103 protein-coding genes, 4 tRNA genes and 2 pseudogenes are annotated in these 89,112 nt (G+C 60.2%); 35 read left to right on the top strand and 74 right to left on the bottom strand.

What is annotated here, in order from left to right; translation table 11 throughout:
* The 10 genes from JQM66_RS08015 to murI all read right to left on the bottom strand — a co-directional run.
* Positions 1–882 (bottom strand): TPM domain-containing protein (locus tag JQM66_RS08015; RefSeq protein WP_235229352.1); only part of this gene is annotated, 882 nt, incomplete at its 3' end.
* A 75-nt stretch (positions 883–957) separates the two neighbouring features.
* Positions 958–2,136, bottom strand: a complete 1,179-nt coding sequence (locus JQM66_RS08010) for a toxic anion resistance protein (protein WP_235229351.1) — start codon at positions 2,134–2,136, stop codon at positions 958–960.
* Between the two features lie 36 nt (positions 2,137–2,172).
* Complete coding sequence (locus tag JQM66_RS08005; RefSeq protein ID WP_235229350.1) at positions 2,173–2,886, bottom strand: 5-bromo-4-chloroindolyl phosphate hydrolysis family protein; 714 nt, start codon at positions 2,884–2,886, stop codon at positions 2,173–2,175.
* A 116-nt stretch (positions 2,887–3,002) separates the two neighbouring features.
* Positions 3,003–3,533 (bottom strand): DUF6512 family protein, encoded by a 531-nt coding sequence (locus tag JQM66_RS08000; RefSeq protein ID WP_235229349.1) that lies wholly within the window; start codon positions 3,531–3,533, stop codon positions 3,003–3,005.
* A 66-nt stretch (positions 3,534–3,599) separates the two neighbouring features.
* Positions 3,600–4,790 (bottom strand): hypothetical protein, encoded by a 1,191-nt coding sequence (locus JQM66_RS07995; protein ID WP_235229348.1) that lies wholly within the window; start codon positions 4,788–4,790, stop codon positions 3,600–3,602.
* Positions 4,791–4,944: 154 nt separating this feature from the next.
* Positions 4,945–5,280, bottom strand: a complete 336-nt coding sequence (locus JQM66_RS07990; RefSeq protein WP_235229347.1) for a branched-chain amino acid transporter permease — start codon at positions 5,278–5,280, stop codon at positions 4,945–4,947.
* Positions 5,271–5,975, bottom strand: a complete 705-nt coding sequence (locus tag JQM66_RS07985; RefSeq protein ID WP_235229346.1) for an AzlC family ABC transporter permease — start codon at positions 5,973–5,975, stop codon at positions 5,271–5,273. The genes JQM66_RS07990 and JQM66_RS07985 overlap by 10 nt, the downstream gene beginning before the upstream one ends.
* Before the next feature lie 105 nt (positions 5,976–6,080).
* Positions 6,081–7,826 carry an arginine--tRNA ligase gene (argS, locus tag JQM66_RS07980; RefSeq protein WP_235229345.1) on the bottom strand — a complete coding sequence of 582 codons (1,746 nt, stop codon included), beginning with the start codon at positions 7,824–7,826 and terminating at the stop codon, positions 6,081–6,083.
* Between the two features lie 283 nt (positions 7,827–8,109).
* Positions 8,110–8,547: a DUF1934 domain-containing protein gene (locus JQM66_RS07975; protein ID WP_235229344.1), complete on the bottom strand. Its 438-nt coding sequence runs from the start codon at positions 8,545–8,547 to the stop codon at positions 8,110–8,112.
* 7 nt (positions 8,548–8,554) lie between these two features.
* Positions 8,555–9,370 (bottom strand): glutamate racemase, encoded by an 816-nt coding sequence (murI, locus tag JQM66_RS07970; RefSeq protein WP_235229359.1) that lies wholly within the window; start codon positions 9,368–9,370, stop codon positions 8,555–8,557.
* A 162-nt stretch (positions 9,371–9,532) separates the two neighbouring features.
* Here murI and JQM66_RS07965 point away from each other — a divergent pair, with 162 nt between their 5' ends.
* Positions 9,533–9,946, top strand: a complete 414-nt coding sequence (locus JQM66_RS07965) for a hypothetical protein (RefSeq protein WP_235229343.1) — start codon at positions 9,533–9,535, stop codon at positions 9,944–9,946.
* Positions 9,947–10,295: 349 nt separating this feature from the next.
* Complete coding sequence (locus JQM66_RS07960) at positions 10,296–11,417, top strand: DUF362 domain-containing protein (RefSeq protein ID WP_235229342.1); 1,122 nt, start codon at positions 10,296–10,298, stop codon at positions 11,415–11,417.
* A 65-nt stretch (positions 11,418–11,482) separates the two neighbouring features.
* On the opposite strand, the gene JQM66_RS07955 is transcribed toward JQM66_RS07960, so the two are convergent.
* The gene (locus JQM66_RS07955) at positions 11,483–12,235 is read right to left on the bottom strand and encodes a DUF4358 domain-containing protein (protein ID WP_235229341.1); all 753 of its coding nucleotides are present in this window, start codon (positions 12,233–12,235) and stop codon (positions 11,483–11,485) included.
* A 277-nt stretch (positions 12,236–12,512) separates the two neighbouring features.
* Here JQM66_RS07955 and brnQ point away from each other — a divergent pair, with 277 nt between their 5' ends.
* Complete coding sequence (gene brnQ, locus JQM66_RS07950) at positions 12,513–13,790, top strand: branched-chain amino acid transport system II carrier protein (protein WP_235229340.1); 1,278 nt, start codon at positions 12,513–12,515, stop codon at positions 13,788–13,790.
* A gap of 36 nt (positions 13,791–13,826) precedes the next feature.
* On the opposite strand, the gene JQM66_RS07945 is transcribed toward brnQ, so the two are convergent.
* The 4 genes from JQM66_RS07945 to JQM66_RS07930 form a co-directional block, all read right to left on the bottom strand.
* On the bottom strand, positions 13,827–15,590 hold the full coding sequence (locus tag JQM66_RS07945; protein ID WP_235229339.1) for a bifunctional homocysteine S-methyltransferase/methylenetetrahydrofolate reductase: 1,764 nt from the start codon (positions 15,588–15,590) through the stop codon (positions 13,827–13,829).
* A complete protein-coding gene (locus JQM66_RS07940; RefSeq protein WP_235229338.1) occupies positions 15,587–17,950 on the bottom strand; it encodes a homocysteine S-methyltransferase family protein in 2,364 nt (787 codons plus the stop codon). Before JQM66_RS07940 ends, JQM66_RS07945 begins: the two co-directional genes overlap by 4 nt.
* Positions 17,940–18,599, bottom strand: a complete 660-nt coding sequence (locus tag JQM66_RS07935; RefSeq protein ID WP_235229337.1) for a methionine synthase — start codon at positions 18,597–18,599, stop codon at positions 17,940–17,942. The genes JQM66_RS07940 and JQM66_RS07935 overlap by 11 nt, the downstream gene beginning before the upstream one ends.
* A gap of 152 nt (positions 18,600–18,751) precedes the next feature.
* Complete coding sequence (locus JQM66_RS07930) at positions 18,752–19,042, bottom strand: IS66 family transposase (protein ID WP_268824370.1); 291 nt, start codon at positions 19,040–19,042, stop codon at positions 18,752–18,754.
* Positions 19,043–19,909: 867 nt separating this feature from the next.
* Between JQM66_RS07930 and JQM66_RS07925 the strand changes: the two genes are divergently transcribed.
* The 3 genes from JQM66_RS07925 to JQM66_RS07915 all read left to right on the top strand — a co-directional run bounded on the left by JQM66_RS07925 (position 19,910) and on the right by JQM66_RS07915 (position 21,319).
* Positions 19,910–20,059: a helix-turn-helix domain-containing protein gene (locus tag JQM66_RS07925; RefSeq protein WP_235229336.1), complete on the top strand. Its 150-nt coding sequence runs from the start codon at positions 19,910–19,912 to the stop codon at positions 20,057–20,059.
* A 65-nt stretch (positions 20,060–20,124) separates the two neighbouring features.
* Positions 20,125–21,012 (top strand): site-specific integrase, encoded by an 888-nt coding sequence (locus JQM66_RS07920; RefSeq protein ID WP_235229335.1) that lies wholly within the window; start codon positions 20,125–20,127, stop codon positions 21,010–21,012.
* Positions 20,960–21,319, top strand: coding sequence for a TnpV protein (locus JQM66_RS07915; RefSeq protein WP_235229357.1), 360 nt, complete (start codon positions 20,960–20,962; stop codon positions 21,317–21,319). The genes JQM66_RS07920 and JQM66_RS07915 overlap by 53 nt, the downstream gene beginning before the upstream one ends.
* A gap of 166 nt (positions 21,320–21,485) precedes the next feature.
* Here the strand turns inward: JQM66_RS07915 and JQM66_RS07910 are convergent, their stop codons facing one another.
* From JQM66_RS07910 to JQM66_RS07865, 10 genes are all read right to left on the bottom strand, one after another.
* On the bottom strand, positions 21,486–23,138 hold the full coding sequence (locus JQM66_RS07910) for a sensor histidine kinase (protein ID WP_235229334.1): 1,653 nt from the start codon (positions 23,136–23,138) through the stop codon (positions 21,486–21,488).
* A 9-nt stretch (positions 23,139–23,147) separates the two neighbouring features.
* Complete coding sequence (locus JQM66_RS07905) at positions 23,148–23,816, bottom strand: response regulator transcription factor (RefSeq protein WP_235229333.1); 669 nt, start codon at positions 23,814–23,816, stop codon at positions 23,148–23,150.
* A gap of 44 nt (positions 23,817–23,860) precedes the next feature.
* Positions 23,861–24,520, bottom strand: coding sequence for an HD domain-containing protein (locus tag JQM66_RS07900; RefSeq protein WP_235229332.1), 660 nt, complete (start codon positions 24,518–24,520; stop codon positions 23,861–23,863).
* 43 nt (positions 24,521–24,563) lie between these two features.
* Positions 24,564–25,211 (bottom strand): phosphate signaling complex protein PhoU, encoded by a 648-nt coding sequence (gene phoU / locus JQM66_RS07895; RefSeq protein WP_235229331.1) that lies wholly within the window; start codon positions 25,209–25,211, stop codon positions 24,564–24,566.
* A gap of 13 nt (positions 25,212–25,224) precedes the next feature.
* Positions 25,225–25,980 carry a phosphate ABC transporter ATP-binding protein PstB gene (gene pstB / locus JQM66_RS07890; protein ID WP_235229330.1) on the bottom strand — a complete coding sequence of 252 codons (756 nt, stop codon included), beginning with the start codon at positions 25,978–25,980 and terminating at the stop codon, positions 25,225–25,227.
* A 1-nt stretch (position 25,981) separates the two neighbouring features.
* A complete protein-coding gene (pstA, locus tag JQM66_RS07885) occupies positions 25,982–26,836 on the bottom strand; it encodes a phosphate ABC transporter permease PstA (protein WP_235229329.1) in 855 nt (284 codons plus the stop codon).
* A gap of 3 nt (positions 26,837–26,839) precedes the next feature.
* Positions 26,840–27,700 carry a phosphate ABC transporter permease subunit PstC gene (gene pstC, locus JQM66_RS07880; protein WP_235229356.1) on the bottom strand — a complete coding sequence of 287 codons (861 nt, stop codon included), beginning with the start codon at positions 27,698–27,700 and terminating at the stop codon, positions 26,840–26,842.
* Positions 27,701–27,892: 192 nt separating this feature from the next.
* A complete protein-coding gene (locus tag JQM66_RS07875; protein WP_235229328.1) occupies positions 27,893–28,771 on the bottom strand; it encodes a phosphate ABC transporter substrate-binding protein in 879 nt (292 codons plus the stop codon).
* Between the two features lie 202 nt (positions 28,772–28,973).
* Positions 28,974–29,198 carry a hypothetical protein gene (locus JQM66_RS07870; protein ID WP_235229327.1) on the bottom strand — a complete coding sequence of 75 codons (225 nt, stop codon included), beginning with the start codon at positions 29,196–29,198 and terminating at the stop codon, positions 28,974–28,976.
* 74 nt (positions 29,199–29,272) lie between these two features.
* Positions 29,273–29,872: an FAD-dependent oxidoreductase gene (locus JQM66_RS07865; RefSeq protein ID WP_235229326.1), complete on the bottom strand. Its 600-nt coding sequence runs from the start codon at positions 29,870–29,872 to the stop codon at positions 29,273–29,275.
* Positions 29,873–29,951: 79 nt separating this feature from the next.
* Here JQM66_RS07865 and JQM66_RS07860 point away from each other — a divergent pair, with 79 nt between their 5' ends.
* From JQM66_RS07860 to JQM66_RS07850, 3 genes are all read left to right on the top strand, one after another.
* Positions 29,952–30,548, top strand: coding sequence for a hypothetical protein (locus JQM66_RS07860; protein WP_235229325.1), 597 nt, complete (start codon positions 29,952–29,954; stop codon positions 30,546–30,548).
* A gap of 68 nt (positions 30,549–30,616) precedes the next feature.
* Entirely contained in the window at positions 30,617–30,748 is a 132-nt protein-coding gene (locus JQM66_RS07855; RefSeq protein ID WP_235229324.1) for a helix-turn-helix domain-containing protein, read from the top strand.
* Positions 30,749–30,813: 65 nt separating this feature from the next.
* Entirely contained in the window at positions 30,814–32,022 is a 1,209-nt protein-coding gene (locus JQM66_RS07850) for a tyrosine-type recombinase/integrase (RefSeq protein WP_235229323.1), read from the top strand.
* 83 nt (positions 32,023–32,105) lie between these two features.
* Here the strand turns inward: JQM66_RS07850 and JQM66_RS07845 are convergent.
* A tRNA-Val gene (locus tag JQM66_RS07845) sits at positions 32,106–32,182 on the bottom strand.
* Between the two features lie 113 nt (positions 32,183–32,295).
* Between JQM66_RS07845 and ymfI the strand changes: the two genes are divergently transcribed.
* Positions 32,296–33,030, top strand: a complete 735-nt coding sequence (gene ymfI / locus JQM66_RS07840; protein WP_235229322.1) for an elongation factor P 5-aminopentanone reductase — start codon at positions 32,296–32,298, stop codon at positions 33,028–33,030.
* A gap of 42 nt (positions 33,031–33,072) precedes the next feature.
* On the opposite strand, the gene JQM66_RS07835 is transcribed toward ymfI, so the two are convergent.
* The 3 genes from JQM66_RS07835 to JQM66_RS07825 all read right to left on the bottom strand — a co-directional run bounded on the left by JQM66_RS07835 (position 33,073) and on the right by JQM66_RS07825 (position 34,251).
* Positions 33,073–33,825 (bottom strand): XRE family transcriptional regulator, encoded by a 753-nt coding sequence (locus JQM66_RS07835; RefSeq protein WP_235229321.1) that lies wholly within the window; start codon positions 33,823–33,825, stop codon positions 33,073–33,075.
* A 255-nt stretch (positions 33,826–34,080) separates the two neighbouring features.
* Positions 34,081–34,165: transfer RNA gene (locus JQM66_RS07830), tRNA-Tyr, on the bottom strand.
* A 10-nt stretch (positions 34,166–34,175) separates the two neighbouring features.
* A tRNA-Thr gene (locus JQM66_RS07825) sits at positions 34,176–34,251 on the bottom strand.
* Positions 34,252–34,346: 95 nt separating this feature from the next.
* Here JQM66_RS07825 and JQM66_RS07820 point away from each other — a divergent pair.
* The 5 genes from JQM66_RS07820 to JQM66_RS07800 all read left to right on the top strand — a co-directional run bounded on the left by JQM66_RS07820 (position 34,347) and on the right by JQM66_RS07800 (position 36,668).
* Positions 34,347–34,538 carry a hypothetical protein gene (locus tag JQM66_RS07820; RefSeq protein ID WP_235229320.1) on the top strand — a complete coding sequence of 64 codons (192 nt, stop codon included), beginning with the start codon at positions 34,347–34,349 and terminating at the stop codon, positions 34,536–34,538.
* A complete protein-coding gene (locus JQM66_RS07815; protein ID WP_235229319.1) occupies positions 34,535–34,768 on the top strand; it encodes a hypothetical protein in 234 nt (77 codons plus the stop codon). Before JQM66_RS07820 ends, JQM66_RS07815 begins: the two co-directional genes overlap by 4 nt.
* Positions 34,749–35,045 (top strand): sigma-70 family RNA polymerase sigma factor, encoded by a 297-nt coding sequence (locus JQM66_RS07810; RefSeq protein ID WP_235229318.1) that lies wholly within the window; start codon positions 34,749–34,751, stop codon positions 35,043–35,045. The genes JQM66_RS07815 and JQM66_RS07810 overlap by 20 nt, the downstream gene beginning before the upstream one ends.
* A gap of 80 nt (positions 35,046–35,125) precedes the next feature.
* A complete protein-coding gene (locus JQM66_RS07805) occupies positions 35,126–36,010 on the top strand; it encodes a YitT family protein (protein WP_235229317.1) in 885 nt (294 codons plus the stop codon).
* A 4-nt stretch (positions 36,011–36,014) separates the two neighbouring features.
* Positions 36,015–36,668: an Asp/Glu/hydantoin racemase gene (locus tag JQM66_RS07800; protein WP_235229316.1), complete on the top strand. Its 654-nt coding sequence runs from the start codon at positions 36,015–36,017 to the stop codon at positions 36,666–36,668.
* A gap of 687 nt (positions 36,669–37,355) precedes the next feature.
* Here JQM66_RS07800 and JQM66_RS07795 read toward each other — a convergent pair.
* The 5 genes from JQM66_RS07795 to JQM66_RS07775 form a co-directional block, all read right to left on the bottom strand.
* Positions 37,356–37,431 (bottom strand) — tRNA-Gly (locus tag JQM66_RS07795).
* A gap of 59 nt (positions 37,432–37,490) precedes the next feature.
* The gene (locus tag JQM66_RS07790) at positions 37,491–38,240 is read right to left on the bottom strand and encodes a hypothetical protein (protein WP_235229315.1); all 750 of its coding nucleotides are present in this window, start codon (positions 38,238–38,240) and stop codon (positions 37,491–37,493) included.
* 28 nt (positions 38,241–38,268) lie between these two features.
* Complete coding sequence (locus JQM66_RS07785; RefSeq protein ID WP_235229314.1) at positions 38,269–38,856, bottom strand: lactate utilization protein; 588 nt, start codon at positions 38,854–38,856, stop codon at positions 38,269–38,271.
* Between the two features lie 14 nt (positions 38,857–38,870).
* Complete coding sequence (locus JQM66_RS07780) at positions 38,871–39,458, bottom strand: lactate utilization protein (protein WP_235229313.1); 588 nt, start codon at positions 39,456–39,458, stop codon at positions 38,871–38,873.
* A gap of 58 nt (positions 39,459–39,516) precedes the next feature.
* Positions 39,517–41,760: a DNA gyrase/topoisomerase IV subunit A gene (locus JQM66_RS07775; protein ID WP_235229312.1), complete on the bottom strand. Its 2,244-nt coding sequence runs from the start codon at positions 41,758–41,760 to the stop codon at positions 39,517–39,519.
* A 204-nt stretch (positions 41,761–41,964) separates the two neighbouring features.
* Here JQM66_RS07775 and JQM66_RS07770 point away from each other — a divergent pair, with 204 nt between their 5' ends.
* From JQM66_RS07770 to JQM66_RS07755, 4 genes are all read left to right on the top strand, one after another.
* Complete coding sequence (locus JQM66_RS07770; RefSeq protein ID WP_235229311.1) at positions 41,965–42,912, top strand: lipoate--protein ligase; 948 nt, start codon at positions 41,965–41,967, stop codon at positions 42,910–42,912.
* Between the two features lie 61 nt (positions 42,913–42,973).
* Complete coding sequence (locus JQM66_RS07765) at positions 42,974–43,213, top strand: biotin/lipoyl-containing protein (RefSeq protein WP_235221423.1); 240 nt, start codon at positions 42,974–42,976, stop codon at positions 43,211–43,213.
* Positions 43,214–43,222: 9 nt separating this feature from the next.
* Positions 43,223–44,083: a lipoyl synthase gene (gene lipA, locus JQM66_RS07760; RefSeq protein WP_235229310.1), complete on the top strand. Its 861-nt coding sequence runs from the start codon at positions 43,223–43,225 to the stop codon at positions 44,081–44,083.
* On the top strand, positions 44,070–45,050 hold the full coding sequence (locus tag JQM66_RS07755; protein WP_235229309.1) for a lipoate--protein ligase: 981 nt from the start codon (positions 44,070–44,072) through the stop codon (positions 45,048–45,050). The genes lipA and JQM66_RS07755 overlap by 14 nt, the downstream gene beginning before the upstream one ends.
* 63 nt (positions 45,051–45,113) lie before the next feature.
* On the opposite strand, the gene JQM66_RS07750 is transcribed toward JQM66_RS07755, so the two are convergent.
* Both JQM66_RS07750 and JQM66_RS07745 read right to left on the bottom strand, forming a co-directional pair.
* Positions 45,114–45,887 carry a formate/nitrite transporter family protein gene (locus tag JQM66_RS07750; protein WP_235229308.1) on the bottom strand — a complete coding sequence of 258 codons (774 nt, stop codon included), beginning with the start codon at positions 45,885–45,887 and terminating at the stop codon, positions 45,114–45,116.
* 21 nt (positions 45,888–45,908) lie between these two features.
* The gene (locus JQM66_RS07745) at positions 45,909–47,903 is read right to left on the bottom strand and encodes a DNA gyrase/topoisomerase IV subunit B (RefSeq protein ID WP_235229307.1); all 1,995 of its coding nucleotides are present in this window, start codon (positions 47,901–47,903) and stop codon (positions 45,909–45,911) included.
* A gap of 151 nt (positions 47,904–48,054) precedes the next feature.
* On the opposite strand from JQM66_RS07745, the gene JQM66_RS07740 reads away from it, so the two are divergent.
* The 3 genes from JQM66_RS07740 to JQM66_RS07730 all read left to right on the top strand — a co-directional run bounded on the left by JQM66_RS07740 (position 48,055) and on the right by JQM66_RS07730 (position 50,556).
* On the top strand, positions 48,055–48,954 hold the full coding sequence (locus JQM66_RS07740; RefSeq protein ID WP_235229306.1) for a helix-turn-helix domain-containing protein: 900 nt from the start codon (positions 48,055–48,057) through the stop codon (positions 48,952–48,954).
* 397 nt (positions 48,955–49,351) lie between these two features.
* The gene (locus tag JQM66_RS07735) at positions 49,352–49,726 is read left to right on the top strand and encodes a desulfoferrodoxin family protein (RefSeq protein WP_235229355.1); all 375 of its coding nucleotides are present in this window, start codon (positions 49,352–49,354) and stop codon (positions 49,724–49,726) included.
* 140 nt (positions 49,727–49,866) lie between these two features.
* Positions 49,867–50,556: a helix-turn-helix domain-containing protein gene (locus tag JQM66_RS07730; protein WP_235229305.1), complete on the top strand. Its 690-nt coding sequence runs from the start codon at positions 49,867–49,869 to the stop codon at positions 50,554–50,556.
* Positions 50,557–50,598: 42 nt separating this feature from the next.
* On the opposite strand, the gene JQM66_RS07725 is transcribed toward JQM66_RS07730, so the two are convergent.
* The 14 genes and pseudogenes from JQM66_RS07725 to JQM66_RS07655 all read right to left on the bottom strand — a co-directional run bounded on the left by JQM66_RS07725 (position 50,599) and on the right by JQM66_RS07655 (position 60,686).
* Complete coding sequence (locus tag JQM66_RS07725) at positions 50,599–50,964, bottom strand: GNAT family N-acetyltransferase (protein ID WP_328284124.1); 366 nt, start codon at positions 50,962–50,964, stop codon at positions 50,599–50,601.
* Positions 50,965–51,066: 102 nt separating this feature from the next.
* Positions 51,067–52,206: a M20/M25/M40 family metallo-hydrolase gene (locus JQM66_RS07720; RefSeq protein ID WP_235229303.1), complete on the bottom strand. Its 1,140-nt coding sequence runs from the start codon at positions 52,204–52,206 to the stop codon at positions 51,067–51,069.
* 56 nt (positions 52,207–52,262) lie between these two features.
* Positions 52,263–53,429, bottom strand: coding sequence for an aminotransferase class I/II-fold pyridoxal phosphate-dependent enzyme (locus JQM66_RS07715; protein ID WP_235229302.1), 1,167 nt, complete (start codon positions 53,427–53,429; stop codon positions 52,263–52,265).
* 133 nt (positions 53,430–53,562) lie between these two features.
* Positions 53,563–53,700, bottom strand: coding sequence for a SpoVA/SpoVAEb family sporulation membrane protein (locus JQM66_RS07710; RefSeq protein ID WP_235229301.1), 138 nt, complete (start codon positions 53,698–53,700; stop codon positions 53,563–53,565).
* A gap of 134 nt (positions 53,701–53,834) precedes the next feature.
* Positions 53,835–54,509, bottom strand: coding sequence for a MarR family winged helix-turn-helix transcriptional regulator (locus JQM66_RS07705; protein ID WP_235229300.1), 675 nt, complete (start codon positions 54,507–54,509; stop codon positions 53,835–53,837).
* Between the two features lie 74 nt (positions 54,510–54,583).
* Entirely contained in the window at positions 54,584–55,183 is a 600-nt protein-coding gene (locus JQM66_RS07700) for a TlpA family protein disulfide reductase (RefSeq protein WP_235229299.1), read from the bottom strand.
* Positions 55,184–55,192: 9 nt separating this feature from the next.
* Positions 55,193–55,855 carry a cytochrome c biogenesis CcdA family protein gene (locus tag JQM66_RS07695; RefSeq protein ID WP_235229298.1) on the bottom strand — a complete coding sequence of 221 codons (663 nt, stop codon included), beginning with the start codon at positions 55,853–55,855 and terminating at the stop codon, positions 55,193–55,195.
* Positions 55,843–56,052, bottom strand: coding sequence for a hypothetical protein (locus tag JQM66_RS07690; RefSeq protein WP_235229297.1), 210 nt, complete (start codon positions 56,050–56,052; stop codon positions 55,843–55,845). Before JQM66_RS07690 ends, JQM66_RS07695 begins: the two co-directional genes overlap by 13 nt.
* Position 56,053: 1 nt before the next feature.
* A complete protein-coding gene (trxB, locus tag JQM66_RS07685; protein WP_235229354.1) occupies positions 56,054–56,959 on the bottom strand; it encodes a thioredoxin-disulfide reductase in 906 nt (301 codons plus the stop codon).
* A gap of 63 nt (positions 56,960–57,022) precedes the next feature.
* Positions 57,023–57,304, bottom strand: a pseudogene (locus JQM66_RS07680) (thioredoxin family protein); the annotation flags it as partial.
* A gap of 372 nt (positions 57,305–57,676) precedes the next feature.
* Positions 57,677–58,054 carry a desulfoferrodoxin family protein gene (locus tag JQM66_RS07675; RefSeq protein ID WP_235229296.1) on the bottom strand — a complete coding sequence of 126 codons (378 nt, stop codon included), beginning with the start codon at positions 58,052–58,054 and terminating at the stop codon, positions 57,677–57,679.
* 13 nt (positions 58,055–58,067) lie between these two features.
* Positions 58,068–59,213 carry a rubrerythrin gene (rbr, locus tag JQM66_RS12675; protein ID WP_328284122.1) on the bottom strand — a complete coding sequence of 382 codons (1,146 nt, stop codon included), beginning with the start codon at positions 59,211–59,213 and terminating at the stop codon, positions 58,068–58,070.
* A 2-nt stretch (positions 59,214–59,215) separates the two neighbouring features.
* A complete protein-coding gene (locus JQM66_RS07660) occupies positions 59,216–59,845 on the bottom strand; it encodes a rubredoxin-like domain-containing protein (protein ID WP_235229295.1) in 630 nt (209 codons plus the stop codon).
* A gap of 70 nt (positions 59,846–59,915) precedes the next feature.
* Entirely contained in the window at positions 59,916–60,686 is a 771-nt protein-coding gene (locus JQM66_RS07655) for a DUF134 domain-containing protein (RefSeq protein WP_235229294.1), read from the bottom strand.
* Between the two features lie 134 nt (positions 60,687–60,820).
* Here JQM66_RS07655 and JQM66_RS07650 point away from each other — a divergent pair, with 134 nt between their 5' ends.
* Genes JQM66_RS07650 through JQM66_RS07640 form a run of 3 tightly spaced genes read left to right on the top strand, consistent with a single transcriptional unit; the run spans position 60,821 to position 62,617 of the window.
* Complete coding sequence (locus JQM66_RS07650) at positions 60,821–61,480, top strand: Crp/Fnr family transcriptional regulator (RefSeq protein WP_235229293.1); 660 nt, start codon at positions 60,821–60,823, stop codon at positions 61,478–61,480.
* The gene (locus JQM66_RS07645) at positions 61,473–62,063 is read left to right on the top strand and encodes a chromate transporter (protein ID WP_235229292.1); all 591 of its coding nucleotides are present in this window, start codon (positions 61,473–61,475) and stop codon (positions 62,061–62,063) included. The genes JQM66_RS07650 and JQM66_RS07645 overlap by 8 nt, the downstream gene beginning before the upstream one ends.
* Positions 62,060–62,617 (top strand): chromate transporter, encoded by a 558-nt coding sequence (locus JQM66_RS07640; RefSeq protein WP_235229291.1) that lies wholly within the window; start codon positions 62,060–62,062, stop codon positions 62,615–62,617. The genes JQM66_RS07645 and JQM66_RS07640 overlap by 4 nt, the downstream gene beginning before the upstream one ends.
* A gap of 48 nt (positions 62,618–62,665) precedes the next feature.
* On the opposite strand, the gene JQM66_RS07635 is transcribed toward JQM66_RS07640, so the two are convergent.
* From JQM66_RS07635 to spoVAC, 6 genes are all read right to left on the bottom strand, one after another.
* Complete coding sequence (locus JQM66_RS07635) at positions 62,666–64,357, bottom strand: FAD-dependent oxidoreductase (protein ID WP_235229290.1); 1,692 nt, start codon at positions 64,355–64,357, stop codon at positions 62,666–62,668.
* Position 64,358: 1 nt separating this feature from the next.
* Positions 64,359–64,679 (bottom strand): rhodanese-like domain-containing protein, encoded by a 321-nt coding sequence (locus tag JQM66_RS07630; RefSeq protein ID WP_235229289.1) that lies wholly within the window; start codon positions 64,677–64,679, stop codon positions 64,359–64,361.
* A gap of 12 nt (positions 64,680–64,691) precedes the next feature.
* Positions 64,692–64,997, bottom strand: a complete 306-nt coding sequence (gene trxA / locus JQM66_RS07625; protein WP_235229288.1) for a thioredoxin — start codon at positions 64,995–64,997, stop codon at positions 64,692–64,694.
* Between the two features lie 74 nt (positions 64,998–65,071).
* Positions 65,072–65,461, bottom strand: coding sequence for a rhodanese-like domain-containing protein (locus JQM66_RS07620; RefSeq protein ID WP_328284121.1), 390 nt, complete (start codon positions 65,459–65,461; stop codon positions 65,072–65,074).
* A gap of 58 nt (positions 65,462–65,519) precedes the next feature.
* Positions 65,520–66,266 (bottom strand): SDR family NAD(P)-dependent oxidoreductase, encoded by a 747-nt coding sequence (locus tag JQM66_RS07615; RefSeq protein WP_235229286.1) that lies wholly within the window; start codon positions 66,264–66,266, stop codon positions 65,520–65,522.
* A 281-nt stretch (positions 66,267–66,547) separates the two neighbouring features.
* Positions 66,548–66,991 carry a stage V sporulation protein AC gene (gene spoVAC / locus JQM66_RS07610; protein ID WP_235229285.1) on the bottom strand — a complete coding sequence of 148 codons (444 nt, stop codon included), beginning with the start codon at positions 66,989–66,991 and terminating at the stop codon, positions 66,548–66,550.
* A gap of 115 nt (positions 66,992–67,106) precedes the next feature.
* Here spoVAC and hemW point away from each other — a divergent pair, with 115 nt between their 5' ends.
* Both hemW and JQM66_RS07600 read left to right on the top strand, forming a co-directional pair.
* Positions 67,107–68,318, top strand: coding sequence for a radical SAM family heme chaperone HemW (hemW, locus tag JQM66_RS07605; RefSeq protein WP_235229284.1), 1,212 nt, complete (start codon positions 67,107–67,109; stop codon positions 68,316–68,318).
* 30 nt (positions 68,319–68,348) lie between these two features.
* Positions 68,349–68,990: a DUF1847 domain-containing protein gene (locus JQM66_RS07600; RefSeq protein WP_235229283.1), complete on the top strand. Its 642-nt coding sequence runs from the start codon at positions 68,349–68,351 to the stop codon at positions 68,988–68,990.
* 98 nt (positions 68,991–69,088) lie between these two features.
* Here JQM66_RS07600 and JQM66_RS07595 read toward each other — a convergent pair.
* Positions 69,089–69,802, bottom strand: a pseudogene (locus JQM66_RS07595) (class I SAM-dependent methyltransferase); the annotation flags it as partial.
* Between the two features lie 480 nt (positions 69,803–70,282).
* Here JQM66_RS07595 and JQM66_RS07590 point away from each other — a divergent pair.
* Positions 70,283–71,182: a LysR family transcriptional regulator gene (locus JQM66_RS07590; RefSeq protein ID WP_235229281.1), complete on the top strand. Its 900-nt coding sequence runs from the start codon at positions 70,283–70,285 to the stop codon at positions 71,180–71,182.
* Between the two features lie 102 nt (positions 71,183–71,284).
* Here the strand turns inward: JQM66_RS07590 and JQM66_RS07585 are convergent, their stop codons facing one another.
* From JQM66_RS07585 to JQM66_RS07575, 3 genes are all read right to left on the bottom strand, one after another.
* Entirely contained in the window at positions 71,285–71,578 is a 294-nt protein-coding gene (locus tag JQM66_RS07585) for a cysteine-rich small domain-containing protein (RefSeq protein WP_235229280.1), read from the bottom strand.
* Between the two features lie 174 nt (positions 71,579–71,752).
* On the bottom strand, positions 71,753–75,289 hold the full coding sequence (gene nifJ / locus JQM66_RS07580; protein WP_235229279.1) for a pyruvate:ferredoxin (flavodoxin) oxidoreductase: 3,537 nt from the start codon (positions 75,287–75,289) through the stop codon (positions 71,753–71,755).
* A gap of 99 nt (positions 75,290–75,388) precedes the next feature.
* Positions 75,389–75,583 (bottom strand): hypothetical protein, encoded by a 195-nt coding sequence (locus JQM66_RS07575; RefSeq protein WP_235229278.1) that lies wholly within the window; start codon positions 75,581–75,583, stop codon positions 75,389–75,391.
* Positions 75,584–75,637: 54 nt separating this feature from the next.
* On the opposite strand from JQM66_RS07575, the gene JQM66_RS07570 reads away from it, so the two are divergent.
* Together JQM66_RS07570 and JQM66_RS07565 are read left to right on the top strand one after the other, a co-directional pair.
* Entirely contained in the window at positions 75,638–77,155 is a 1,518-nt protein-coding gene (locus JQM66_RS07570) for a YifB family Mg chelatase-like AAA ATPase (protein ID WP_235229277.1), read from the top strand.
* A 27-nt stretch (positions 77,156–77,182) separates the two neighbouring features.
* Complete coding sequence (locus tag JQM66_RS07565; RefSeq protein WP_235229276.1) at positions 77,183–78,217, top strand: putative ABC transporter permease; 1,035 nt, start codon at positions 77,183–77,185, stop codon at positions 78,215–78,217.
* 41 nt (positions 78,218–78,258) lie between these two features.
* On the opposite strand, the gene JQM66_RS07560 is transcribed toward JQM66_RS07565, so the two are convergent.
* The 14 genes from JQM66_RS07560 to mutY all read right to left on the bottom strand — a co-directional run bounded on the left by JQM66_RS07560 (position 78,259) and on the right by mutY (position 86,351).
* Positions 78,259–78,561, bottom strand: a complete 303-nt coding sequence (locus JQM66_RS07560; protein ID WP_235229275.1) for a hypothetical protein — start codon at positions 78,559–78,561, stop codon at positions 78,259–78,261.
* Positions 78,562–78,571: 10 nt separating this feature from the next.
* On the bottom strand, positions 78,572–79,405 hold the full coding sequence (locus JQM66_RS07555) for an RsiV family protein (protein WP_235229274.1): 834 nt from the start codon (positions 79,403–79,405) through the stop codon (positions 78,572–78,574).
* 8 nt (positions 79,406–79,413) lie between these two features.
* Positions 79,414–79,908 (bottom strand): RNA polymerase sigma factor, encoded by a 495-nt coding sequence (locus JQM66_RS07550; RefSeq protein WP_235229273.1) that lies wholly within the window; start codon positions 79,906–79,908, stop codon positions 79,414–79,416.
* Positions 79,909–80,028: 120 nt separating this feature from the next.
* Positions 80,029–80,655, bottom strand: coding sequence for a flavodoxin family protein (locus tag JQM66_RS07545; protein WP_235229272.1), 627 nt, complete (start codon positions 80,653–80,655; stop codon positions 80,029–80,031).
* 306 nt (positions 80,656–80,961) lie between these two features.
* Positions 80,962–81,183 carry a hypothetical protein gene (locus JQM66_RS07540; RefSeq protein ID WP_235229271.1) on the bottom strand — a complete coding sequence of 74 codons (222 nt, stop codon included), beginning with the start codon at positions 81,181–81,183 and terminating at the stop codon, positions 80,962–80,964.
* A gap of 10 nt (positions 81,184–81,193) precedes the next feature.
* Entirely contained in the window at positions 81,194–81,562 is a 369-nt protein-coding gene (locus JQM66_RS12845) for a YegP family protein (RefSeq protein WP_235229270.1), read from the bottom strand.
* 107 nt (positions 81,563–81,669) lie between these two features.
* Positions 81,670–82,173, bottom strand: a complete 504-nt coding sequence (locus JQM66_RS07530; protein ID WP_235229269.1) for a hypothetical protein — start codon at positions 82,171–82,173, stop codon at positions 81,670–81,672.
* A complete protein-coding gene (locus JQM66_RS07525) occupies positions 82,173–83,045 on the bottom strand; it encodes a radical SAM protein (RefSeq protein ID WP_235229268.1) in 873 nt (290 codons plus the stop codon). Before JQM66_RS07525 ends, JQM66_RS07530 begins: the two co-directional genes overlap by 1 nt.
* On the bottom strand, positions 83,042–83,629 hold the full coding sequence (locus JQM66_RS07520; protein WP_235229267.1) for a thymidine kinase: 588 nt from the start codon (positions 83,627–83,629) through the stop codon (positions 83,042–83,044). The genes JQM66_RS07525 and JQM66_RS07520 overlap by 4 nt, the downstream gene beginning before the upstream one ends.
* Before the next feature lie 3 nt (positions 83,630–83,632).
* Positions 83,633–84,106 carry a PF20097 family protein gene (locus JQM66_RS07515; RefSeq protein ID WP_235229266.1) on the bottom strand — a complete coding sequence of 158 codons (474 nt, stop codon included), beginning with the start codon at positions 84,104–84,106 and terminating at the stop codon, positions 83,633–83,635.
* 2 nt (positions 84,107–84,108) lie between these two features.
* Entirely contained in the window at positions 84,109–84,297 is a 189-nt protein-coding gene (locus JQM66_RS07510; protein WP_235229265.1) for a hypothetical protein, read from the bottom strand.
* Positions 84,284–84,520, bottom strand: coding sequence for a hypothetical protein (locus tag JQM66_RS07505; protein WP_235229264.1), 237 nt, complete (start codon positions 84,518–84,520; stop codon positions 84,284–84,286). The genes JQM66_RS07510 and JQM66_RS07505 overlap by 14 nt, the downstream gene beginning before the upstream one ends.
* A gap of 20 nt (positions 84,521–84,540) precedes the next feature.
* Positions 84,541–85,272 carry a hypothetical protein gene (locus tag JQM66_RS07500; RefSeq protein ID WP_235229263.1) on the bottom strand — a complete coding sequence of 244 codons (732 nt, stop codon included), beginning with the start codon at positions 85,270–85,272 and terminating at the stop codon, positions 84,541–84,543.
* Entirely contained in the window at positions 85,269–86,351 is a 1,083-nt protein-coding gene (gene mutY / locus JQM66_RS07495; protein WP_235229262.1) for an A/G-specific adenine glycosylase, read from the bottom strand. The genes JQM66_RS07500 and mutY overlap by 4 nt, the downstream gene beginning before the upstream one ends.
* Positions 86,352–86,469: 118 nt before the next feature.
* On the opposite strand from mutY, the gene JQM66_RS07490 reads away from it, so the two are divergent.
* Genes JQM66_RS07490 through JQM66_RS07470 form a run of 5 tightly spaced genes read left to right on the top strand, consistent with a single transcriptional unit; the run spans position 86,470 to position 88,668 of the window.
* A complete protein-coding gene (locus JQM66_RS07490) occupies positions 86,470–87,120 on the top strand; it encodes a MerR family transcriptional regulator (protein WP_235229261.1) in 651 nt (216 codons plus the stop codon).
* On the top strand, positions 87,101–87,364 hold the full coding sequence (locus tag JQM66_RS07485) for a hypothetical protein (RefSeq protein WP_235229260.1): 264 nt from the start codon (positions 87,101–87,103) through the stop codon (positions 87,362–87,364). The genes JQM66_RS07490 and JQM66_RS07485 overlap by 20 nt, the downstream gene beginning before the upstream one ends.
* Positions 87,345–87,656: a YbjQ family protein gene (locus tag JQM66_RS07480; RefSeq protein ID WP_235229259.1), complete on the top strand. Its 312-nt coding sequence runs from the start codon at positions 87,345–87,347 to the stop codon at positions 87,654–87,656. Before JQM66_RS07485 ends, JQM66_RS07480 begins: the two co-directional genes overlap by 20 nt.
* The gene (locus tag JQM66_RS07475; protein ID WP_235229258.1) at positions 87,653–88,372 is read left to right on the top strand and encodes an MBL fold metallo-hydrolase; all 720 of its coding nucleotides are present in this window, start codon (positions 87,653–87,655) and stop codon (positions 88,370–88,372) included. Before JQM66_RS07480 ends, JQM66_RS07475 begins: the two co-directional genes overlap by 4 nt.
* Positions 88,369–88,668 (top strand): LPS biosynthesis protein, encoded by a 300-nt coding sequence (locus tag JQM66_RS07470; RefSeq protein WP_235229257.1) that lies wholly within the window; start codon positions 88,369–88,371, stop codon positions 88,666–88,668. Before JQM66_RS07475 ends, JQM66_RS07470 begins: the two co-directional genes overlap by 4 nt.
* Positions 88,669–89,112 lie beyond the last annotated feature (444 nt).

Raw genomic sequence — 89,112 nt, 5'->3', positions numbered from 1 at the left:
GGGTGCGGGGCCGCCGCCCATACCGGGTCCGCCCGGACCTTTTGGCGGTCTGGGGGGCTTGGGCGGCTTTCTCCGCCGGGGCCGGCCCCAGAAGATGGGATAATACCGCCGGGTGGGGATGCCCATGCCGGGCATCATGTACCGCCTGCGGTAGCGGTTATAGCGCATCCGGTCCAGGATGACCCAAATCACCAGCAGCACCAGCAGGATCAGGATCAGGCGGCCGAACACGGCACCCGCCGTGGGGGCCAGATTGCCCGTGGTCTGGGTGTAGTAGCCGTCTCCGGCGGAATAGGTCTCCCGGACGGCGGGGATGTAGTTTTCCTTGATGGTGACGTTGTAGAAGTCCGCGAACCAGTCGATGTAGGCGTCGAAGGTCCTTTTCACGCCGGCGTCGTAATCTCCGGCGGCAAAGTCGTCCTCCATGTAATGGTACAGCAGGCTGGTGAGTTCCTGGCCGTATTTGTACAGGCCGTCGCCGCCGGAGACGCCGTAGTCACCCTTCAGGCCGTTCTGGGCGATGTCCTCCAGCGCCAGAACGATCACCAGGCCGTTGTCCCGCTCCGCGGAGCCCACGCCGTACCGGTTGCCCAGGTCCGCGGCGTACTGGACGATGTCTGTCCCGCCGGTGGAATCCACTGTCACCACCATGATCTGGGCGCCGGTCTGGGCAAAGAGGGAGGTGTTCATGGCGTCGATGTGCTGCATGGTCTTGTCCGACAGCACCCCGGCGTGGTCATAGGTGTACGTATAAGTGCCCACCACAGCGGTGGAGGGGGCACTGGTGTCCGCCGGCTTCCGGGCCTGGCCCAGCAGCACGCCGGCCACGATAGCCAGTACCATGACGGCCGCCGCCACAGAGCGCTTTTCAAAAAATTTCATAGGCATGATTCCTCAAATCCACGAGGTTTTTCCGGCTCCTCTGCCGGAGAGGAGCCGGGGGAGCCTGCTCCCCCTTTAATTACGCAGCTCCAGCAGCTTCTGCTTCAGCTGACCCTCGATCTTGCCCAGCTCCACCTCGGCGGCCTGGCGCTTCTGGGCGCCCTCCCGCTGGATGTTCAGCACCTCGTCCAGGGTGTCGATCAGCTGCTGGTTGGTGTGCTGCAGGGTCTCGATATCCACGATGCTGCGCTCCGCCTCCTTGGCGGTCTCGATGGTGCCCATTTTCAGCATGTCGGCGTTCTTCTTCAGCAGGTCATTGGTCATCTCGGTGACGGCGCTCTGAGCGGCGGTGGCCTGGCGGCTGTGCTCCATGCCTAGGGCCAGCACCATCTGGCTCTTCCACAGGGGGATGGTGTTCACCAGGGAGGACTGGATCTTCTCCACCATCAGGGTGTCGTTGTTCTGCAGCAGGCGGGTCTGGGGGCCCATCTGAATGGAGATCATGCGGGTCAGCTCCAGGTCGTGGAGCTTCTTCTCAAAGCGCTCGCACATCTGGGCCGTGTCGTTGTACCGCTGGGCGTCCTCCTGGGCGCCGGTCTGCTCGGCCCGGGCCTTCAGGGCGGGCAGCTCGTTGGTCCGCACATCCTCCAGCTTCTTCTTGCCGGCCAGGATGTACATGGTCAGCTCCTTATAGTACTTCAGGTTCAGCTCATACATCTGGTCGAACATGGCCACGTCCTTCAGCAGGGTGACCTGATGCTGCTCCAGCTCCCGGGCGATCTTGTCCACGTTGGCCTCCACCTTGGAGTACTGGGCCTTCATGGTCTCCAGCTTATTCCCGGCCTTCTTGAACATGCCGAAGAGGCCCTTCTTCTCCTCTTCCTGGCCGAAGCCCTTCAGCTCCACTACCAGCTCAGAGAGGGACTTGCCCACCTCGCCCAGGTCCTTGGACCGAACAGAGGCCAAGGCGTTTTCGGAAAAGCCCGCCACGTTTTTCTGCGCGGCGGCGCCGTACTGCAAAATCAGGTTGGAGTCCATGATGTTGATTTTCTTGGAGAAGTCCTCCACCACCTGCTTTTCCGCCTCGGACAGCATGCTGTCATCCAGCTTGGCAGGGACGATATCCGCTGCCGGGGGCTCCGCAACGGCGGGGGTAGCGGGGGTCACCACCTCGGCGTCCAGGGTCAGGACAGGGGCGGCCTCCGCGGCCTGGGGGTCCAGGGTCAGCTCGGGCATCATGTTGTTCTCGCTCATTCGTTTCTCCTCCATATCATTCGACATTTTCCCGTATTACAGTTCCAGCTTGATATCCGTGCCGTCCTTGGCTGTGGGGCCGGCCTTCATCTGGTCGCCCGCCAGGCCCTCCCGGGCCATCATGGTCTCCAGCACGGTGATGTCCGTGGAGATGTCCAGGGCCTCGGCGCCGTACAGGCTGTCCAGCTGCTTTTCAAAGGCCGCCACCACCGTGCGCATCATGCCCTCCACCTTGGCCAGGGTGGAGTCGATGTTCTCGCCGGAGACGCCGGTGCCGCTCATGCGGTCATAGCTGTTCAGCAGCTTCAGGGTGGTGGGCAGGTAGTAGTCCATGAACCGCCGGATCTGAGGCAGCTTCTTGGGATCCCGCTTCACCTCGTCGAAAATCTTCTGGCACACCTGCTCCAGCCGCACGATGTCGGCGGAGATGCCCGGGTCGGCGATGTTGTCGTCCAGGCGCTTCATCTCCTGAATGGCCAGACGGCCGTCCTTCAGCATCTTGTCCAGCCCGGGGTTGCCGGTGGACTCCTCCTTGGGCTTTTCCTCAGCCTTGGGGGCCGCCTGCTCCGTGTCGCCGATGGTCCCGGCGTTTTTGCAGAGGGCGCTGGTCAGGGCAAACACCCCCACGGACGCCGCCGCCACCAGCACATAGTGCAGCGGCGCATACAGGGGCAGCAGCAGGCCGCACACCAGCCACACCACCGCCACGGCGTAAAAGGGCGCCACGGGTTTTCGGACACTCGTTTCCATCCGCAGACCTCCTTTGTCTCAATAGGGATATTATACCTCTGGGGAGCGCACACGGTCAAGGTATGACAGTTGTAAAATAGATGTGAACAAGGAGGGCCGTTTTGGCCCTCCTTGCCTTAAATCCCATATGTGCCGGTGAGCGGGTCCCGCCACAGGGCGATGCGGACCGGGCGGAAGGTGCACCAGACGAAGCAGAAGGCCAGGGCCCACAGCACGATGAGCCCCAGCACCTGCTGCCAGGGGGCCGACAGGCGGTTCCGGCGCAGCAAATAGAAATCCAGCAAAAACGCCCCCAGAGCCGCCAGGAAAAACACCGCGATATTGGCCCAGTCCCGCATCTGTCCCCAGACGCCGGTGTAGGTATAATACAGCACCGGGATCAGCGCCAGCCCCGTCACGATGCTGACGGCCCGCACCGCCAGGAAGTTGGGATAGTTCTTCCCCAGCACGCACGCCTGGACCACGGAGAACAGGAACATGGGGACGAACAGCAGCTTCATGTGCTCCCAGGTGGACTCGTTCACCGCCGAGACCACCGCCGCAGCCAGGCTGCCGCCGCTCCACTCGTAGGCAAAATGCAGCAGAGAGCCCATGGCCGAGGTGAACAGGAACCCCGCCAGCTCCCAGAAAAACAACCGCTTGCGCATGCCAGCCTCCCGACAAAAAAGACTGCGGCCGGAGCCGCAGTCTCATTGTATGCGCCTTTGGAAGGTTTATGCGTCCAGCAGGTCACCGTATTTTCCCAGTACCGCCTGCAGGTCCTCCCGGGTCCAGGCCCCGGTCTCCTTGGTGCGGTCCAGGTTCTTCTCCAGCAGGCGGCTCAGCTCCCGGGCTTCCTCCTCCGTCAGATCATCCATGGCGGCGGGCAGCCTGGAAAGCTCCGCCCTGGGCAGGGCCAGCAGGTAGTAGGGTATCCTCCAGTCGTGGGTCTCCCCCTCTGTCAATTGAAAAATTTCCACCAGCCGGGCTGCCGTGGCCTTCTCGTACGCCACGGGCGGGTCCACGAAATAGCCGCCGGTACCCCGGTCCCGGATGGCCCAGTCGCCGTCCTGGTTTTTCACCACACAGACCTGGCTGCCATAACCGCAGTAGCCCTGGCTGTCCGGCTGGTCCAGGCCCGCGCCGGCCTGCCAGTAAGCGGCCTCGCCGCCCTTCGGCTCCTTCAGCTTGATCCGCAGGCCCATGTTGCAGCAGAACTGCTGAGGCTCGCCCAGATAGACGTCGTACACCTCGGTTTTTCCCGCCCTGGCATCCAGGGGTCTCCAGTCCACCCAGGCCGGGGCAGTGCGGTAGTTCTCCGCCACCTGCTCCGCCAGGTCCTCTGCCGCCTCCGCCGGGGACAGGGCGCCGTCCGCCGTGACGGCCCACACCTGATGGCTCACGGCGTCCCGGGCGATCATCTCCAGATTGCCGTACAGCTTCCCCGCATAAGGCTCCTGCCCCTCCTTGGGGTTCACCGCCTGATAATAGGAAGTCTTTCCGTCCTGCTCCAGGGTCACCAGGTCACTTTCGGAGCAGCAGCGGATGGTGGCCTTGCCGTCCCGGGAAGCCACGGTCAGCAGGTACCCCCGGTCCTTGGAATCCAGCAGGGCTTTCCAATCTTCCTCCGTGGCGATAGACCAGGTGTAGTCCGCGAAGGCGTGCTGTCGCCCCGCCACGTTGCCGTCGTTCTCGCCCCTGACGATGTCAAAGGCCGTTTCGGTGCCGTCCGGCTCCTCCACCGTGACCCGGAAGGTCTCGGCATCCGCAATGGTCTGATACAGCCCGGCGGCCTCCGCCGCCAGCCGCTCGCTCTCGGTCTGCTGGGACTCCGGCGTTTTCGTATTCTCCTGTTCCGGCTGCTTCCGGGCGCACCCGGTCAGCAGCAGCGTCATCATCAAAAGCAGCGCCCATGCGCGTTTCATGGCGATATCCTCCTTTTTCTTGGTGGCATCAGATTATCACGATTTTGGGAGGAATTCCTGACGAAACCGCTACAAATGATGACAGTTCAGGAGCGAATGATGACGAAACGGAAACAAAAGTCCCGGGCGGCAAAAGCCGTCCGGGACTTGGAACCTATGCAAAAATCACCTGCACCAGCAGCATGTACAGCGCCGTGCCTCCCGCGATGGAGAGGAGCACATTGCTCTTCCAGCGATGCAACAGCACCACCGCCAGGATCGCCAGCAGCTCCGGTGCGCCGTGGGGCGGGGCGGTCCAGGAGACGCCCTTCAGACAGTAGACCACCAGCAGGCCCATGGTGGCGGCGGGCAGCACCCGGCCCAGATAGAGCACCCAGACGGGCGGCTCTTTCTTCTCCGGGAACAGCCAGAAGGGCAGCCAGCGGGTGAGCTGGGTCCCGGCGGCCACCGCCAGGATCATGACCAGGGTTTGAAGCGGTGTCAGGTACATAGCTTCTTCCTCCCTCCCAGCAGCACCGCCAGGATCAATGCCATGGCGGCGATGACCATGTTGTTGGGTCCGAACACCGCCAGGCTCACAGCGGCGCAAGCCAGACCGATGACGCCGGCGGCCCGGTTCTCTTTCTTCTTCCACTGCTCCAGGAACAGCACCACGAACAGGGCCGTCAGGGCGAAGTCCAGACCGGTGGTATCGAAGGTGAGGAAGCGGCCCAGCAGCCCACCCAGGGCCGTGGCGATGATCCAGTAGCTGTAATCCAGCAGGGATATCCAGAAGTAAAAGTCCTTCCGGGCCACGCCCTCCGGCGGCTCCAGGGTGGAGACCAGGGAAAAGGTCTCGTCGCTGAGGACATAGATCAGAAAGGGCCGGACCTTGCCCAGGCCCTTGTACTTGTCCAGCATGCTGAGGCCGTAAAAGATGTGGCGGGCGTTGACCATGATGGCCAGCAGGAAGGCCTGCAGGGGGTCGAAGGCCGTCACCAGCAGGGTGATGGCCACGTACTGCATGCTGCCGCCGAAGCCGATGGCGCTCATCAGCGCGGACCAGAACGGTCCGTAGCCGTTGGCCGCCATCAGCAGTCCGTAAGCCATGCCCAGGCAGGCATACCCGGTCAGCACCGGGATGGTGGCGGGGAAAGCGGCCCGCAGCGCCGCCCGCTGATTTGATTGTTCTTCCAGACGCACCATTGCGTTCTCCAATTTCCTATTGTTCTTATGGGTATTCGCAAGTATACCGCCGAATCTGCCGGCTGTCAAGACAAAGCCCGTGCCGGGCGGCACGGGCTTTGCAAATTACATCTTCTCCGGCGCGTCCACACCGATGAGCCTGAGGCCGTTTTTCAGCACCACCCGGGTATCGTCCGCCAGCTTCAATCTAGCCGCCTGGACGGCAGGCTCCTCGCCCTTGATGCGGCAGGCGTTGTAGAACCGGTGGAAGCAGCCCGCCAGCTCCTGCAGGTAGCGGTTGATATGGCTGGGGTCGTAGTCCCGGGCCGCCAGCTTGATCTCCTCGCAGAACTGGGCGATCTGCTTGATGAGGGCCTGCTCGGTCTCGCCCTTCAGAATAGACATGTCCACATCGGCCTGTGCGGGGACGGTGACGCCCTCCTCCGCCAGGGCCCGCAGCAGGGAGCAGATCCGGGCATGGGCGTATTCCACGTAGTAAATGGGGTTCTCGCTGTCCTCCCGGACGGCCAGGCCCAGGTCGAATTCCATCTGGGTGTCGGGCTTGGCGTTGAAGTACCACCGGGCGGCGTCCACGCTGACCTCGTCCAGCAGGTCGCTCAAAGAGATGGCCTTGCCGGTACGCTTGGACATCCGGACCAGCTCGCCGTCCCGCAGCAGCTTCACCAGCTGCATCAGCACGATGTCCAGCTTCTCGCTGCCGTTCAGGTCCAGGGCGTCCAGTGCGCCCTTCAGACGGGCCACATGGCCGTGGTGGTCCGCGCCCCAGATGTTGATGACCTTGTCAAAGCCCCGGACGGCAAACTTGTTGCGGTGGTAGGCGATATCGGCGGCGAAGTAGGTGTAGAAGCCGTTGGCCCGGCGCAGCACGTCGTCCTTCAGCTCCAGCTTCTCGATGTCCTTCTCCTTCTTGCCGGCCTTCAGCAGGTTCTCCCGCATGATCTCGGCAGTCTTGAGCCACAGGGCGCCGTCCTTTTCATAGGTCCAGCCCTTCTCGGTGAGCATATCCACGGTCTCGGCCACATACCCGCTCTCGTGGAGGGTGGACTCGTAGAACCAGTTGTCGTACTCGATCTTGTAGCGCTGCAGGTCGGTCTTCATCTTGGGCAGGTTCACGGAAAGGCCGAACTGGGCCAGGGTCTCCTGCCGCTCCGTCTCAGACACGTTCAGCAGCTTGTCGCCGTTCTGGTCGTAATAGGCCTGGGCCAGCTCCCTGATGTCGCCGCCCTGGTAGCCATCCTCGGGGAAGGGCACGTTCTCCTCGCCCTGGATGATCTGCAGATACCGGGCCTCGATGGAGTGGGCAAACTTGTCGATCTGGTGGCCGGCGTCGTTGACGTAGAACTCCCGGGTCACATCGGCGCCGCAGGCAGTCAGCACGGAGGCCAGGGTGTCACCCAGCACGCCGCCCCGGGCGTTGCCCATGTGCATGGGACCGGTGGGGTTGGCGGAGACGAACTCCACCATATACTTCTTGCCCTTCAGGCCGTCGTTGGTGCCATAGTCCGCGCCCTCGGCCTCCACGGCGGCGCAGACGCCCTCATACCAGCTGTCCCCCAGCCGGAAGTTCAGGAAGCCGGGGCCCGCGATCTCCGCGGAGGTGAAGTAGGTGCCCTCCAGGTCCATGTGGTCCAGCAGGGTCTGGGCAATGTTCCGGGGGGGCTGCCGCAGGGCCTTGGAGGCCGCCAGCGCAAACGTGGTGGTGAAGTCGCCGTTGGCGGTGTCCTTGGGGATCTCCACGGGAGCGGTCTTGACCTCTGCCTGAGGCAGGGTGCCGTCCGCGACGGCGGCCTGGTAGGCGTTCATGGCCAGGGTAGCCACCTGGTCCTTTGCGTTCTGGATCATATTGATCATATCGTCATAACCTCTTCTGTTAAAATGATTTCATGGGCGGGCGGCTGATAGCCGCCCCTACGGGTTCTCTATTGCAGAGGCGGATGGCATCCGCCCGGATTTCAGTTCTTTCGTTTCACCCGGATCTTGAAGCAGTTCCGCCCGGTGGTCGTATGCTTTCCCATGCGGCGAGCCGCATGGGAGCCCTTGATTGAACATCCTCGGCAGGCAAAGCCTGCCTGCGGCAAGATTTTAGCCTTCGCCAAAATGCTTGGACGCGCTATAGCGCGGAGTATCCCAGCAGTTACTGCTTTCGTTTGACCCGAATCTTGAAGCAGTTCCGCCCGGTGGTCGTATGCTCCACGGCGATGGAATACTTGATGTCCATAACGCCGCCCCGCTCGCTGAGATTGTGGCGGAGACGGCTGGTCTGGATATCCACCGTCAGTTCCCCGAAGGGGGTCTCGTACAGGGAGGTGTGCTGCCGTCCCTCCTCAAAGACCATCTGGGAATTCACCTTGCCCGTCCGGGTCAGGGTCACCCGGGGGCCGTTGACCTCGAAGGTCGTGGCGGTCCCCTCCATGCCGGTCAGCTCCGTCTCCTGGTATTCCAGCAGGATACGGCCGTCCTCCAGCAGCTCCATGGTCCCCGCCGTCAGCAGCTCCGTGCCGTCCGGGTCCACGTCGTCGAAATACTGCTCGCCCCGGATGGACAGCATCACGGGCAGCACGTTCGGTTCCATATTGTTCTCAATACCGGTCAATGTCGATCCTCCGTGCCACGTGGCGAATGTCCTCCTGCAAAAATACCGACGCGATGCGTTCAAAATCCTCCGGCTGGTCGCTGACATAGAACTCCGCCTCGCCCTGGCGGGTCTCCTCGGCCCGGAGGCCATTGGCCTTCAGCAGCCGTTTCAGTTCAAAGGCGGATTCCTCCCCGGCGGAGACCAGGGTCACCTCGGGTCCCATGACGTCGGCGATGACCTCCGTCAGCAGGGGATAGTGGGTGCAGCCCAGGATCAGGGTATCGATGCCGGTGGCCTTCAGGGGCTCCAGGTACTCCCGGGCCACCGTTTCGATGACCACATCCCCCCGCCGGAACCGGCCGTTCTCCACCAGAGGGACGAACAGGGGACAGGGCTTTCCGATGACCTCCACTTCGGGGTCCAACCGCCGCAGGACGGCCTCGTAGGCGCCGGAACGGATGGAGGCCAGGGTGGCGATGATGCCCACTTTTTTGGTTTTCGTCACCAGCAGCGCCCGGCGGCAGGTGGGCTCCACCACGCCCACGATGGGCAGGGTGTTTTCTGCCTGCAAGGTATCCAGAGACGTGGTGGTGACGGTGCCGCAGGCTATCAGGATGGCCTTCAGGTCGAAGGATTTCAGAAACCGGACATCCTGCCGCGCATATTTTAGAATGGTCTCCCGGGAACGCCCGCCGTAGGGCACCCGGGCGGTGTCGCCGAAGTAGATCAGATTTTCCTCCGGCAGGATCTGCCGCAGGGAGCGCACCGCCGTCAGGCCGCCCAGGCCTGAGTCGAATACGCCGATGGGCCGCATGTCCATAGCTTTCATACCTCTCATCATTGCATCGTGACTATTTATTATACTATGCTGTAAGGTTTGCCGCAAGACAGATTTTAGTCTTTTTGCCCTGTTTTTTATGTGGAATTTTATGTGCCGCTTTGCTATAATAGCGTTATATCACAGTCTGGGAGGTGTTTGCCCATGAAAATCGAACTGACGGAGCAGCAGTACCGCTATCTGCTGGATCTGGTGTACATAGGAAACTGGGTGATAAACTCCACCCGCGAGGACGACCGCATCAAGGAGTACGACCAGGTGGAGAGCCTGGTGTTCTCCCACTGCCTCCGGCACAAAATGAGCAAGCTGGTGGAGCTGTACCAGGGGGAGCTGATTCCCTCCCGGGCCTTCGCCGACGGCGGCATCCACGAGGCCATTGAGAATTACGAGGATATCGTGTTTTATGAAATTCTGGCGGAGGAGCTGGCCCTGAAGGATATGGACGGCGAGCCCCTGACCCGGGAGAACTATTCCGCCCTCATGGAGCGGATCGACGCCTATATGGCGGAGTTCAGCCAGCACGGGACCGATAATATCAGCGTGGATTTAGACGAATAAAACTTACTGAAAGAGGGGACGTTGTCCCCCCTTTGCCCGCAAGGGGCACGCCGCATCCGTAAAGCAGCAAAGCTGCTAACGGCTGCGCAGTAGATTCCCCCCCCACCTCGTCAGAACAAACTGCGCTGTATTCGCTGCCGCCTTCGGCGAAAGCTCACGTCGCTCTGTTTGTTCTTCCTCTCCCCATCGAACCCGCTTCGCTGGGCTTCGGCGGGGCCCCCTTGTCGGTCACTGGTGAACGCCGCCCCCAGGCGGCTAAGTCGATGTATTTTCGCCACGTACGTGCCGCGGCGAAAATGATTTGAAAGTACATGATTCATCAATTTATATTACATAAGGAGATATGCACATGTCCGAAATGTCAAAGGTTTATTTCGCGGATTTCCGCTGCCCCAGCTGGCGGGAGAACCTGCCCCAGAAGCTGGCCCGCCTGATTATGACTGCCGGCTTCGGCGACATGGACCTGGAGGGCAAGTATGTCGCCATCAAGATGCACTTCGGGGAACCGGGCAACATGGCCTATCTGCGGCCCAACTGGGCCAAGGTGGTGGTGGACCTGGTGAAGGCTCAGGGCGGCAAGCCCTTCCTAACGGACTGCAACACCCTCTATATCGGCGGCCGCAAAAACGCCCTGGACCACATCGAGTCCGCCTACGTCAACGGCTTCACCCCCTACTCCACCGGCTGCCACATCATCATCGCCGACGGCCTCAAGGGCAACGACGAGGTGGAAGTCCCCGTAGAGGGCGGCGAATACGTGAAGGCCGCCAAGATCGGCCGGGCCGTCATGGACGCGGACGTGTTCATCTCCCTGACCCACTTCAAGGGCCATGAACAGGCCGGCATGGGCGGCGCCCTGAAGAACATCGGTATGGGCTGCGGCTCCCGGGCGGGCAAGATGGAGCAGCACAACTCCGGCAAGCCCTTCGTCAAGCAGAAGAAATGCATCGGCTGCCGTGCCTGCGCCAAGATCTGCGCCCACGGCGCCCCCCAGTTCGGCGCCGACGGCAAGGCCACCATCGACACCGACAAGTGCGTGGGCTGCGCCCGGTGCCTGGCGGTCTGTCCCAAGGACGCTATCCAGTGCATGTACGACGAAGCCCCCGAGATCCTCAACAAGAAGATCGCCGAGTACACCAAGGCGGTGGTGGACGGCCGTCCCTGCTTCCACATCTCCCTGGTGATGGACATTTCCCCCAACTGCGACTGCCACGGGGAGAACGATGTGCCCATCGCCCCCAACGTGGGCATGTTCGCCTCCTTCGACCCCGTGGCCCTGGACCAGGCCTGCGCCGACGCCGTGCTGGCCCAGCCCGCTATGCCGAACTCCGTGCTGTTTGACAAGGAGTGCGCCTGCAACGAGGGCGATCTGTTCAAGCGGGCCCATCCGGACACCGCCTGGGAGACCTGCCTGGAGCACGCCGAGAAGATCGGCCTGGGCACCCGGGCCTATGAGCTGGTCAAGATCTGATTACCCATATAAATCGAAGGACTTCCGCCGACATCGGCGGAAGTCCTTTTCTGTTTCTGTTCCGATCAGGCGAACAGGGCGTTGAAGCTGTTCACCACGTCGTCCGCACCCTCGCTGAGGGCGATCAGCATGACGTAATTGCCGTTGGAGACGATGCGTGAGCCGTTCTTCCAGCCCTCGATGGTCTGGGGATACCAGGCGCCGCCGGGATTCTGGTCGTCACCCACCTGGTAGTTGATGCGGGCCTGGAAGATGTCCTTCACCGCCTGGACATCGGCGCTGTTCTGCACCTCCACCAGGGCGATCTCGCCCACGGCGGCGGAGATCATAGCGGTGTACACGACGCACTGGTTGGTCTTGATGTCGGTCAGGCCGGGGTAGAAGGCGTCCAGAATTTCACCCTCCGCCTGCATCATGGCGGGCACGTTGCCGCCGCTGAACACAGACTCATAGAAGGCGGTCAGGTCCACGCTGGGAGCGGGCTTGCTCTGAGCATCCTCCGCAGGATTCTGCGCGGGCTTCTCGGCAGGAGCAGTGGGGTTCTCAGCGGGTTTTTCGGCAGGCTTGCTCTCAGGCTTCTGTTCGGGCTTCTCCGGCTTCTGTTCAGGCTGGACAGGCTGCTCCACCTCGGGCTCCTCAACAGGCTCCTCCGGCTGGGCGTCCTCCGCAGGCTCCTCAATGGGCTCCTCCGGCTGTTCGGCAGGCTCCTCCACCTGGGGCTTCTCCGGCTCCTTCTCCTCTTCCTTCTTGCCGCCGCAGGCGGTCAGGGCCAGCACCAGCGCCAGGGCCAGCAGCAGGGAAAGCAGTCTCTTGTTCATGGGTATGTTCTCCTTTTTTTCATCACAATTTTCCGGCGCCGCAGAGCGCCTGTCGGTTTCCTTCTGTCAGACGGGACAGTCTGCAAAAAAGTTCCCGGTTTTCAAAAATATTTTCATGTTTTCAGGAAAGTCCACAGGCAGGCAAGGTCCCCCCTTGTCTGCCGTTGACTTTGCATGAAACATCCGCTACAATCAAACCATATCATATCACGGCTGTCTGGGGGTGAAAACCCCCTCTTTTGTCGTTTTTACTCTCAATCCCCGGAGGCATCTGTTTATGAAGCGTTCCCTCAGAGATATGTTCGTCATCGGTTTCGCCCTGTTCTCCATGTTTTTTGGCGCAGGAAATGTGATCTTTCCGCCCTATCTGGGGCTCAGCTGCGGAAAGCAGTGGTTCCTGGGCTTCGTCTGCTACTACCTGGCCGACATCGGCCTGGCTCTGGCAGCGCTCTTCGCCGTGCTCCGCAGCGGCAGCCCGGAACACATGACCCGCCGCATCGGCAAGGTTCCCTCCACCCTGCTGATGAGTGCCATCATCCTGTGTATCGGCCCCATGCTGGCCATCCCCCGGACGGCGGCCACCACCTATGAAATGTCCCTGGCGCCCCTGGTCTCCGGCTTCAGCCCGGTTCTCTTTTCCCTTTTGTTTTTCGCGGTGATCCTGCTGCTGTGCCTGCGGGAGTCCGCCGTGGTGGACATTGTGGGAAAGGTGCTGACCCCGGTGCTGCTGATCGGGCTGCTGGTGCTGATCGTCAAGGGCGTGGCGGACCCCATCGGCCCGGTGCCTGATCGGGTGCCGGTGGACAACGTCCCCGTCACCGGCATTGAGGCGGGCTATCAGACCATGGATGTTCTGGCCGCCGCGGTCTTCGGTATCATCATTCTGAAAAGCGCCCGGGACAAGGGCTACACGGACCCCAAGGACCAGGCTCGGGTGGTGGCGGGCGCCGGACTGGTGGCAGGAGCGGCCCTGCTGGTGGTCTATCTGGGCCTCACCTATCTGGGTGTCACCACCTCCCGGTTCTTCGACCTGTCGGTGCTGCGGACCTTCCTGGTGGTTTCCATCGTGCGGAACCTCATGGGGAACGCGGGCATCGTCCTGTTCTCTATCGTGGTTGCCCTGGCCTGCGTCACCACCGCCGTAGCCTTGGTCAGCTCCGCCGCCTCCTACTTCTCCAAGCTCTCCGGCGGCAGGCTGCGGTACACCTGGCTGGTCATCGCCATCTGCCTGTTCAGCGCAGCAGCGGCCAATCTGGGGCTGGACCAGATCGTCTCCATCGCCGCCCCCATTCTCAGCATCGTCTATCCCCCCACCCTGGTGCTGATCTGCCTGTCCTTCTTTGACCGGCGCATCCAGAGCGACTGGGTGTTCCGCATGGCCGCCCTGGGCGCCCTGGTGTTCAGCTTGCTGGAAACCGCCGCCTCCTTTGGCCTGGACATGCCGTTCCTGGCCCGGATGCCCCTGGCCTCCCTGGGCTTCGGGTGGGTGGTCCCGGCGGCGGCCTGCGGCGTTTTAGGCGCCTTGATCGGCCGTTCCAGACCCGCCAAAACCTGATAAAAAGCCGTCCGGATGACCGGACGGCTTTTGTTTTCATCGGATGGCAGCGATGATGCGCTCCATCAGCGCCACCCGGCGGAAGGGCGTCATGAGGTACACGCCGTCGGTGTACGGGGCGATCTCTGACGCGATGCGGGCAGAGATGGTCACCGCCAGGTCCTCCGCGGCGGCCCGGTCCAGTCCCTGGTACAGGGCCACGATCTCGTCGCACACCCGCATGCCGGCGATCTCGTTGTTGAGGAAGCAGGCGTTTTTGTGGCTGACCACCGGGAAAATACCACCCAGAATTTTCCCATGCAGGATCTCCCGGGCCAGCTTCAGATTCTCCAGCGCCTCCGCCGACAGCACCGGCTGGGTCAGGAAGCCGGAGACGCCGTTTTCTTCCTTCTCCTGTGCCATTTGCAGCTGCCGGGCAAAGTTCCGGGCATTGACATTCAGGGCCCCGTAGATGCGGAAGGGCGTCCGCAGGGTGGTTTCGTTGAGGCCGCTGACATACCGGGCCAGCTTCCGGGAGTTGAAGTTGAAGACGCTCTTCACCTCGTCCCGGTCCTCCGTGGGGATGGGGTCCCCCGTCACCAGGAGCACGTTGTGGACCCCCTCCATGGACAGGCCCAACAGCAGCGCCTTGGTGGCGTTCAGGTTTCGGTCCCGGCAGGTCATGTGGGGCAGAGGCTCCACCCCCAGTTCCCGCTTGAGCTTGCAGGCCAGCAGGCTGCTGTCCGCCCGGGGGCGGCCGATGGGACAGTCGGCGATGGTGACGGCGTCGGCTCCTGCGCTCTGCAGGGCCCGCACCCCCTCCAGGAAGGGGGCAATGTCGTCGTCCACCGGCGGGTCCAGCTCCACGGCGATGACCCGTTGGCCCCGCTCCAGCTTCTCCCACAGGGAGTTGGCCGAGACGGGCGCCGCCTCCCGGGGCGCTTCCGCCGGGGCCGCTGTCAGCGGGGGCAGGGGCTTTTCCAAAATCTCCGCCGTCCGAGCCATGTGTGCCGGGGTGGTGCCGCAGCAGCCGCCCACGATGGCGGCCCCCGCCCGGACGATCCGGGCCATCTGCTCCGCGAAGTAGCCGGGCTGGCCCTGGAACACCGTGCGGCGGCCCAGCACCGTGGGATAGCCGGCGTTGGGCATCACCGACAGCCGGGTGTCCCCCAGGTCCAGGGTCTGGATGTACTTTAAAAGATGGCTGGGGCCGGACACGCAGTTGAAGCCCACGGCGTCCACGCCCTCCAGCGCCGCCGTGCGGCGGAACAGGTCCCGGCCCTGCAGGCCCGCTCGGGTCACGCCGTCATAGCCCACGGCGAAGGACACGATCAGGAAGGCCTCCGGGCACTTCTCTTTTAAGTACCGGGCCAGTTCCGGAATGCCCTCGTCGGTGGCCAGGGTCTCCGCCAAGAAGCAGGTGATCCCCTGGTCCAGGAACCAGTCCGCCTGTTGGAGGTACACCTCCGCCGCTTTCCGCTCGCCGCCCTCCGGGGCAGGACCCAGGTCGGCGAACACGTAGGCGCCGAAGGGCTCCGCCGCCTCTTTGGCCAGGCGGCAGGCTGCCCGCAGAAGCTCCTCCGCCTGGGCCTCCTCCCCCGCCGCCAGGTCGGCGCCCAGGGAGAAGGTGTTGGTCTTGATGGCCCGGCACCCGGCCTCCAGATAGGCCCGGTGGATGGCCCTGATCTCCTCCGGGCGGGTCAGGTTGGCCCGCTCGCACCGCTCTCCGGCCCGGCCGGGCTGTGCGGCGAACCAGGTGCCCATGGCACCGTCAAACAGCAGGGGCTTCCCCTGCGCCAAGTAACTGCGAATCTCCATCATCCCAGGACCTTTCTGGCAATTTCCACCGACTGGCGGGCGTCCGCCGCGTAGTGGTCTGCGCCCACCTGTTTGGCGTATTCCGGCGTCACCACGGCGCCGCCCACAAAGACCACCGGGGGCTGTTCCAGGGTCTGCAGCAGCCTGACGGTTTTCTCCATGGCAGGCAGGGTGGTGGTCATCAGGGCAGACAGGCCCACCAGCCGCACGCCCTGCTCCCGGACTGTGTTCAGCACCGTCTCCGGCGGCACATCACGGCCCAGGTCCACCACCTCGTAGCCGTAGTTTTCCAGCACGGTCTTGACGATGTTCTTGCCGATGTCGTGGATGTCCCCCTGGACCGTGGCCACCACCAGCTTGCCCTTCTTCACCGGGGCGCCGCCCTTGGCAGCGATGGAGGTGCGGATGACCTCGAACACCGCCTGGGCCGCCTGGGCAGCGCTGAGCAGCTGGGGCAGGAACACCTTGCCCCGCTCATAGTCCTCGCCCACCCGGTCCAGGGCGGGGATCAGGTGGTTTTCCACCAGGGACAGCTCACTCTCTGTTTGCAGGGCCTCCGCCGCCAGACGGCCCGCATCGGCCTTCAGGCCCCGGAGGATGGCGTCGTCCAGGGTCATGTCGCTGTTTCCTGATATGACGGGCTTGGCCGCGGGGGTCTCCCCGGCGAACCGGGCCACATAGTCCCGGCAGCTTTCGTCCTCGCCGGACAGCACTTTGTAAGCCGCCACGGCGTCCATCATCTCTTTCTGGTTGGGGTTGATGATGGGCAGGGTCAGCCCCGCGCCCATGGCCTGGATCAGGAAATTCCGGGTCACCAGGGCCCGGTTGGGCAGGCCGAAGGAGATGTTGGACACCCCCAGCACCACCTGCAATCCCAGCTCTTCCCGGACCATCCGCACCGCTTTCAGGGTCTCCCGGGCCTGCTCCTGCTGGGCGGAGACCGTCAGGGTCAGGCAGTCGATCCACACATCTTCTTTGGGGATGCCGTAGGACAGGGCCGCCGTCAGGATACGGCGAGCAATGGCTACCCGCTCTTCGGCGGTCCGGGGGATGCCGCCCTTGTCCAGGGTCAGACCCACCACCGCCGCGCCGTACTTCTTCACGATAGGCAGCACCCGGTCCAGGACCTCCGGCTCCCCGTTGACAGAGTTCACCGCCGCCTTGCCGTTGTAGACCCGCAGGCCCGCCTCCAGGGCGTCGGGGTTGGAGGAATCCAGCTGCAGGGGCAGGGACACGGCGCTCTGCAGCTTCTTGACGACTTTCGGCAGCATGGTCACCTCGTCCACGCCGGGGTAGCCCACGTTCACGTCCAGGATGTCCGCCCCGGCGTCCTCCTGCTGGACGGCCACGTCCAGGATGTAGTCCAGGTCCTCCTCCAGCAGCGCCTGCTGGAACCGCTTCTTGCCGGTGGGGTTGATGCGCTCGCCGATGACCCGCACGCCGGTCAGGGGCGTGGGCGTCACCGCCGAGCAGACGAAGCTCTCCTTCCGGTACCGGCGCCGACCGGGCTGCTTCCCCGCCAGGGCGGCGGACAGGGCCCGGATATAGTCTGGGGACGTGCCGCAGCACCCGCCCATGATGGACACACCTGCCTCCACGCAGGGCAGCAGCGCCCGGGCAAATTCCTCCGGCCCCATGTCATAGTGTCCGTCCACCGGGTCCGGCAATCCCGCGTTGGGCTTGGCCACCACCGGCAGGCGGGTGTGTTCGCAGAGCTCTTTCAGCAGCAGAGCCAGCTTGTCCGGCCCCAGAGAGCAGTTCAGGCCGATGGCGTCGGCCCCCAGGCCCTCCAACGTGTGGGCCATGGAGGCCACGGTGCAGCCGGTGAAGGTGCGGCCATCGGCCTCGAAGGACATGGTCACCAGCACAGGCAGGCCGGTGGCTTCCTTGGCCGCCAGCAGGGCGGCCTTGGTCTCGTACAGGTCCGTCATGGTCTCAATGGCAATGAGGTCGGCCCCTGCCTGGGCGCCGGCCTCCATCATCTCCCGGAACAGCTCATAGGCCCGCTCAAAGGTCAACGTCCCCATGGGCTCCAGCAGCTCTCCCAGGGGGCCCACATCCAGGGCCACCAGGGTTCCGGTGCCCGCCACGGCCTCCTTGGCGACAGTGATGGCCGCCCGGACCACCTCCGCCACGGCGTGTCCGGTCTTTGCCAGCTTCAGGCCGTTGGCGCCGAAGGTGTTGGCGTACACCACCCGGCTGCCGGCGGCCACGTATTCCCGGTAGACGGAGGCCAGCAGTTCCGGCTCCGTCAGATTCAGCAGCTCCGGCTGGCCGCCGGGGGGCAGCCCCCGCTGCTGCAGGACCGTGCCCATGGCACCATCCAGCATCAAAATCCCATGTTGGAAGATCTCAGTTCCCACAGCGTGTTCCTCCCTTGCGAAGCGTACAGGTCTCTCTCATGGCGCAGTAAGCGCAGCCCCGGATGCGGGCCATCTGGGGCCGGTCCGAAATGCCGATCAGGGCGGTGACGGACTTGGAGGGGTTCATCAAACACCGTTCCGACACATGGACCCCCAGCCGCCGCCCCAGGTCCAGAGCCCCGCAGATGGCGGGCTGAAGGCTCAGGGGCAGATCCCCGTAGCCAGGGCTGAACCGGTCCGTCAGATACTGACCGGGAAAGCGGGCGGCGATCTCCCGCTCCGCCTCATCGCAGCCGGCCTCCACCCAGGCGCTGCCGCAGGCGTCCAGAAGGACCGCCTTGGCCATGTCCCGGGCCTGTTCCGCCCGCAGCATACTCTCAAATTCCACTCCCAGGGTACAGCCCAGCAGGACCACCCGGCCGCAGTCTGACAGCATGGTTTGGGCGTCCTTTCCCGGCAGAGTGAGGTCCGCCTCCGGCAGGCGCAGGACACCGTCCTTACGTTCCAGGGAGAAGACCCGGTAGGTGTACCGGGGCCGCAGCCGCGCCGTCAGGCGGCGGGCCGTGTCTTCGGCTTCCCGCCGCAGCTCCGGCGGCGCCTGACGCCCTGCGCCCAGATAGCGCAGAGCTTCGTCGATATTCAGCTCCATGGTCCGCTCCCTTTTTTACAAGATAGTTCCATAATACTGTTTTTTTGCAAAAAAGTACAGTCGCAATTTTGTGGATTTTTTAAATACCAAATTAGTAGGTTTTTCCGAAAGTACCAAACCCAAGAACCGCAAGTGCTCAATACCATAGATTACTAATAGCACATAAATGGGAAGAGGACATAATTCCGGCCCATAACAAAAGGCTTTATGCTGCGCTCAGCACGGTTGTTGCTCAGTTCCAGTCTGCCGTCTTCCAGATAGCGTACCAGGTACGGCCACTGCTCCAGCAGGTAATACAATGCCTTTCCAAGAGCAGATTTCGGTGCCGTTTTGGAGATCGTCTCATTTGCCCATGCCAACAGAGCGTCCAGAACCGGTTTCTCCTGTTCCAGGCGCTTAGCATATCGTTCTTCTGGTGTCAGTTCTGCGAAAGACTCCTCCAGTTGGAATAGGATTTATGACCACACCGGTCCTGAGACTTTACGGAAAGCCATTCAAACAGCAAAAGAAGGTGCCTCGTAAATGCACCTTCTTTTTTATTGCCCACGCTCTCTATTGAGGCATTTTTTCGCAAAAGTGTCGTATTTTTGTCGTATTTTCCTGTTTTCCCTTATTCCCAGCAAAATCAAAAAACTCCCAAAGCCTTGCGGCTCTAGGAGTTTAAGTGGTGGACGATACAGGACTCGAATTCAAAAAACACCGTGTTAAGTAGTCCCTTCTAGTACCAAAGTCTTTTATTTGCAACGGTTTGCGGACTTTCCATGTTTTATCTTGTCCCATGTAATACCAGGTAATATTAGGTACTTAAGGGAGAAAATAAGGGAGAAAATGAAAAGGATCGAGTGAAACTCTTATGTGTTAAGCAGAACGTACCACGCAATCTGAACATTTATCGTCAAGCAAATATTATCCCTGCTGTCAAAGAGGAAAAAATCCTTATGGCAGCAGGGATTTTTTGCGTTTTGCAGGTGTTGCCAACCAAAAAGCTGCTTTTGTTATGAGATACAGGTTGAGGTTGCAGATTGTATAAGAAGAATTGCTTTGAACACAAGCGCGCTTTGCATTATCATGATTACAAGAATTTAAAGCAACCAGGTTTACATGCAGTCATTAAGTGCGAATTAGATTGAAGTTGAAGTTCCCAAAAAATGGATTCGAGTCAATCCTCCCAGAAAACTGAGTGAACAAACTCGACTTGAGCTGAAAGAACGGATGTTAGCCCTGCGGGAAAGTCAAGGTCAAAATACCGAGGAAGGAGGAAAAAACATATGAAATACACATGCTATGATTAGTTACCGCTCGTATTGTCTGTGGCTGATATATCCGACATTCTACATATAGGCAGAAACACAGCCTACGACCTCATACACTGTGGACAAATCAGAAGTGTCCGCATCGGACATCAAATTCGAGTTCCGAAAGATGCGCTGCTGCAATTTTTGCATGTGGCTGATAATTGACCAAATGCCATTCAGGGCGTATCATATTTTTGTGGTACGTTCTGCGTGGCGGAAGGAGGTTATTTATGCCACGCAAAAATACAATGAGCCGTGCCGCTAACGGCAATGGTTCAATAAGAAAGAAGACGCAAATTAAAAATGGAAAAACCTATACCTGGTGGGAAGGTCGTATCACCACTGAGCGTGATCCCGGCACTGGGAAACAAATACAACGATCAGTGAGTGGAAAAACGCAAAAAGAAGTCGCACAAAAACTCAGGGAAATATCAGTTGAGATTGACAAAAGGACCTATTTAGCCCCTACAAAGCTGACTGTCAAGGACTGGCTGGACACTTGGGTAAAGGAATACTTGGAGGATATAAAACCATCCACCAAGTATCTGTATACAAGGAATATGGAAATGTACATCATCCCTAACTTAGGGTCTGTCAAGCTGGACGCTCTGACCTCCCCCATGGTTCAGGCTCTCTATAACCGTCTGCACAAACCTGACAAAAAGGATGTCAAGCCACTATCAGCCAAGACTATCCGAAGCCTCCACGGAGTGCTTCACAAAGCGCTACAGCAAGCAGTACTGAATGGATATATTCGAGTGAACCCAACAGACGCCTGCAAGCCACCCCGTGTAGTAAAAAAGGAAATTCAGCCACTTGATGAAACTCAGGTTTCCGAATTTCTAAAAGCCATTCAAGGCCATCCCCACGAATACCTGTATAAAATTACGTTGTTTTCTGGGATGCGTGAGGGGGAAGTACTTGGCCTCACATGGGACTGTGTAGACCTAGAGCATGGAACGCTCCTTATTAAGCAGCAACTTCGCCGGGAACAGCAAAAGGGCGGCAAGTACTATTTCTCACCGCCCAAAAACAATAAAAGCCGGGTTCTCTCCCTGGCCCCATCTGTTGTTCAGTTGTTTCGCTTGCAGAAAATACGGCGATTATTACCTGCCTGATTTAGCTGTGCCAGAGGAAGAACCAGCAACCTACGGGCACTTTGGCCGTATGAGGCTGAAATATCTGAAGGAACATCGTAGAGGGACTTACATCTCACTTCTGACCTCTGGGCAGTTGATACAGCATCTCAACGAAATCGACCGGGAGGCCAACGAGATGCTGGAGCTTTTGATGAAGCAGATGGCACAGGAGCAAGGGGTTACGGAGCAGCTGAAAGCGGAGAACCAGATGGCATGGGTAGGTGCGATGAATAGTATTCGCGCTGCAGCAGAGGAAATCGTGCGCTCTGAACGAATTCAACTTTGAAACTCCCGTTAAAAATGGTTGCTAATGTGTAGTTAGTAAATATGATGTAGATTTATTCGTTCAGAATGAAACAGATATACCACAAGATTTCCCAGAAATCTTGTGGTATATCTGTCTTTATTGCAAAATAGTTCTCAAATATGCAGAAAAAGTGCAGTTTTGCATCCTATACAGGAGGGAATGTCAACGTAAAAATGCTGCCTTTTCCCAGTTCGCTGTCAAGTTCTATACAGGCGCCCAGATAGGCCGCGCCGTGCTTCACGATAGAAAGTCCCAGACCTGTCCCGCCGCCGGAATGGCTCTTATCCACCCGGTAGAACCGCTCGAACACCCGCTCCCGCAGCTCCGGGGGGATGCCGATGCCCGTGTCCGCCACCGTCACTCGCTCCCCCTCCGGCGTGGAGGTCAAGGTGACCCACACACTGCCGCCAGGCTTGTTGTACGCGATGGCGTTATCACAGAGATTGTAGATGATCTCCTCTATAATCTGGGGAACGCCCCGGACGGGGCCGACGCTGCCCTCCACCGTCATGGTGACCCGCTGTTTCTCTGCGGCAGGCGCTAATTGGCGCAGAACTTCTTCCGCCATAGCGTGAAGATCCACCATCTCCCACGGGGCTGCGGTGTCGCCCTCATCCAGGCGGGAGAGCTTGATGATGTCGTTCACCAAGCCGATAAGGCGCTGGGCTTCCCGGCGAATGTTGCCCGCGAAGTGGGGGATGTCCTCCGGCTTCACCATGCCGTTTTCCAGAATCTCCGCCGTGCCCAGGATGGCCGTCAAGGGCGTTTTCAGTTCGTGGGACACATTGGCGGTGAACTCACGCCGTAGGGCCTCCCGCCGCTCCTTCTCCGTCACATCCAATACGATGAGCACCGCGCCGGTGACGGCGCCGTCCTGCTCCACCGGGTTGGCAAGCACCCGGCAGCAGGTGTCCTCCCTCTCCAGCAGCTCTTCCCTGCGGCGGCCCGCCAGGGCCTCCTCCACGCAGCGGCGGAAGCCCGGCTCCCGGTTCAGGGCCAGGACGCTGTTCTCCTCCACCGGGGTCAGGGCGTCCAGCAGCCGCAGAGCGGCGGCGTTATAGGACAGCACCCGGGTTTCCCGGTCAATGATGAGCAGGCCCTCGCTCATATTCTCCGTGATGGCGGCGAATTCCTCCCGGCTGCGGCGCAGGTCCTCCATCTGGCGGCTGATCTGCCGCTTCTGGCTGCGGAGCTTGCCCACCAGGGGCGCCAGCTCCTCATAGCCAATCTCCTCACCGGGGTCGTTCAGATCCATAGCGTTGATGGGCTCCACCAGCTGTCGGGCCAGGCGGCCTGCCAGCCACAGCGCCAGGCAGAAGGCCAACACCATCACCAGCGCCACAGGCTGCAGCGCCTGAAGCACCAGCATCCACACGGAATACTGAGTATCCGACACCCGTAGCACAGAGCCGTCGGACAGCCGCAGGGCGTAGTACAGCGTCTTTTGAGCTAATGTATCCGAATACCGGGCGGCGTGGCCCTTGCCCAGCAGCAGCGCCTCGTGGACCTCCGGGCGGTCGGCGTGGTTCTCCATCCGGGTGGAATCCTCCCGGTTGTCCCAGAGGACGGCGCCGTCGGCGCCCACCCAAGTGACCCGGCAGTCGTTGGGGAAGCCGTCCTCTAGGTACTCCACGCCCTCATGCTCGACACCCAGGGCGATGTAAGCGGTGCGGCTGGAAAGCTCGTCCAGGACCCGATCCTGAAAATAGCCGTGGAGTACGCCCACGATGAGTACCAGACTTGCCAGCAGCACCGTCAGCGCCACCGTCAGGATAGCGCGGAAGATCCGTTTTGTCATAGGCCGTCCTCAGCTTTCCCGGCTGATCTTGTAGCCGTAGCCCCGGACGGTCTCGATGTAGGCCCCCGCCTCCCCCAGCTTCTGCCGGAGGGTGCGGACGTGAACGTCCACTGTCCGGCTCTCGCCGGTGAAGGCGTAGCCCCACACGTCCTCGATGAGCCTCTCCCGGGAGAGCACCTGCCCCCTGTTTTTCAGCAGCAGGCACAGCACCTCGAACTCCTTCTGGGTCAGCGCGACCTCCTGACTGTTCACCGTGACAATGTGGCGGATCTGATCCACGGTCAGCACGCCGCAGTGGTAGGTATCTGCATCCCGCTCCGTCCGGCGCAGCAGCGCCCGGATACGGGAGAGCAGCTCCATCATGCCGAAGGGCTTTGCCAGGTAGTCGTCCGCCCCGGCGTCCAGGCCCAGGACCTTGTCGTACTCCGTGCCCTTGGCCGTCAGCATGATGACCGGCAGCCGGCAGGTCCTGGCGGAGGAGCGGAGGGTCTTCAGCACAGAGATGCCGTCCTCTTCCGGCAGCATGATATCCAGCAGTACCAGGGAGGGGATACGCTCTGCCACGGCCTTCCAGAACGCGGAGGGGCGTTCGAAGCCGCGGGCCTCCATGCCCTGGCTTTGCAGGGTGTAGAGAACCAAGTCCCGGATGCTGTCGTCGTCTTCCAGTAAGTAGATCATAGTTGCCTCCTATGTAGGTCCGCCCGCAGGCGGGCCAGCACGCCTTAAATGAGCTGCTGCTCGTTGATCATCAGCTTGAACTGCAGTCCCAGCTTCTCCGCCGCCTTCCGGCAGAGGATCATACGGCCCATGAAAATCTCAAAATAGTCCATGACGGAGCCGTACTTTGTATCCACCGACAGCTTCAGCTTGATGAGCGTATGCTCCTCGTTGATCTTCAGCTGGGACTTTTTCACCGAGTAGTTCACCCGGTCATGGATGTCGAAGGTGGCGGGGTCCTGGTTGCGGACACGACTGCGGCGGACGTCGGACTTGTCCGCCAGGATCAGCGCCGCCGCCACGGCGTTTACCGGCTGGCCGGTACCCTCGTCGTGGTTGCCGATGGCGGTGACAATGGTGGCGATCTCCTCCGGGTCGCAGTTCAGGTTGTCCAGAATACGGAACGCCATCACCGCGCCGGACTGGGAGTGGTCCACCCGGTTCACCAGGTTGCCGATGTCGTGGAGAAACGCGGCGATGCGTGTAAGCTCCACCGTCCGGGCGGGGTAGCCCAGGGTCTCCAGAATGTAGGCGGCGTTCTCCGCCACCATGGTGACGTGGGCGAAGCTGTGCTCCGTGAAGCCCAGAGCGATGAGGGATTCGTCCGCCCGCTGGATATAGGTGCGGATGGCGGCGTTGTTTTTCACATCTTCAAAGGTCAGCAATGCCGGTCTCTCCTTTCGGCGGGAGCGGCATCGCCGACTCCCTTTAATTATTTGAAGGGTGTATACCTGTAATGGAATATTCCACCCATTCCGCCACATTGGTGGCGTGGTCACCGATGCGTTCCAGGTACTTGGCGACCATCAGTAGATCAAGACCCTGCTGGCCCCAGGCGGCATCGGCGGCGATCATGTCGATCAATTCCCGCTTGACCTGCTCGAACAGTGCGTCCACCCGGTCGTCGGCGGCGCAGACGGCACGGGCCAGCTCCAGATCCTTCTTCACGAAGGAATCCACGCTGTCGGTCACCATGCCGATGACCGCCCGGGTCATGTCCGCGATGTGCAGCACGCCGGAGCCGTCCGGCACCCGGACGTAGGAGACCAGCTCCGCGATGTCCGCCGCCTGGTCGCCGATGCGCTCCAGGTCGGAGATCATTTTCAGGGCAGCGGAGATCTCCCGCAGGTCCCGGGCCACCGGCTGTTGTTGCAGCAGGAGCTTCAAGCACAGGTTTTCCACCTCCCGCTCCCGGCGGTCCAAGTCCCGCTCCGCCTCCAGGGCGGCGGGCACCAGAAAATCGTTACCCTTCAGCAGGGCCTCCGCCGCGGCGGAAATGGCGTCCTCGCAGGCGGCGCCCATCTGGATCAGCTCCACATGGAGCCGCTGCAGCTGCTCGTCAAATTTGTTTCGCATATCAGCATCCTCCTTATCCAAACCGGCCTGTGATGTAGTCTTCCGTGCGCTTGTCGGTGGGGTTGGAGAACAGATGCTCCGTCTTGCCGAACTCCACCAGCTCTCCCAGCAGGAAGAAGGCCGTGTTATCTGAGATACGGGCGGCTTGCTGCATATTGTGCGTCACCATAATGACAGTATACTTGCTTTTCAGCTCCGCCGCAAGGTCTTCAATCTTGGAAGTGGAAATGGGGTCCAGAGCGCTGGTGGACTCGTCCATCAGCAGCACCTCCGGCTCCACCGCCAGGGCACGGGCGATGCACAGCCGCTGCTGCTGGCCGCCGGAGAGTCCCAGGGCGCTCCTTTTCAGGCGGTCCTTCACCTCGTCCCAGATGGCCGCGGCGCGGAGGGATTTCTCCACGATCTCGTCCAGCTCCACCTTGGAGCGGACGCCGTGGGTCCGGGGGCCGTAGGCCACGTTGTCATAGATGCTCATGGGGAAGGGATTGGCCTTCTGGAACACCATGCCGATCTGCTTGCGCAGCCAGGTGGGGTCCACACCGCTGTCATAGATGTTCTGCCCCCGGAAATCTACCTCGCCGGTGATCTTTACGGAGGGGATCAGGTCGTTCATGCGGTTCAGCGTCCGCAGAAAGGTGGACTTGCCGCAGCCGGAGGGGCCAATGAAGGCCGTGATCTCATGCTCCGGGATGTCCACGTTCACACTGTGGAGGGCATGGTTCTGACCGTACCACAGGTTCAGGTCTTTTGCCTGCAAAATCGTTGCCATATCATTCTCCCTTTTTCAGTTTCTTCCCCGCGTAGTTCGCGGACAGGTTGATGAGGAAGGTCAGCACCATCAAAATCGCGGCGATGGCGAAGGCCACGCCGGTCTCGCCCCGCTCATTGGCATAGACGTACAGCGCCACCGTCAGCGTGGCGGAGGAGGACTGGAGGGCGGTGAAGAAGTCGTTCAAAATCAGGCCGAAGCCTGCGGTGAACAGCAGCGCCGCGCTCTCGCCCACGATGCGGCCCACCGCCAGAATGCAGCCGGTGACGATGCCGTCGATGGCGTTGGGCAGCACCACGGTGCGGACCATGTGCCACTTCCCCGCCCCCAGGCCCAACGCGCCCTCCCGGTAGGACTGGGGGACGGTCTTGAGGCTCTCCTGGGTGGTGCGGACGATGGTGGGCAGGATCATGATGACCAGGGTCAGTCCGCCCGCCAGGATGCCCGGCGCAAGGCCCAGCTTCTGGACGAAGAACAGCATACCCACCAGGCCAAAAATGATGGAGGGGATGCCCGTCAGCGTCTCGGTGGCAAACTCGATGACCTCCACCACCTTATGGTTGGACGCGTACTCCGTCAGGTAGATGGCGGCGCCCACGCCCAGGGGCAGGACGATGAGCATGGCCACAAAGATGATATAGAGGGTATTGAGGATATTGGGCAGGATGCCGATGGTGTCCTTGATATAGCTGGTCTGGGTGGTCAGCAGCTCCCAAGTGATGTTGCCGAGACCCCGGTAGAAGATATAACCGATGAGGAACACCAGCAGGGCGCACGTGACGCCCGCGCAGAGCCACAGCAGGGCCCGCAGGCCCTTATCATAGACCTGGCGGCGGGGGGATAGCTTCTGTTCCACGGCTCAGTCCTCCTTCTTGTTCTTGATAAACACGTTCAGCAGCACATTGATGAGCATGATGAACAAAAACAGCACCAGGCCGATGGAGTACAGGGCATTGCGCTGGAGGCTGCCGTAGGCGGCATAGCTCATCTCCGAGGCGATGGCGGTGGTGAGGAAGCGGACGGAGGTGAACAGCCCCGGCATATTCGCCACGTTGCCCGCCACCATGATGATGGCCATGGCCTCGCCGATGGCCCGGCCCACGCCCAGGACGACGGCTGTCGCCACACCGCTACTGGCGGCGGGCAGGGACACCCGGAAATACGTTTCAATTTCCGTGGCGCCCAGGGCCAGGGACGCTTCCTCATACTCCCGGGGCACGGCCCGGAGGGCGGTCTCGGAGACGTTGACGATGGAGGGCAAGATCATAATGGCCAGCACGATGATGGCCGCCAGCAAACAGGCGCCGGAGCTGAGGCCGAACAAATTCCGGATGGCGGGCACCAGCACGATCATGCCAACCAAGCCGTAGACCACGGAGGGGATGCCCGCCAGCAGTTCCACGGCGGACTTGATGACCCGGGCGGCCTTGGGCGGCGCCACCTTCGCCAGGAACATGGCGGTCATCAGGCCGATGGGCACACCCAGGACCACCGCCCCGGCGGTGCCGTAGACAGAGGTCAGGATAAAAGGCAGGATGCCGAAGGAAGGCTCCACCGTGGTGGCGGTGGGGGCCCAGGTCTTGCCGAACAGAAAGTCCACCAGGCCGATCTCCCGGATGGCAGGCAGGCCGGAGACGATGAGGTAGATGCTGATGAACAGCACGAAGGCAACCGCCACCACGCCGCACAGCAAAAACAGCAGGTGGAAGAACCACTCCATGGCCTCCCGGCTGTTCCGCTTCTGTCCGGTTCCGCCGCCCCGTTTCTTTTCCGCTGTCCGCTGCCGGGCGGGCATCCGCAGTGCGTTTTCCATTTCCATGTTTGAAACTCCTTCCAGTGACGGGAACGGCCCTCACCCTGTTTTTGAGGGTGAGGGCGTTCCCAAGAGGGGGTGGGATGTTTGAGGAATGATTCAGGCCACGGGCACGGCGCCGGCGGCACGGATCAGGTCATTTGCGGCGGAGGAGGTGGCGAAGTCGAAGAAGGCCTGAGCCTGGGCGCTGAGGGCCACGCCGTCCTTGGTGACGAAGACGAAGGGACGCTGAATGGCATAGCTGCCGTCCAGGACGGTGTCCTCGGTGCACTCCACGCCACCCACGGTGACGGCCTTGACGGTGTCCTTCAGGGCGGACAGGGAGGCATAGCCGATGGCGTTGGGGTTGCCGGCCACAGCCTCGATAACGGCGCCGGTGGAGGTCAGCTCCTGATCCATCTTGCATGCGTCCTTGGTCTCGGTGATGGACTCGAAGCCGTCCCGGGTGCCGGAACCGGCCTCACGGCCGATGCAGGAGATGGTGCCGGCGTCGCCGCCCAGCTCGCTCCAGTCGGTGATCTCGCCGGTGAAGATCTTGGCGATCTGCTCCACGGTCAGGTCAGCGACCTTGTTGGCGGGGTTCACGATGACGGCGATGCCGTCCAGAGCCACGGTGGTGCCCACCAGGCCGGAGGCCTTCTCCTCGTCCTTCAGGCCGCGGGAGGACAGGCCGATGTCGGCGCTGCCATTGGAAGTAGCCTCGATGCCGGCGCCGGAGCCGGTAGCGTCATAGGTGATGGAGACGCCGCTGTTGTCGGACATGAACTGCTCGCTCAGAGCGCCGATGACCTTCTCCATGGAGGTGGAGCCGTTGGTAGCGACGGCGCCGGACAGGGCGGCAGGCTCTTCCGCTGGGGCGGGCTGTTCGGTCTGAACAGGCTGCTCAGTCTGGGCGGGGGTCTCCTGCTTGCCGCCGCAGGCGGCCAGCAGGCTCAGAGCCATGGTCAGGGTCAGCAGAATGGCAAATACTTTTTTCATCACAATGATTCTCCTTTTTTCATATGTCTGTTGCTTCATGCCACGGGATTAGTATAAGCAGCCCGGCGTAAAATCCGTCACCATGCCTATGTTAATCCTGCGTTAAATTGCTGCAATACATGAACAATCACTTCAAAAGTGCAACTGCAAATAGATAAGCAAGGCTGTATTTGGCATAATGCCTTGGGACAGCCCTGCTTATTTATCGTTGATATTCCCTTTGATTTGGTAGAAATTTCTCCAATTCCTCCCGTGGGATTTTGCCCAGCAGATGTTCCAGACGCCTGTACCGCCGTTCCAGTTCAGAAATCTTCAGACGCTGTTCAAAGCTGCGATTGCGTTCTTCATTCAATGCACTTCGAAGATCTTCATTGATTCCTTTCTGAAAGTTCTTATCCTGCCGTTCGCGGGTAATAGCGTCTTTCATGCGGCCGTTTTTCCTTGGAATGGCGGGCAATTATGCAATAATGGAAATATGCGTTTGTAGGAATAACTCCAATGTCAGATCTCTCTGCCAACCTTATTGCCATCTGCCACTGCGTGCATGATGTTGCCGGGACTCTTCTTGGCATCGCCGATCAAGTAGACATCCTTCCCACAATCCTGCAGGTCGGTATACAAACTATTGTTCTCGACAAAGCCTGCAGCAAGCACGACTGTATCTGCCGGTATCTCTTCCGACAAGCCGTCTTTTTCAATGACGACGGACTTTTCCTTGATCTCCTTGACTGCGCTGGAAAGATGAATATCCGCCTTGTAGTAGTTGAGCAGGTCCTCCAGCATCAGAACCACAGCGGCAGACACAGGCTCTGTACCACCCGCGATGAGCCCGCCAAGGAATTCAACGACAGAGACCTTTCTACCCGCTCTCAGGAACTCATAGGCAACCTCGCAACCCACCTGGCCGCCGCCAACAACAACGACATTGTCTCCGATCTCAGCGTTGCCCAGCAGTGCATCCACAGCGGTAGTCACGTTTGCGTTCTTGACTCCGGGGATATTCGGGATTTTGGCAGACGCGCCGGTAGATATGACAACCGCGTCAGCATCCAGTTTCTTGATATCCTCTGCGGTCAGATTCTGATTCAGTTCGACTTTCACACCGGACTCCTGAATCTCCTTTTCAAACCACGTCAGCAGTCTTCTCGAAGCAGCCTTGTACAACGAGGCTACCCGTTCCGTGCAGAAGCACGGCTGGCTGCCGGGACTGTTCCGGGGCATCATTCAAAAGGCAAAGGAAATCCTGATGGGATTGATCCGGGAGACGGAAATCCCGCCTAAGCCTACGCTGTCCGTTGACATGGCGGAGTACCGCAAGATGCAGAAACTGATGGTCAAGGTCCAGGACGAAGCCAGGGCGGTCAAGCAGCTCATGCACGGGGAACTTCCCAAGCTGGAGAAGCAGCTTGCAGAGGCGACCGGGCTGTTCAAGGGCAAGGAACGCAAGGCCCTGCAGGAAAAGATTACAGGTATACAGCAAGAGATCGACCGTCGGATGGACCGGTTGCCCGGTATCCTGAAAGAGGACGGCTATCCAGACGTGCAGGCGTTCAAACGGCTGTATGACGACGCCACGAGCCTTGTGGAGCAGTACAACCGCGATCTGGCCGCATGGGAGCGGCAAGTCCACGGAGGGCAGCAGCCCCCGCCGGCACCGCCTGAAAAGGAGAGCATCCACAAGAAACTCCGGGACATGGAGGCGGAGACCAAGCGGAGGAACGATGCAAGGCGGCAGCAGACCCGACATCGCAGCCATGATTATGACAGAGGACGCTAAGACAGAAAAATACACCGCAGGAAGGCCCCTGCGGTGCGTACATAGAAACTGCCCTGCAAGCCTCAAACTTGCAGGGCATAGGCAGAAACACAGCCTATGACCTCATACACTGTGGACAAATCAGAAGTGTCCGCATCGGACATCAAATTCGAGTTCCGAAAGATGCGCTGCTGCAATTTTTGCATGTGGCTGATAATTGACCAAATGCCATTCAGGGCGTATCATATTTTTGTGGTACGTTCTGCGTGGCGGAAGGAGGTTATTTATGCCACGCAAAAATACAATGGGCCGTGCCGCTAACGGCAATGGTTCAATAAGAAAGAAGACCCAAATTAAAAATGGAAAAACCTATACCTGGTGGGAAGGTCGTATCACCACTGAGCGTGATCCCGGCACTGGGAAACAAATACAACGATCAGTGAGTGGAAAAACGCAAAAAGAAGTCGCACAAAAACTCAGGGAAATATCAGTTGAGATTGACAAAAGGACCTATTTAGCCCCTACAAAGCTGACTGTCAAGGACTGGCTGGACACTTGGGTAAAGGAATACTTGGAGGATATAAAACCATCCACCAAGTATCTGTATACAAGGAATATGGAAATGTACATCATCCCTAACTTAGGGTCTGTCAAGCTGGACGCTCTGACCTCCCCCATGGTTCAGGCTCTCTATAACCGTCTGCACAAACCTGACAAAAAGGATGTCAAGCCACTATCAGCCAAGACTATCCGAAGCCTCCACGGAGTGCTTCACAAAGCGCTACAGCAAGCAGTACTGAATGGATATATTCGAGTGAACCCAACAGACGCCTGCAAGCCACCCCGTGTAGTAAAAAAGGAAATTCAGCCACTTGATGAAACTCAGGTTTCCGAATTTCTAAAAGCCATTCAAGGCCATCCCCACGAATACCTGTATAAAATTACGTTGTTTTCTGGGATGCGTGAGGGGGAAGTACTTGGCCTCACATGGGACTGTGTAGACCTAGAGCATGGAACGCTCCTTATCAAGCAGCAACTTCGCCGGGAACAGCAAAAGGGCGGCAAGTACTATTTCTCACCGCCCAAAAACAATAAAAGCCGGGTTCTCTCCCTGGCCCCGTCTGTTGTTCAGTTGTTTCGCTTGCAGAAGCTAAAGCAGAATGGGATGCGCCTAGAAGCCGGGAACAGCTGGGAGGAAAACAACCTGATTTTCTCCAACCAGACCGGAGGCTTTCTTTCCTACCGCACTGTCTATGATTGCTTTAAGCGAATTGTAGACAAGATCGGCTCTCCCTCTACCCGATTTCACGATTTACGCCACACCTACGCTGTTCTGGCAATCAAAAGCGGAGATGACATCAAGACTGTTCAAGAGAATTTGGGCCATGCTACCGCCGCTTTCACACTCGATGTCTATGGACATGTGACTGCTCAAATGCGAAGGGACAGTGCTGACCGTATGGAACAAGTCATCAAGAGTGTTTCGGCTGGATAATTGAAATAAGGGAGAAAATAAGGGAGAAAAGTCAAACAGGCAGCAAAAAACCTCCCAAAGCCTTGCGGCTCTAGGAGGTTATCTGGTGGACGATACAGGACTCGAACCTGTGACCCCCTGCACGTCAAGCAGGTGCTCTAGCCAGCTGAGCTAATCGTCCGAAGCGGAACAAATATAGAATACACGGCCCGACCCGATTTGTCAACACTTTTCTTGCGCTTTTTGAAAAAATTTGATATACTGCATCCAACAGCTCACAAGGAGGTCTGGAATATGCGGAAGATCGCGCTGGTGACCGGTGCATCCCGGGGCATTGGCCGGGGCATCGCCCTGCAATTGGCCCGGGAAGGCTGGGATGTCTGCGTCAACTACATCCAACAGCGGGAATCTGCGGAAGCCGTGGCGGCCCAGATCCGCTCCATCGGCCAGAACGCCATGGCGTATCAGGCCGACGTGGCCGACGGCGAAGCCGTAAGCGCAATGGTCCACGCCGCGGAGGCGCAGCTGGGTCCGGTCACTCTGGCGGTGAATAACGCCGGCATCTCCGGGCAGGGCCTGTTTCAGGACACCTCCGACGAGATGTGGGACCGCCACATGGCCGTCAACCTGGGCGGCGCCCGCAACGTCATCCGGGCGGTGCTGCCCCACATGCTCTCCGAAAAGTCCGGCTGCATCGTCAACATCTCCTCCATCTGGGGCCTGCGGGGCGCCAGCTGCGAGGTTACCTACGCCTGTTCCAAGGCCGCCGTCATCGGCCTGACCCGGTCTCTGGCCCTGGAGCTGGCCCCCTCCGGCATCCGGGTGAACTGCGTGGCCCCCGGCTGCATCGACACGGACATGGTGAAGGTCCTGGGGGACGAGACCCGCTCCATGCTCATTGAGGAGACCCCCCTGGGTCGCCTGGGCACCCCGGAGGACATCGCCCACGCGGTGGCCTTCTTTGCCTCGGACAAGGCCTCCTTCCTGACAGGCCAGGTCCTCACCGCCGACGGCGGCTTCATTGTCTGATGGATCAAATGGAAGAGCGCGGACTTTCGTCCGCGCTCTTTTTTACGCCTTTCCGGGCAGAGGCAGGGCATGCATGATGACACGGCCGAAGCACACCAGCCCCCGGCTGCTGCCCGGCAGCAGCACGATGTCCGCGTCGGCCCGGGCCCGGTTCAGGGAGAACAGGTACACCACCCCCGCCGGGTCCTTATAATACTGCTTGCAGAACATATCCCCGTCCACCCAGAAGATGCCCACATCCCCCGGCCCCAGAGGGTCCCGGTTCACGTAGGCCACGGAACCGTCGGGAATATAAGGTGCCATGGAATCCCCCTGGATGCGGACCGCGAACTCCGCCGCCTGGGGGACATCTTCTGTCACGGGGATGCTGTCGAAGTCCTCGCCGAACACCGGGGCCGCGTAGCCCGCCGCCGCGGGACTGCGGTACAGGGGGATCACCCGGGGCTCCCGGCCGGAGCGGCTCTCCTCCACCTCATCCCGGTAGGCGCACAGGGCGTCCACCACGGAGCGGACCGTCTCTTTCCCCCTGGGGGACAGGCCCCGGTAGCCTTCCAGCAGCTGCTGCTCGCTGTGGGTCGGCACCCGGCCGCCCTCCCGGAAGCTGTCCCGGAAAAGGGTGTTGGGATCGGTCTCCAGGCAGTCAAACAGACGGAGCATGACCTCCTCCTTGGGGAAGCTGATGCCCGCCTCGTAATTGCCCACGGTGGATTGGGACACCCCCAGCAGCTTCGCCAGGGCGGCCTGCGAAAGGCCCAGCGCTTCCCGTTGTTCCTGGATCCGCTTTCCAAGGCTCATGGTCATTCCTCCCTGCGTCGTTTTTCTTTATCATATGCGATTTTTTTGGTTATGTCAAATTATTTTAACAAGTTTCTTGTTAAACCCCTTGACTCAATCGAACATATGTGCTATATTTTCAATTGCAAACAAGATTCTTGTTATTTTGTACTTATATAACAAGTTTCTTGTTTGTTGCCGTACCGAGCAGAGCCCCGCTCCCCTTCGAATCCACCAAACAAAAAAATACCGACCACCCTGATGGGTGATCGGTATTGGTGGGGGAAGGTGGATTCGAACCACCGAAGTCAGTGACAACAGATTTACAGTCTGCCCCATTTGGCCGCTCTGGAATTCCCCCATATGAACTTTGGAGCTGGTGGACGGATTCGAACCCCCGACCTGCTGATTACAAATCAGCTGCTCTACCGGCTGAGCTACACCAGCAAGTACATTTCCAACAGCAGGATTTATCTTACCAGAGGAAAACGTTTTTGTCAACAGCTTTTTTCATCTTTTTTATTTTTAAAGGAGGGACCCCTTTGTACCATGTTCACCGCCGTCCCGGACGGCAAACCACCCTGCGCTGCACCCTGTGCGGCCGCGAGATCACCACCGGAGAGGAATACTGGGCCTGCAACGGCAGCCGCATCTGCGCGGGCTGTCTGCCGGAATTTGCCCGCCAGGAGCTGGCCCCCTGCCATGAGACCCGGGGAAAGGAGGCTGGCCTATGACCCTTCTGGAAATGTCCGCCTATTACGCCGACAGCGCCGCCCTGATCCGCACCCGCATAGCGGAGCTGCGGGCCGCGGAGCGGGCGGAGACCGACCCGGACGCCGCCCGGCGCCTGCGGCTCCGGATCGAGACGCTGCGCCCCCTGCTGCGGGAGACCCGGGAGCTGGCGGTGCTGACCGCCCGATACTATGACAGGAGTTATCACAAGCATGAGAAATATACCCTTTGATACCCGCAGCAGCGAATGGATCGGCGACATGACCGTCTGGCTCCGGGAGAACAGCGAGGACAACCAGCTCCAGCTGGAGCGGCTGCGCCGCAACCTCCGTCTGGCCAGGGAGCAGGAGCTGACCCCCTGCCAGCAGCAGGTGCTGGAGCTCCGCTATGAGCGGAACATGTCCGTCACCCAGATCGCCCGGCATCTGGGCGTCAATGCCTCCACCGTCTCCCGGACCCTGCGGCGGGCCCAGGAGCGGCTGCGGCGGTATTTGCAGTACACCTTATAATTTCTCTTGAGCTTTTCTCCGGAAGCCCGTATAATCGAAAGCAGAAGGGCATCCTAATACCTGACAGGAGGAAGCGTTTCATGCTGTACAACACACTGCACAACCGATGGCTTCGTCTGGTGGCTGCCGTGGCGGGCGAGTTCATTGCCGCCGCCGCCATGAATCTCTTTATCGTCCCCCTGCATCTGTACTCCGGCGGCGTCATGGGCGTCTGCCAGCTGATCCGGACCCTGCTGCAGGACTATGCCGGGCTCAGCTTCGGTGCCCACGATATCGCCGGCATCCTCTATTTCCTGGTGAACATCCCCATTCTGATCCTTGCCTACCTGAACCTGGGGCGGGGACTGGCGGCGCGAACCATCATCTGCACCTTGTCCTATTCCTTCTTTTACAGCATCATTCCCGTCCCCTCTGCCCCCATTCTGGAGGACTACCTCACCGCCTGCCTGCTGGGCGGCATCCTCACCGGCATCGGCAGCGGCATCGTTCTCACCTGCGGCTGCAGCGGCGGCGGGCTGGACGTGGTAGGCCTGTGCCTCAGCAAACGGGGCAGCGGTTTCACCGTGGGAAAGTTCTCCCTGACCTTCAACATCTTCCTGTACACCGCCTGTCTGATCCTCTTTGACCCGGCGGTGGCCATCTACTCCGTGATCTACAATTTCTTCACCGTCATGGTGCTGGACCGGATGCACCAGCAAAACGTGAACGTGCAGGCCCTGATCTTCACCCACGGTGACGAGCACAAGCTGGGCCAGTACGTCATGGAGAAGCTGGGCCGGGGCGTCACCTACTGGAGCGGCACCGGCGCCTACACCGGCGAGGGCGTTCACGTGCTGTGCGTGTGCCTTTCCAAGTACGAGATTGAAGAGATGCTCCACGCCGTCCACACCATCGACCCCAACGCCTTCTTCACCGTGCAGGAGGGCGTCCGGGTGTACGGCAATTTCCGCAGAAAGCTGGACTGATCCCATGAACACGAAAGAATCCATCGCCGTCCTGGCGGGCACCCCCGTGGACACCCAAATGGGGGTGGAGGTGCTGGGCGGGGCCGGATTGACCGGTCTCCCCTTTCCTCTGGCAGAGGACCCCCGGCATCAGACGGCCTTTCAGATCTCCTCCGACGTTGAAAAGCAGGCAAAAGTCCGTTCCGTTCTGCAGACCGCCATGGACCGTGGCTGTCGGAAAGCCTTCGTATACTGCAACTCCCTGTCCTCCGCCGTGGACTTTGAGCCGCTGGCAGCGGAGACGGGCATGCGGATCGTGACGCCTCTGGAGGTCTATCGCTCCCTGGCGGGGCAGTATCGCCGCCTGGGATTCATAGCCGCAAACGCCCAGGGGCTGGCGGGCATTGAGCGAACGCTGTACGGCGCCAATCCGGACCTGGAGCTGCTGGGTGCCTGCCTGCTGCCGGCGGTGCTGTCCATCGAGGCTGGCATGGACCCGGCGGAGCTGGTGGCCCGCCACCGGCTGGCGGAGCTGGCCAGCTGGTTCCGGCAGTGCGGCATGGAGGCCCTGCTGCTGGGCTGCACCCACTTTCCCTACTTCAAGGAAGCCCTGGCCACCCGGACAGAGCTTCCCCTTCTGGACCCGGCGGTGGAAATGGTCCGGCGCATCCTTACATAAAAGCATAAGGGCAGGGAGTGTCGATGACACGCCCTGCCCTTTTCTATGCTGAGGACCTTCTCCTCCTAATGAAAAAAACAGGACATCCAAACCGGATGTCCTGAAACTCAGGGCTCCCGCCGGAACCCATCTTCCCGCCCTTCGCAAGGAAAGGGGTGTGTGCGGGGAAAACCTTTGCGGATCACACCGTTGCGGCATTACGATTTGCGGCCCTTAAAACAGGCCGCAAATCGTGCCGCTGTCTCGAAACAGTCTCGCTTCATCCGCCGCCGGCGGCGCTTCGCCTGTTTCCCCTGCGCGATTTGAATCAACCCGCCGCAGCGGCCCATTTTGCCTTGGCAAAATGGGAAAGTTCCAAATAAGAATCCCCATCCTTTCGGATGGAAAACATCAGGGCTCCCGCCGGAACCCAGCGCAGCGGTTCCGGTGGGAAAGCGAAGAAAAAGTCTGTTCGGCGCATGAAAAAAGTCTTAAGGCTTTTTTCATCGCCTTAAGACTTTTTCTGAGCTGGAGCGGGCTACGAGGCTCGAACTCGCTTCCCGGCATCCCACGAACCGCCTGCGGCGATTCGCGGGAACCCTGCCCTACCTCTGATTGAATATGCGCTTCGCGCATAGAGGTGGAGGCAGCGAGTTCTCTCCCTCTAACGAAAAAACAGGACATCCAAACCGGATGTCCTGTTTCAGTTGGAGCGGGCTACGAGGCTCGAACTCGCTACCTCCACCTTGGCAAGGTGGCGCTCTACCAGATGAGCTAAGCCCGCGGAACAGGGTTTATTTTAGCAGGCGTTTCGCTCTTTGTCAAGCATTTTCTTTGAAAATTTCAATTTTCTTTGCTGGGCGTCTCCGGTGTCTCCTCCGGAGGTGTTTCCCCCTCCGCCTCCGGGTCATCTTCCCCGGTCTCCGGGGTCTCCTCCACAAGTGCCTCCGGCGGGTCCAGCAGGAATTCCAGCAGGCCCACCGGCCCCTGGGTGGGATAATAATTCACCACCCACATGGGGGTCTCCGTCAATTCCCGTTCCTCCCGGAGCTGCAGGATAGCGCTCTCCACTTTTTCCCGACCATCCGCGCCCCAATAGCCGATGCGAACCGCCAGCTCCGTTTTTCCGGCCTCCAGAGCGGATTCCAGCAGGCTGGACACCGCCTCCGGGCTGGTGGCATTCACCACCGCCTGCAGTTGCTCCGCCGTGCGGCGGTAGCCGATCTGCAGCGACACCTCATAGTAGCTCCGCTGGGCCTGGGCCGAGGAGGTGATATACGCCACCGCGTAGGCTCCCAGAGGTGTCTCCTGCTGGATCTCCACCGTGGCCCGTTCCAGAATGTCCGCCACGGTCAGGTCATCCTTGAAGTTATACAGGCGCAGCGTGGCCTGCTCCGCGTGCTGGCCGATCAGGATCAGCAGGTCGTTGACGATGTCCTGATAATTCTCCGCCCGCAGGGTATCTGTTGTCTCGCTCTCCCAGAACTTGCTGCTGTGAGGCTCTGAGGTGCTGTACTCCCGCTCCAGCAGAGGGGCGCACCCTGTCAGCAGGCAGAGGGCCAGCAGCAACATCGCCAAACACCGTTTCTTCACAGGACGCGCCTCCTCTCTTTCGCAGATATCAATAGCCCAGGTCCCGGTCGATCAGCACGATCTCCGTCTCCATGCCGATCATGGGTCCCCACAGGACCGTCAGCGCCCGGCAAATGCGGTCCGGGCTCTTACAGTCATAGCAGTGGTCCCCCTGGACACAGGGGGTCTTCATCTGCTTGCGCTGTGCGTTCTTCGGTGCCGCGGTGTTGCGGGCCCGGAACAGGGCCTCGTCATAGGTGGGGGCGATCTTGTTGCGGCCTGCCACCAGATACACCTTTTCGTGGCCGTACAGGGTGGATGCCACCCGGTTGCCGATGCCGTCGATGTTGATGACCTCGCCGGTCTCCGCCAGGCCGTTGACGGAGGTCACATAGACCTGGGCCTCTGCCGCCTCCGGTCCCAAGGGGAAGCCGTGGAGGTGGGAGTAGACCTGATTGTGGGTCCGCAGGCGCTCCCAGAGGTCCATGGCCTCTAACGTCATGGAGCCGCCGAAGCCCACGGTCCTGCCGTCGAGGTTGGCGTCCAGATAGTCCGCCGCCGCTTCCGCTGTTTCAAACACGCTGACGGTGAACCCCCGCTGCCGCAGGGCCTCCGCCGTCCGTTCCAGACTGGTCATAAGCCGTTCCTTCCTCACATGCCCAGGTCTTCATCCACCAGGATGACTTCCGTCTCCATACCCATCATGGGACCCCACAGGACCACCAGGCCCCGGCAGATGCGCTCCGGGCTCTTGCAGTCGTAGCAGCGGTCACCCTTGACGGCGCAGGGGGTCTTGCGGCCCAGCCGCTGGGCGTTTTTGGGGCTGGCAATGTTCCGGGCCCGCCACAGGGCCTCGTCATAGGTAGGGGCCAGCTTGTTGCGGCCGATGACCAGATACACCTTCTCGTGGCCGTACAGGGTGGAGGCCACCCGGTTGCCGCTGCCGTCGATGTTGATGATCTCGCCGGTCTCCGCCAGGCCGTTGGCGGAGCTGAGATATACCTGGGTCCCCATGGCGGCCTTCCGCTCCTCCTGGCCGTTCACCCAGTGCCAGTGGACCTCATTGTGGCTGCCCAGCAGCTCATACAGGCCCATGTCCTTCAGCGTCACGGAGCCGCCGAATCCCACGGTCTTGCCGTCAATGGCCTCATTCAGGTAGGCGGCCGCCTCTGCCGCCGTTGCAAAGGTCCGGACGGAAAAGCCCCGGGTCTCCAGATTCTGTTTCACGGTATCAAACATCTTAGATCGTCTCCTTTCAGTAATTGCTGTATCCTTCTCCGGGATGGGCGGTGCCTTCTCAGTCCAGCAGGCCCAGCTGCTGCTCCTCGGAGTCCTCCTGCCGCAGCAGGGCGCCGGCGGCAGGGACCGCCCGGACCCGGTAGCGGCTCTGGTTTGCGATGGAGGTCTCCTCCAGGGGCTTCACCGCCTCCAGATGGTACTTAGGCTTCATGTGCATCACCGCCACGCCCTGGGTGGTGCGGGTGGTCTTGGGAGCCAGCAGGGCGGTGTGGAAGATCAGGCAGCGGGGCTCATTGGAGTACACCGCCAGCTCGCAGTCCTGATCGATGCGGCGGATGGCCGCCAGGGGCGACTTGTCGGAATAGGCGCCGGTGAGCTTGCGGCGGTTGGAAGTGGTCTTGTAGGCCGTCAGGTCCACCCGGGCCGCCTTGCCGTTTTCGAAGAAGAACAGCAGGGCCCCGGCGTAATCCGGTCCCGGCAGCACGGCGTAGACCGGCGTCTCTCCCGGGTCCATGCCCAGCTTGGCGGGCAGGTAGTCGCCAAGGACGCTGGCCTTGGTGTCGTCGAACTCGGAAAGGCGGGTCTTGTACACCTGACACTTGTCGGTGAAGAACATGATCTCGGCATTGGAGGTGGTCTCGAAGGACTGGCGCAGGCCGTCCCCCTCCTTGTACTTCTGTTCGCCGCTCATGCGGAGAGACAGGGGCGTGATCTTCTTGAAATAGCCCTCCCGGGACAGGAAGATGTTCACCGGGTATTCCTCCACAGATTCCTCTTCCGCATAAACTTCGATCTCATGGCCGTAGACGATGGAGGTCCGGCGGGGCTCGCCATACTTTTTGGCGGCCTCGTTCAGCTCTTCCACGATGATCTTCTTCACCCGCTTGGGGTTCGACAGGGTGTCCTCCAGGTCGTCGATCTCGTCCCGCAGGGCGTCGGTCTCCCGGGTGCGCTTGAGGATATACTCCTTGTTGATGTTGCGCAGCTTGATCTCCGCCACAAACTCCGCCTGGACCTGGTCGATGCCGAAGCCGATCATCAGGTTGGGGATGACCTCGGCCTCCTCCTCCGTCTCCCGGATGATCTTGATGGCCTTGTCAATGTCCAGCAGGATGCGCTTCAGGCCCTTGAGCAGGTGCAGCTTGTCCCGCTTCTTTTTCAGCACGAAGTAAATGCGGCGGCGGACGGATTCCGTGCGCCAGGCGGTCCACTCCTCCAAAATCTGCCGGACGCCCAGCACCTGGGGGCTGCCGGCGATGAGCACGTTGAAGTTGCAGGCGAAGGAGTCCTCCAGGGTGGTGGATTTGAAGAGCTTGGCCATCAGCTTGTCGGGGTCCACGCCACGCTTCAGGTCGATGGTCAGCTTCAGGCCGGAGAGGTCCGTCTCGTCCCGCATGTCGGCGATCTCCTTGGCCTTGCCCGCCTTGATCAGCTCCGCCACCTTGTCCAGAATGGCCTCCACGGTGGTGGAGTAGGGAATTTCATAAATTTCAATGAGATTTTCCGCCTTCACATAGCGGTACTTGGCCCGGACTTTTACACTGCCCCGGCCGGTCTCGTAAATTTCACGCAGGGCATTGGGGTCGCAGATCAGCTCGCCGCCGGTGGGGAAATCCGGGGCCAGCAGGGTCTCGGTCAGGTCGCAGTCCGGATTTTTCAGGTAGGCCACCGTGGTATCGCAGACCTCTTTCAGGTTGAAGCCGCAGAACTGGGAGGCCATGCCCACGGCGATGCCGCTGTTGGCGGACACCAGGATGTTGGGGAAGGTGGTGGGCAGCAGGGCCGGCTCCTTCATGGTGTTGTCGTAGTTGTCCACAAAGTCCACGGTGTCGCTGTCGATGTCCCGGAACAGCTCCGCGCAGATGGGGGTCAGCTTGGCCTCGGTGTACCGGGGAGCGGCGCAGGACATATCCCGGGAGTAGCTTTTGCCGAAGTTGCCCTTGGAGTCCACGAAAGGTGTCAGCAATGCGCCGTAGCCACGGGACAGGCGCACCATGGTGTCGTAAATGGCGGCGTCGCCGTGGGGGTTCAATCGCATGGTCTGGCCCACGATGTTGGCGGATTTCGTCCGGGCGCCGGTCATGAGGCCCATCTTGTACATGGTGTACAGGAGCTTCCGGTGAGAGGGCTTGAAGCCGTCGATCTCCGGGATGGCCCGGGAGACGATGACGCTCATGGCGTAGGGCATGTAGTTGGTCTCCAGGGTGTCGGTGATGGGCTGCTCCACCACCGCCGCGTGGAGTCCCAGCACGTTGGCGGGGACAGCGGCCTTTTTCGCCTGCGTTTTCTCGTTTTTCTTCATACCATACCTCAAAAGCGGCGGCCGGAATACGCTGCCGGGGCCGCCCGTTTTCCATTGCACAATTTCATAAAGGTATCATACCATTTTTCTCTGGAAAAGGCAACCGAAGCCGGTCACCAAAGCATTTCTTCTATTGACAATCTTTTCACAAATAACTATAATTCATTTCAGACTGACCTACTGGGGAAAGGAGATGGGGCGGATATGCTGACGGTACGAAATCTCTCCCACGACCCCTTTTACAACCAGGCCTTCGAGGAATTCGTCTTTGAGACCTTCCGGGAGGATGATGTGTTCCTCCTGTGGCAGAACAGCCCCGCCGTCATCGTGGGCAGCTATCAGAACATCTGCCGGGAGGTCCATGTGGAGACCCTGCGGCGGCTGGGCATCCCCGTCGTCCGCCGCATGAGCGGCGGCGGCACGGTGTACCACGACCTGGGCAATGTGAATTATACCTACATCACCCGCCAGGACGGTCTGGTGGACTACGACCGCTGTCTCGGGCCCGTCATCGGGGCCCTGAACGATATCGGCGTTCCCGCCCGGAAGAACCGGACCTGCGACATCGCCATCGGGGAGCAGAAGATCTCCGGCAGCGCCCAGCGGGCCGCCGGGGGGCGGCTCCTGCACCACGGGACCCTGCTGTTCCAGTCGGACCTGGCGGTGCTGGACCGGATCACCACCCACCACAAAAACGACTGCTTCCAGTCCAAGGGAACGGTCTCGGCCATCTGCCCCGTGACCAACATCGCCGACCACCTGTCCGCCCCCATGACCCTGGAGGAATTCGGGACCCGGCTGCTGGACCGGATGGTGCCTCCCGGCTGCCCCCGGCTGACCCTGACGCCGGAACAGGTGGCGGCGGTCTGCCGCCTGCGGGACGAGAAGTACCGCTCCTGGGAGTGGACCTGGGGCAAGACCCCGGCCTTTACATACGAAAAATCCGGCAGCTTTGCCGGGGTGCCCATCCGGGTGGCCTATCAGGCCAAGCGCGGCATCGTGTCCAACGCTGAAATCGACTGCGCAGCCCTGGACGGCGCCCAGGCCGCCCGACTGCTGAACGGCTCCCGGCTGGACCCGGAGGGCTTTGACAAAATCTGCCGAGTCCTTGTGGGAGACCAGGCGGAAGAACTGATGGACTGGCTGCTGTAAACCACAGCGGCTTTCCTGATACAGATACCCGCGTCAAACGCGGAGAAGGGATGAATCACCAATGGAAAAAGAACTGACCATGCCCAAGCTGCGTCCCGAGATGGAAAACGGCGTCCTGTGCGCCTGGCTGAAGGAGGAGGGCGACACCGTCACCGCCGGCGAGCCCCTGTTTGAGATCGAGACCGACAAGGTGGTCAACCAGATCGAGGCCACGGAGAGCGGCGTGCTGAAAAAGCAGCTCTTCGAGGAGGGCGACACGGTGAACGTGGAGACCCCGGTGGCCATTCTGGAGACCAAGTGAGGCAGCCCCATGGAAAAGAAGCCTGAATGGCTGAAGGTCCGGTACAATCAGGACGCCGTCAACGAGGTGGCGGAGATGATGCGGGACCTGAAGCTGAACACCGTCTGTAAGGAGGCCAACTGCCCCAACCTGGGGGAGTGCTACCGCAAGCACACCTCCACCTTTATGATTTTAGGCAGCATCTGCACCCGGAACTGCCGGTTCTGCAACGTCACCACCGGCCATCCCCTGCCCCCGGACCCGGAGGAGCCCATGAATGTGGCAAAAGCCGCCAAAAAGCTGGGCCTGCGCCATGTCGTTTTGACCTGCTCCACCCGGGACGACCTGCCTGACGGCGGCGCGGAGCAATTCGCCAAGTGCGTTCAGGCCATCCGGGAAGTCTGCCCCGGCACCACCGTGGAGACCCTGATCTCCGACATGAAGGGCAACACCGACGCCCTGGACATCGTCATCGCCGCCCACCCGGAGGTGCTGAACCACAACGTGGAAACCGTCAAGGAGCTCCAGTCCGCCGTGCGGCCCCAGGCCCGGTACCAGCGGTCCCTGGATGTGCTGCGCTACTGCAAGCAGAAGGACCCCACCCTGCTGACCAAAACCGGCTTCATGGTGGGCCTTGGCGAGACAGAGGATCAGATCAGCGCCCTGATGGACGACATTCTGGACACCGGCTGCGACATTCTGACCATCGGCCAGTACCTGCAGCCCTCTCCCCAGCACTATCCCCTGGCCCGGTACGCCACGCCGGAGGATTTCGCCCGCTACAAGGAAATGGCCCTGGCCAAGGGCTTCCGCCATGTGGCCTCCGCACCCCTGGCCCGCAGCTCCTACAAGGCGTGGGAGGTTCTGGAGGACGTCCATGATCTATATTGAGACCGGCTCCTCCGACGTTTACTACAACTTCGGCGTGGAGACCTACTTCACCCTGGAAAAGCGGCTGCCGGACACCGTGTTTCTCTTCTGGCGGACCACCCCGACCCTGATGGTGGGCAAGTACCAGAACGTGCTGGAGGAGATCAACAAGCCCTACGCCGATGAACACGGCATCCACATCGTCCGGCGCATGAGCGGCGGCGGCACCATCTACACGGACCTGGGCGGCTGGCAGTTCTCCTTCATCCAGCACAAGGAGGCCGGGGAGATCGAGTTCCAGCAGTACATCGCCCCGGTCATCGGCGCCCTGGCGGAGCTGGGGGTCCGCGCGGAGTTCAACGGCCGCAACGACCTGACCATCGGGGGCAAGAAATTCTCCGGCAACGCCCAGTACCGGCTGGGGGACTGCATCGTCCACCACGGCTCCCTGCTGTTCGACACGGACACCCGCCAGATGGTGGAGTCCACCACCGTGGACAGCTATAAAATTCTCTCCAAGAGCATCAAGTCCGTCCGGGACCGGGTCACCAACATCGCCGAGCACCTGCCCGCCCCCATGGACGCGGAGACCTTCAAGGAATGCATGGTCCGGCACATCATGGGCGGCAGCGACGCCGTCTATACTATCACCCCGGATGACGACCAGTGCATCCGGGAGATCGCTGCGGAGAAATTCAACAACTGGGAGCGCATCTACGGTGCCGACCCCAAGTTCAACATTGAGCGCACCGGCCGGCTGGCCGGCGGCAAAATGCAGTTCAAGATCGACGTGCAGAAGGGCGTCATCCAAAGCGCCGCCGTCTACGGCGACTTCTTCTCCACCCTGGACGCAGAGACCATCTGCGCCGCCCTGGTGGGCTGCCGCTATGAGCGCTCCGCCGTGCTGGATGCCCTGCAAGCCCACGGCATCGACGGCGCGGTCTACCGCATCTCCGCCCGGGAGATGGCCGAGGTCATCGCGGATTGAAACAAGCCAAATTACAAAAACGCACCGGAACGATTCCGGTGCGTTTTACTGTATGGATGCGGTTCAGTTGGCCCTTTCGGCGCCCTTGCGGTACATGTACCAGTACCCGCCGCCCAGGATGACGGCGCCGCCGATGATGTTGCCAATGGTCACCGGCAGCAGGTTCCGGATAAAGATATCCGCAGCGGAGAGGTCCGCTCCCGCCAGGACGCCCGCCGTCAGGTAGTACATGTTGGCCACGCTGTGCTCATAGCCCGCCATGACGAAGGCCGCCACCGGGAAAAAGAGGGACACCACCTTGCCGCCGGCATCTGTGGCCGCGGCGGCCATCAGCACCCCCAGGCACACCAGGATGTTGCACAGAATGCCTCGGAAAATGGCCTGCTCCACGGGCATGATCTTGCCCATGGCGGCGTTTACCAGGAACTCCTCTTTCCCGGCGAACACACCGCCCCACACCGCCATGGCGGCCACCGCCGCCGCGCCGATGAAATTGCCCACATACACCACGCACCAGTTCCGCAGCATGGCGGGCACTGTGATGCGCCGGTCCAGCAGAGCGATGGACATGAGGCAGTTGCCGGTGAACAGTTCTGTGCCCGTCAGCACCACCATAGCAAGGCCCGCCGGGAACACGCACCCGGCGATGAGCCGCCGCAGGGACAGGTTTTCCACCAGCATGGAGCCCCAGGTGGAGGCCACCCCCGCCAAAGCGATGAAGGCCCCTGCCAGGACCGCCATCACCAGCATTTTATCCAGCGGCAGAGCGGCCTTCCGCTCCCCCACGGCCAGAAAATTCCCGCAGACCTCCGCCGGAGACACATACCGTTTTTCCATGACCTGTTCCTCTCTCTGTCTTTACGAAATATCTGCCATTTCAAGATACTTATACCCGTTTTCGGCAATATGGTCCTTTCTCCCCTGCAGGTTGTCCCCCAGCAGCAGGTCGAAGACCTGGGCCGTCCGCTCCACGTCCTCCGGCATGACCCGGATGAGGCGGCGGGTCTCCGGGTTCATGGTGGTGAGCCACATCATGTCCGGGTCGTTCTCGCCCAGGCCCTTGGAGCGGTCGATCTTGTATTTCTTCCCCTCCAGCCCCTTGACGATGTCGTTCTTTTCCTTGTCGGAATAGGCGAACCAGGTCTTGTCACCGCAGTTGATCTCAAACAGGGGTGTCTCGGCGATATAGACGTAGCCCTCCCGGATGAGGGTGGGAGTCAGGCGGTACAGCATGGTCAAAATCAGGGTCCGGATCTGGAAGCCGTCCACGTCGCCATCGGTGCAGATGACGATCTTGCTCCACCGCAGGTTGCTCAGGTCGAAGGAAGCCATATCCTTGACATGCTTGTTCTGGACCTCCACGCCGCAGCCCAGGACCTTGATGAGGTCCGTGATGATCTCGCTTTTGAAGATGCGGGCGTAGTCCGCCTTCAGGCAGTTCAGGATCTTGCCGCGAACCGGCATGATGCCCTGATACTCCGCGTCCCGGCTCAGCTTGACGCTGCCCAGAGCGGAGTCGCCCTCCACGATATAAATTTCCCGCTTCTCCGGGTCCTTGGACCGGCAGTCCACGAACTTCTGGACCCGGTTGGCGATGTCGATGCTGCCGGAGAGCTTCTTCTTGATGTTCAGCCGCTGCTTCTCCGCGCTCTCCCGGCTGCGCTTGTTGATGAGCACCTGCTCAGCGATCTTCTCCGCGTCGAAGTGGTTCTCAATAAAGTAAATTTCCAGGTTGGTCCGCAGGAACTCCGTCATGGCCTCCTGGACGAACTTGTTGGTAATGGCCTTTTTCGTCTGGTTCTCGTAGCTGGTCTGGGTGGAGAAGTTGTTGCTGACCAGAACGATGCAGTCCTCGATGTCCGCCCAGGTGATCTTGCTCTCGTTCTTCTGGTACTTGTTCTGGTCCCGCAGGTACTTGTCCACCGCGGAGACGAAGGCCGATTTGGTGGCCTTTTCCGGGCTGCCGCCGTGCTCCAGCCAGCTGGAGTTGTGGTAGTGCTCAATGACGTTGACCTTGTTGGAGAAGCAGCAGGCCACGCTGAGCTTCACCTTGTACTCCGGCTTGTCCGCCCGGTCCCGGCCCTTCTTCTCCGCCTGCCAGAACACGGGAGAGGTGAGACTCCCCTCGCCTGCCAGCTCCGTCACATAGTCCGTGATGCCGTTTTCGTACAGGAACTCCGTCTCCTCGAACTTCCCCGGCTCGGTCTCGTTGCGGAAGCGGAAGGTGATGCCCTCATTGACCACCGCCTGCCGCTTCATCACGTCCGTGAAGTACTCGGCGGGGATGGCAATGTCCGTGAACACGTCCAGGTCGGGCAGCCACCGGGTGCGGGTGCCGGTCTTGCGGCTCTGATTCCTGGGCAGGGGCGATTTGTTCAGCTCCCCCACGATCTCGCCCCGCTCAAAGTGGAGCGTATACTCCTGGCCGTCCCGCCAGACGGTGACATCCATGTAGCGGGAGGCGTACTGGGTGGCGCAGGCGCCCAGGCCGTTGAGGCCCAGAGAATACTCGTAGTTGTCACCGGACAGGTTGTCGTACTTGCCGCCGGCGTACAGCTCGCAGTACACCAGCTCCCAGTTGTACCGCTGCTCCTTTTCGTTCCAGTCCACCGGGCAGCCCCGGCCCATGTCCTCCACCTGGATGGACCGGTCCAGGAACCGGGTGACGGTGATGGTCTTGCCGTGGCCCTCCCGGGCCTCGTCGATGGAGTTGGAGAGAATTTCAAAGACCGCGTGCTCGCAGCCGTCCAGGCCGTCGGAGCCGAAAATGACGCCGGGCCGTTTCCGGACCCGGTCCGCGCCTTTCAGGGACGAAATACTCTCGTTGCCGTAATCCTGCTTTTTTGCTGCCATAGTTCCTCCGAAGGGGCGAAACCGCCCAATTTTTCAATATGTGGTATTGTATCACAAGAACCCCACAGGTTCAAGGGGTGCCACTCAACCGGCGGTTTGTTGCTTTTGGCGGAAATCTCCGCTATCTTAGAAGAATAAGGAGGGATGACCCATGGACCCCACAAAGACCGGCGCCCTGATCCGGGCGCTGCGGAAGGAACGGAACATGACCCAGAAGGACCTGGCGGAGCGGCTGCACATCACGGACCGGGCCGTCAGCAAATGGGAGCGGGGATTGTGCGCGCCGGACATCTCCCTGCTGGAGCCTTTGGCGGATATTCTGGGCATCTCCATCCTGGAGCTGATCCAGGGGGAACGGAGCAGCCAGCCGGAGACGCCCGGCCAGACGGAGGCCCACACCCGGCAGGTGCTGGATTACTCCAAAGGAGCGCTGGCCCACAAGCTGCGCTCCGCCCGGAAGCGGTATCTGGGCCTGCTGGCGGCCTGCCTGCTGGGGATGGGGCTGCTCTGCGGGATGCTCCTGTGGAAAAGCGGCGTCCTGTTCGTCACGGACAGGAGCGTGTCTCCCGACGGGCAGACCAGCGTCACGGTGTACCGCAAATCCTTCGATCTGGGCGGCTTTTCCGACTTCTCCCTGAAAGACGCCGCCTCCCTGCGCATCACGGGCAGCAACGGCGCGAAGACCTACATTACCTACGGCGACTGCACATACGGGGGTCTGTGGTGGGCGCCGGACAGCTCCAAATACGTCATTGCTCTCCAATATGATGATGGCACCTACCTGGCCCTGTCCTGGCTGGACCGGCATTCAGAGAGCAACCTGAATGCCTACCTCTCCATGGGCGTGGAAGCCACGGAGCTGCGGAAAGACCGCCATGTGGACGAGACCGGGTTCCCCGAAATTGAATACCAGTTCCTGCAGTGGGGGCTGGACAGTGCCTCCATGCTGATCTACTATGCCTTTGAGGACAGCGGCGGCGGGCTGCACGATGGATATTTCTGGTACAACTGCGAAAGCGGCGCCGTGGACGCCATTCTGGAGCTGAATTGAACAACCGAATGGGCGGGAAGCGAAGATGCTTTCCCGCCTTTTCCCGTTTCAAAAACCGGTTCTTCCCGAAAATGTTGTTGCGTAATGTTACCCATAACCGGACTGTCACCTTCACAAACAGTTCATAATCAAGGGTTTTTCACATTCTCCACAGAGTTTTCCACACCGTTATGTCAACTCCGGAATTTACGAAAAAATCACGCACATTTTCCCGGTTTTCTTCCGCCGCCGTTTTTCGACACCATTCTCTCTCACCGTGAGAATTTCGACTTTTTTCCCGCAATTTCGCTTTTTTGTTGCAGGCGCAACAGTTATCAGGGACAAACTCTGCTATGCTGTCATCAGAAAGCAACCAGGAACGGGATACATCCCGACTGATGAAAGGAGACCTCCCATGATGAAATTTTATATCTGCAAGCACTGCGGCAATATCGTGACCAAGCTGACCTCCACCGGCGTTCCCCTGAAGTGCTGCGGCGAGGACATGGTCCTGCTGGAAGCCGGCGTCACCGAAGCCGCCGTGGAGAAACACGTGCCCGCCGTCACGGTGGAGGGCGGACTGGTGAAGGTGTCCGTGGGCTCCGTGGCCCATCCCATGACCGCCGAGCACTACATCCCCTGGGTGGCCCTGGAGACCGAGAAGGGCGCCTTCATCCAGTGGCCGCAGCCCGGCGAGGCCCCCGAGGTGGTCTTTGCCCTGGCAGAGGGCCAGACGGCCAAGGCCGTCTATGCCTGGTGCAATCTCCACGGCCTTTGGAAGGCAGAGCTGTAACGCGCGTATACCCATGCCCGCCGGACACCCGGCGGGTGTTTTTTCGTTCCGCAACGGCTGGTTGCGGCAATGCCAGCCCCCGCTGGTTGCGCGCAACCGGTCGTTCTGGTATCATGGAGCCAGCAAAGGAGGGGACATCCATGACATTTCACGAACACCTGGCCCGGCGGCGGAAGGCCCTGGGCCTGAGCCAGGAGGAGCTGGCGGCGAAGATCGGCGTCTCCCGGCAGGCCGTCAGTAAGTGGGAGACCGGGGACGTTGTCCCGGATCTGAACCGGCTGCTGGCCCTGGCAGAGGCCCTGGACACTTCCCTGGACGCCCTCTGCGGCCGGGAAACAGCGGAGTCGGCGGCAGCCGCCCCCGGGGAGCCGGATGTCCCGCCGAAAAAGCACCCCTGGCTGCTGCCCGCCCTCTGCGGCTTCCTGGCAGCCTGCCTGCTGGCGGGCGGGCTGTGGGCCTGGACATGGCGGAACGTGGTCCCGGCGGAGACGGCGCAGGCGGTAAGCACCCTGCCGGACACCTTTACCGTCTCCGGGGTGAGATTTTCCAGCGTGTCCGATGACACGGTGGCCTACCAATTCACCCCCAGCGTCTCAGGAGATGCCTATATCTATCAAATTACCTTCACGGACCCGGAGGGGAAATCCGCCGTCTTTGACGTACCATGCAGCGGCGGCGTCTGTACCGGGACCGCCGCATTGGAGAGCGGATGGCTCGGCTATGCCGTCACGGTCTCCGTCAGCGATGGCACCGGCAGCCGCAGTGCGGCGGTGGCAAAGAACCTGAATTTCTCTGCAGGCAGCGCCAGTTGGTTCCCGCTAACAGAATAAAGGAGCGCATGCTAAAAGGGCAGCCAAACGGCTGTCCTTTTCTCATGGCTTCCATATAAATTCCTGGACCGGGCTTCCGAATTCCTCGGTCAGCCTTCCCTCCGCAAAGCCCAGCCGCTTGTAAAAGGCCCGGGCCGCCACACCCTCCGGCACACCCTCCCGGTAGGTGGTGACCGTCACCTCTTTGGCGGGGTCCAGGAAGGTGCGCATACAGGCCACCATGCGCTCCCCGATGTGCTGCCTGCGGCAGGCATCGTCCACCGCCAGAAAGCAAAGCACCGCGGGCTCTCTGGAAAACAGCAGAGCGCCCACGACCCGGCCCTCCCGCTTGGCGCAGATGGCAGCGTCTCTGCTCATAAAGTCCAGCACCGTTTTCCGGTGCTCCTCCAGGGCCTCCCGGGTCTCCAGTCCGGGAAAGCTGTCCCGGACCTACTTCACCAAGTCCATCCAGCCTTCAATGTCGCAGGCTTTTGCCAGTTCCACGTTTCCCATATCCGCTTCCCCTTTCCATCATTCCGAAACATGCAGCACCGCTTCCAGGGCGATGCCCAGGCCCGTCTCCAGAGAGGCGGCCTCGATCCACTCCTGCCGGGTGTGGGCCCCGCCGCCGTCGCACAGGCCGAAGCTCACCGCCGGGATGCCCAGGGACAGGGGGATGTTGCAGTCCGTGGAGGCGGGCTCCACCACGATGTCCCCGGCCGTGTGCTTTTTCAGCAGGACTTCGCTCCAGTCGGACAGGGCCTGCTGGGCCACCGGGTCCACCCCCTCCCCGCAGGGGCGGACGCCCAGGGACTCCACTTCGATCTCCGCGCCCCTGGCCCGGAAATCCTCCACCACGGCCCGGAAGGCTTCCTCCATGCCCCGCAGGCCCGCCGCCTCGTCGGAGCGGTACTCGTAGAGCATGGAGGCCTCCTGGGCGATGGTGTTGACGGAAGTGCCGCCCTGAATGGCCCCCACATTATAAGTCGTGACCGTTCCCTCCGGCCCCCAGTGGGGGCGGACGGTGTACAGCGTCCCGATCAGCTCCGCGAGCTGGGCAATGGCGTTGGGTGCGCCGAAATCCCGGAAGCTGTGGCCGCCCCGGGTCCGGACCGTCACCCGGTACCGGGCGGAGCCCACCGCCTTGTTCCACAGGCGGTTATAGTAGCCGTCGAAGGAGATCATCCGGGCCACCCGGCCCCGGTAGTCCGCTATCAGCTGGCGGCAGCCCCGCAGATTGCCCAGGCCCTCCTCCCCGCTGTTGGCGGCGATGACCAGGCCGTGCTTGGGGGAAATCCCCTGCTCCAGCAGGAACCGGGCCGCCACCAGCAACTCCGCCAGGTTGGCGGTGTCGTCCCCCACGCCGGGACACAGCAGCCGTCCGCCCTTCCGGCGGACCTCCATGGGCGCCGTATCGGGGAACACGGTGTCCGTGTGGGCCATGAGCACCGTCAGGGCGTCGCTGCCGGCGGCGTTCAGCTCCAGCACCATGTTGTCCGCGCTGTCGATACGGACGTTCTGCGCGCCGTACCGCTCCAGCCAGGATTTGCAGAACTCCGCCCTGGCCCGCTCCTTCCCGAACGGGGCCGGGATGCGGCACAGGACCTCCGTCAACTGCCGCGCTTCCTCGGCGTGGGCCGCCGCGTAGGCTTTGATCTGCTCCATCTCCATGGAAAACCACTCCTTTTCAAAAACCGGACAAGGCGCAGCCCTGTCCGGTCTTTTCCTTAAAACATATCAGCCGCCTTGACCACCTGGATGATCTCCGCGATCTCCTCCGGGGTCTTGGTGAGGGCAAACCGCACGTGGCCCTCCCCCAGGGTGCCGAAGGCGGAGCCGGGGGTGCACAGCACGCCGGTCTTTTCCAGCAGATCGAAGCAGAACTCCGCGCTGGTGGCGTAGCCCTCCGGAATGGGGGCCCAGACGAACATGCTGCCCTGGCTGTCCGGCACGTTCCAGCCGATGGACCGGAAGCCGCCGCAGAGGGCGTCCCGCCGGGCCTGATAGGCCAACCGCTGTTCCTCCACCCCCTCCTGTGGGCCGTTGAGGGCGGCGATGGCCGCCTTCTGCACCGGCAGGAAGATGCCGTAGTCGATCTGGGACCGGAGGGTCCGGTACTTCTGGATGATCTCCCGGTTGCCCAGCACGAAGGAGATGCGGGCGCCGGTGAGGTTATAGGTCTTGGACAGGGAGTTGTACTCCACGCCCACCTCCATGGCCCCGGGGACCGACAGGAAGGACATGCTCTCATGGTCGTCGAAGATGATCTTGGAGTAGGCGTTGTCGTGGATAATGATGATATGGTACTTCTTGGCGAAGGCGATGAGCTTGTCGTAGAAGGACCGGGGCGCCGCCACGCACACAGGGTTGGCGGGGTAGGACACCACCATCATCTTGGCCTTCCGGGCCAGTTCCGGGTCGATGGCGTCCAGGTCCGGCAGATAACCATTCTCCGGCCGCAGCTCGTAATACTCGATTTTCGCGCCGCAGAGCATGGGGCCCATCTCAAAGATGGGGTAGCCGGGGTTGGGCACCAGCACCACGTCGCCGGGGTCGCAGATAGCCAGGCCGATGTGGGTCAGACCCTCCTGAGAGCCGTAGACGGACATGATCTGGTCCTGCTCCAGCTCCACGCCGTAGCAGGTGCGGTACCAGTTCTGCACAGCCTCCAGCAGCTCGGGCAGCTCTGTCAGGGCGTACTTGTAGTTCTCCGGGTCCCCGGCGGCGTCACACAGGGCCTGCATCACATGGGGCGCAGGCTGGAAGTCCGGGGTGCCGATGGACAGGTTGTACACCTTCCGGCCCGTGGCCTCCACCTCCCGGCGCTTCTGGTCCAGCACGCCGAAAATACCGGCCTGGAACTGGTCCATCCGGCTGGCAAATTGAAATTCCATGGAAATCCCTCCGATGTTGATTGACAGTTGAAAAATATTATACTCCAAAAACTTCCGCCTGCCAAGCCGGAGGTTCCATTTCTTTTGACAAAAATGCCCCACAACCGCGGTTTTCGCGGCTGTGGGGCAGGTCTTATCCACCCAGCAGCATCAGGATCACGCCGTAAATGGCCGACGCCAGCGTGCCGAACACGATGACCGGGCCTGCTACCGTGAACATCTTGGCCGCCATGCCGGTGACGAAGCCCTCTGGTTGTGTTAAGATAGACATACACTTTTCTCTGAGAAATTACGGCAGCCCACTTTTCAGTGGGCCGCCTTTGCATCGGGATACTGTTTGGACCAAACAATCATATTCACTCCCGATTGACACAATTATACCTATGAATGGGGTGCGCGGTTAAATCAATTCTCGTCAGGAAAGTTGATCTTTATCGCCATGTCCCCTACTCTGACGCAATATGGGTTTTTGACTTGACGCAGATAGCTAAACCATCTGTCAATGGGTGGCAGTTCCTCATCGATTTTGATCGTCCGAATATCAACAAGTTGAGATTTATCTACGGTTCTGATATCGACCTTCCGCATGGCCTCCCATTGCTCTGGTGTGATATTTCGCAGATCATCCGGAATATCTTTCATACGATATGGCGGCACCGGCTCAAACGATCTCCCATGAAGCAGCGGAATATTATCTCTGATTCTATCCAGATAGTATTCCAGCCTCTCCCGGTCACCTTCCCAAAAATCCGAAAAGAGTATTTCTTCCAGCTGGTTCTGAATAGCGACCAACTGAGGACTGAGTTGAGCAGCTTTCTGGGTCGGGCATAGCAAATGAAGCCGCTTATCTTTCCGTCTTCGTCGCCGCTCAGCGTAGCCTAATTCCAAAAGTTTACTGGACACTTTTGAGACGGCACTCTTCCCTACGCCAAGCTCACCGGCAAGTTCACTTTGTGATATCTTATGGGCATCTAACAGAACCATAATTGCGGATGCCTGAAGTCCAGTCAATCCCAATTGCGCGTATTGCTTCTCAAGCCATGTGTCTATGCTTCTGTATATAGCGATATTCTTTTGCATCTATGTTCTCCTGTATGTTTGTTGAACATGGTGAGTTATTCTTCCATAGGAGAGGCCATACATTCTGCACAATATCACTTAATCATGTCTATCCCTCTCTGCAGGATTTCGCGATCGATGGCACCGGTGGCCTGAGCAATTCCATACCCCTCTGCATCAATGAACAGCGTTGTCGGGAGCGAATACACACCATAGGTCGTGGCCGCATTGGAATCCAGGTCATAGAACACTGGGAACGAGTAACCTTTATCCTCGATAAACGCTGACGCCTTTTCAAAGGACTCCCGAGAACTGGTGGTCATATTCACCATAAGAAAATGTATCTCATCTCCCAACTCTGCATAGGCCTCATCAAAGTCCGGCATTTCGCTCTGGCAGGGGCCGCACCAACTGGCCCAGAAATTCAGGATGACGGGTTTCCCGATGAAGTCCGACAGATGTACCTCATTCCCCTCCAAATCATACACGGTGAAATCCGGCGCAAGCACTTTTTCCGGTTCAGATTCCCCGGAACCAGCTGAATTATCAGATACGGGTTCTGACGCCTGCGGAGCCTGCTCTGCCAGCTGCTCGGGAGCCAAATTCTCGCCCAAACGGTTGTAAAGCACACTGGCGCCGCCCAGCACCAAGACAAAGGCAAGGAGAATCATTAGAACTGTTTTCTTGCTTTTCATAGTACCTCCTTAGCTGAGCAGACTCAGAAGCCGCCCAAGAGTCCCGGTGGCCATCAGGATCCCTACCAGCACCAGAAAAACGCCGCAGACAAGGTTAATGGCCCGGTAGTGACCTTTGATCCAGTTGAAAGCCGACTTCAGATAGTCGATCAGCACGGCGCTGAGAAGGAAAGGAATTCCCAGCCCCAAAGAATAGGCAAGGAGCATCAACATTCCTTCTGCCACATGCCCCTGCTGAGAGGCCAGCATCAGCGCAGAGCCCAGGAAGGCTCCTACGCAAGGCGTCCAGCCCAGGGAAAAGATCACGCCAAAGAGCAATGCTGAAAAGAAATTCATATTTCCGGTATCCACAGACCGGCTGCTGCCCTTAAACAGATTCAGCTGAAAAACGCCCAAGAAGTTCAGCCCAAAGAAAATCACCACCAAGCCGGAAATAATATTCACTGCGGTTTGATATTCCCGAAGGAAGCCGCCAACGGTGCCTGCCAGAGCGCCCATGGTCACAAAAACAGCGGTAAAACCAGCCACAAAGCCAACGGCGCCCGCAAGTGTCTTTCCTATGCTGCGCTCTCCACCGCCTGCGAAGTAAGAGATGTATATAGGCAGCATGGGCAGCAGACAGGGAGAGATGAACGTGATGATGCCTTCCAGGAAGGATATTACATATTGCATCCGTTCTCACATTCCTTTCCGAAAACGCCGGACAGCAGCCAGCCAACCAAGCCCATATACGCCATCGTGATGAATGGGTTAGCAGTCAGTGGGCAGGCTCCGGTGGAGCATCCGACAAAGCAATAATATGAGAGGCCAATCAATGCGCCACCTGCGGTAAAAAGAGCTGGCTTCAGCCACTTTTTTCCTTTTTTCATCTCACATTCCTCCTGCCAAATATTCTTCTGCATAGTGCACAGCGGTTGCTCCATCGGCCACGGCGGTCACAACCTGCCGTAATGCCTTTGTACGGACATCACCCACAGCGAATACGCCGGGAATGTTGGTGCGGGTACTCTCATCTGCAATGATATAACCCGCTGGATCAACCTTAACCTGATCTTTCACCAATTCGCTGGAAGGTTTCCTTCCAATGCTGACAAACACACCATCACAGGCCAGAGTGGTCTTCTCTCCGGTTTTCACATTCCGCAGTCGGATGCCGATCACCTTTTCGTCGTGAAGCAGCTCAATAATCTCGCTGTCCCATCGGAATTCCACATTCTCCGCTTTCATCAACGGTTCATGGTAGATCTTAGTTGCCCGCAAGGTATCTCTGCGATGAACAACAATTACCTTTTTGCAAATGCGGGAGAGAATCAGAGCGTCTGCCGCAGCGGTATTCCCACCGCCTGCGATGACCACAGTTTTGTTCTTGTAGAACATTCCGTCACAAGCCGCACAGTAGTTGACGCCTTTGCCAATCAGTTCTTGCTCGCTCTCAACCCCCAGTTCTCTCGGGCCGGCACCGGTTGCCAACACGATTGTTCTGGCAAACAAGGGGCCTTCACTGGTCGCCGCTTTCTTCACAGTACCGGACAGGTCAAGTGACAGCACCTCGGTAAGCTTTGTCTCTACGCCGAACCGCTCTGTTCCACGCTTCATTTTCTCTCCCAGAGAAAAGCCGTCGATGCCATCCTCAAAGCCGGGATAGTTGTCGATCTGCTCGGTCAAAGCCATCTGCCCGCCGGCAGACAGTTTCTCCAAAACCACCGTGTCCAATCCGGCTCTGGCAGCATAAAGTGCTGCGGTATAGCCACCGGGTCCACCGCCCACCACGATCATATCATAGATATGTTTCGTAACATTCGCCTCCTGCTCCCGGTGCTGCAAGGTTTCCTCAATGAAAGCCACCAGCTGTGCCCTGGATTCCGGGGCTACGATAGAGCCAAGAACCTGTCCGTTCTGATAGATCAGCAAAGTGGGGACAACTTCGATCTTCTCGGACTGAGCTAATTCCGGCTCGTCATCAATGTTGACCGCACCAAACACCAACGTATCCTGGTACTCCTCCGCCACACTCTCCAATGCTGGAGCCAGACGGCGGCAATATACACACCAAGGGGCTGAGAATTCAACCATAACAGGCTGCTCCGCCTGTGTGAACTTCCGGTAGCCTTCTGCATTCATATTCAAAATCGACATCACTCATCGCTCCTTTTGCTTTTATTATGATCAGTATACCACAAATGACCGATGCTTCCGTGACGATATCACAAAAAGGCAGCTCCGCTGCGTGAAGCCGCCATCTCTGGCGGGATTATTCTGTCGATTCAGCATAATGCGTCCGTCCCGATGTTTTTCACAATTTCCGGGTAGGCTATACTACCACAGATATCCGGAAGGGTCAGTGCCAGAGCGGACTTCCACTGTTGGCCTCAAATATTTCATTCAACCTCCAGAACTCGATCAAGGAAGATAAAACTCACATTTGTATGCCGCATAATTCCTCCATTAGAATAATCGCCTGCCGAAACAGCGGCAGGCGATTATCTCAGTGTTTTAGATCTCGGTCATCCACAGACCGTGGAGGTTGCAGTATGCGTAAACAGCCACTGCCTTGTCATCTCCCAGGGAGAAGGTGACATTGGGGTCATCGCCGGGCTTCAGGGTCTTGCGCTGACCGCCACGCTCCGTCTGAACATAGACCCACTCGATGAAGTGCTCAGGAGCCATGGGATGGTTCACAGCGCCCACATTGACGTTGATCGCGCCATCTTCCACAGCGACCACAGGCAGATGCTTTTCACCGCTGGCCTCCACAGTGTTGGGCTCCAGAGCCTCCATTTTCTGGCCGCAGCACATCATAGGCACGCCGGAGTCATGGATCACGCCCACCAAATTGCTGCAGTGACGGCAGATGTAAAACTTTGCGCTCATCAATAACTCCCCCTTAATAGTTTTCCGCGCGCACCTCGAAGAATGCCTGGGGATGCTTGCAGACAGGGCAAACCTCGGGAGCTTTGGTGCCAACGACCAGGTGGCCGCAGTTACGGCACTCCCACATAGTAACGCCGCTCTTCTCAAAGACGGCCATGGCCTCCACGTTGCTCAGCAGCTTGCGGTAGCGCTCCTCATGGACCTTCTCAATGGCAGCAACGCCACGGAACTGCTCGGCCAGCTCATGGAAGCCTTCCTCGTCGGCCTCACGGGCCATGCGGTCATACATATCCGTCCACTCGGCATTCTCGCCCTCAGCGGCATGGAGCAGGTTCTCGGCAGTATCGCCCAGCTCGCCCAGAGCCTTGAACCACAGCTTGGCGTGTTCCTTCTCGTTCTCAGCGGTGTGCAGGAACAGCGCGGCGATCTGCTCGTAGCCGGCCTTCTTGGCGACGGAGGCGAAGTAGGTGTACTTGTTCCGGGCCTGACTCTCACCGGCAAAGGCTTCCCACAGGTTCTTCTCCGTCTTGGTACCGGCATAGGGGTTCTTCGCAGGGGCGGCCTCTTCGATCTTCACAAACTTGTCGGCGGGCTGCTTGCAGACAGGGCACTTGAAATCAGGGGTCATGGGGCCTTCATGAATGTAACCGCAGACGCTGCATTTCCACTTTTCCATGCTTGTTTCCTCCGTTTTTTCATTGAATTGAATGGTATGTAACAGGGATTCCACCACATCCGCCGGGATGCCGGGATATGCTTTGATGCTTTCCAGGAACGCCTTAGTGTTGCTGCTCTGGGGAAGCATGAAGCCCGCTTCACGGCACAGGTCCTCTGCCATCAGCCGGGAGGATTTTTCCACAGCCACGCTCAGGGCATCCGGCAACTGAGAAGCAATGCTCTCGGCTTGCGCCTTGCTCTGTACCAGACCCCGCAGGGCTTCTACAACTTTCTCCTCCTTGGGCTGCTGCACAGGAAGGGTCTTGGGAACCATAGAAATGGCAGAGGATGGACAGGCTTCGGCACAGGCGCCGCATCCGATGCACTTTTCCGGGTCAATGACGCTGTTCTCCGTATCCGTGGCCCCAGTGGGACAGACGTAAAGACACAGACAGTCCTTGGTGCATAAACGAAGATTTCTCACCGCGTATTTTTCAGCCATCATCAAGCCCTCCCTTCCACTTTTTCAAATTTCCAGCTGGGCACCTTGCAGACCGGGCACAGTTCCGGAGCCGCGTTGCCCACATAGACAAAGCCGCAGACCGTGCAGACCCAGACACCGGTATTTTCCAGCATCTTGTCCCCTTCGCTTTCATAGCGGGTCAACAGGGATTGGAGCATCCGGGTGACTTTTTCACTCCAGACCTGGCACCGCAGGGCGCCCCGATCCGGCTTCTCGGCGGATACTGCGTTGCCATAGGGATAGCCAACCGAGAGGTCATGTTCAATCAGTTCCAGCAGTTTTTTGACGCTGGGCTCTTGCACCGGTTCCGCCTTGGACTGGAAGAACTCTGCCAGCTTCCGAAAATCTTCCGCCTGCTGGGGCAGATATTGCTTTTCACAGCCTCTTGCCAGGTTGGAGCAGATGATGCTCATTTCCATGGCGGACAGTTCTTTCTCCACATGGGGCTTGTCCAGCGCAGCAGCAGGCTTGGCCTGCTCGATTTTCTCCCGGAATTGGGATTTATCTGCACCGCACAGGGGACACTTCCAATCGACAGGAAGATCTTCCCACTTGCCACCGGCAGCTTCGTCATAAACATAGCCGCAAATACTGCAAACATATTGCTTCATAGGGTTCACCGCCTCCTTTAGCCATATTTTATCAAATCACGGCACAAATACCGTGACTTTGTCACTTATTTCAACCGCAGGAGTGATGGCCGCAGCCATGATCACCGCAGTTGCCCTCGTGGTGGTGCTCTCCGTGGTGGCTGCACATCACATTGGGGTTATAGGCCAGCGTTCCGGCAGCCAGCGCCTCTGCCGCCTGGTCCGCGTCGCCGGATACACCGCCATACAGCTGGATGCCTGCCGCTGCCAGCGCCGCCTGAGCGCCGCCGCCGATGCCGCCGCAGATCAGTGCGTCCACATGCAGCGCGCTCAGAACACCTGCAAGTGCGCCGTGGCCGCTGCCGTTGGTATCCACCACCTCGGCGGACATGATTTTGCCGTTTTCCACATCGTAGACCTTGAACTGCTCCGTGTGGCCGAAGTGCTGAAAAATTTCTCCGTTTTCGTAAGTGACCGCAATCCTCATGATGTGTTCTCCTTTTGGTTTTTCATATAGTTGATTGAATTTTTGTTTATAGCAGTTGCTGCATCCGCAGGCCCGGTTGCCCCCGTTGCAGAGCTGATAGTCTCCGCCCTCGATCCGCAGAGGAAGGCCGTCCACCAGCACATCCGCCAGTTTCTTACGGGCACTGGCGTAGATCTGCTGCACGGTGGTGCGGGCAACCTGCATGAAATCGCCGCACTGTTCCTGGGAGAGTCCCTCTTTGTCGATGAGGCGGATGGTCTCGTACTCATCCACCGTCAGGATGACGGCCTGTTCTCTGTCTTTGAGGTCTTCCGGCAAAAATGTCAGCGTCCGGGGGTAATCACACACGCGCCTGCATTTCTTTGGCCTTGGCACAGGGTATGCCTCCTTTCTTCACGTTGCTTTATAAAGAAAGTATAGGCCCATTTACGGCATATGTCAATTATCATAATTGACATATGCCGTAAACAGCTTTATACTGGGTGTGACTGAAGCAGAGGGGGTGTACCATGGAGTTTCAAGATTATTTTCCTGTTTGGGAGAAATTGACTTCCGTACAGCAGCAGCAACTCAAAGGCAATGCGGTCAGCCGCACTGTAAAGAAGGGGGCCGTTCTTCATAACGGAAACCTGGATTGTACGGGTCTGCTTCTGATCCGGCATGGTCAGCTTCGCGCCTACATCCTCTCCGACGAGGGACGAGAGATCACCCTCTACCGCCTGTTTGACCGGGATATCTGCCTGTTCTCCGCCTCCTGCATGATGCGGTCCATTCAATTTGAAATGATGATCAAGGCGGAAAAGGACACGGAGCTGTGGATCGTCCCTGCAGAAATATATCAAAGCATCATGCAGGAATCCGCCCCGGTATCCAATTTTACCAATGAGATCATGGCCACCCGCTTCTCCGAGGTCATGTGGCTCATGGAGCAGATCATGTGGAAGAGCTTTGACAAGCGGCTGGCCGCGTTTTTGCTGGAAGAAAGCACGCTGGAAGAAACGCAGGTCCTCAAAATTACCCACGAGACCATTGCCAACCATCTGGGAACTGCCCGGGAGGTAGTCACCCGGATGCTGCGGTATTTCCAGAGCGAGGGCATGGTGAAGCTGGCCCGGGGAACTGTGGAGATCACGGATGGGGCCGCATTGGAGGAACTGCAACATGCGTAAGCCGCTGCCGATGCTCTCTCAACTCTTTTTCAGTTTTATGAAAGTAGGGCTGTTTACCTTTGGCGGCGGATACGCCATGATCTCCGTGATCACCGATACCTGCGTGGAGAAAAAGCGGTGGCTAACACAGGATGAGATGATGGACCTCACCGTATTGGCGGAATCCACGCCCGGCCCCATCGCCATCAACTGCGCCACTTATGTGGGCTACAAGATGGCAGACATGACGGGTGCCGTGCTGGCGACCCTGGGTATCGTGCTCCCTTCTTTTGTGATCCTCTATCTCATCTCCATGTTCCTGGAGCACTTTCTGGAATATCAGGTGATTGCTGCAGCATGCAGGGGCATCAAAGTGGGCGTAAGCCTGCTGATTTTAGATGCTAGGGCAACGATGCTGAAGAAGATGAAGAAAAAGCCGCAGCCGCGTATCATCGCAGGATGCGCCTTTGTCATCATGCTGCTTGGCAACCTCTTCTCCTTGCGGATCTCCTCTGTCGCTTTGATGCTGGCAGCAGGGATCATCAGCCTGTCCGTTTTTGCCGCAAAAAGCGCACCGGCGCAGAGAGGCGGTGCCGGGCAATGATCTATCTGGAACTGCTTCTGGGCTTTTTGAAGGTGGGCTGCTTTACCTTCGGCGGTGCATACAGCGCCATCCCCCTCATCCGGGATGTGGTGCTGTCCTGCGGCTGGCTCAGCGACGAGGAGTTGAGCTATATGATCGCCGTCAGCGAAAGCACACCCGGCCCCATCATGGTGAATCTCGCCACGTATGTGGGCAGCAGTCAGGCTGGCTTTGGGGGCGCAGTCCTCGCCACGCTGGCAGTAGTACTGCCGTCCTTCTTCGTGATCCTACTGGTCATGAACCTGCTCAGGGGTATCCTGAAAGGCAAGTATGCACAGGCTGTTCTGCAGGGATTGAAGCCCTGTATGATCGGCATTATCCTGGCCACCGGCGTCTATATGACGCTGCACAACTGCTTTCCTCTGGTGCAAGGTGCCAAAGCGGACTTGCGGGCACTGCTGATCGTGGTGGTATTGGCTGCCTGTATGGCGATGTATCGTACTCTCAAAAAGAAAAAACTCTCGCCCATCCTGCTGATCATCGCCTCGGCTATGCTTGGGATTCTCATTTACTAAAGAATAACCCCTTCTCATGTTCCTGTGGAATCTGAGAAGGGGTTATTGTTATTTGTCCATACCGCAGGCAGTGGCCGATTCAATGAGGCAGCGGTCGTTCATTACCGCGTCGTAGAACCGGAAGCCGCCGGAGAAGTTATAGCAGTCAAAGCCATTTCCGGCCAGGATACGGCAAGCAATGTAGCTGCGCAGGCCGCTCTGGCAGATGACGTACACCGGCTTGGACTTGTCCAGCTCACCCAGCCGCTCCCGCAGTTCATCCACAGGGATGTTGGTAAAGCCGTCGATGTGTCCGTGGGCAAATTCCTCCACCGTGCGGGTATCCAGCAGCGTTACGCTGCCGTCCCGGGGGAGCGTGTCCGCGTCTGCCAGATGCCACTGCTTCAGGACGCCGTTTGCAATGTTTTCGATCATAAAGCCCGCCATATTCACCGGGTCCTTGGCGGAGGAATAGGGCGGCGCGTAGGCCAGGTCCAGGTCTTTCAGTTCCGTGGCCTTCATCCCGGCCCGGATGGCGGTGGCCAGCACATCGATGCGCTTGTCTACGCCCTCATAGCCCACGATCTGGGCGCCCAGCAGGCGGTAGGTCTCCTTTTCAAAGACTACCTTCATGGTCATGACCTTGCCGCCGGGGTAGTAGCCCGCATGGCTCATGGGGGAGAGGACAACGGTGTCCACGTCCAGCCCAGCCTTTTTTGCGTTGGTTTCGTTGACACCGGTGGAAGCCGCTGTCATATCAAAGACCTTGATGACGCTGCTGCCCTGGCTGCCCATATAATGGCTGTCGCCGCCGCAGATGTTGTCCGCCGCGATACGGCCCTGCTTGTTGGCGGGGCCTGCCAGGGAGAGCAGAACATCCTGTCCGGTGACGAAATGCTTCACCTGCACCGCGTCGCCCACGGCATAGATGTCGGGAACGGAAGTCTCCATCCGGTCGTTGACCACGATGCTGCCCTTGATGCCCAGCTCCAGTCCAGCTTCTTGAGCGAGGTGGGTGTCCGGAGAAACGCCGATGGCCAGCACCACCATGTCGGCATGGAGGGGAGCTTCGTCCTTCAGCAGCACATCCACGCCACCGTTCTTTTCCTCGAAGCCCTCCACCGTGTGACCCAGAGCCAGCTTCACGCCATGGCGGCGCATTTCACTGTGGATAAAGGACGCTATGTCCGGGTCAAAGGGGTTCATCAGCTGCTTGGGCCGCTGGACGATGGTGACCTCCATCCCCAGTTCCCGCAGATTCTCCGCCAGCTCCAGGCTAATGAAGCCGCCGCCCGCCAATACGGCGGACCTGGGACGGTTCCGGTCAATGTACTCCTTGATGCGGAAGGTGTCCTCCACGGTGCGCAGGGTGAACAGCTTGTCCAATCCCACGCCGGGGAGCCGGGGCTGGGTGGGCTTGGCTCCGGGAGAGAGGATCAGCTTGTCGTAGCTTTCCTCGAACGCATCTCCGGTTTCCAGATTTGTCACGGAGACCGTCTTTTTGTCGGGGTGGATGGCAGTGACCTCGTGGCGTACCTTCATGTTGACCCGGAAGCGGGAGAAGAAGCTCTCCGGCGTTTGGAGGGTCAGCTCCTCGGGGTTCTCAATGACTCCGCCAATGTAATAGGGCAGACCGCAGTTGGCGTAGGAGATGAACCCGGACCGCTCAAACACCACGATCTCCGCCTGCTCCTCCAATCTGCGGATGCGGGCCGCAGCAGTAGCGCCGCCTGCCACGCCGCCTACGATGACAACTTTCATATTATCGTTCCACCTTTCCTGCATAAGCGGCGATGCCGCCGATATTTTTGACGTTGGTGTATCCCATGCGCCGGAGCGCGCTGACTGCCTGACTGCTTCTGGCTCCGCTGTGGCAGTAGACAAACACGGGCGTATCTTGATTATTGACGAAGCCGGTCACCTTGTCAAGGGACTGAAGCGGCACATTCTTGCTGCCGGGGATATGTCCTTCCCGGTACTCTTCCAGCGTGCGGACATCCAGAAGAACAGCGCCGGGCGTGGCCTGATACTCTTTTACACCCTGACTGATGTCGGGTCCTTTCAGGAAATCGAAGAATCCCATACCTGAGCCTCCTCACAGCATGGCCAGAATTTGCGCCTTGGGCCGTGCGCCCACTATTTGATTGACGACTTTGCCGCCCTTCATTACCGCCAGGGTTGGGATGCTCATAACGCCGAACTGTGCGGCCAGTTCCGGCTGCTCGTCCACATTGACCTTGCCTACTTTGATGTCGCCGCGCTCGGCTGCGATCTCATCCACAATGGGACTGACCATCCGGCAGGGGCCGCACCAGGGCGCCCAGAAGTCCAGCAGGACGGGTTTCTCAGAATTCAGAACTTTATTCTGAAAATTATTCTTGTTGATATGGATAACAGACATATGCAAGTCCTCCTATGATCTCTTGTTTGATGACTCCATGATAACCGGGATTTCATACAAGTTCCGTGATATTGTCACAAAGCGCCGCTGACGGTCTCTCCCGTCCAGTCATTGATGCCGCCGAACTCGACGATGTTGGTATAACCCAGCTTTACCAGCTTTTCGGACGCCTGCTTGCTGCGGTTGCCGCTGCGGCAGTATACCAGGATCAGCTGCTCCTTGTCTGGCAGCTCCGGGATGTCTTCAGTGCCGATGGTCTCGTTGGGGATATTGATGGCGCCGGGGATATGCTTCTCGCTGAATTCCTCCGCAGTCCGGACGTCCAGAATGAGATAGCCGCTCTCCTCCTCCATCATGGCGGCGGCTTCTTCTGCGTTGATCTGACGGTAGGTGCTCTCCTCCGACTGCGCTCCGCATCCGGCCAAAAGCAGCAGGGCCATCAAAAAGGGTATGATTTTCTTCATGGTCATTCCTCCGTGTTTTGAAAACAAGGCGGCTGCGTGTCAGCCGCCTTGTTTGTTTTTAGGTTCTTGCCATACCATCCACACTCAGCACCACGCCTGTAATATAGGATGCTTCATCAGAGGCCAGGAACACAAATGCATTTGCAATGTCCTCCGGCTGGCCCAGACGGCGCAGGGGGATCTGCTTGATCATCGGCTCGATGACTTCCTTGGGAACAGCCTTCATCATGTCGGTCTCCGTGATGCCGGGAGCCACCGCGTTGACCCGAATGCCCTTGGGACCAAGCTCACGGGCCAGGGATACTGTCAAGCCGTTGACTGCGAACTTGGACGCGGGATAGGCGAAGCCACTGGGTTGGCCGGAAATACTGACCATAGAGGATGTGGAGAGAATAACGCCCTCGCCCCGCGCCACCATGCACTCACTGGCTGCCCGTGTGGCGTTGAACACGCCTTTCACATTCAGATTCATAACCTTATCGAAGGTCTCCTCGGTATATTCGGTAAAAGGGGTGCTTTCAGACACGCCGGCATTGTTCACCAGAATATCCACGCAACCATACCTTTCAGTGGCTTCACGGAACGCATTACGGACAGATTCCAGACTGGACAGATCAGGGCTGATCCCCGCGACGGTTGCCTCCGGATATTTTTCTTGCAGCTGTGCAACAGCCTTATCAGCCGATGCCTGAGAACTTGCAGTCAGGATGACGGTAGCGCCTTCCTTCAGAAATTTGTCCGCAGTAGCAAACCCGATGCCCCGGCTGCCGCCGGTGATAATCGCAACCTTATCTTTCAGTCTCATATTCAGACCGCCTTTCTTTTTGTTTATGGCCGTATCTTAACAGATTCTGTGTGGTCGTTCCGTGATAATATCACATTTTATCGATCATCCCTTGCAGGCAGATGATTTCATACAAGCACCTTAGTCAAACTGGAATAAGCATCTATATAAAGGTTTCCAAGGAAACTTTCTCCCCCATTTCATGGAGTTCAAGAGCCTTTTCGCTTCTGTTTGGCCTTACGAGTTACAATAGACATACAAAAAATGCCCACTTCGTCGATTACGAAGTGGGCAAAATTGTTCTAAAAGCTCTGCAATAACATGAGAATCACGCCGTAGATCGCGCTGGCCAGCGTGCCGAACACGATGACGGGTCCTGCTACCGTGAACATCTTGGCCGCCATGCCGGTGACGAAGCCCTCGCTTTTGAAGTCGATGGCCGGGGACACCACGGCGTTGGCAAAGCCCGTGATGGGCACCAGAGTCCCGGCGCCGCCGAAGCGGGCCAGCTTGCTGTACAGGTTGAAGCCCGTCAGCAGGGCCGACAGCAGCACCAGGGTACAGGAGGTGGCGGTGCCGGCGTCCTCCTCGTTCAGTCCCGCGGCGCTCCAGCCGTTCTGGATGGCCTGGCCCACCACGCAGATCAGCCCGCCGATGATGAAGGCCAGGACCACGTCCTTTAGGATGGGGGACTTTTGGGATTTCTCCTTCACGTACTGTTGGTATTCCTTGGGGGTCATATCCATGGAAACACTTCCTTTCCCATCCAGTATGTCCCCCCGCATTTCAAAATATGTATTTCTTGAAAAGGCAGGCCAAAGGCGGTACACTATACCCAGCACGATTTGGGAGGAAACACCTATGAAAACCGCCGCCAAGCCCCTGGGCCTGTATGTCCATATTCCCTTCTGCAAGCAGAAGTGCGCCTACTGCGACTTCTATTCCCTCTCCGGGAACGAGGGGCTCATGGACGACTACACCGACGCTCTCTGCGCCCACCTGACGGAGACGGCCCCCTTTGCCGCCGGGCACACCGTGGACACCGTCTACTTCGGCGGCGGCACCCCCAGCTATCTGGGAGAGAAGCGGCTGGTCCAGATCTTGAAAACCATCCTGAAAAAATACCGGGTGGACCGGCACGCCGAGATCACCCTGGAGGCCAACCCGGACTCCGCCGGGGATCAAAAGGCCCTGAAGGCCCTGCGGAAAGCGGGCTTCAACCGCGTCTCTCTGGGGATGCAGTCCGCCTGCGATGAAGAACTGCGGGAAATTGGCCGGGTCCACACCATGGACCAGGTCCGCGCCGCCGTGGAGGCCGCCCGGAAGGCGGGCTTTGACAACCTGTCCCTGGACCTGATCTACGGCCTGCCCCACCAGACCCAGGACCGCTGGGCCGCCAATCTGGCCGCCGCCGTGGACCTGGCCCCGGACCATCTCAGCTGCTATGGATTGAAGGTGGAGGAAGGGACGCCCCTTTACACCCGCCGGGACGATGCCGGTCTGCCGGGGGATGACGAGCAGGCCGATATGTATCTCTACACCGTGGACTACCTCCGGCGATTCGGCTATTTCCAGTACGAGATCTCCAATTTTGCCCGCACCGGGCGGGAATCCCGGCACAACCTGAAATACTGGACCCTGGGAGAGTACGCCGGCTTCGGCCCCGGCGCCCACTCGGACTTCGGCGATGTCCGCTACGCCTATGAAAAGGACCTGGCGGGCTACATCCGGGGCGTCCGGGAGGGGACCCCCATGCTGTCGGAAAACGACCGCATCCCGCCCATGGACCGGGACACGGAATGGCTGATGCTGGGGCTGCGGACCGTCCGGGGCCTGGACCCCAAGGTCTTCGAGCAGCGGTTCCGCCGCCGCTTCTCCATGTTCCTGCCCTTCCTGACCCAATGCGAACAGGCGGGCTACGCCGTTTATGAGGAGGACCGCTGGCACCTGACGCCCAAGGGCTTTCTGGTGTCCAACCAGATCATCGGCGGGATGCTGGACGTGCTGGCGGAGGACAAGCGCCGCCGGACAGAGGCCGCCGCCCGGGGGGACTTCCGGGTCCGGCTGGACTGAACCGCACACCGTAAAGGAGGAAATTCCATCATGTATACCTGCGCCCACTGCACCGTCAAAGCCTGCCGCCAGGAGCACCCGGACCAGCTGCCCCAGAACTGTCCCATGGGGCTCCATCCGGACACCATGGACACTCCCCAGCCGGAGTATTTCCTGCCGGAGAACCATGAATTTTACGTCAAATGCTCCGAGATCGAGGCCGAGGGCTACGGCCAGTGGCCCCGCATCCGGGAGATCGTGGAGCTGTGCCACGCCATGGGCTACAAAAAAATCGGCCTGGCCTTCTGCGGCGGGCTCCACAAGGAGGCCCGGACCGCCGCCGATATTCTTCGGAAAAACGGCCTGGAGGTGGTCTCCGTCATGTGCAAGACGGGCCACGTACCCAAGCCCGCCGTGGGCATTGAAAAGCAGGTCCGGGGCCCCGGCGCCTTTGAGCCTATGTGCAACCCCATCCTGCAGGCCAAGCTGCTGAACGAGGCGCAAACGGAGCTGAATGTGGTCTTCGGCCTCTGCGTGGGCCACGACAGCATGTTCTACAAATACTCCGACGCCCTGGTGACCACCCTGGTGGTGAAGGACCGGGCCCTGGCCCACAACCCCATAGGGGCCATCCACTGCGCCGACGGCTATATGAAGCCCCGGCTGTTCCCCTATGCCGGGGACTCTGAATGAAAAACCCGCTCCGCCCTTCGGTAAAGGCGGAGCGGGTTTTCTCTGTCGTTCAGTCTGTTCCCTGTTTTGTGCGGGATCGCCCTTCCGGGCGGCAGCGCTTACTTTCTACCGATGTAGACCAGCTGGGTGCAGCGCTGGATGCCGGTTTTCTCCACCCGGGCCTGGATCTCCCTGGCCTCGGCCATGAGGGCGTCGAAGTCGGGATGACCCGCGGCCTTTTTCTCCACGGCGGCGGTGAGTTTGGGGGTCTTCTCCGCCAGCTTCCGGTCCATCTTCTCCTCCTCCAGCATCTCCAGCACCTGCACGTCCTTCAGGTGCAGGCGATCCAGGATGGCCAGGATCTCGTCCTTTTTCCAGGTGGGACGCTGGAAGCCGCCGGAGATCATGTCCAGCTTAGCCTCCAGAGTGTGCTGGGCAAAGTGGGTCTGCTGGGCCTCGTTCTGGTTGTCGGAGAACATCTCGTTGATCAGCAGGGTGCCGCCGGGACGCAGCACCCGCACCAGCTCGTCCAGCACGGCGTCGTAGTTCTCGATGTGGTGCAGGGTGTTGGAGATGGCGGCCAGTTCCACGGAGCCATCCGCGAAATCCAGATGGGCGCCGTCGCCCACCTGGAACTCCACGCCCTTGCCGGCGGACTTCTCTTTGGCCTGCTCCACGGTGGCGGCGTCGCAGTCGATGCCGATGACGCGGGAGCCCTCCGGCATGGCCTCCACCAGGGTGAAGGCGAACTCGCCGAAACGGGTACCCACGTCCAGGGCGATGCCGGGCTTTACATGGGACAGGTATTCCTTCAAATGCAGCATTAGCTCTTCTTGACGGTCTTCTCTTCGTTAGACATAATTTTCCTCCCTCTTTTTCCTGTTGTTGTAATTGCATTCCGTCCATAAAACCGCTTCGGCAGGTATTTCCTGAATTTTGTGTAGCAAACACGCCCGATGTATGCTATACTTTAAAAAATGTTCCCTTATTGCGGCAGTATTTCAGGAATGTTGAATCCATTTCGCATCTCATGTATTGCAAAACCATATACCTTGACGGGAATACTATATCTTGTGGTGCGCGATCAGCAGACGGGTATATTTTTGTCGAACTGCCTCGTTATTCTTTCAAAAATACATCGTCTTTATGAATTTTGACATTTTTCACATTTGCAGCAGACACGAACTGGAATCTTTACGGTAATAGTATCACAGTTGTCTGTTCCTCTCAAATACATTTTTCTTCAATTCCCCCCTGTTTTGACATATGTTTTTTATATGAACTTTTATTTCCAAAAGTGAGGTGGCCCGCAAATGACATTCAAGCAGTTGGAATATTTCCTGGAAATCGCCCGGATGGGCAGCGTCAGCAAGGCCGCACAGATGCTGAATATCTCCCAGCCGCCCCTGAGCATGCAGCTAAAAGCGCTGGAGGATGAATTGGAGGTCCCCCTGTTCAATCGCACCAAGCGGGGACTGGAGATCACGCCGGAGGGCCTGCTGCTGCAGGAGCGGGCAAAGGTCATCATGGCGTTCCTGAAGGAGACCACCCACGACCTTCACAAATTTTCCGACACAAAGGAGTGCACCCTGCGGATCGGCTCCATCGGCTCCATCAACAACCGGCTGCTGCCGGGCATCATCGCCCGCTTCTGCCGGGACTACCCCTATGTCAACTTTCAGGTCCGGGAGGGCCGCACGGACACCGTCCTGAAGGACCTGCAGGAGGGTGTGATCGAGCTGGGCTTTGTACGGGAACCCTTCAACCTGTCCACTTTCCGGTCCATTCCCATCCACCATCCCGCTTTGAAGGAGGGGGAGAACGATTATTTTGCCGCCATCGCCCTGCCCCAGTTCTTCAACGGCTATTACGAGAGTGAAAACGACAGCGACATCATCCCTCTGGGGGACCTGCAGGGCAAGCCCCTGGTCATTCATCAGCGTTACCGGGAGATGCTGGTGAGCCTCTGCCGCAAGCAGGGCTTTACCCCCCACATCATCTGTGAAAACGGCGAGATCCAGTCCTCCCTCAGCTGGGCCCAGGCGGGCATCGGCATCGCCATTGCCCCCTTCACCTCCGCCTCGCTGAACACCGACCCCCGGCTGGTCATCCGGCGGCTGGACACCATCTCCATCGTTCCCCAGGTCTGCCTGGTCTGGAACCCTGCTTCCCAGCTCTCCCCGGAGGCCCGTGCGTTTATACAGATGCTGTAAGACCGCTATCACCATATGCGCCCGCAGGGCCGGATATGCCCGAAAGAAAACCCATCGCCTGCCGTCAGCAGGCGATGGGTCGTTTCATCTCTTATTCTCTTTTTAATCCGGCTTCTTGCGGAAGGTATCCACGATCCGCTGGAATTCTCCCGTGATCTTCCCGTAGTTTTCCTTTCGGTGGGGCAGCGTGCAGGCGCTGCAGTCTTTCACGCCGTTTTCCAAAATCCGAAAGCCGCCGCCGCAGTCCTCTCCCAGGGCGTACAGGGGGCAGTAGCAGAACAGGCAGTTGAATTCCTCCGGGTCCACCCCCTTATGGCAGGGAAAATACTCGCACTCCCGATTGCTGAAAAAGGAAAAATGCTTTCCCACCCAGTAGGGTCTCTTCTCTTCGCTCATGGCACACACCCCCATTACGGTTCCGCCGGGATCGCCCCGGCAGTTTCACACAATATAACACATTCTCCGCTGGTTGTAAACGGGCCTCGTTTGCCCACGGAACCCAAAAAGAGCGGACCGCTTTCGCGGTCCGCTCTTTTATAGGTTTATGCCAGAGACACAGACGCCGGGAGATCAGGCCTCGTACATGGCCTTCAGCTTCAGCAGGTGCTGATAGCGGGCCATGGCCTCGGTCTCGTTCTCCTTGAACAGACGGTCGGCGCGCTCGGGGAACTCGCGGGTCAGACGGCTGTAACGGGCCTCGTTCATCAGGAACTCCTGATAGCCGCCCTTGGGTTCCTTGGAGTCCATGGTGAACTTGGCGCCCTCGGCAGCGGGGTTGAACCGGAACAGGTTCCAGTAGCCGCACTCCACAGCCTTCTTCATCTCCTGCTGGCAGTTCATCATGCCGCCCTTGATGCTGTGCATCTCGCAGGGAGAATAGGCGATGATCAGGGAGGGACCGTGATAGGCCTCGGCCTCCTGGATGGCCTTCAGGGTCTGAGCGGGGTTGGCGCCCATGGCGATCTGAGCCACATAGACGTAGCCGTAGCTCATAGCGATCTCAGCCAGAGACTTCTTCTTGGTCTCCTTACCGGCAGCGGCGAACTGAGCCACCTGGCCGATGTTGGAGGACTTGGAAGCCTGACCGCCGGTGTTGGAGTAGACCTCGGTATCGAAGACGAAGACGTTGACGTCCTTGCCGGAAGCCAGGACATGGTCCACGCCGCCGAAGCCGATATCATAGGCCCAGCCGTCGCCGCCGAAGATCCAGACGGACTTCTTGGCCAGGTATTCCTTCTTGGAGAGGATGTCCTTGCAGGTGGGGCAGCCAGCGGCGGCGCCCTGCTCCAGGACAGCGATCAGAGCCTCGGTGGCGGGGCCGTTGGCGGCGCCGTCGTCCTTGGTGTCCAGATAGGCCTGGACAGCAGCCTTGGCGTCAGCGTGGGTGGCGTCGTCGGCAGCCATGGCGGCCAGCTTGTCGATCAGGCTGTTGCGGATGGCGTCCTGACCCAGGAACATGCCCAGGCCGTGCTCGGCGTTATCCTCGAACAGGGAGTTGGACCAGGCGGGACCGTGGCCGGCCTTGTTGGTGCAGTAGGGAGAAGTAGCAGCGGGGCCGCCCCAGATGGAGGAGCAGCCGGTGGCGTTGGAGATGTACATCCGGTCACCGAACAGCTGGGTGATCAGACGGGCATAGCTGGTCTCGGCGCAGCCGGCGCAGGAGCCGGAGAACTCCAGCATGGGCTGCTTGAACTGGCTGCCCTTGACGGTGTTGTCCTGCATGTCCTTCTTCTCGGCAACGTCAGCCACGCAGTAGTTGAACACATCCTGCTGAGCGGCTTCCTGCTCCTGAGCGACCATGGTCAGAGCGTTGACGGGGCAGACACCCACGCAGACGCCGCAGCCCATGCAGTCCAGAGGAGACACGGCCATGGTGTACTTGTAAACGCCCTTGCCCTTGCCGGCCTTGACGTCCACGATCTTGGCGGCGGCGGGGGCAGCAGCAGCCTCAGCCTCGGTCAGAGCGAAGGGACGGATGGTGGCGTGGGGGCAGACATAAGCGCAGTTGTTGCACTGGATGCACTTGGTGGCGTCCCAGGTGGGAACAGAGACGGCAACGCCGCGCTTCTCATAAGCGGCAGCGCCCAGCTCGAACTGGCCGTCCACGTGCTTGGTGAAGGCGGACACGGGCAGGCTGTCGCCGTCCATGCGGCCCACGGGGTTCAGGATGGTCTTGACCTGCTCCACCAGCTCAGCCTTGCCGGCCAGCTTCACGTCCTCGGTCACGTCCTGAGCGTTGGCCCAGTCGGCGGGAACCTCGAACTTCTTGTAGGCGGTGGCGCCGGCGTCGATGGCCTTGTGGTTCATCTCGACCACGTCCATGCCCTTCTTGGAGTAGGACTTGGTGGCAGCGTCCTTCATGTACTGGATGGCCTCGGACTCAGGCATGACCTTGGCCAGGGAGAAGAAGGCGGACTGCAGGATGGTGTTGGTGCGCTTGCCCATGCCGATTTCCTTGGCCAGGTCGATGGCGTTGATGGTGTAGACCTGGATGTTGTTGTTGGCGATGTAGCGCTTGGAAGCGGCGTCCAGCTTCTCAGCCAGCTCGGCGTCGTCCCACTGGCAGTTGATCAGGAAGGTGCCGCCGGGCTTCACGTCGCGGACGATGGGGAAGCCCTTGGTGATGTAGGCGGGCACGTGGCAGGCCACGAAGTCAGCCTTATTGATGTAGTAAGAAGACTTGATGGGCTTGTCGCCGAAGCGCAGGTGGCTGATGGTCACGCCGCCGGTCTTCTTGGAGTCATACTGGAAGTAGGCCTGGATGTACTTGTCGGTGTGGTCGCCGATGATCTTGGTGGAGTTCTTGTTGGCGCCAACGGTGCCGTCGCCGCCCAGACCCCAGAACTTGCAGGCGATGGTGCCGGCAGGAGCCACGCCGGGAGCGGGCTTCTCTTCCAGAGACAGGTTGGTCACGTCGTCCACGATGCCGATGGTGAACTGACGCTTCATGTCGTCCTTCTTCAGCTCGTCATAGACAGCGAACACGCTGCGGGGAGGAGTATCCTTGCTGCCCAGACCGTAACGGCCGCCGATGACCTTGATGTCGGTCTTGCCGGCGTTGGCCAGAGCGGTGACAACGTCCATGTACAGGGGCTCGCCCAGGGAGCCGGGCTCCTTGGTGCGGTCCAGTACGGCGATCTTCTTGCAGGTTGCGGGGATGGCAGCCAGCAGACGGTCGGCGGCGAAGGGACGATACAGGCGGACCTTGATCAGGCCGACCTTCTCACCCTGGGCCAGCTTGTAGTCGATGACTTCCTCGGCCACGTCGCAGATGGAGCCCATGGCGATGATGACGTGCTCGGCGTCGGGAGCACCGTAGTAGTTGAACAGCTTGTAATCAGTGCCCAGCTTGGCATTGATCTTGTCCATGTACTTCTCCACCACGGCGGGCAGGGCCTCGTAGTAGGGGTTGCAGGCCTCACGATGCTGGAAGAAGATATCGCCGTTCTCGTGAGAACCGCGCATGGAGGGACGCTCGGGGTTCAGGGAGTGCTTGCGGAACGCCTCGACAGCGTCCATGTCGCACATTTCCTTCAGGTCCTCGTAATCCCACACGGCGACCTTCTGGATCTCGTGAGAGGTACGGAAACCGTCGAAGAAGTTGATGAAGGGGACACGGCCCTCGATGGTGGCCAGATGGGCCACGGGACTCAGGTCCATGACCTCCTGCACGCTGCCCTCGCACAGCATGGCGAAGCCGGTCTGACGGCAGGCCATGACGTCGGAGTGGTCACCGAAGATGTTCAGGGCGTGGGTGGAGACGGTACGGGCGGAAACATGGAACACGCAGGGCAGCAGCTCGCCGGCGATCTTGTACATGTTGGGGATCATCAGCAGCAGGCCCTGGGAAGCCGTGTAGGTGCTGGTCATAGCACCGGCGGCCAGGGAGCCGTGGACGGTACCGGAAGCGCCGGCCTCGGACTGCATCTCGCAGACCTTGACGGTGGTACCAAAGATGTTCTTCTGGCCAGCGGCGGACCACTGGTCGACCAAGTCTGCCATGGGAGAGGACGGGGTGATCGGGAAGATACCCGCCACTTCGGTAAATGCGTAGCTGACGTATGCAGCGGCATTGTTACCGTCCATGGACTTGAACTTTCTTGCCATAAACTCTTACCTCCTATAAATCGCTGCCCCACGGCAGCAAGCTTACCAAAACACGAAACTCGGACTCTCTCCCCCGAATTCTCATGCGTCCCAATTATATCACGCGGAATTCCGCCTGTAAACCTGCGCTTTGTTATTTTTTGCACAAAAATTTTCTTTTTCTGCGGAAGAGACAAAATCCGATTTCTTTCTTTGGGTAATTTCCCCCGGCAGGGTTCCCTTTTTCGTCAAAACGTGATATTCTCTATGAAATACAGATCCTTTTTTCTCTTTTTTTCGCAATATCTTTTCCATATGCTCCGGCGCCGAAGGGCAGCCGGACAAGTATATGCAGGAGGCGGCAGTTTTATGGTAGTGACAGTGCGTTCCCTGGGGCTCAGCGGCATCACCGGCTACGAGGTCAGCGCGGAGTGCTTTCTCTCCGGCGGCCTGCCGGCCTTTGACGTGGTGGGTCTGCCGGACGCCGCCGTGCGGGAGGCCCGGGAGCGGGTCCGGGCGGCGGTGAAGAACTGCGGGGCCAAGTTCCCCGTCAGCCGCATCACCGTGAATCTGGCTCCCGCCGGACAGAAAAAAGCTGGCACGGTCTATGACCTGCCCATCTTCGTGGGTATCCTGGCGGCCTCCGAGGCGGTGCCGCCCCTGCCCGCCGACGCCGCCTTCCTCGGAGAGCTGTCCCTCACCGGCGCCCTGCGGGGCGTCTCCGGCGTGCTGCCCATGGCTATGGCGGCCAGACGGGCGGGCATTCGCCAGCTGTTCGTTCCGGCGGAGAACGCCGCCGAAGCCACCCTGGCGGGCGGCCTGACGGTCTACGGCGTGCCGGACGTGCATAGCCTGGTATCCCACCTCCGGGGTGAAGTCCCCCTGTCCCCCGCTGCCGTCTGGGAGCCGGAGGAGGATGACAGTCCCCTGCCGGACCTGCGGGACGTCATGGGCCAGGAAAACGTGAAGCGGGCGCTGGAGATCGCCGCCGCCGGCGGCCACAACCTGCTGCTCATCGGCTCCCCCGGCGCGGGCAAGTCCATGCTGGCCAAGCGACTGCCCTCCATCCTGCCGGACATGAGCCGCGCCGAGGCGCTGGAGGCCTCCGGCATCTGGTCCGTGGCGGGCATGGCGGACCCCAGACACCCCCTGCTGACCCGCCGCCCTTTCCGCAGTCCCCACCACACCGCCTCAGCCACAGCTCTGGCTGGCGGCGGTCCCGCCATGCGGCCCGGAGAAATTTCTCTGGCCCACAACGGCGTGTTGTTCCTGGATGAGCTGCCGGAATTCCACCGGGACGTGCTGGAGGCCATGCGCCAGCCTTTGGAGGACGGCGAGGTGACGGTGGCCCGGGCCGGCGGCACCTTGCACCTGCCCGCCCGGTTCCAGCTGGTGTGCGCCATGAACCCCTGCCGCTGCGGCTGGCGGGGCCACCCCTCCGGCAAGTGCACCTGCTCCGACCGGGAGGTGGAGAAGTACGTGGAGAAGATCTCCGGTCCCCTGCTGGACCGCATCGACCTCCATGTGAACGTCCCCTCGGTGGAGTACGAGGCCATGCGCCGGAAAGAAATCCCGGAGTCCTCCGCCGACGTGAAAAAGAGAGTGGACGCTGCCCGGGCCATCCAGACCCGGCGGTTCGCCGGCACCGGCACCGCCTGCAACGCCCACATGACTCCCGCCCAGATCGGGGAATTTTGCCGTCTGGACACCGCCGGGGAGGCCCTGATGAAAAGCGCCTTCGCCCGCATGGGCCTGACGGCCCGGTCCCACGACCGCATCCTGCGGGTGGCCCGCACCATCGCGGACCTGGACGGCGAAGAAGCCATCGGCGCCGCCCATCTTGCGGAAGCCATCCAATACCGCAACACGGATATATTAAAGGGCTAATACCCCTATTCCTCAGGAGGAGTTTTCATGCACGTCTATACCACAGGCCAGTGGGTCCTGCTGTTTTTCTTCTACTGCTTCTGCGGCTGGGTGTGGGAGAGCTGCTACGTCTCCCTCTGCCAGCGCCACTGGGTAAACCGGGGCTTCCTCCACGGTCCCCTGCTGCCCATCTACGGCTCCGGCGCCATCATCATCCTCTTCGTCACCCTGCCGGCGGCGGGGAACCTGGCTCTGGTGTGGCTGCTGGGCATGCTGGCCGCCACGGCGCTGGAATACGTCACCGGCGCCGTCATGGAACGGATATTCAAGGTCCGCTACTGGGACTACTCCAAGAAGAAGTTCAATCTGGACGGCCACATCTGCCTTTCCAGCTCCATCGCCTGGGGCTTCTTCTCCATCCTGCTGGTGCGGTTCATCCACCCGCCCATCGCCCGGCTGCTGGCGGATGTGCCCGCCTGGCTGGTGGACCCCCTGGCCCTGGCGCTGACCGCCGCTTTCACCGTGGACGTGGTCCGGTCCGTCCAGGCCGCTCTGGACCTGCGGGATATGTTGACCCGGCTGACGGAGGAAAACGAGGACCTGCGGCGCCTTGCCAGGCGGGCCGAGGTGGCCGCCGCCTTCGCGGAGGACGACCTGCGCCGATTCCGGGAAAAGACGGCGCTGGAAAAGCGGCTGCTGCAGAGCCGGGTGGAGGCGGAGCTGGCCGAACAGCGCCAGGCCCGGGAGGAGCGGTCCGAACGCCGTCAGGAGCGGCTTGAGGATCGTCTCCGCCGCCGCGCCGCTGTGAAGCTGGACATTCTGGACACCATCGCCGACGCCCTGGAGACCTGCCGGGACCACCTGGAGGACCTGCCGGACATGACGGCGGAGCGGCTGGCCGAGCGCCGGGAGGACCTGAACGACGCCATCGAAAAGGTCCGGGAGCGCAAGCACGCCGTCCGGGAGCGCACCGCCAGGACCTACCACCGGTCCCTGCGCATCCTGCGGGCCCACCCCTCCGCCATCGCCAGGGGTTTCGAGGAGGCCATGGACGCCCTGCGGAAGCTGGACGACCGCAAATAACAGCGAAAGCCGCACCAAAAGGCGCGGCTTTTCGTCTGCATTTATTTTGCCGGTTCCACCCGCAGGATGGTCCCGGTGAAGGGGTCGATCTCCGACAGCTCCCCGGTGTAGGTCACCGTCACGCTGTCCCCCACGCTGACATCCGCCAGCCCCTCAGGCTTCTTCTCGAAGTTCAGGGCGTAGCTGACGCCGTCCTTGTCCGTCACCACGAACATGAAGTCCTTCACCTCGTCCAGGGTTCCGGTCAGGGTCTTTTCCTCCGCCGTCTCGGTCTTTTTTCCGCCGCAGCCGACGCAGGCCAGCAGCAGCACCGCCGCCAGCAGGCACGCAAATATCCGTTTCATCTGATTTTCCTCATTTCCGCAAGGTCTCATATACTTCCGCCGGGATGGCGAACTCCGGCATCCCCATGGAGCCGGGGACCACGGTGTACTCGTCGAACACCAGCACCAGCTCCCCGCTCTCATTGAAATAGAAGTTCTGGTCCGGGCCGATCTCCGTCAGCTCCTCCGGGAAATAGGAGGCACCGGAGTCCGCGGCCATCCGCTCCTCCATCTGACGCCGCACCTCCCGGGTGAGAACGGCGGACCAGTCCGCGTCCTCCCGGAACAGGTCTTTCAGCGTCACCACCTGGTCGGTTGCCTTGTCGATGTGGTAGAAGCGGCTGAACTGGTAACCGCTGGCCTGGGTCTCCACAGCGTCCACCCGGAGGGTGAACCAGGTGTCACTGTCCGTCACCACGGAGTTGGTGACCGTCAGGTCCCCGTAACTCTCCCCCATGTCGGCGCAGAGCTGTTGGAACTGCTCCATGAGCCGGTCGGTCCAGGTCTGCACCTGGTCGTTCACCACCTGGGCGGCCTGGCTCCCCGCCAGCTCCGGCACGGACACATCCGCGCTGTGGAAGCCGTCGTCGTAGACGTAGTTCCGGAAGGTCACCACCCGCACGATGGCCCCCAGCACCGGCACATCCTCCAGTGCGGCGGCCGCCGCCGGGGACACGTTGGGCACCGCGATGCACAGTGCCAGGGCCGCCGCGGCCCAGGCCGTCCAGCGGTAGGGGCTCCGCTTCCGGGGCCTGGTCTCCTCCAGGGCGGCGCAGGTCTGAAAGACCCGTCCGGCATAATCCTCCGGCAGAGGGAAGGGCTCTTCCTTCGCCCGTCGTCTCAGCATCTCATCAAACTGATCCATGTTGCACCTCATTTCTCTTCCAGCAGAAGGCGCAGCCGCGCCCGTCCCCGGGACAGCCGCGTTTTCACCGCCGCCTCGCTGATCCCCAGCACCTGCCCGATCTCCCGCACGGAAAGCCCCTCGTAGTAGAACAGGGTGACGGTCACCCGCAGGTCGTCGCTCAGGGACAGGACCGCCTGCCACAGGGTCATCCGCTGGTCGTGGTCCAGGCCCTCCGACGACAGCCGGTCCGACACTTCGTCCAGGTCCACGGTAGGCCGCCGCTTGCGGCAGAGATCATAGCACTTGTTGGTCAGGATCCGCAGGATCCACGGCTTGAACCGCTGGACATCCCGCAGGGAATCCCGGCTGGCGAAGGCCGTGCAGATAGCCTCCTGCACCGCGTCCTCGGCGTCCTGGTCCTGCCGGAGGATGGCCTTGGCCGTGCGGAACATGGTCTCCTGGCAGGCGATGACCTGGGTGCAGAAGGCCTCCTTATCCAAAACTTCCTGTGGTTTGAACATCCAGTGGTCTGCTCCTTCCTTGAAAAGGGGGACGCGACGACGAATCATCGCATCCCCGAATGACCGGTCATATAAATAGATGCTCCCGGGCGTCAAAAGGTGACAGCCTTTCGAAAAAAATCAGCGGATGAAGTTGGTCATGGCCCGGTGGCCCCGCTCCGGCACGGGCACCTTGCTCTCCGCCAGGACCTTCACCATCCAGGCCATGTTGCGGCCCAGCTGAGCGGCCACGTCCAGGCCCTCGGTGTCGCCCATCACCTCACCGGGGTCGGCGCCGTGGGCCGCGCCCCAGTAGTCGGAGGTCACCAGCACCATCTCCATGCAGTCCATGGTGGCCAGCAGCTGGTGATAGGTCTCGCTGCCGCCACTGCGCCGCAGGGTGCACAGGGCGCCGCCCACCTTGTGGTGGAACTGGTTCACGCCGCAGCCCGCGGCCAGCATCATGCGGTCCAGCACGCACTTCATATTGCCGGCGATGCCCGCGTGGTACACTGGGGAGGCCAGCAGGATGCCGTCGGCCTCGCAGCAGGCGGCGATGATGTCATTGACGCCGTCGTCCTTCATGACGCAGCGGAGGCTGCCGGTGTCCAGGCAGTTGTAGCAGGCCATGCAGGGGCGGACGTTGGCGCCGGGCTGCAGCACCTCAAATTCCACACCGGCGGCCTCCACCTCCTTGCGGACCACCTCCAGCAGCTGCGCCAGGTTGCCGTTCTTCCGGGGACTGCCGTTGATCGCGACGATTTTCATAAATGGACCCTCCTGATGATGTAATTGGATGTTTTCCAGATGATTATACCGTATCCGCCGGGGCTTGGCAACCAAGAAAAGCCGTATCCGAAAACATCGGATACGGCTCAGCTTGTCGAAAAAGTCTTTTCGACAAGCTGCCGCAAGTTTTTCTGAACTTTTCAAGTTCAGAAAAACTTATGATTAAAAACGAAAGACACCCCTCCTGGGTTTCTTTCGTAACTATCTTCCTTCCCGTCGCGCAAGATTTTCGGGTTTATCGACAGACTAAGCCGCATCCGGAATACCGGATGCGGCTTTGCAACATTAAAACAGTTTTTTCAGAGCGTCCACGGCGCCGGAGACCTTGTCCACGGAGATCTTGGCCTGCACACCCTTGACCACCTTGTCGATCACGTCGTCAGGCAGGTCCACGCCCAGCAGCTTCTCCACCGCCTTCACGGGGTCCTTTTTGAACTGGGCCTGCAGGGCGGTGTCCTTCATGATCTTCTCGGCCAGCTCTTCGATCTTTTCCTTGATATCCGTCACAGTCCGGCCCTCACACTTCCTCCACAGGAGCGTCCACCGCGTTCTTCTTCACGGACTCGATGCCGTTGACGCAGCTGGCCTTGGCCTTGTAGCCCTCGCTGACGGCGACGATCTGGCCGTTGGTGGCCTTCAGGCGGAAGCGGAACTCCCCGGCCTTGTCGGTGTACATCTCGAACTTGGGGTGCTTTTCGGCGGCGAAGCCCTCCACCGTCTGGTCCTCCACAGCGGCCACCGGCGCGTTCTTCTGCACGCTGGCGATGCCCTTGCGGCAGGACTCCTCGGAGGAGTAGACCTCAGAGGTGGCAATGACCTCGCCGTTGCCGGCCTTCAGGTCGAACTTGATACCCGTGTTGGTCTTGCGGATCACGAATTTACCCATGCCATGTACCTCCTATATAATGGATGATGGCACCATGTTACACGAACCACACCGCGATTGCAACAGATTTTTTGGCATTTTTGTCCAGATTTGTCGATTTAGGGAGATCAATTCTGCTCCAGGGCAGCCAGCAGCTCCCGGCGAAGATCATCGCCCCTGGTCCGTCCCCAATGGTCCAGCAGCAGAACGCGGTCCCGTTTGCCCTCCGGGTCAGACGCATCCCTCTGCTTAAACCAGGTCAGTTCCCCTCCAAACTGGCAGCTCCGCTCCCCTGTCCCCCGGATCATCATGTCATCATATAAAATCCGGTAGGTGTCGGACACATAGGACTGGACCCCTGTGCTGCCAAAGAGGGCGGTCCAGTGCAGGTGGTAGGTATGCCGTGCCAGCACCTCCGCCAGGGCCTCCATCTCAGGCGTTCCCGGCTCCGCCGTCAGTTCCGTATTTTCCCCATCATACCGTTGGATACGCAGCTCCACCGGTGCGGAGGTATCCACCAGTTTCGCCAGGGGCCGGGGAAACAGCAGCCAGATGACCGTCCCCACAACTGCCGCCAGTAAAATCACCAGCACAGCCCAAAACCAACTATCTTTTCGTTTTTCCTTCATCATCAAATCCCCCGCAAATCAAAATCCGGGGTGTACTCCTCCCTGGCCGAGGTCCGTTCCTGGGTGTAGCCGTCGGTGATGCCGCAATTCTCCATATATTCTGCCGCCGCCCGGTACTCCGCCCGGGTCACATGGCGGCTCAGGTTCCCCGTCGCTCCCGGCTGGGGGGTGTACTGGCTCATGAGGGAGAACAGCACGTCGCCAGGCTTGAACGTTTCCGCCACCCAGTCGATCACCCGCCGGGTGTTTTCCAGCTCTCCCGGCAGAATCAGGTGCCGGATGAGGACGCCCTTTTTCAGCAGGCCGCCCTCCATTTGATAAGGCCCCGTCTGGCGGAACATCTCCAGAATGGCCTGACTGGCCCATTCAAAATAGTCCTCCGCCGCCGAGTATTTTTTCGCAGGCCCTGGCAGGGCGTATTTCAGGTCCGGCAGGTACACCTGGGCCTTGCCCTCCAGCAGCCGTAAAGTATCGGGCTTTTCATACCCGCCGCAGTTCCACACCACCGGCACCGGCCAGGGCTCGTCCCCCAGGGCTTCCAGAATGACGGGTGTAAAGTGGGTGGGGGTGACCAGGTCCAGACAGGCGGCCCCCTGGGCGATCAGCTCCCGGAAAATCTCCCGCAGGCGCTGCGCTGTGATGGGCCTGCCCACCTCCCCCTGGGAGATGGGGCCGTTCTGGCAGAAGCAGCACCGGAGATTGCAGCCGGAGAAAAACACGGTCCCGGCCCCGTGGTCCCCCACGAGACACGGCTCCTCCCACTGGTGCAGCATCGCCTTGGCGGCCACCGGCAGGCTGGGCTGGCGGCACACGCCGCCCCGTTTTGTTTCCGTTCGTTCCGCCCCGCAGTTCCGGGGACACAAATTGCAGATCATAGCTTCCCCACATCGAAGTCCGGGCCCAGGTTGCCCTCCCGCCAGTGCTTGCGGCACAGGCCGATGTACTGGTCGTTGGCCCCCAGCACCACCTGCGCGCCCTCCTTGAGGACCTTTCCGGTGCTGTCAAACCGGGCGTTGAACATGGCCTTCTTGCCGCACCAGCAAATGGTCTTCACCTCTTCCAGCTTGTCCGCCATCACCAGCAACGCCTCGCTGCCGGGGAACAGGTCCCCCTTGAAGTCCGCCCGCAGGCCGTAGCAGATGACGGGGATGCCCAGGTCGTCCACGATGTACACCAGGTACATGACCTCCTCTTTCGTCAGGAACTGGGCCTCGTCCACGATGATGCAGGCGTTCTGCTGCAATTCCATAATGGTGAGCTGGCGCATCTCGTCGAAGTAGATGCAGGGGTATTTCAGCCCGATGCGGGAGACCACCATGTGGTCGCCGTCCCGGGTGTCCAGCCGGGGTTTTACCAATAGGGTCTGCTGGCCCCGCTCCTCGTAGTTGAACCGAGCCATCAGGGCGTTGGCGGTTTTGCTGGAGCCCATGGCTCCGTATTTGAAATAGAGTTGTGCCATCAGTCAGTGCTCTCCCTCTCTCTGTTTTGCCTGCTCCGCGTATCCGCGAAGCTCGTCTATGTATTCCTGCTGGGTCCGGCTCTCCGGAGTGTCTGGCGCATCCGGCAGGTCCGCCGCCAGCTTGCGGCAGGCCGGGCAATACCACGCCAGCTTATACCGGTTCCAGAAGGTGCCGTCCGTGTCCAGCCTTTCGGCTTCCAGATTGCCGAATAACACTTCGGGCCGCTCCTTATGCCAGTATACCCCATCCCGTCCGCCGTTCAAATATGCAGGCTCCATCTCCTTGCCGCACCAGGGGCAGGTCATGGGCGGCAGCGGCTGCTCCTTCCGGGCCTTCTCCTCTTTCCGAGCCTCGTTCCAGTCCTGGAACTGGTCCAAGAGGCCGGGGCCTTTCTCCTCTTCCTTCACCGGCACAGAGCGCCGCTGTTTGGCAGGGTCGATATCCCAGGGGTCCTCGCTTTTCTTCCAGAACGCCATGGTCAGTCCTCCTCGTCCCGGGCCTGCCGGACGTGGCCCTCAAAGGTCTCTCCCGTCCGCCCCGGAACGAAGGAAATGGGTTCTGGGGTCTCCCTTCCGTGGTAGTAGCACCACAGCCACCGCAGGCACCACGCCAGCTTCCGCACCAGCAGCAACAGCAGGACGACCAGTAAAATATTAAGGAGCTTCATCCTCGTCCACTTCCTCGTAGTCCACGGTGTACACCGGGCCGTCAAACTCCGGTTCCTTTGGCTGTTCCTGCCGGGGCTGCTCCGCAGAGGTGCCCTTGCTCCGGCGGTACAGCACCACGATCACCACGATGATGACAATGGGCACCGCCAGCCGCAGGGCCAGCATCACAAGGCTGAACAGCACCCGGAAAATGCCCAGGGGCAGTCCAAGCAACCATCCCATAGAACTTCTCCTTTCGTGCATCAGTCACAGACCCAGCCCACGGAGGGCGGGTATGTCTTCCTCTGAAATCTGGGGTCCACGCCCCAAGCGGCGGCAATGTCCAGGACATCCTCCTCGCCAGGAAACCAGCCGCTCTCCCGGTCCGCTCTGGGGAAGCGTTCAAAGCCCAAGGCCAGTTCCTCCGGAGTCAGGTCTCCTTCGTCCCTCACTACTCCGGCATCCTGGCAGTTATAATTCCGGACCACTTTCCCGTCTACGTATTTTGTCCAATAATGGTAGTCCGATATGCGGTGAGTCCCAAAGAGCAGCACCTCCGGGAAGCTGTCCACCAAGCGTTCCGTTCTTCCCGGCACGTCCTCCAGGTCCTCCGCCCAGAGGCCCACTGCCAGCACATAGCCGTCCAGGGCCGGGGACACGAACACCCGGCCCTGATATCCCGCATGGGCAAGACCGGTGGTCCAGTTGGCGGGCTTTGGGTCCCGGAGGTCCAAGGCCTCCATCAGCCGGCAGGGGGCTTCACACTTCGCCGCCAGCCACCCCATTTTATATCCAAAGGGCACCGGGCCGTCGGGAGTATCGTCCAGAGGCGTCAAAGCCACCTCCGGAATGTGGGGCAGCACCGCCCCATCGTCAGCCCTGTACTGCTTTTCCGCCGTCTCCCGCCCCCACTTCACCAGCCAGCGCCACATCAGCACCAGCAGCACCGCCAGGATCAGGAGCAGTGCCATATCGAAAAGCCGATTATCTGTCATTTCTGCTCTCCCAATTGTTCCCTCGCTTCTGCGTAGTAGCGGGCGAAGGCCGAGGGGACGGCGTGGGCCTCCAGGCCTGCCGGGTCCACCCATTCCCATTCTTCGGGGCCGTCCCCGGCCACCTCCAATGTATACCCCGTCATGTGCCACTCCACATGGGTGAAGATGTGTTTCGCCGTCAGCTTGTTCTTCCACTGCTTCGGCTCCAGCCCCCAGGCAGTCACCTGGGCCGGGGCGGCTTTCTCGTCCAAAGCCCCCTCCACGTTGGGGAACTCCCACAGTCCCGCCAGCAGGCCGGTGTCCGGGCGGCGGCACAGGGCCACCCGGCCCTCCCGCAGCAGCAAAAATACCGTCTTTTCTTCGATCTTCCGGGCCTTTTTGGGCTTCTTCACCGGCAGGCTCTCCGCCGTGCCGCGGATGCGGCCCAGGCACAGCTCCCGCACCGGGCACACCTCACATTTGGGCGACCCGTTGGGCACGCAGACCGTGGCCCCCAGCTCCATGGTGGCCTGACAGAAAATGCGGATATCCGCTTCCCCGGTGGGCATGACGGCCTGCACCTGCTCCCGGATAGCTTTCTTGGTTTTCGGGTCCAGAATATCGTCGTGGCAGTCGGTGACGCGGGTCACCACCCGCAGGACGTTGCCGTCCACCGCCGCTTCCCGCCGCCCGAAGGCCGCCGCGGCGATGGCGCTGGCGGTATAGTCCCCGATGCCGGGCAGCTTCAACAATCCGTCGTAGGTATCCGGGAAACCGCCCATCTCCACCACGGCTTTCGCCGCCTTCTGCAGATTCCGGGCACGGCTGTAATAGCCCAGGCCCTCCCACAGCTTCATCAGCCGCTCCTCCGGGGCGTTTGCCAAAGCCTCCACCGAGGGGAAGGCTTCCAGAAACCGGGCGTAATAGCCCAACACCGCCGCCACACGGGTCTGCTGCAGCATGATCTCCGACACCCAGATGCGGTAGGGGTCCCGGGTGTGCCGCCAGGGCAGGTCCCGGGCGTTGGCCCGGTACCAGGCCAGCAGCGGCGGCGTGAAGGCCGCCGGCAGCTTTTCAGTTGTCAAATCCAAGTCATTCATGGTATCATCATACCACAGGTCCGGGGGCTTTCCCACCCCCGCCGAAAAAATTTTGAAAAACGCTTGACTTTCCCCCTTCTGGAAGGTGTACGCTGACAGCAGAAACGAGGTGAGCGGCTTGAAGATCAACGAGGTGGAGGCCCTGGTGGGCATCACCAAAAAGAACATCCGCTTTTACGAGGCCGAGGGCCTTCTGACCCCCCGCCGCAACAGCGACAACGGCTACCGGGACTACGGCGAGGCCGAGGTGGACGCCCTGCGGCGCATCAAGCTGCTGCGGAAGCTGGGCTTCCCTCTGGAGGAGATCCGCCAGATGCAGACCGGCAGTCGCACCGTGGGGGACGGCATGCGCCGCCACCTGGTGACCCTGGAGCGGGAGCAGGAGAACCTGCGCTCCGCCGCCCAGCTGTGCGCGGGACTGACGGACTGCGCCGAAAAGCTGGAAGCTCTGGACGCCCAGTCGCTGCTGGAGCGGATGGAGCAGATGGAACAGGAGGGAACAACATTCATGGATAAACAGAAGCTGGATATGAAGCGGCGGTATGTGGCCCCGGTGGTGGCCGCCATCGTCATGGCCATTCTGATGGCGGGGCTCATCTGGCTCTTTTTGTGGGCCTTTGAGACGGACCCGGCCGGCGCGCCGCCCCTGCCGCTGCTGGCGCTGTTCATCGCCATCCCCGGCGTGGTGATCCTGGGCGTGGTCATCGCCCTGGTGCAGCGGCTGCGGGAGATCGGCAAGGGGGATGAAGATGCCGTCAAAAAATACTGAGTTTATCCGGGCCGCCCGGCGGCAGGCCGTCCTGTCGGCCCTGGTCAGCGGCGGATGGCTGGTATTCACCGCTGTTGTACTGCTGCTGGCCCGGTGGATGTGGTGCCCGGAGGGGGCGCTGTCCACGGTGCTGCTGGTGCTGGCCCTTGTGGAGCTGTGTTGTCTGGTACCGCTGGCCCTGAGCCTGCGGAGCCGTTTGAAAGAAATTCAAGGAGGAGAAGAATATGAAGCTCGTCAGTATTGAGACCATCCCCGGTCAGGCCTTTGAGGCCCTGGATGTGGTGAAGGGGACCGTGGTGTACAGCAAAAACTTCGGCCGTGATTTCATGGCCGGCATGAAGACCCTGGTGGGCGGCGAGATCGTGGGCTACACGGAGATGCTCAACGAAGCCCGGGCCATCGCCACCAAGCGGATGGTAGAGGCCGCCGAGGCCCTGGGGGCCGACGCCGTGGTGGGGATGCGGTACGCTTCCTCCTCCGTCATGCAGGGCGCCGCCGAGGTGGTGGCCTACGGCACCGCCGTCAAGTTCGTATGACGCGGGTCACCTTTCTGGACCACAGCGGCTTCCTGGTGGAGCTGCCGTCCGTGACGCTGCTGTTTGACTGGTGGAAAGGGGAACTCCCGGCTTTGCGGCCGGGGGTCCCCCTTCTGGTCTTTTCCAGCCACCGCCACGAGGACCACTTCAAGCCGGAAATATTCGCCCTGGACGCCGACGCCTTCCTGCTGGGCAGCGACATCCGCCTGACACCCCGGAATCTGGAAAAATGGGGACTGACCGAAGAGACCGCCGCCCGGTGCGTCCGTACGGGGAAGCACGACACCCTCTCCCCCCTGCCGGGCGTGACGGTGGAGACCTTTCCCTCCACCGACGAGGGAGTGGCGTTCCTGGTGACGGCAGACGGGCAGGCCGTCTTTCATGCCGGGGATTTGAACTGGTGGCACTGGGAGGGTGAAGATCCCGGCTGGAACCGGAACATGGAGGTCAATTTCAAGCGGTACACGGAGCCCCTCCGGGGACGGCGCATGGACATCGCCATGCTGCCTCTGGACCCCCGGCTGGGAGCGGACGGCTTCCGGGGCCCGAAGCACTTTCTGGAGCTGGCAGACATCCGCCGCTTCCTGCCCATGCACCAGTGGGGCGATTTCGGCTTTACAAAGAAGTTTTTGTCGTGCTATACTACATTCAAACGTCAAACTGTGTGCGTTAACAGAACAGAGCAAATCTTTACATTTGAGGAGGACGATGTATGAAAATCGACGGCAACGAGCTGGCCATCCGGCAGAACGACCTGGACCGGGAGGGCCATCGCAAGGAGGCCATGGCCATCAAGAAGGAATTCCTGAAGCAGGTCCGGGAGAGTGGTGACCACTGCCCCTGCAAGGAGGCCTGTCCTCACCATGGCAATTGCTTTGAGTGCGTGACGCTGCACCGGGGCCACCGGGACCATCTGCCCATGTGCATGTGGGACATGGTGAACGAGCGGCTGCATAAGCTGTCCCTCATGACGGAGGGGACGCTTCATGCCTATGAGGAGGCGCACAAGTAAAGCCTGTCCGCCCATCGCCTCCCTTCCACAGGAACGGGGGGCGCCGCTTTGCGGCGCGGGAATCGCGCCCCTGCCGGGGCGCACGGGGGATGAACCCCCCATTTCTCTTTGTCTTGACAAAGAGAAACGGGCCGTTCACGGTCCAAAGAGAAACCGCTTGGGCGGATCAACTTGACATCTTTGTGTCAAGTTGACCGCAATACGGGGGTCGTCGTGGCCGGTGCCCATGTAACTTGATAGTCTCCTACCGGGTGCGCTATACCCTGGCGGAACAGGGAATTGCTTCCCCGCATTTGGGAGTACTGGCTTGCTTTCGGGGTGGTCAACGAATGGAATTGCTTCTCTTTCCGCTGCCGCTCCCCACTCCCGGGAGGGGAATCCAAAGGGGAGGGGCTGCGGCCCCTCCCCTTTGTGTCGTTAGGGGGTGTGGGGGCGGAATCGAAA

It is taken from the genome of Oscillibacter valericigenes, from assembly GCF_021531915.1.
GTDB classification, from domain to species: domain Bacteria; phylum Bacillota; class Clostridia; order Oscillospirales; family Oscillospiraceae; genus Oscillibacter; species Oscillibacter valericigenes_A.
This window is presented reverse-complemented; position numbering and strand designations above follow the sequence as displayed.

Excerpts from the sequence above, each read along its gene's own strand:
- JQM66_RS08010 (WP_235229351.1), bottom strand. The coding sequence starts at position 2,136 with ATGAGCGAGAACAACATGATGCCCGAGCTGACCCTGGACCCCCAGGCC.
- JQM66_RS08005 (WP_235229350.1), bottom strand. The coding sequence starts at position 2,886 with ATGGAAACGAGTGTCCGAAAACCCGTGGCGCCCTTTTACGCCGTGGCG.
- JQM66_RS08000 (WP_235229349.1), bottom strand. The coding sequence starts at position 3,533 with ATGCGCAAGCGGTTGTTTTTCTGGGAGCTGGCGGGGTTCCTGTTCACC.
- JQM66_RS07995 (WP_235229348.1), bottom strand. The coding sequence starts at position 4,790 with ATGAAACGCGCATGGGCGCTGCTTTTGATGATGACGCTGCTGCTGACC.
- JQM66_RS07990 (WP_235229347.1), bottom strand. The coding sequence starts at position 5,280 with ATGTACCTGACACCGCTTCAAACCCTGGTCATGATCCTGGCGGTGGCC.
- JQM66_RS07985 (WP_235229346.1), bottom strand. The coding sequence starts at position 5,975 with ATGGTGCGTCTGGAAGAACAATCAAATCAGCGGGCGGCGCTGCGGGCC.
- argS (WP_235229345.1), bottom strand. The coding sequence starts at position 7,826 with ATGATCAATATGATCCAGAACGCAAAGGACCAGGTGGCTACCCTGGCC.
- JQM66_RS07975 (WP_235229344.1), bottom strand. The coding sequence starts at position 8,547 with ATGGAACCGAACGTGCTGCCCGTGATGCTGTCCATCCGGGGCGAGCAG.
- murI (WP_235229359.1), bottom strand. The coding sequence starts at position 9,370 with ATGGACATGCGGCCCATCGGCGTATTCGACTCAGGCCTGGGCGGCCTG.
- JQM66_RS07965 (WP_235229343.1), top strand. The coding sequence starts at position 9,533 with ATGAAAATCGAACTGACGGAGCAGCAGTACCGCTATCTGCTGGATCTG.
- JQM66_RS07960 (WP_235229342.1), top strand. The coding sequence starts at position 10,296 with ATGTCCGAAATGTCAAAGGTTTATTTCGCGGATTTCCGCTGCCCCAGC.
- JQM66_RS07955 (WP_235229341.1), bottom strand. The coding sequence starts at position 12,235 with ATGAACAAGAGACTGCTTTCCCTGCTGCTGGCCCTGGCGCTGGTGCTG.
- brnQ (WP_235229340.1), top strand. The coding sequence starts at position 12,513 with ATGAAGCGTTCCCTCAGAGATATGTTCGTCATCGGTTTCGCCCTGTTC.
- JQM66_RS07945 (WP_235229339.1), bottom strand. The coding sequence starts at position 15,590 with ATGATGGAGATTCGCAGTTACTTGGCGCAGGGGAAGCCCCTGCTGTTT.
- JQM66_RS07935 (WP_235229337.1), bottom strand. The coding sequence starts at position 18,599 with ATGGAGCTGAATATCGACGAAGCTCTGCGCTATCTGGGCGCAGGGCGT.
- JQM66_RS07920 (WP_235229335.1), top strand. The coding sequence starts at position 20,125 with ATGCCACGCAAAAATACAATGAGCCGTGCCGCTAACGGCAATGGTTCA.
- JQM66_RS07910 (WP_235229334.1), bottom strand. The coding sequence starts at position 23,138 with ATGACAAAACGGATCTTCCGCGCTATCCTGACGGTGGCGCTGACGGTG.
- JQM66_RS07905 (WP_235229333.1), bottom strand. The coding sequence starts at position 23,816 with ATGATCTACTTACTGGAAGACGACGACAGCATCCGGGACTTGGTTCTC.
- phoU (WP_235229331.1), bottom strand. The coding sequence starts at position 25,211 with ATGCGAAACAAATTTGACGAGCAGCTGCAGCGGCTCCATGTGGAGCTG.
- pstB (WP_235229330.1), bottom strand. The coding sequence starts at position 25,980 with ATGGCAACGATTTTGCAGGCAAAAGACCTGAACCTGTGGTACGGTCAG.
- pstC (WP_235229356.1), bottom strand. The coding sequence starts at position 27,700 with ATGGAGTGGTTCTTCCACCTGCTGTTTTTGCTGTGCGGCGTGGTGGCG.
- JQM66_RS07875 (WP_235229328.1), bottom strand. The coding sequence starts at position 28,771 with ATGAAAAAAGTATTTGCCATTCTGCTGACCCTGACCATGGCTCTGAGC.
- JQM66_RS07870 (WP_235229327.1), bottom strand. The coding sequence starts at position 29,198 with ATGAAAGACGCTATTACCCGCGAACGGCAGGATAAGAACTTTCAGAAA.
- JQM66_RS07850 (WP_235229323.1), top strand. The coding sequence starts at position 30,814 with ATGCCACGCAAAAATACAATGGGCCGTGCCGCTAACGGCAATGGTTCA.
- ymfI (WP_235229322.1), top strand. The coding sequence starts at position 32,296 with ATGCGGAAGATCGCGCTGGTGACCGGTGCATCCCGGGGCATTGGCCGG.
- JQM66_RS07835 (WP_235229321.1), bottom strand. The coding sequence starts at position 33,825 with ATGAGCCTTGGAAAGCGGATCCAGGAACAACGGGAAGCGCTGGGCCTT.
- JQM66_RS07815 (WP_235229319.1), top strand. The coding sequence starts at position 34,535 with ATGACCCTTCTGGAAATGTCCGCCTATTACGCCGACAGCGCCGCCCTG.
- JQM66_RS07810 (WP_235229318.1), top strand. The coding sequence starts at position 34,749 with ATGAGAAATATACCCTTTGATACCCGCAGCAGCGAATGGATCGGCGAC.
- JQM66_RS07805 (WP_235229317.1), top strand. The coding sequence starts at position 35,126 with ATGCTGTACAACACACTGCACAACCGATGGCTTCGTCTGGTGGCTGCC.
- JQM66_RS07800 (WP_235229316.1), top strand. The coding sequence starts at position 36,015 with ATGAACACGAAAGAATCCATCGCCGTCCTGGCGGGCACCCCCGTGGAC.
- JQM66_RS07785 (WP_235229314.1), bottom strand. The coding sequence starts at position 38,856 with ATGACCAGTCTGGAACGGACGGCGGAGGCCCTGCGGCAGCGGGGGTTC.
- JQM66_RS07780 (WP_235229313.1), bottom strand. The coding sequence starts at position 39,458 with ATGTTTGATACCGTGAAACAGAATCTGGAGACCCGGGGCTTTTCCGTC.
- JQM66_RS07775 (WP_235229312.1), bottom strand. The coding sequence starts at position 41,760 with ATGAAGAAAAACGAGAAAACGCAGGCGAAAAAGGCCGCTGTCCCCGCC.
- JQM66_RS07770 (WP_235229311.1), top strand. The coding sequence starts at position 41,965 with ATGCTGACGGTACGAAATCTCTCCCACGACCCCTTTTACAACCAGGCC.
- JQM66_RS07765 (WP_235221423.1), top strand. The coding sequence starts at position 42,974 with ATGGAAAAAGAACTGACCATGCCCAAGCTGCGTCCCGAGATGGAAAAC.
- lipA (WP_235229310.1), top strand. The coding sequence starts at position 43,223 with ATGGAAAAGAAGCCTGAATGGCTGAAGGTCCGGTACAATCAGGACGCC.
- JQM66_RS07755 (WP_235229309.1), top strand. The coding sequence starts at position 44,070 with ATGATCTATATTGAGACCGGCTCCTCCGACGTTTACTACAACTTCGGC.
- JQM66_RS07750 (WP_235229308.1), bottom strand. The coding sequence starts at position 45,887 with ATGGAAAAACGGTATGTGTCTCCGGCGGAGGTCTGCGGGAATTTTCTG.
- JQM66_RS07745 (WP_235229307.1), bottom strand. The coding sequence starts at position 47,903 with ATGGCAGCAAAAAAGCAGGATTACGGCAACGAGAGTATTTCGTCCCTG.
- JQM66_RS07740 (WP_235229306.1), top strand. The coding sequence starts at position 48,055 with ATGGACCCCACAAAGACCGGCGCCCTGATCCGGGCGCTGCGGAAGGAA.
- JQM66_RS07735 (WP_235229355.1), top strand. The coding sequence starts at position 49,352 with ATGAAATTTTATATCTGCAAGCACTGCGGCAATATCGTGACCAAGCTG.
- JQM66_RS07730 (WP_235229305.1), top strand. The coding sequence starts at position 49,867 with ATGACATTTCACGAACACCTGGCCCGGCGGCGGAAGGCCCTGGGCCTG.
- JQM66_RS07720 (WP_235229303.1), bottom strand. The coding sequence starts at position 52,206 with ATGGAGATGGAGCAGATCAAAGCCTACGCGGCGGCCCACGCCGAGGAA.
- JQM66_RS07715 (WP_235229302.1), bottom strand. The coding sequence starts at position 53,429 with ATGGAATTTCAATTTGCCAGCCGGATGGACCAGTTCCAGGCCGGTATT.
- JQM66_RS07710 (WP_235229301.1), bottom strand. The coding sequence starts at position 53,700 with ATGTCTATCTTAACACAACCAGAGGGCTTCGTCACCGGCATGGCGGCC.
- JQM66_RS07705 (WP_235229300.1), bottom strand. The coding sequence starts at position 54,509 with ATGCAAAAGAATATCGCTATATACAGAAGCATAGACACATGGCTTGAG.
- JQM66_RS07700 (WP_235229299.1), bottom strand. The coding sequence starts at position 55,183 with ATGAAAAGCAAGAAAACAGTTCTAATGATTCTCCTTGCCTTTGTCTTG.
- JQM66_RS07695 (WP_235229298.1), bottom strand. The coding sequence starts at position 55,855 with ATGCAATATGTAATATCCTTCCTGGAAGGCATCATCACGTTCATCTCT.
- JQM66_RS07690 (WP_235229297.1), bottom strand. The coding sequence starts at position 56,052 with ATGAAAAAAGGAAAAAAGTGGCTGAAGCCAGCTCTTTTTACCGCAGGT.
- trxB (WP_235229354.1), bottom strand. The coding sequence starts at position 56,959 with ATGATCGTGGTGGGCGGTGGACCCGGTGGCTATACCGCAGCACTTTAT.
- JQM66_RS07675 (WP_235229296.1), bottom strand. The coding sequence starts at position 58,054 with ATGAGCGCAAAGTTTTACATCTGCCGTCACTGCAGCAATTTGGTGGGC.
- rbr (WP_328284122.1), bottom strand. The coding sequence starts at position 59,213 with ATGGCTGAAAAATACGCGGTGAGAAATCTTCGTTTATGCACCAAGGAC.
- JQM66_RS07660 (WP_235229295.1), bottom strand. The coding sequence starts at position 59,845 with ATGAAGCAATATGTTTGCAGTATTTGCGGCTATGTTTATGACGAAGCT.
- JQM66_RS07650 (WP_235229293.1), top strand. The coding sequence starts at position 60,821 with ATGGAGTTTCAAGATTATTTTCCTGTTTGGGAGAAATTGACTTCCGTA.
- JQM66_RS07645 (WP_235229292.1), top strand. The coding sequence starts at position 61,473 with ATGCGTAAGCCGCTGCCGATGCTCTCTCAACTCTTTTTCAGTTTTATG.
- JQM66_RS07640 (WP_235229291.1), top strand. The coding sequence starts at position 62,060 with ATGATCTATCTGGAACTGCTTCTGGGCTTTTTGAAGGTGGGCTGCTTT.
- JQM66_RS07635 (WP_235229290.1), bottom strand. The coding sequence starts at position 64,357 with ATGAAAGTTGTCATCGTAGGCGGCGTGGCAGGCGGCGCTACTGCTGCG.
- JQM66_RS07630 (WP_235229289.1), bottom strand. The coding sequence starts at position 64,679 with ATGGGATTCTTCGATTTCCTGAAAGGACCCGACATCAGTCAGGGTGTA.
- trxA (WP_235229288.1), bottom strand. The coding sequence starts at position 64,997 with ATGTCTGTTATCCATATCAACAAGAATAATTTTCAGAATAAAGTTCTG.
- JQM66_RS07620 (WP_328284121.1), bottom strand. The coding sequence starts at position 65,461 with ATGAAGAAAATCATACCCTTTTTGATGGCCCTGCTGCTTTTGGCCGGA.
- JQM66_RS07615 (WP_235229286.1), bottom strand. The coding sequence starts at position 66,266 with ATGAGACTGAAAGATAAGGTTGCGATTATCACCGGCGGCAGCCGGGGC.
- spoVAC (WP_235229285.1), bottom strand. The coding sequence starts at position 66,991 with ATGGATATGACCCCCAAGGAATACCAACAGTACGTGAAGGAGAAATCC.
- hemW (WP_235229284.1), top strand. The coding sequence starts at position 67,107 with ATGAAAACCGCCGCCAAGCCCCTGGGCCTGTATGTCCATATTCCCTTC.
- JQM66_RS07600 (WP_235229283.1), top strand. The coding sequence starts at position 68,349 with ATGTATACCTGCGCCCACTGCACCGTCAAAGCCTGCCGCCAGGAGCAC.
- JQM66_RS07590 (WP_235229281.1), top strand. The coding sequence starts at position 70,283 with ATGACATTCAAGCAGTTGGAATATTTCCTGGAAATCGCCCGGATGGGC.
- JQM66_RS07585 (WP_235229280.1), bottom strand. The coding sequence starts at position 71,578 with ATGAGCGAAGAGAAGAGACCCTACTGGGTGGGAAAGCATTTTTCCTTT.
- nifJ (WP_235229279.1), bottom strand. The coding sequence starts at position 75,289 with ATGGCAAGAAAGTTCAAGTCCATGGACGGTAACAATGCCGCTGCATAC.
- JQM66_RS07575 (WP_235229278.1), bottom strand. The coding sequence starts at position 75,583 with ATGGAAAAGATATTGCGAAAAAAAGAGAAAAAAGGATCTGTATTTCAT.
- JQM66_RS07570 (WP_235229277.1), top strand. The coding sequence starts at position 75,638 with ATGGTAGTGACAGTGCGTTCCCTGGGGCTCAGCGGCATCACCGGCTAC.
- JQM66_RS07565 (WP_235229276.1), top strand. The coding sequence starts at position 77,183 with ATGCACGTCTATACCACAGGCCAGTGGGTCCTGCTGTTTTTCTTCTAC.
- JQM66_RS07560 (WP_235229275.1), bottom strand. The coding sequence starts at position 78,561 with ATGAAACGGATATTTGCGTGCCTGCTGGCGGCGGTGCTGCTGCTGGCC.
- JQM66_RS07555 (WP_235229274.1), bottom strand. The coding sequence starts at position 79,405 with ATGGATCAGTTTGATGAGATGCTGAGACGACGGGCGAAGGAAGAGCCC.
- JQM66_RS07550 (WP_235229273.1), bottom strand. The coding sequence starts at position 79,908 with ATGTTCAAACCACAGGAAGTTTTGGATAAGGAGGCCTTCTGCACCCAG.
- JQM66_RS07545 (WP_235229272.1), bottom strand. The coding sequence starts at position 80,655 with ATGAAAATCGTCGCGATCAACGGCAGTCCCCGGAAGAACGGCAACCTG.
- JQM66_RS12845 (WP_235229270.1), bottom strand. The coding sequence starts at position 81,562 with ATGGGTAAATTCGTGATCCGCAAGACCAACACGGGTATCAAGTTCGAC.
- JQM66_RS07530 (WP_235229269.1), bottom strand. The coding sequence starts at position 82,173 with ATGATGAAGGAAAAACGAAAAGATAGTTGGTTTTGGGCTGTGCTGGTG.
- JQM66_RS07525 (WP_235229268.1), bottom strand. The coding sequence starts at position 83,045 with ATGATCTGCAATTTGTGTCCCCGGAACTGCGGGGCGGAACGAACGGAA.
- JQM66_RS07520 (WP_235229267.1), bottom strand. The coding sequence starts at position 83,629 with ATGGCACAACTCTATTTCAAATACGGAGCCATGGGCTCCAGCAAAACC.
- JQM66_RS07515 (WP_235229266.1), bottom strand. The coding sequence starts at position 84,106 with ATGGCGTTCTGGAAGAAAAGCGAGGACCCCTGGGATATCGACCCTGCC.
- JQM66_RS07510 (WP_235229265.1), bottom strand. The coding sequence starts at position 84,297 with ATGAAGCTCCTTAATATTTTACTGGTCGTCCTGCTGTTGCTGCTGGTG.
- JQM66_RS07505 (WP_235229264.1), bottom strand. The coding sequence starts at position 84,520 with ATGGGATGGTTGCTTGGACTGCCCCTGGGCATTTTCCGGGTGCTGTTC.
- JQM66_RS07500 (WP_235229263.1), bottom strand. The coding sequence starts at position 85,272 with ATGACAGATAATCGGCTTTTCGATATGGCACTGCTCCTGATCCTGGCG.
- mutY (WP_235229262.1), bottom strand. The coding sequence starts at position 86,351 with ATGAATGACTTGGATTTGACAACTGAAAAGCTGCCGGCGGCCTTCACG.
- JQM66_RS07485 (WP_235229260.1), top strand. The coding sequence starts at position 87,101 with ATGCCGTCAAAAAATACTGAGTTTATCCGGGCCGCCCGGCGGCAGGCC.
- JQM66_RS07480 (WP_235229259.1), top strand. The coding sequence starts at position 87,345 with ATGAAGCTCGTCAGTATTGAGACCATCCCCGGTCAGGCCTTTGAGGCC.
- JQM66_RS07475 (WP_235229258.1), top strand. The coding sequence starts at position 87,653 with ATGACGCGGGTCACCTTTCTGGACCACAGCGGCTTCCTGGTGGAGCTG.
- JQM66_RS07470 (WP_235229257.1), top strand. The coding sequence starts at position 88,369 with ATGAAAATCGACGGCAACGAGCTGGCCATCCGGCAGAACGACCTGGAC.